At 31.1% G+C, this 115,343-nt stretch carries 103 protein-coding genes, 8 tRNA genes, 1 other RNA gene, 1 pseudogene and 1 riboswitch (2 of these 114 cut by a window edge); of the genes and pseudogenes, 60 read left to right on the top strand and 53 right to left on the bottom strand.

Features of this window, described 5'->3' with window-relative positions:
* From BM072_RS02390 to putP, 4 genes are all read right to left on the bottom strand, one after another.
* Positions 1-163: the 5' end (the start) of a rhomboid family intramembrane serine protease gene (locus tag BM072_RS02390; protein WP_092906194.1), read on the bottom strand. 722 nt of this gene lie to the left of the window's left edge; the window shows 163 of its 885 coding nt (coding positions 1-163); the start codon lies at positions 161-163; its stop codon lies off the left edge, out of view.
* Between the two features lie 4 nt (positions 164-167).
* On the bottom strand, positions 168-926 hold the full coding sequence (locus tag BM072_RS02385; RefSeq protein WP_092906192.1) for a rhomboid family intramembrane serine protease: 759 nt from the start codon (positions 924-926) through the stop codon (positions 168-170).
* Between the two features lie 10 nt (positions 927-936).
* Positions 937-2,724 (bottom strand): DNA mismatch repair endonuclease MutL, encoded by a 1,788-nt coding sequence (mutL, locus tag BM072_RS02380; RefSeq protein WP_092906190.1) that lies wholly within the window; start codon positions 2,722-2,724, stop codon positions 937-939.
* 196 nt (positions 2,725-2,920) lie between these two features.
* Positions 2,921-4,420 (bottom strand): sodium/proline symporter PutP, encoded by a 1,500-nt coding sequence (putP, locus tag BM072_RS02375; protein ID WP_092906188.1) that lies wholly within the window; start codon positions 4,418-4,420, stop codon positions 2,921-2,923.
* 75 nt (positions 4,421-4,495) lie between these two features.
* On the opposite strand from putP, the gene BM072_RS02370 reads away from it, so the two are divergent.
* From BM072_RS02370 to BM072_RS02360, 3 genes are read left to right on the top strand one after another with little or no spacing between them, the layout of a single operon-like run.
* Complete coding sequence (locus tag BM072_RS02370; protein ID WP_092906186.1) at positions 4,496-6,499, top strand: thioredoxin domain-containing protein; 2,004 nt, start codon at positions 4,496-4,498, stop codon at positions 6,497-6,499.
* Between the two features lie 3 nt (positions 6,500-6,502).
* The gene (locus BM072_RS02365) at positions 6,503-7,057 is read left to right on the top strand and encodes a DNA-3-methyladenine glycosylase I (RefSeq protein WP_092906184.1); all 555 of its coding nucleotides are present in this window, start codon (positions 6,503-6,505) and stop codon (positions 7,055-7,057) included.
* Between the two features lie 56 nt (positions 7,058-7,113).
* Entirely contained in the window at positions 7,114-8,001 is an 888-nt protein-coding gene (locus BM072_RS02360) for a DMT family transporter (RefSeq protein WP_092906182.1), read from the top strand.
* A 54-nt stretch (positions 8,002-8,055) separates the two neighbouring features.
* Here the strand turns inward: BM072_RS02360 and BM072_RS02355 are convergent, their stop codons facing one another.
* The 3 genes from BM072_RS02355 to BM072_RS02345 are packed head-to-tail and all read right to left on the bottom strand — an operon-like array spanning position 8,056 to position 10,248.
* Positions 8,056-8,994, bottom strand: a complete 939-nt coding sequence (locus BM072_RS02355; protein ID WP_092906180.1) for a hypothetical protein — start codon at positions 8,992-8,994, stop codon at positions 8,056-8,058.
* On the bottom strand, positions 8,994-9,446 hold the full coding sequence (locus tag BM072_RS02350; RefSeq protein WP_092906178.1) for a GNAT family N-acetyltransferase: 453 nt from the start codon (positions 9,444-9,446) through the stop codon (positions 8,994-8,996). Before BM072_RS02350 ends, BM072_RS02355 begins: the two co-directional genes overlap by 1 nt.
* 1 nt (position 9,447) lies before the next feature.
* Positions 9,448-10,248, bottom strand: a complete 801-nt coding sequence (locus BM072_RS02345) for an SDR family NAD(P)-dependent oxidoreductase (RefSeq protein WP_092906176.1) — start codon at positions 10,246-10,248, stop codon at positions 9,448-9,450.
* 122 nt (positions 10,249-10,370) lie between these two features.
* Here BM072_RS02345 and BM072_RS02340 point away from each other — a divergent pair, with 122 nt between their 5' ends.
* The 5 genes from BM072_RS02340 to BM072_RS02320 all read left to right on the top strand — a co-directional run bounded on the left by BM072_RS02340 (position 10,371) and on the right by BM072_RS02320 (position 11,812).
* Positions 10,371-11,264 carry a lysylphosphatidylglycerol synthase transmembrane domain-containing protein gene (locus tag BM072_RS02340; protein WP_177190243.1) on the top strand — a complete coding sequence of 298 codons (894 nt, stop codon included), beginning with the start codon at positions 10,371-10,373 and terminating at the stop codon, positions 11,262-11,264.
* Positions 11,265-11,389: 125 nt separating this feature from the next.
* A tRNA-Val gene (locus tag BM072_RS02335) sits at positions 11,390-11,464 on the top strand.
* A 41-nt stretch (positions 11,465-11,505) separates the two neighbouring features.
* A tRNA-Val gene (locus BM072_RS02330) sits at positions 11,506-11,580 on the top strand.
* A 41-nt stretch (positions 11,581-11,621) separates the two neighbouring features.
* Positions 11,622-11,696: transfer RNA gene (locus BM072_RS02325), tRNA-Val, on the top strand.
* 41 nt (positions 11,697-11,737) lie between these two features.
* Positions 11,738-11,812 (top strand) — tRNA-Val (locus BM072_RS02320).
* A 47-nt stretch (positions 11,813-11,859) separates the two neighbouring features.
* On the opposite strand, the gene BM072_RS02315 is transcribed toward BM072_RS02320, so the two are convergent.
* From BM072_RS02315 to ileS, 4 genes are all read right to left on the bottom strand, one after another.
* Positions 11,860-12,252: a hypothetical protein gene (locus BM072_RS02315; RefSeq protein ID WP_092906172.1), complete on the bottom strand. Its 393-nt coding sequence runs from the start codon at positions 12,250-12,252 to the stop codon at positions 11,860-11,862.
* A gap of 125 nt (positions 12,253-12,377) precedes the next feature.
* A complete protein-coding gene (locus tag BM072_RS02310) occupies positions 12,378-13,022 on the bottom strand; it encodes a lipoprotein signal peptidase (protein WP_092906170.1) in 645 nt (214 codons plus the stop codon).
* A 9-nt stretch (positions 13,023-13,031) separates the two neighbouring features.
* Positions 13,032-13,418 (bottom strand): TraR/DksA family transcriptional regulator, encoded by a 387-nt coding sequence (locus BM072_RS02305; RefSeq protein ID WP_092906168.1) that lies wholly within the window; start codon positions 13,416-13,418, stop codon positions 13,032-13,034.
* Between the two features lie 4 nt (positions 13,419-13,422).
* Positions 13,423-16,830 carry an isoleucine--tRNA ligase gene (gene ileS / locus BM072_RS02300; protein WP_092906166.1) on the bottom strand — a complete coding sequence of 1,136 codons (3,408 nt, stop codon included), beginning with the start codon at positions 16,828-16,830 and terminating at the stop codon, positions 13,423-13,425.
* Positions 16,831-17,055: 225 nt separating this feature from the next.
* Between ileS and BM072_RS02295 the strand changes: the two genes are divergently transcribed.
* Genes BM072_RS02295 through BM072_RS02285 form a run of 3 tightly spaced genes read left to right on the top strand, consistent with a single transcriptional unit; the run spans position 17,056 to position 20,501 of the window.
* Complete coding sequence (locus tag BM072_RS02295; protein WP_092906164.1) at positions 17,056-18,675, top strand: DUF4836 family protein; 1,620 nt, start codon at positions 17,056-17,058, stop codon at positions 18,673-18,675.
* Complete coding sequence (locus tag BM072_RS02290; protein ID WP_092906162.1) at positions 18,665-19,306, top strand: ATP-binding cassette domain-containing protein; 642 nt, start codon at positions 18,665-18,667, stop codon at positions 19,304-19,306. Before BM072_RS02295 ends, BM072_RS02290 begins: the two co-directional genes overlap by 11 nt.
* Positions 19,290-20,501, top strand: a complete 1,212-nt coding sequence (locus BM072_RS02285) for a hypothetical protein (protein ID WP_092906160.1) — start codon at positions 19,290-19,292, stop codon at positions 20,499-20,501. Before BM072_RS02290 ends, BM072_RS02285 begins: the two co-directional genes overlap by 17 nt.
* Before the next feature lie 74 nt (positions 20,502-20,575).
* Here the strand turns inward: BM072_RS02285 and BM072_RS02280 are convergent, their stop codons facing one another.
* The 3 genes from BM072_RS02280 to BM072_RS02270 form a co-directional block, all read right to left on the bottom strand.
* Positions 20,576-21,238, bottom strand: coding sequence for a porin family protein (locus tag BM072_RS02280; RefSeq protein ID WP_092906158.1), 663 nt, complete (start codon positions 21,236-21,238; stop codon positions 20,576-20,578).
* Positions 21,239-21,456: 218 nt separating this feature from the next.
* Positions 21,457-21,960, bottom strand: coding sequence for a hypothetical protein (locus BM072_RS02275; RefSeq protein ID WP_092906156.1), 504 nt, complete (start codon positions 21,958-21,960; stop codon positions 21,457-21,459).
* A gap of 188 nt (positions 21,961-22,148) precedes the next feature.
* Positions 22,149-25,733, bottom strand: a complete 3,585-nt coding sequence (locus BM072_RS02270) for a DUF2723 domain-containing protein (RefSeq protein ID WP_092906154.1) — start codon at positions 25,731-25,733, stop codon at positions 22,149-22,151.
* 249 nt (positions 25,734-25,982) lie between these two features.
* On the opposite strand from BM072_RS02270, the gene guaB reads away from it, so the two are divergent.
* Positions 25,983-27,443: an IMP dehydrogenase gene (guaB, locus tag BM072_RS02265; protein ID WP_092906463.1), complete on the top strand. Its 1,461-nt coding sequence runs from the start codon at positions 25,983-25,985 to the stop codon at positions 27,441-27,443.
* Positions 27,444-27,578: 135 nt separating this feature from the next.
* Here the strand turns inward: guaB and BM072_RS02260 are convergent, their stop codons facing one another.
* Positions 27,579-29,021, bottom strand: a complete 1,443-nt coding sequence (locus tag BM072_RS02260) for a SusD/RagB family nutrient-binding outer membrane lipoprotein (protein ID WP_092906152.1) — start codon at positions 29,019-29,021, stop codon at positions 27,579-27,581.
* Between the two features lie 12 nt (positions 29,022-29,033).
* On the bottom strand, positions 29,034-32,288 hold the full coding sequence (locus BM072_RS02255; RefSeq protein WP_092906150.1) for a SusC/RagA family TonB-linked outer membrane protein: 3,255 nt from the start codon (positions 32,286-32,288) through the stop codon (positions 29,034-29,036).
* A gap of 103 nt (positions 32,289-32,391) precedes the next feature.
* Between BM072_RS02255 and BM072_RS02250 the strand changes: the two genes are divergently transcribed.
* A complete protein-coding gene (locus tag BM072_RS02250) occupies positions 32,392-32,988 on the top strand; it encodes a ribonuclease HII (RefSeq protein WP_092906148.1) in 597 nt (198 codons plus the stop codon).
* Between the two features lie 51 nt (positions 32,989-33,039).
* Here BM072_RS02250 and BM072_RS02245 read toward each other — a convergent pair whose 3' ends face one another.
* The 3 genes from BM072_RS02245 to BM072_RS02235 all read right to left on the bottom strand — a co-directional run bounded on the left by BM072_RS02245 (position 33,040) and on the right by BM072_RS02235 (position 36,787).
* Positions 33,040-35,235, bottom strand: a complete 2,196-nt coding sequence (locus tag BM072_RS02245) for a M12 family metallo-peptidase (protein ID WP_092906146.1) — start codon at positions 35,233-35,235, stop codon at positions 33,040-33,042.
* A 113-nt stretch (positions 35,236-35,348) separates the two neighbouring features.
* Positions 35,349-35,810 (bottom strand): pantetheine-phosphate adenylyltransferase, encoded by a 462-nt coding sequence (coaD, locus tag BM072_RS02240; protein WP_092906144.1) that lies wholly within the window; start codon positions 35,808-35,810, stop codon positions 35,349-35,351.
* Positions 35,798-36,787 carry a D-alanine--D-alanine ligase gene (locus BM072_RS02235; RefSeq protein ID WP_092906143.1) on the bottom strand — a complete coding sequence of 330 codons (990 nt, stop codon included), beginning with the start codon at positions 36,785-36,787 and terminating at the stop codon, positions 35,798-35,800. The genes coaD and BM072_RS02235 overlap by 13 nt, the downstream gene beginning before the upstream one ends.
* A 70-nt stretch (positions 36,788-36,857) precedes the next feature.
* Between BM072_RS02235 and BM072_RS02230 the strand changes: the two genes are divergently transcribed.
* Both BM072_RS02230 and BM072_RS02225 read left to right on the top strand, forming a co-directional pair.
* Positions 36,858-37,838 carry a PASTA domain-containing protein gene (locus BM072_RS02230; RefSeq protein ID WP_245752027.1) on the top strand — a complete coding sequence of 327 codons (981 nt, stop codon included), beginning with the start codon at positions 36,858-36,860 and terminating at the stop codon, positions 37,836-37,838.
* Between the two features lie 10 nt (positions 37,839-37,848).
* Positions 37,849-38,940 (top strand): RluA family pseudouridine synthase, encoded by a 1,092-nt coding sequence (locus tag BM072_RS02225; protein ID WP_092906139.1) that lies wholly within the window; start codon positions 37,849-37,851, stop codon positions 38,938-38,940.
* 78 nt (positions 38,941-39,018) lie between these two features.
* Here the strand turns inward: BM072_RS02225 and BM072_RS02220 are convergent, their stop codons facing one another.
* The 6 genes from BM072_RS02220 to BM072_RS02195 all read right to left on the bottom strand — a co-directional run bounded on the left by BM072_RS02220 (position 39,019) and on the right by BM072_RS02195 (position 44,929).
* The gene (locus BM072_RS02220) at positions 39,019-40,191 is read right to left on the bottom strand and encodes a dicarboxylate/amino acid:cation symporter (RefSeq protein ID WP_092906137.1); all 1,173 of its coding nucleotides are present in this window, start codon (positions 40,189-40,191) and stop codon (positions 39,019-39,021) included.
* A 318-nt stretch (positions 40,192-40,509) separates the two neighbouring features.
* Positions 40,510-41,769, bottom strand: a complete 1,260-nt coding sequence (locus BM072_RS02215) for a CinA family nicotinamide mononucleotide deamidase-related protein (RefSeq protein ID WP_092906135.1) — start codon at positions 41,767-41,769, stop codon at positions 40,510-40,512.
* A gap of 56 nt (positions 41,770-41,825) precedes the next feature.
* Positions 41,826-42,590, bottom strand: coding sequence for a GLPGLI family protein (locus tag BM072_RS02210; protein WP_092906133.1), 765 nt, complete (start codon positions 42,588-42,590; stop codon positions 41,826-41,828).
* A 2-nt stretch (positions 42,591-42,592) separates the two neighbouring features.
* Positions 42,593-43,372 carry a GLPGLI family protein gene (locus tag BM072_RS02205; protein ID WP_092906131.1) on the bottom strand — a complete coding sequence of 260 codons (780 nt, stop codon included), beginning with the start codon at positions 43,370-43,372 and terminating at the stop codon, positions 42,593-42,595.
* An 88-nt stretch (positions 43,373-43,460) separates the two neighbouring features.
* Positions 43,461-44,330, bottom strand: coding sequence for a lipoyl synthase (lipA, locus tag BM072_RS02200; RefSeq protein ID WP_092906129.1), 870 nt, complete (start codon positions 44,328-44,330; stop codon positions 43,461-43,463).
* An 89-nt stretch (positions 44,331-44,419) separates the two neighbouring features.
* Entirely contained in the window at positions 44,420-44,929 is a 510-nt protein-coding gene (locus BM072_RS02195) for a methylated-DNA--[protein]-cysteine S-methyltransferase (protein WP_092906127.1), read from the bottom strand.
* A gap of 85 nt (positions 44,930-45,014) precedes the next feature.
* On the opposite strand from BM072_RS02195, the gene BM072_RS02190 reads away from it, so the two are divergent.
* A complete protein-coding gene (locus BM072_RS02190; protein WP_092906125.1) occupies positions 45,015-45,464 on the top strand; it encodes a copper resistance protein NlpE in 450 nt (149 codons plus the stop codon).
* 56 nt (positions 45,465-45,520) lie between these two features.
* Here BM072_RS02190 and BM072_RS02185 read toward each other — a convergent pair whose 3' ends face one another.
* The 3 genes from BM072_RS02185 to BM072_RS02175 all read right to left on the bottom strand — a co-directional run bounded on the left by BM072_RS02185 (position 45,521) and on the right by BM072_RS02175 (position 48,157).
* Positions 45,521-45,925 carry an NUDIX hydrolase gene (locus tag BM072_RS02185; RefSeq protein ID WP_092906123.1) on the bottom strand — a complete coding sequence of 135 codons (405 nt, stop codon included), beginning with the start codon at positions 45,923-45,925 and terminating at the stop codon, positions 45,521-45,523.
* A gap of 3 nt (positions 45,926-45,928) precedes the next feature.
* On the bottom strand, positions 45,929-46,942 hold the full coding sequence (gene galE / locus BM072_RS02180) for a UDP-glucose 4-epimerase GalE (protein WP_092906121.1): 1,014 nt from the start codon (positions 46,940-46,942) through the stop codon (positions 45,929-45,931).
* Positions 46,943-47,041: 99 nt separating this feature from the next.
* On the bottom strand, positions 47,042-48,157 hold the full coding sequence (locus BM072_RS02175) for a DegT/DnrJ/EryC1/StrS family aminotransferase (RefSeq protein ID WP_092906119.1): 1,116 nt from the start codon (positions 48,155-48,157) through the stop codon (positions 47,042-47,044).
* A gap of 99 nt (positions 48,158-48,256) precedes the next feature.
* Between BM072_RS02175 and BM072_RS02170 the strand changes: the two genes are divergently transcribed.
* The 8 genes from BM072_RS02170 (at position 48,257) to BM072_RS02135 (ending at position 58,445) form a co-directional block, all read left to right on the top strand.
* A complete protein-coding gene (locus BM072_RS02170) occupies positions 48,257-49,507 on the top strand; it encodes a 3-deoxy-D-manno-octulosonic acid transferase (RefSeq protein WP_092906117.1) in 1,251 nt (416 codons plus the stop codon).
* 148 nt (positions 49,508-49,655) lie between these two features.
* Positions 49,656-50,240, top strand: coding sequence for a porin family protein (locus tag BM072_RS02165; RefSeq protein WP_092906115.1), 585 nt, complete (start codon positions 49,656-49,658; stop codon positions 50,238-50,240).
* Between the two features lie 140 nt (positions 50,241-50,380).
* Positions 50,381-50,758 (top strand): BlaI/MecI/CopY family transcriptional regulator, encoded by a 378-nt coding sequence (locus tag BM072_RS02160; RefSeq protein WP_092906113.1) that lies wholly within the window; start codon positions 50,381-50,383, stop codon positions 50,756-50,758.
* 3 nt (positions 50,759-50,761) lie between these two features.
* A complete protein-coding gene (locus tag BM072_RS02155; protein ID WP_092906111.1) occupies positions 50,762-52,324 on the top strand; it encodes a M56 family metallopeptidase in 1,563 nt (520 codons plus the stop codon).
* Between the two features lie 189 nt (positions 52,325-52,513).
* Complete coding sequence (locus tag BM072_RS02150) at positions 52,514-55,627, top strand: UvrD-helicase domain-containing protein (protein WP_092906109.1); 3,114 nt, start codon at positions 52,514-52,516, stop codon at positions 55,625-55,627.
* Entirely contained in the window at positions 55,624-57,429 is a 1,806-nt protein-coding gene (uvrC, locus tag BM072_RS02145) for an excinuclease ABC subunit UvrC (RefSeq protein ID WP_092906107.1), read from the top strand. The genes BM072_RS02150 and uvrC overlap by 4 nt, the downstream gene beginning before the upstream one ends.
* Entirely contained in the window at positions 57,410-57,850 is a 441-nt protein-coding gene (locus tag BM072_RS02140) for a hypothetical protein (RefSeq protein WP_092906105.1), read from the top strand. The genes uvrC and BM072_RS02140 overlap by 20 nt, the downstream gene beginning before the upstream one ends.
* A gap of 97 nt (positions 57,851-57,947) precedes the next feature.
* The gene (locus BM072_RS02135; protein WP_092906103.1) at positions 57,948-58,445 is read left to right on the top strand and encodes a DinB family protein; all 498 of its coding nucleotides are present in this window, start codon (positions 57,948-57,950) and stop codon (positions 58,443-58,445) included.
* A gap of 293 nt (positions 58,446-58,738) precedes the next feature.
* Here BM072_RS02135 and gcvT read toward each other — a convergent pair whose 3' ends face one another.
* Both gcvT and BM072_RS02125 read right to left on the bottom strand, forming a co-directional pair.
* Positions 58,739-59,815, bottom strand: a complete 1,077-nt coding sequence (gene gcvT / locus BM072_RS02130) for a glycine cleavage system aminomethyltransferase GcvT (protein ID WP_092906101.1) — start codon at positions 59,813-59,815, stop codon at positions 58,739-58,741.
* A 77-nt stretch (positions 59,816-59,892) separates the two neighbouring features.
* On the bottom strand, positions 59,893-60,255 hold the full coding sequence (locus tag BM072_RS02125; RefSeq protein ID WP_125112896.1) for a hypothetical protein: 363 nt from the start codon (positions 60,253-60,255) through the stop codon (positions 59,893-59,895).
* Between the two features lie 43 nt (positions 60,256-60,298).
* Between BM072_RS02125 and BM072_RS02120 the strand changes: the two genes are divergently transcribed.
* On the top strand, positions 60,299-60,973 hold the full coding sequence (locus BM072_RS02120) for a YiiX/YebB-like N1pC/P60 family cysteine hydrolase (protein WP_245752026.1): 675 nt from the start codon (positions 60,299-60,301) through the stop codon (positions 60,971-60,973).
* A gap of 335 nt (positions 60,974-61,308) precedes the next feature.
* On the opposite strand, the gene BM072_RS02110 is transcribed toward BM072_RS02120, so the two are convergent.
* The 4 genes from BM072_RS02110 to BM072_RS02095 are packed head-to-tail and all read right to left on the bottom strand — an operon-like array spanning position 61,309 to position 63,437.
* The gene (locus BM072_RS02110; RefSeq protein ID WP_092906095.1) at positions 61,309-61,761 is read right to left on the bottom strand and encodes a peroxiredoxin; all 453 of its coding nucleotides are present in this window, start codon (positions 61,759-61,761) and stop codon (positions 61,309-61,311) included.
* The gene (locus BM072_RS02105) at positions 61,758-62,168 is read right to left on the bottom strand and encodes a 6-pyruvoyl trahydropterin synthase family protein (protein ID WP_092906093.1); all 411 of its coding nucleotides are present in this window, start codon (positions 62,166-62,168) and stop codon (positions 61,758-61,760) included. The genes BM072_RS02110 and BM072_RS02105 overlap by 4 nt, the downstream gene beginning before the upstream one ends.
* Before the next feature lie 12 nt (positions 62,169-62,180).
* Positions 62,181-62,696: an isopentenyl-diphosphate Delta-isomerase gene (gene idi / locus BM072_RS02100; protein WP_092906091.1), complete on the bottom strand. Its 516-nt coding sequence runs from the start codon at positions 62,694-62,696 to the stop codon at positions 62,181-62,183.
* 27 nt (positions 62,697-62,723) lie between these two features.
* On the bottom strand, positions 62,724-63,437 hold the full coding sequence (locus BM072_RS02095; RefSeq protein WP_092906089.1) for a biotin--[acetyl-CoA-carboxylase] ligase: 714 nt from the start codon (positions 63,435-63,437) through the stop codon (positions 62,724-62,726).
* Positions 63,438-63,530: 93 nt separating this feature from the next.
* Here BM072_RS02095 and rsfS point away from each other — a divergent pair, with 93 nt between their 5' ends.
* The 6 genes from rsfS (at position 63,531) to BM072_RS02065 (ending at position 68,518) form a co-directional block, all read left to right on the top strand.
* The gene (gene rsfS / locus BM072_RS02090; protein WP_092906087.1) at positions 63,531-63,899 is read left to right on the top strand and encodes a ribosome silencing factor; all 369 of its coding nucleotides are present in this window, start codon (positions 63,531-63,533) and stop codon (positions 63,897-63,899) included.
* A 24-nt stretch (positions 63,900-63,923) separates the two neighbouring features.
* A complete protein-coding gene (gene ftsH / locus BM072_RS02085; RefSeq protein WP_092906085.1) occupies positions 63,924-65,936 on the top strand; it encodes an ATP-dependent zinc metalloprotease FtsH in 2,013 nt (670 codons plus the stop codon).
* 128 nt (positions 65,937-66,064) lie between these two features.
* On the top strand, positions 66,065-66,670 hold the full coding sequence (locus BM072_RS02080; RefSeq protein ID WP_092906082.1) for a hypothetical protein: 606 nt from the start codon (positions 66,065-66,067) through the stop codon (positions 66,668-66,670).
* Positions 66,671-66,672: 2 nt separating this feature from the next.
* The gene (locus BM072_RS02075) at positions 66,673-67,521 is read left to right on the top strand and encodes a phosphatidate cytidylyltransferase (protein WP_092906080.1); all 849 of its coding nucleotides are present in this window, start codon (positions 66,673-66,675) and stop codon (positions 67,519-67,521) included.
* Complete coding sequence (locus BM072_RS02070) at positions 67,518-68,168, top strand: phosphatidylserine decarboxylase family protein (protein ID WP_092906078.1); 651 nt, start codon at positions 67,518-67,520, stop codon at positions 68,166-68,168. The genes BM072_RS02075 and BM072_RS02070 overlap by 4 nt, the downstream gene beginning before the upstream one ends.
* A gap of 86 nt (positions 68,169-68,254) precedes the next feature.
* Positions 68,255-68,518, top strand: a complete 264-nt coding sequence (locus tag BM072_RS02065; protein ID WP_092906076.1) for a hypothetical protein — start codon at positions 68,255-68,257, stop codon at positions 68,516-68,518.
* A gap of 2 nt (positions 68,519-68,520) precedes the next feature.
* On the opposite strand, the gene BM072_RS02060 is transcribed toward BM072_RS02065, so the two are convergent.
* Positions 68,521-69,591 (bottom strand): glycosyltransferase family 2 protein, encoded by a 1,071-nt coding sequence (locus BM072_RS02060; protein WP_092906074.1) that lies wholly within the window; start codon positions 69,589-69,591, stop codon positions 68,521-68,523.
* Positions 69,591-70,205, bottom strand: coding sequence for a recombination mediator RecR (gene recR, locus BM072_RS02055; protein ID WP_092906072.1), 615 nt, complete (start codon positions 70,203-70,205; stop codon positions 69,591-69,593). Before recR ends, BM072_RS02060 begins: the two co-directional genes overlap by 1 nt.
* A 107-nt stretch (positions 70,206-70,312) precedes the next feature.
* On the opposite strand from recR, the gene BM072_RS02050 reads away from it, so the two are divergent.
* The 8 genes and pseudogenes from BM072_RS02050 to BM072_RS15625 form a co-directional block, all read left to right on the top strand.
* Positions 70,313-71,845: a sodium:solute symporter gene (locus BM072_RS02050; protein ID WP_092906070.1), complete on the top strand. Its 1,533-nt coding sequence runs from the start codon at positions 70,313-70,315 to the stop codon at positions 71,843-71,845.
* Between the two features lie 19 nt (positions 71,846-71,864).
* Positions 71,865-72,647 carry a pyrroline-5-carboxylate reductase gene (gene proC, locus BM072_RS02045; RefSeq protein ID WP_092906069.1) on the top strand — a complete coding sequence of 261 codons (783 nt, stop codon included), beginning with the start codon at positions 71,865-71,867 and terminating at the stop codon, positions 72,645-72,647.
* Position 72,648: 1 nt separating this feature from the next.
* Positions 72,649-72,891, top strand: a complete 243-nt coding sequence (locus BM072_RS02040; RefSeq protein WP_092906460.1) for a hypothetical protein — start codon at positions 72,649-72,651, stop codon at positions 72,889-72,891.
* Between the two features lie 203 nt (positions 72,892-73,094).
* Entirely contained in the window at positions 73,095-73,940 is an 846-nt protein-coding gene (locus tag BM072_RS02035) for a transketolase (protein ID WP_092906067.1), read from the top strand.
* 22 nt (positions 73,941-73,962) lie between these two features.
* The gene (locus tag BM072_RS02030; protein WP_125112898.1) at positions 73,963-75,429 is read left to right on the top strand and encodes a hypothetical protein; all 1,467 of its coding nucleotides are present in this window, start codon (positions 73,963-73,965) and stop codon (positions 75,427-75,429) included.
* Positions 75,430-75,448: 19 nt separating this feature from the next.
* Complete coding sequence (locus BM072_RS02025; protein WP_125112899.1) at positions 75,449-76,177, top strand: hypothetical protein; 729 nt, start codon at positions 75,449-75,451, stop codon at positions 76,175-76,177.
* A complete protein-coding gene (locus BM072_RS02020) occupies positions 76,177-77,118 on the top strand; it encodes a transketolase family protein (protein WP_092906458.1) in 942 nt (313 codons plus the stop codon). Before BM072_RS02025 ends, BM072_RS02020 begins: the two co-directional genes overlap by 1 nt.
* 218 nt (positions 77,119-77,336) lie before the next feature.
* Positions 77,337-78,068 (top strand): annotated as a pseudogene (locus BM072_RS15625) (LuxR C-terminal-related transcriptional regulator); the annotation flags it as partial.
* Positions 78,069-78,097: 29 nt separating this feature from the next.
* Here the strand turns inward: BM072_RS15625 and rnpB are convergent.
* From rnpB to BM072_RS02000, 3 genes are all read right to left on the bottom strand, one after another.
* Positions 78,098-78,407, bottom strand: an RNA gene (rnpB, locus tag BM072_RS02010) — RNase P RNA component class A.
* Positions 78,408-78,494: 87 nt separating this feature from the next.
* The gene (locus tag BM072_RS02005) at positions 78,495-81,020 is read right to left on the bottom strand and encodes an ATP-dependent Clp protease ATP-binding subunit (RefSeq protein ID WP_092906061.1); all 2,526 of its coding nucleotides are present in this window, start codon (positions 81,018-81,020) and stop codon (positions 78,495-78,497) included.
* Between the two features lie 115 nt (positions 81,021-81,135).
* Positions 81,136-81,786: an NRDE family protein gene (locus BM072_RS02000; protein WP_092906059.1), complete on the bottom strand. Its 651-nt coding sequence runs from the start codon at positions 81,784-81,786 to the stop codon at positions 81,136-81,138.
* 50 nt (positions 81,787-81,836) lie between these two features.
* On the opposite strand from BM072_RS02000, the gene BM072_RS01995 reads away from it, so the two are divergent.
* The 3 genes from BM072_RS01995 to BM072_RS01985 all read left to right on the top strand — a co-directional run bounded on the left by BM072_RS01995 (position 81,837) and on the right by BM072_RS01985 (position 84,161).
* Positions 81,837-82,334, top strand: a complete 498-nt coding sequence (locus BM072_RS01995) for a hypothetical protein (protein WP_092906057.1) — start codon at positions 81,837-81,839, stop codon at positions 82,332-82,334.
* On the top strand, positions 82,331-83,317 hold the full coding sequence (locus BM072_RS01990) for an ATP-grasp domain-containing protein (RefSeq protein ID WP_092906055.1): 987 nt from the start codon (positions 82,331-82,333) through the stop codon (positions 83,315-83,317). The genes BM072_RS01995 and BM072_RS01990 overlap by 4 nt, the downstream gene beginning before the upstream one ends.
* A 67-nt stretch (positions 83,318-83,384) precedes the next feature.
* Positions 83,385-84,161: a rhomboid family intramembrane serine protease gene (locus tag BM072_RS01985; RefSeq protein WP_245752025.1), complete on the top strand. Its 777-nt coding sequence runs from the start codon at positions 83,385-83,387 to the stop codon at positions 84,159-84,161.
* Here the strand turns inward: BM072_RS01985 and BM072_RS01980 are convergent.
* Positions 84,122-84,553 (bottom strand): hypothetical protein, encoded by a 432-nt coding sequence (locus BM072_RS01980; RefSeq protein WP_092906051.1) that lies wholly within the window; start codon positions 84,551-84,553, stop codon positions 84,122-84,124. The genes BM072_RS01985 and BM072_RS01980 overlap by 40 nt on opposite strands.
* 49 nt (positions 84,554-84,602) lie before the next feature.
* Here BM072_RS01980 and BM072_RS01975 point away from each other — a divergent pair, with 49 nt between their 5' ends.
* Positions 84,603-86,801 (top strand): zinc-dependent metalloprotease, encoded by a 2,199-nt coding sequence (locus BM072_RS01975; protein ID WP_092906049.1) that lies wholly within the window; start codon positions 84,603-84,605, stop codon positions 86,799-86,801.
* A 77-nt stretch (positions 86,802-86,878) separates the two neighbouring features.
* Here BM072_RS01975 and BM072_RS01970 read toward each other — a convergent pair whose 3' ends face one another.
* Positions 86,879-87,199, bottom strand: a complete 321-nt coding sequence (locus BM072_RS01970; protein WP_092906046.1) for a YbaB/EbfC family nucleoid-associated protein — start codon at positions 87,197-87,199, stop codon at positions 86,879-86,881.
* Between the two features lie 22 nt (positions 87,200-87,221).
* On the bottom strand, positions 87,222-88,208 hold the full coding sequence (gene obgE / locus BM072_RS01965; RefSeq protein WP_092906044.1) for a GTPase ObgE: 987 nt from the start codon (positions 88,206-88,208) through the stop codon (positions 87,222-87,224).
* 152 nt (positions 88,209-88,360) lie between these two features.
* Between obgE and BM072_RS01960 the strand changes: the two genes are divergently transcribed.
* Both BM072_RS01960 and BM072_RS01955 read left to right on the top strand, forming a co-directional pair.
* Positions 88,361-89,398 carry a quinone-dependent dihydroorotate dehydrogenase gene (locus tag BM072_RS01960; RefSeq protein WP_092906042.1) on the top strand — a complete coding sequence of 346 codons (1,038 nt, stop codon included), beginning with the start codon at positions 88,361-88,363 and terminating at the stop codon, positions 89,396-89,398.
* Positions 89,399-89,515: 117 nt separating this feature from the next.
* Positions 89,516-90,397 (top strand): alpha/beta hydrolase, encoded by an 882-nt coding sequence (locus BM072_RS01955; protein ID WP_245752023.1) that lies wholly within the window; start codon positions 89,516-89,518, stop codon positions 90,395-90,397.
* Positions 90,398-90,484: 87 nt separating this feature from the next.
* Here the strand turns inward: BM072_RS01955 and BM072_RS01950 are convergent, their stop codons facing one another.
* The 4 genes from BM072_RS01950 to kdsA all read right to left on the bottom strand — a co-directional run bounded on the left by BM072_RS01950 (position 90,485) and on the right by kdsA (position 93,908).
* Positions 90,485-91,063, bottom strand: coding sequence for an adenylate kinase (locus BM072_RS01950; protein ID WP_092906040.1), 579 nt, complete (start codon positions 91,061-91,063; stop codon positions 90,485-90,487).
* Positions 91,064-91,070: 7 nt separating this feature from the next.
* Positions 91,071-91,607, bottom strand: a complete 537-nt coding sequence (hpt, locus tag BM072_RS01945; RefSeq protein WP_092906039.1) for a hypoxanthine phosphoribosyltransferase — start codon at positions 91,605-91,607, stop codon at positions 91,071-91,073.
* Between the two features lie 61 nt (positions 91,608-91,668).
* The gene (gene hemN / locus BM072_RS01940) at positions 91,669-93,030 is read right to left on the bottom strand and encodes an oxygen-independent coproporphyrinogen III oxidase (protein WP_092906037.1); all 1,362 of its coding nucleotides are present in this window, start codon (positions 93,028-93,030) and stop codon (positions 91,669-91,671) included.
* Between the two features lie 68 nt (positions 93,031-93,098).
* Positions 93,099-93,908 (bottom strand): 3-deoxy-8-phosphooctulonate synthase, encoded by an 810-nt coding sequence (kdsA, locus tag BM072_RS01935; RefSeq protein ID WP_092906035.1) that lies wholly within the window; start codon positions 93,906-93,908, stop codon positions 93,099-93,101.
* Positions 93,909-93,984: 76 nt separating this feature from the next.
* On the opposite strand from kdsA, the gene BM072_RS01930 reads away from it, so the two are divergent.
* Together BM072_RS01930 and BM072_RS01925 are read left to right on the top strand one after the other, a co-directional pair.
* A complete protein-coding gene (locus tag BM072_RS01930; protein WP_092906033.1) occupies positions 93,985-94,218 on the top strand; it encodes a uroporphyrinogen decarboxylase in 234 nt (77 codons plus the stop codon).
* A gap of 17 nt (positions 94,219-94,235) precedes the next feature.
* Positions 94,236-95,360, top strand: coding sequence for a glycosyltransferase (locus BM072_RS01925; protein ID WP_092906031.1), 1,125 nt, complete (start codon positions 94,236-94,238; stop codon positions 95,358-95,360).
* A gap of 11 nt (positions 95,361-95,371) precedes the next feature.
* Here the strand turns inward: BM072_RS01925 and BM072_RS01920 are convergent, their stop codons facing one another.
* The 4 genes from BM072_RS01920 to rpmH form a co-directional block, all read right to left on the bottom strand.
* On the bottom strand, positions 95,372-96,193 hold the full coding sequence (locus BM072_RS01920; RefSeq protein ID WP_092906029.1) for a 2OG-Fe(II) oxygenase: 822 nt from the start codon (positions 96,191-96,193) through the stop codon (positions 95,372-95,374).
* A gap of 24 nt (positions 96,194-96,217) precedes the next feature.
* Entirely contained in the window at positions 96,218-97,333 is a 1,116-nt protein-coding gene (locus tag BM072_RS01915; protein ID WP_125112900.1) for a glycosyltransferase, read from the bottom strand.
* A 78-nt stretch (positions 97,334-97,411) separates the two neighbouring features.
* On the bottom strand, positions 97,412-98,104 hold the full coding sequence (locus BM072_RS01910; RefSeq protein ID WP_092906025.1) for a cell division ATP-binding protein FtsE: 693 nt from the start codon (positions 98,102-98,104) through the stop codon (positions 97,412-97,414).
* Positions 98,105-98,186: 82 nt separating this feature from the next.
* Positions 98,187-98,345: a 50S ribosomal protein L34 gene (gene rpmH, locus BM072_RS01905; RefSeq protein WP_092906023.1), complete on the bottom strand. Its 159-nt coding sequence runs from the start codon at positions 98,343-98,345 to the stop codon at positions 98,187-98,189.
* Between the two features lie 365 nt (positions 98,346-98,710).
* On the opposite strand from rpmH, the gene gyrA reads away from it, so the two are divergent.
* Positions 98,711-101,284: a DNA gyrase subunit A gene (gene gyrA, locus BM072_RS01900; protein ID WP_092906021.1), complete on the top strand. Its 2,574-nt coding sequence runs from the start codon at positions 98,711-98,713 to the stop codon at positions 101,282-101,284.
* A 3-nt stretch (positions 101,285-101,287) separates the two neighbouring features.
* Positions 101,288-102,484 (top strand): tetratricopeptide repeat protein, encoded by a 1,197-nt coding sequence (locus tag BM072_RS01895; RefSeq protein WP_092906019.1) that lies wholly within the window; start codon positions 101,288-101,290, stop codon positions 102,482-102,484.
* A gap of 60 nt (positions 102,485-102,544) precedes the next feature.
* On the opposite strand, the gene surE is transcribed toward BM072_RS01895, so the two are convergent.
* Entirely contained in the window at positions 102,545-103,309 is a 765-nt protein-coding gene (surE, locus tag BM072_RS01890) for a 5'/3'-nucleotidase SurE (RefSeq protein ID WP_092906017.1), read from the bottom strand.
* Positions 103,310-103,501: 192 nt separating this feature from the next.
* Between surE and BM072_RS01885 the strand changes: the two genes are divergently transcribed.
* Entirely contained in the window at positions 103,502-105,574 is a 2,073-nt protein-coding gene (locus BM072_RS01885; RefSeq protein WP_092906015.1) for a carboxy terminal-processing peptidase, read from the top strand.
* Complete coding sequence (locus BM072_RS01880) at positions 105,574-106,686, top strand: ABC transporter permease (protein ID WP_092906013.1); 1,113 nt, start codon at positions 105,574-105,576, stop codon at positions 106,684-106,686. The genes BM072_RS01885 and BM072_RS01880 overlap by 1 nt, the downstream gene beginning before the upstream one ends.
* A gap of 30 nt (positions 106,687-106,716) precedes the next feature.
* Here BM072_RS01880 and BM072_RS01875 read toward each other — a convergent pair whose 3' ends face one another.
* Positions 106,717-108,000 (bottom strand): serine hydrolase domain-containing protein, encoded by a 1,284-nt coding sequence (locus tag BM072_RS01875; protein ID WP_092906011.1) that lies wholly within the window; start codon positions 107,998-108,000, stop codon positions 106,717-106,719.
* A gap of 87 nt (positions 108,001-108,087) precedes the next feature.
* Entirely contained in the window at positions 108,088-108,831 is a 744-nt protein-coding gene (locus tag BM072_RS01870) for a TrmH family RNA methyltransferase (protein ID WP_092906009.1), read from the bottom strand.
* 4 nt (positions 108,832-108,835) lie between these two features.
* On the opposite strand from BM072_RS01870, the gene tamL reads away from it, so the two are divergent.
* The 9 genes from tamL to cobT form a co-directional block, all read left to right on the top strand.
* Complete coding sequence (gene tamL / locus BM072_RS01865) at positions 108,836-111,442, top strand: translocation and assembly module lipoprotein TamL (protein ID WP_092906007.1); 2,607 nt, start codon at positions 108,836-108,838, stop codon at positions 111,440-111,442.
* A 37-nt stretch (positions 111,443-111,479) separates the two neighbouring features.
* Entirely contained in the window at positions 111,480-112,547 is a 1,068-nt protein-coding gene (gene fbaA / locus BM072_RS01860; RefSeq protein ID WP_092906005.1) for a class II fructose-bisphosphate aldolase, read from the top strand.
* 48 nt (positions 112,548-112,595) lie between these two features.
* A complete protein-coding gene (gene accD, locus BM072_RS01855; protein ID WP_092906003.1) occupies positions 112,596-113,444 on the top strand; it encodes an acetyl-CoA carboxylase, carboxyltransferase subunit beta in 849 nt (282 codons plus the stop codon).
* 87 nt (positions 113,445-113,531) lie between these two features.
* Positions 113,532-113,604 (top strand) — tRNA-Gly (locus BM072_RS01850).
* A 32-nt stretch (positions 113,605-113,636) separates the two neighbouring features.
* Positions 113,637-113,720 (top strand) — tRNA-Leu (locus BM072_RS01845).
* A 27-nt stretch (positions 113,721-113,747) separates the two neighbouring features.
* A tRNA-Gly gene (locus BM072_RS01840) sits at positions 113,748-113,820 on the top strand.
* Between the two features lie 20 nt (positions 113,821-113,840).
* A tRNA-Leu gene (locus tag BM072_RS01835) sits at positions 113,841-113,924 on the top strand.
* Positions 113,925-114,022: 98 nt separating this feature from the next.
* On the top strand, positions 114,023-114,637 hold the full coding sequence (locus tag BM072_RS01830; protein ID WP_092906001.1) for a hypothetical protein: 615 nt from the start codon (positions 114,023-114,025) through the stop codon (positions 114,635-114,637).
* A riboswitch (cobalamin riboswitch) is annotated at positions 114,627-114,762 on the top strand. Its footprint overlaps the gene before it by 11 nt.
* A 99-nt stretch (positions 114,763-114,861) precedes the next feature.
* On the top strand, positions 114,862-115,343 hold the beginning of the coding sequence (gene cobT, locus BM072_RS01825) for a nicotinate-nucleotide--dimethylbenzimidazole phosphoribosyltransferase (RefSeq protein ID WP_092905999.1). The gene runs 535 nt beyond the window's last position; 482 of the gene's 1,017 nt are visible here — the first part of the coding sequence; its start codon is at positions 114,862-114,864; its stop codon lies off the right edge, out of view.

Below are 115,343 nucleotides of genomic sequence, written 5' to 3'. Positions count from 1 at the left end.
CAAATAAATCTGCCGTTGTAATGGGAGATTTAAGTAAATTTCTTAAAACAAAATCTATAATTAATAAAGTAAAAAACACAACAACATTGATATAAATCAATTTTGTTGCGCTATTTCCTTTTGTATATTTTAATTTTAATTCATCTAAAACATTGTTCACCATAGGGCTAATTTCTTCTATATAAATTTTTCTTCCAACTTTTGGCTAATAAAAACCCGATTAATCCTCCACCTAAATGTGCAAAATGTGCAACGTTATTCCACGAATAATTTTGAACGCCCATAAACAACTCAACACCAATCATAATTGGAATAAAATATTTTGCTTTGATTGGAACTGGAAAAAATATCAACGCCAATTTTGCATCAGGAAATAAAACAGCAAATGCAACCAGCAAACCATAAATGGCTCCAGAAGCACCAACCATTGGTGTTCTATAAAAATTAATTAAATCAATAACTTCTTGCGTCGATCTAAAATTTTCGGGCAAATTATACAATGCTCCGTGTACATTTAATTTCGAATAAGTGTATATTTCATCTAACGAAAATCCTTGCGCTACAATTGCTTCTTTTAATGGTTGAATCTGAAAATAATTCGCCAAATTAAACAATATAAAACCTCCAAAACCAGCTAAGAAATACATAATAAGAAATTTCTTCGGTCCAAAAGTTTGTTCTACAGCAGAACCAAACATCCACAAAGCAAACATATTAAACAAAATATGCGAAATATTTGGATAGCTTGCATGCATAAACATGTGCGTCAAGATTTCCCAAATTTTAAAGTTTGGAGATTCTGGATAATATGCACCTAAAAAAACACTTAAATCAATATCTTCTATTTGAAACACAATTGTTGCAAAATAAAAAAGCACATTTATAATGATTAAATTCTTTGTAATTGGCGGTAATGATGGTCCCATAGGTTACGTATTATTGTAATATTTTTTTAATTTCCGATGTATTCATTTGTACAAAAATTGATCGCCCATACGGCGTATAATTTGGATTTGGTAGCTTTAGCAATTCTTCTACCAAAGTTTGCATTTGCTCTGTTTTTAATCCAACACCTTTTTTTACAGCCGCATTTTTTGCTAAAATCTTCGCAAATGTTTTGTCTAATTCTACCGAATCTTGGTAATCCAATTCTTCAATAAAATCCATAAAAACAGCCACTACATCCTCTTGTTGTACTTCTACTGGAATCGCGTTTATCTGAATAACTTCCTCATCTAACGAAATATCAAAACCAAAACTTAACAATTGATGTTCTACATTTACTAACTTTTGACGATCATTTGGAGACAATTCTAACTCAATCGGAAAAAGCATTTGTTGTACCAATGCACTTCCGTTATTAGAACGAATAAATTTCTCAAACAATATTTTTTGATGCGCTCTGTGTTGATCTATAATTAACAATTCTCCACGAAATTCTACAATCAAAAATTGATTCATCCATTGAATAACATCAAAATTTTCTGGCTGAATTTCTTCAGATTCAAACAACTGATGCGCATGATTATTTTCTATTTCTAACTCAACTGCATCATTATAAAAATCAAAATTTGCTTTTATATCAGATGGTTTTGGTGAGCGAGATTGATGATGTTCAAACGGATTAAAACTAGAATCTACCGTAATTTCTGGCATTTTAATTTCCGTTTCATTAGTTGCAGACGGTATAAATGCCCAGTTTGGATCTTGTTCAAAATCTAACGAAGGAATCACATTAAATTGTCCCAAAGCATGTTTTACAGCTGCACGTAAAATTGTAAAAATTAACGCTTCGTCCTCAAACTTAATCTCAGTTTTAGTTGGATGAATGTTAATATCTATTTTGGACGGATCTATTTCTAAATATAAAAAATAAGACGGACTATAACCCGCAGGCAATAAACTGTCAAACGCATCGGCAATTGCATTGTGCAAATAACCACTTCTAATAAAACGATTATTAACAAAGAAAAACTGTTCGCCGCGCGATTTTTTGGCTGCTTCTGGTTTTCCAACAAATCCATTTACTTTTACAATTTCGGTATCCTCGTCCACAGAAATAATTTGAGAACTTAGTTTTTTACCAAAAATTTGTGCAATACGTTGTTTAAGATTTCCTGCTTTTAAATGATAAATCTCGGCATCATTATGGTGCAAATAAAAACTAATGTTTTCGTGCGCCATTGCTACACGTTGAAATTCATCTTGAATATGACGAAATTCGACTTGATTTGATTTTAAGAAATTTCGGCGGGCAGGAACATTATAAAAAAGATTTTTAACAGAAATAGATGTTCCGACAGCTGTTACAACAGGATCTTGATTGCGAACTTCTCCACCTTCTATCACCAATTGCGAACCAACCTCATCGGTCTCTTTTCTCGTTTTCGTTTCCACTTGCGCAACTGCGGCAATAGAAGCCAAAGCCTCTCCACGAAAACCTTTTGTATGTATATTGTAAATATCTTCTGTTGTTCTAATTTTAGAAGTTGCATGACGCTCAAATGCCATTCGGGCATCTGTCACACTCATTCCAGAACCATTATCAATCACCTGAATTAAACTTCTTCCGGCATCTTTTACAATGATTTGAATAGAAGTTGCACCAGAATCTACCGCATTTTCAATCAACTCTTTTATAACAGAAGCTGGTCGCTGAACCACTTCTCCTGCTGCAATTTGATTGGCTACGTGATCTGGCAGTAACTGGATAATATCACTCATTTTTTTGTCTAAATTGGATTTAATTTTGGTTGATTTTAAAAATCAAACTTTACAAATATACAAAGAAATCTCCCTTTTTACCCTAACTTGAATAAGTGAAACTTATCAACATTTTCAGGTTTTTGATTGATAAATTATACGTTCAATATTACGTCTAATTACACGTAATATTGAACTGTATATTTATTATTAAAGATTAATAGTTTTTTACAATTTCTTTTACTTCGTCAAACTCTTTATCAATTTCTTTATTTGGTTTTTGAGTTAAAAGTGATACAACATAAATCACGATAACTGAAGACACAAAACCAGGAATCATTTCGTACCAATCTTTGTAAGAATGGTTGATGTAAACCCAAGCCAAAACAACTCCACCACCAACTAACATCCCTGCTAAAGCACCTTGCCAAGTTGTTTTTTTCCAGAATAAAGAGAAAACTACCAATGGTCCGAAAGCCGCACCAAATCCTGCCCAAGCATTACCAACCAAATTCAAAATACTATCTTTTGGTGTTAATGATAATAAAACAGCAATAATTGCAACAATTAAAACCGATAAACGGCTAGCTGTTAACAATTGTTTTGGTGTTGCATCTTTGTTTAAATATGCTTTATAAATATCTTCTGTTAATGAACTTGATGTTACCAAAAGTTGTGAGGAAATAGTACTCATTACAGCTGCTAAAATTGCAGATAATAAGAAACCTCCAATTAATGGATGAAATAATATTCTAGAAAAGTAAATAAAAATTGTTTCAGATTCTGTTTTAGAACCATCAAAAATTGCCATTGTTGTGTGATCAAATTTCATCATGTAAGCAATTCCAACTAAACCAACAAGCAAAGCTCCTCCTACAGTAAAAATCATCCATGTAATTCCGATATTTCTTGCTTTTTTTAAATCAGATGCTTTTCCAATCGCCATAAAACGAACCAAAATATGCGGTTGTCCACAATATCCTAATCCCCAAGCCATCAACGATAAAATACTAATTGCCGTTGTTCCTTTAAATAAATCTAAATAATTATCTCCTTTTTGATTAATCAACGAAACGGTTTCGCTTACACTTCCAATTTCAGAAATTGCAACAATTGGTACAATAACCAATGCCAAAACCATAATTGTACCTTGTACAAAATCAGTTAAACTAACTGCTAAAAATCCACCTAAAAAAGTATATAAAACAACTACAAAACTTGTCATCCAAAGTCCTGTCATATAATCTAATCCAAAAGCAGATTCAAATAATTTTCCTCCAGAAACCATTCCAGCAGAAGTATACAATGTAAAGAATACTAAAATAAAGATGGATGAAACGATTCGTAATAAACGAGTTTTGTCTTTGTAACGATTCTCAAAAAACACAGGTAATGTAATCGAGTTATTTGCAACTTCTGTGTACACACGCAATCGCGGTGCAACAAAAATATAGTTTAAGAAACAACCTGTTGTTAAACCTATCGCAATCCAAATACTAGAAAGTCCAGTAAAATACATTGCACCAGGAACGCCCATCAACAGCCAACCACTCATATCAGCAGCTCCCGCAGAAAGCGCCGTTACAGCAGCTCCCATTTTACGGCCACCAATTAAGAAATCTTCTGAATTGTTTGTCGATTTTCTATAAGAATAAATTCCAATTCCTATCATCAACGCCATATAAGTTCCAATTGAAATTAATTCGTAAAAATTCATGTTTTAATTTTTTTTCGAAGATAAACTTTTTCAACAACTGAATTTGTACGAACTTTATTTTTTTAAATTGAACACATGAATTTTCAACAAAATAATCTAAAATTAGCAACAAGCCCTTACCTAAAACAACACGAAAACAATCCTGTTTGGTGGCAAAGTTGGAGTGATGATGTACTAGAATATGCACAAGAAACAAACAAACCACTTTTAATTTCTATTGGATATTCGGCTTGCCATTGGTGTCATGTGATGGAACATCAATCTTTCGAGAATGAAGAAGTTGCAAAAGTGATGAATGAATATTTTGTTTGCATAAAAATTGACCGCGAAGAACGCCCAGATTTAGACGCTTTGTATATGAATGTTGTTCAATTAATTCATCAATCAGGTGGTTGGCCGCTTAATGTTTTTGCTTTGCCTGACGGTCGTCCTTTTTATGGCGGAACATATTTTCCGAAAGAACAATGGATAGAATTATTGCAAAATATCAATCAAATGTATCATCATCATTCTGATAAAACCTTAGAATATGTGAATTCTTTGGCCGAAGGTTTAACAAAAATGGAGACAATTGAATTGAAATCTGCACAAAATTTTTCTCAAGATAAAATCAATGAAACATTTGAATTTTGGCAACAACAATTTGATGATGAATGGGGTGGTTTTAATCGTGCTCCAAAATTTATGTTACCAAATGCGTGGCAAACTATTTTACGTTTTGGATTTGAAACGAAGAACGAAGAATGTTTAATTCAATCTAAAATCACGTTAGATAGAATGGCTTTTGGTGGAATTTACGACCAATTAAAAGGCGGATTTTCACGATATTCTGTCGATCCGTATTGGAAAGTTCCACACTTCGAGAAAATGCTGTACGACAATGGTCAATTGCTTTCACTTTATTCAAACGGATACAAAGTTTTTAAAGAAGACGAATATAAAACGGTTGTTGATGAAACAATAAATTGGTTGAAAGATGAAATGCTTTCGCCCGAAAATGTTTTTTATGCGGCAATTGATGCGGATTCTGAAAAAGAAGAAGGAAAATATTATGTTTGGAAATCAGCCGAATTAAAAGAAATTTTGAAAGATGATTTTACTTTATTTCAGAAATATTACCAAGTTGATGAATTTGGCGAATGGGAACACGGAAATAATATTTTGATGCGATTATCGGATGACGAAGATTTTGCGGAGAAAAATAATTTGTCGCTCGAAGAATTAAAATCTATTGTAATAAAATGGAAAAATACACTTAATCCGATTCGAGAAAAAAGAATAAAACCTCATCGTGATGAAAAAGTATTGACTTCGTGGAATGCTTTGGTAATTACTGGACTTTGTGATGCGCATCAAACTTTTAGTAATGATGAATATTTGCAATTAGCCGAAAATGCAATCAGTTTTATTTTAAAAAATCAATGGAACGGCGAAACATTGTTCCGAAATTACAAAGACAATCAAACTACAATTGCTGGTTTTTTAGATGATTATGCGTTGATTATTGAAGCTTTAATCAAACTTTTTGAAACAACTTCGACTTTAAACTACATCGAAACTGCTGATAAAATAACACAAGAAGTTTTTAATCAATTCTATAATCATAAAAACAAAATGTTTGCGTACAAATCGCATTACGACACACCTTTGGTTAATGAAACATTTGAGATTTATGATAATGTCATTTCATCTTCAAACTCAATAATGGCGAATAATTTATTTAAACTTGGTAAAATTTTAAATCGTCAAGATTATACGGAGCAAGCGCAACAAATGTTAGCAAATGTTGAAGATAAAATTTTTGATCATCCAACTGGATTCACCAATTGGATCAATTTATATTTGAATTTTAGTTATCCGTTCAAAGAAATTGTAATTGTAGGAAAAGAAGCTAAAAATTATTTAAAAGAAATGAATAATTATTATCTTCCAAATTCTGTACGAATTGCTTCGGAAAATGAAACTTTAGAAATCACAAAAAATCGTTTAGAAGAAAATAAAACGGCTGTACATATTTGCGAAAATTACACATGTCAAATTCCAACTTATTCGGTAATTGACGCTTTAAAAAAATTATAACTTATGGAAAATACACGTTGTGCTTGGGTAGGAAAAGACCAAATATACATTGATTATCACGATAACGAATGGGGAAAACCTGTATATGATGATAAAATTTTGTTTGAATTTTTAGTTTTAGAATCTTTTCAGGCAGGATTAAGTTGGATTACAATTCTCAAAAAGAGAGAAAATTTTAGAAAAGCTTTTGCAAATTTTGACGTAGAAAAAATTGCAAATTTTACTGAAGATGATGTAGAAAAACTTGTTCTGGACGAAGGAATTATTCGTCATAGAGGAAAAATAAATGCAGCGATTAATAACGCAAAACTGTTTATAGAACTTCAAAAAGAACATGAATCATTCTCTAATTTTATTTGGAAATATGTTAATCATCAACCAATTGTAAATAATTGGAATTCGATAAAAGAAGTTCCTGCAACTACAGAAATTTCTGATCAAATAGCAAAAGATTTAAAGAAAATTGGATTCAAATTCTTTGGTTCGACAACTATTTACGCTCATATGCAAGCAACTGGAATGGTAAATGATCATACAAAAGATTGTTTTTGTAAGTAAACATTTTTGTTTGTTTTTCGACTGAACTTTCTCATCTTTGCGCAAAATTATCGTACATGAAAATCGAATTAAAATATTGGATTATTCTTGGCATTTTAGCGTTGACATGGGGAAGCTCATTCATCCTAATCAAACAAGGATTAGTCTCTTACACGCCATACCAAGTCGGAGCATTACGTTTATCTATTGCAGGAGGAGTTTTAGCCATTTGGGGAATTCCGAGTTTATTTAAAATTCCACGTAAAAAATTACCTTATGTTGCATTAGCAGGATTTTGCGGGAATTTTATTCCGATGTTTTTGTTTCCGATGGCGCAAACACACGTTACTAGCTCTATGGCTGGAATTTTAGACTCATTGGTTCCATTATTTATTTTATTATTTGGCGCACTTTTGTTTAATATAAAAGGAACTAAAAATCAAATAATTGGTGCTATCATCGGCTTTTTCGGAGCAGTTTTATTGATTGGTGGCGATGGTTTTTCTGGCGAAAATAGCTTGATGCATTGTTTATTAATTGTTTTAGCAACTGCATTATATGGTTTAAATAGTTTGATTTTGACACGTTATTTAAACGATGTTCCATCATTTCAATTATCATCTGCTTTGTTTACAATATGGTTAGCCCCATCCTTAATTATACTTTATTTTTCGGGCTTTTTTGATGTATATCAAGGTACACCAGAACAAATAAAAAGTTTAGGTTTTGTAGCAATTCTTGGTTTAATGGGAACTGCTTTGGCCATGATTTTATTTTACAAATTAATACAAGCAACAGGTTCTATGTTTGCGTCTATGGTAACCTATTTGATGCCTATTATTTCTGTATTTTGGGGTTTTATGGTTGGAGAAAAAATTACATGGATGCACCTTGTTGGTTTCGCAATGATATTATCTGGCGTTTATTTGACGCAGAAAAAAGATAAAAATATTGAAGTTGTGTAATTAATTTCAGCTTTAAATGAAATAAAAAAATCCACTCAATTGAGTGGATTTTTTTTATTCTATATACTTCTTCAAATCCTGCGAAAGTTGTTTTGTAAAAGCATCCGCACCTTTAAAATTCATGTGAGTTGTATTGTAAAAATATTTTTGCTGACAACTAATAGAATCATGTGAATAATCTAATAAAGGTAAATTATTTTTATCTAAAGTCTGCTGATAGCGGCTAATCACTTCTTTTCTATTCAACATATAATCTTGTCCTTTTATATATTCTGGCGCAATTGTAAACACCAATTTTATATTTTCTTTTTCGCAACGCTTTATCAATTCTTCTAATAATGGATAAACATTGAAATCAAAATTAGATTTTTTCTTTTCTAATTTCGACCAATTTACATTCCATTTTCTATCATACGATTTAAAACCTTCATCGCGAAATAATCCATCTTTGTGTACTTCTTCTTTTTTTGCTCGCGCAATTTGATCTTGCCAATAATCTTGATAGCGATAACGATACAACGGCAAAATAAAATCCCAACTATTGGTATCTTTATATTCTTTTAGCGAAGTATACAAATCACGATTCCACAACATAAATGGCACATATTGATTGGGCTGAAAAACTTCGTCGATATGTGAAAAAGAAAAAGTATCTAAATTCCAAACCACCATTTTTGGTTTTGGATTATGCTTTAAATATAAATTGAAGCGATAAAATTGCATTTTAAATTTACTACCATTCAACCCAAAATTATACGAATTCACGTTTAATTCTTTCTCTAAAATTTCAGGATTGATTTGTATAAATGCTCTCGAAGAACCAAAAATAGCTAAATCAGTTTTTGTTTTTCCTTCTTTTATTTGATTCCATTCCTGAACTTCACCGCTAAATAAAGCTATTTTTTTTAGTTGATTCGAATAATAAATATCCAACAAAACAGCAACTATAAAAACTGTAAAAAGGAAAATTAAAAACCATTTTAGTTGTTTCATTATTTTCTCAACATTTCGATATGTGGAATATCATCTTCTAAATATTCATCCGAAACTTGTTCAAATCCAAAAGACGAATAAAATTCTTTGAGATAAGCTTGTGCAGAAATTCGGATAGCTGATGTTTTAAATTGATTTTCGATAACTTGAATCGAATTTTTCATCAACTGTTTTCCAAATCCAAATCGTCTAAATTTTTGATTCGAAATTACACGACCTATTGAAGGTTCATTTTCATAAGAAAAACCTTTTGGTACAATTCTAGAATATGCTGCAACTTCGCCATCAACAGTTGCCCAAAGATGCCCACAAACCAAATCTTTACCATCGCAATCTTGATAAATGCAATCTTGTTCTATCACAAAAACTTCATTACGAAGCTGAATAATTTTATACAATTCTTTTGCAGTTAAATCATCAAATGCCTTATAATGCCAAACAATTTCTTCCATTTTAATCTAATTTAGAGTATTTAGCAATAATGTTTTCGAACATTTTCTGAGGTAAAATATTTTTTAATGTAACCGAAAATTTTTGCATCGATTTTCCAATATAATAATGTGGTTTCAATCCTTTTTGATTCATAATTCCCTCAATTATCGGAATTAAATCTTCTGGTGGTGTTCCATCTTCTACCTCGTGGTCAATATCCGCAACCATTGCATCATATTTGGCTTGGTAAAATTTAGAAACAAATGTTTTTACACGACCTTCCGCAATATTGGTTTTTATATCTCCAAAATTAAGCGTTGTAATCTCAATTCCCGTATTTCTGTTTTCTAAACGTGTAGATTCTATCAAACGATCAATCATCGCTTTAGACGCCGAATAATAACCTCTAAACGGCAAACCATTGTTGCTTGCAATAGATGAAACATTCAAAATATACCCAAAACCTTGTTTACGCATCACTGGCAAAACCTCTTGCATAGTATAAATTGTCCCGTAAACATTTACGTCCAACAATTTCTCAATATCGGCTTTTGTTGCATCTTCTACAGCGCCTAACATTCCAATTCCTGCATTATTAATTAATACATCAATTTGATTATTTGTTTCGTTTAATATTTGTTGAAAAGTACGCTGTACATTTTCTTTATCCGAAACATCTGTTGGTATATGTTTAAACTTTTCTTGACCTTTAGCCGTTCTTGATAATCCAAAAACTTGATGACCTTTTTCGTGAAAATAATTTGCCAACGTTAAGCCAACTCCCGAAGAAGAGCCTGTAATTACAATAACTTTTGATTGCATTATGCATATAAATTAGACGACAAAATTAAGGAATATCAACCAAATTTCTGAACATTAATATTTTTTTGAAAGCATAATAGAAGTTTATATAAATTTGTAGCTGATTTTTTAAGAAAATTAATTTGAATCCAAAAACTAAAAAATACATCATAACGGGAATAAAACTGACGATAAGTTTAGTTTTAATCTATTATATATTTTTCGTTAAGCTACATATTTTTGATATTTTCAGTCATTATAAAAATGCCAATTGGTTTTATATTTTTATAGCTGTTGTGTTGTATGTTGCTTCGCAAGCATTGTCTATTTTTAGGTTAGATTATTATTTTAGAGATATAAATCTTGATCTTTCGTACAAATCAAATGCACGATTATATTTTCTCGGCATGTTTTACAACACCTTTGTTCCTGGCGGAATTGGTGGCGATGCCTATAAAGTTTATGTACTAAATAAAAACTATAAAATCAGTTTAAAAGAAATTTCGCAAGCTGTATTTTTAGACAAAATTATTGGATTATTTTCGATGATATTAATAATTGTCTTTTTAATTTTTCTATCTAATCTAACCGATTATCCAATTGTACAATATGGTTCGTTGGCGGTTTCTTTAATCGGTTTTGTAGCTGTTCCGTTAATTTTAGGTCGATTTTTTCCTATTCATAAAAAAACATTTTATAACTCGATGATTTATTCAATCGTCTTGCAATTAATACAAGTTGGCATGTTGTATTTTGTTTTAGAAGGATTAAATATTCATCCAGATAATTTCAGTATTTATTTATTAATCTTTTTAGTATCAGGAATTTTATCAATTATATCTTTTAGTGGATTCGGAATTAGAGAAGCTGTTTTTATGTATGCGGCACATCGTTTCAATTTTGATGAAACTTTAGCAACAAGTGCTGCATTTATTTTCTCTATTATTACGATTTCTATCTCTTTTATCGGAATTATTTATTTGTTTAAAGGTGTAAAAATTGAAGAGAAGAAGAAAAAGACCAATATTTCTTTTTAAATTATCAAAATTATTTATTTGAATAGAAAACAGTTAAGTCTTAACATTAAATTTTATTTAATTTTTTTCGTTTCAACTGTTTGGATTTTTCAAAAACAACCCTATATTTGCAATCCAATTACGAAGGTCTCTTAGCTCAGTTGGTTCAGAGCACCTGCCTTACAAGCAGGGGGTCACTGGTTCGAATCCAGTAGGGACCACATAAAGACAATAGAAAGTCTTTCAAATAAAATTCTAAAAAGGTCTCTTAGCTCAGTTGGTTCAGAGCACCTGCCTTACAAGCAGGGGGTCACTGGTTCGAATCCAGTAGGGACCACATAAAGACAATAGAAAGTCTTTCAAATAAAATTCTAAAAAGGTCTCTTAGCTCAGTTGGTTCAGAGCACCTGCCTTACAAGCAGGGGGTCACTGGTTCGAATCCAGTAGGGACCACATAAAGACAATAGAAAGTCTTTCAAATAAAATTCTAAAAAGGTCTCTTAGCTCAGTTGGTTCAGAGCACCTGCCTTACAAGCAGGGGGTCACTGGTTCGAATCCAGTAGGGACCACAATAAAAAACTCCTTTCAATTATTTGAAAGGAGTTTTTTGTTTATGTTATTTTTTAATGAATATATATTTATAAGGCATCAATGATAAGATAAAAATAATCACAGAAAATATAATCCCTTTTTTACTATGTTTGAAGGAATGATAATCTACAAATTCATCATTTTTTTTAAAATAAAATAATTCATACTTATCTCCAATCTTCAAATCTAAACATTGATCACCTAAAATTTTACTATTATATCTTTTATCATTATATAAAAATGAGATAGAATACGCTCCGTTATGAATACCGCAGTTCTTTTCTGATATTACAATTTCTTTCTTATTGTTATGATTTAAATTTTCTGAATTATCAATATAATTTTTAATTAAATAAGCCGATAAAGCGGCAAAAAACAAAGTAATTATTAATTGATTTTTAATAAAGTATTTATTCATTTAGATAATATATTATTACAAACTCTCTTTTTATTAGCTTTAGATCATCTTTATAAATCAATTCATCTTTATAAATACGATTTAAAAAAACCGACAACTAATAAGTTATCGGTTTCTATATTTTATTAAAATCTTAATCTTACGCCGTCTTCGCTTGTAAAGGCTTTTCTGCGGAAAATAAATAAACTTAATCCTCCTACAAATATTGCTGAATCTGCGACATTAAATACCGGCTGAAAAAACTTATAATGCTGCCCTCCTACTATTGGTAACCAAGTAGGCCAATCAAACTCGACAATTGGAAAGTAAAGCATATCTACCACACAACCTGTAAACCAGCCTGAATAACCTGTAAAATCTGCTTTAGCAACTCCTTGATAACCTACCCAATCCTGAAACATTGGACTAAAAGTGGTTCCTTTATCGAAGATTACACCATAAAAAATTCCATCAATTACATTACCAATTGCACCTGCTAATACAAGCGCAATTGGAATAATGAAATAATTATTTTTTAATTTTTTTGACCATGTATTAATGTAGTAAATAATCGCTCCAATCAATACAATACGCAGAAGGGATAAAATTATTTTACCTGTTTCTCCTCCAAAATGCATCCCGTAGGCCATTCCTGGATTTTCTACAAAGGCTATTTTAAACCATCCTAAAACGTCTACATCTTCGCCCAAAAAAAAGTGGGTTTTGACATAAAATTTTGAAATTTGATCGATAATTAATACCAAAAAGGTAATGAGTACTACTTTCTTCAAAATATGTTTTTAACGTTGCATGTTTTTAGCTTCGATACTTAATGTAGCATGCGGAACTAATTTTAAACGGTCTTTATTTATCAATTTTCCTGTAACACGGCAAATTCCGTATGTTTTATTTTCGATACGAATTAATGCATTTTTAAGGTCACGAATAAATTTATCTTGACGCGCTGCTAATTGTGCATTTTGCTCTTTAGACATTGTTTCAGAACCTTCTTCAAACGCTTTAAATGTTGGCGATGTATCATCAGTTCCATTATTACTATCGTTTGTATAAGCTTCTTTTAAAAGATCATAATCTTTAATTGCTTGGTCTAATTTATTTTGAATTAATATCTTAAACTCCTCTAACTCTTTATCAGAGTATCTTATTTTTTCTTCTGTAGTTGCCATACGCTTACAATTTTATTATCGCAATTTGCGTCATCAATCCATTAATATCAACCTCTGCTCCATTCTCAACTTCTGCTTGTAAAACAAGTTCATCTGTTAATGTTTCAGAACAAATATATTCTTTGTTTTGATTGACCGCTTTTACGATTGATTCATCATTTTTTAATATAAGTTTAATCTTGTCAGTTACTTCTAATCCAGTTTCTTTTCTCAGATTTTGAATTCTATTTACTAATTCTCGTGCAACACCTTCATTTATTAACTCCTCAGTTAATTGTAAATCAAGCGCTACCGTTAAGATAGAATTAGATGCAACAGTCCAGCCTGGAATGTCTTTTGTAGCGATTTCAAAATCTTCTAAATCTAAAGTTAATGTTTTGTTGTCAATTTCCAAATCAATTTTACTTGATTGCTCTAATTTAACAATTTCTTCATTCGTCAACAAAGCTGTAGCAGCCGAAATAGCCTTCATTTCTTTTCCGTATTTTGGACCTAATGTCTTGAAATTAGGCTTGATACTTTTGATTAAAAGACTTGATGCTTCTTCGTTTGTTAATAATTGAATTTCTTTTACGTTAACCTCTTGTTTTAATAATTCAGAAACTGCTTCTAAATTATTTTTCATTGCATCATTCAACACCGGTATCATTACTTTTTGTAATGGTTGACGAACTTTATTATCACTTAATTTACGTAGTGACAAAATCATACTTGTTGCCGTTTGCGCCAAATGTGTTTGCTCTTGTAAAGATTCATTAATCAAAGATTCATCAACTTTAGGAAAATCTGCTAAATGCACAGATTCTGCTGCATTTTTACCTGTAGCTGCGTTTAAATCTTTGTATAAACGATCCATAAAAAATGGTGCAATTGGCGAAGCTAAAATTGCAACTGTTTCTAAAACGGTGTACAATGTTTGGTAAGCGCCAATTTTATCTTTTGAATAATCTCCTTTCCAGAAACGTCTTCTTGATAAACGTATGTGCCAGTTTGATAAATTATCAATTACAAATTCTTGTATTGCACGTGCTGCTTTTGTTGGTTCATAATCCAATAAAAATGCATCAACTTTATTTGTTAATGTATTTAATTCAGAAATAATCCATTGATCTAATTCAGCTCTTTCGTTTACTGGAATTTCTTCTTCAGCAAATGTAAATCCGTCTACATTGGCATATAAAGAGAAAAATGAATAGGTATTGTATAATGTTCCGAAGAATTTACGACGAACTTCGTCTACTCCCGAAATATCAAATTTTAAGTTTTCCCATGGTTGCGCATTCGCTATCATGTACCAACGCGTAGCATCAGGACCATAAGTTGCCAATGTCTCGAAAGGATCAACTGCATTACCCAAACGTTTCGACATTTTTTGCCCGTTTTTATCTAACACTAAACCGTTAGACATTACGTTTTTATACGCTTTAGAGTCAAAAACTAACGTTCCGATTGCGTGTAAAGTATAAAACCAACCACGTGTTTGATCGACACCTTCTGCAATAAAATCAGCAGGATACATTTTCCCACTATCGATTAATTCTTTATTCTCGAACGGATAATGTACTTGTGCATAAGGCATTGCTCCAGAATCAAACCAAACATCAATCAAATCAGATTCGCGTTTCATTGGTTTTCCAGATGCAGAAACTAATGTAATTTCATCGACAACATTTTTGTGTAAATCAATTAAATCATAGTTTTCTTCTGTCATATTTCCTACTTGAAAATCTTTGAAAGGATTTACCGCCTGAACACCAGCTGCAACAGATTTCTCTATTTCTGCAACTAATTCTTCTACAGAACCGATGATAATTTCTTCGTCACCTTCTTCTGTGCGCCAAATTGGTAAAGGAATTCCCCAATAACGAGAACGAGATAAATTCCAATCATTTGCGTTTTCTAACCAATTTCCGAAACGACCTTCACCTGTAGCTTTCGGTTTCCAGTTAATTTCTTTGTTCAATTCAACCATACGGTCTTTTACGTCCGTCACTTTGATAAACCAAGAATCTAATGGATAATATAAAATTGGTTTGTCAGTTCGCCAACAATGTGGATAACTGTGTTTGTATTTTTCTACTTTGAAGGCTTGATTACGCTCTTTTAATAAAATTGCGATTTCTACATCTACAGATTTCTCTGGAGCTGTACCGTCATCATAATATTCATTCTTTACATATTTACCTCCGAATCCTTCAGGAATTGAAGCTACAAAACGACCTTGTAAATCCACTAATGGAACTGCATTTCCGTTTGCATCTAAAACTAACATTGGTGGAACACCTGCATCTTTTGCAACTTTTGCATCATCTGCTCCAAAAGTTGGTGCTGTGTGTACGATACCTGTACCATCTTCTGTTGTTACGAAATCACCAGGAATTACTTGAAATGCATTTTCAGCATCTTCAAATGGTAAAGCCCAAGGCAATAATTGCTCGTAACGAGTTCCTACTAAATCTGCACCTTTGTATTCTGCTAAAATACGGTATGGTATTGTTTTGTTTCCTGCTGCAAAAACTTTGAAATCTTCTTCTGTTTCTGCTAAGAAATATGGTTTTGTAAATTGTTTTGCAACCAATGGTTTTCCTAAAACAACTTTAATCGGCTCGAAAGTATATTGATTAAATGTTTCTACAACAACATAATCAATTTTAGAACCTACTGTTAATGCAGTATTAGACGGTAAAGTCCAAGGTGTAGTTGTCCAAGCTAAGAAATATACATCTCCATCAAAATCTTTAAATAAATCCGAAGAATCTTTCTTTACTTTAAACTGCGCAACAATTGTTGTGTCCGTTACATCTTGGTATGTTCCTGGTTGATTTAATTCGTGAGAAGATAAACCTGTACCAGCTTTTGGCGAATATGGCTGAATTGTGTAGCCTTTGTACAACAAATTCTTATCATAAATTTGTTTTAACAACCACCAAACAGACTCCATATATTTTGGTTTGTATGTGATATATGGATCGTTCATATCAACCCAATATCCCATTTTTTCTGTCAAGTCATTCCACAAATCAGTGTAACGCATTACCGTACGTTTACACGCTTCGTTATATTCTTCTACCGAAATTTTAGTTCCGATATCTTCTTTTGTAATTCCTAATTCTTTTTCAGTACCCAATTCTACTGGTAAACCGTGCGTATCCCAACCCGCTTTACGAAAAACTTGTTTTCCTTTTAAGGTTTGAAAACGACAAAAAATATCTTTGATAGAACGCGCTAATACGTGGTGAATTCCAGGCTTTCCGTTTGCAGAAGGTGGTCCTTCATAAAAAACATAGGTATCATTTCCTTCGCGAGATGTAATACTTTTCTCGAAAACTTCATTTTCTTTCCAATCTTCTAGCGTTTCTTTTGCAACTTGTACCAAGTCCAAATGCTTATATTCTTTAAACTTATTTGCCATCGTATTCTTCTTTATTTCTTCTAAATCAAGGAGTGCGAATATAAGAATTTTTTATATAAAATTATAGCTATATCAACTAAAATCATATTAAGAATGCTTAAATTTATCGCAATTATTGAGCAAAAATAAGTCAATTTATTTTTATAGTTTAAAGTGTTTTATTTTAGCAGAATCAATACCTATTTTTAAGGCTTTTTAATAAATTCGTATTCCAATATTTTTTCGATGAAGAAACTCTTTAAATATTATTCAATTTTAATCATCATTTTACTCATTTCAAGTTGTAATAAAAATGATGATTATACAATTTTGATTCCAACCGATGCAGATTTTGTGGCCTTAATTAATCCAAAATCAATTGCAGAAAAAGGTAATTTCAACAAATTAGAACAATATAAAATTTATCAATTAGCAGAAAATGAAATCAAAAATCAAGATCCTATTTTAGATGAATTACTAAAAAACATCAAAGACAATCCGACTTCAGCTGGCGTTGATATTATCAGTCCAATTTATATTTTTGGACAAAAACTTAACGAAAAAAACATGGTTGCGACAATTGCAAACATGCGCGATAAAGATCAATTTGAAAAACATTTAACCACTATTTACAAATCAATTTATAAAAAAGATATTTCGTTTGAAAAAGTAGATGGGTTTACAACAATTTCGGGTTTCAATAAACCATTTATGGCTTGGAATAAATCTCAATTTATAGTTATTGCTTCGGAATTTGGCGTAAACGAAAAATCAATAAAAGATTATTTCACCAAAATTATCAACGACAAACATTCGCTTGCAAAAGAGAACAATAGTTTTGCAGATTTTGTGAAAAATTCGCAAGACATCAATGTTTGGTATACCGGAAATTTCTTGAAAAACTTTTCTAAAAAAGAAGAAAATGCAGGTAAAAACTTAGATTTTACAAAAAGTTCGTGGGTTAATTTGATTTCATTTACTTCGGATGGAATTAATTTTACTCAAAAATTTCATCCAGATGCAATTACAAAAGTAGAATTGCAAAAGCGTCCGATGTGGAAATCTAAAATTAATACAGATTTTTTTAAATATTTTCCTGCCCAAAGTTATTTGAATGTTGGTTTAGGAATTTATCCGACAAATACGCGTTATATTTTTGAAAATCAAAATTTTTTAACTGATTTTCTCAATCAATATGAAATCGATTTAAGCAAATTAGAAGATAGTTTTGAAGGTGATGCGCTTCTTAGTGTTTATGATTTTGAGGTTGGAAAAGCATTTAATGCAACTGATTTTTTCGGCAAAAAAGATAACTTCATCAAACAAGTTGTTTATCCACAATTTGTAATGGCTGGAAAAATGAAAAATGATTTATTTTTTAATGAATTTGTAAAAACGCACAAAGAAAAAATCAAGTTTCAAGGGAATTATTTTATGTTACCAATCAGCACAAATATGACGATTTATATGACGTATAAAAATAATTTGATGTACATCACAAACAATCAAGTTATGATGAGTCGTTTTTTGAATAATGATGTTAGTCAAACCAATTTTGTAACGTCAGAATATGCAACAAACTCTAGAAATGCGATGTTTGGCTATGTTAATTTAAATTTTGACCAATATCCAGAGCAAGTACAACAATATATTTACCAACAAATTCCGTTTGGAAATACAAAAGAAATGCAAACGATTTTATCTAATTTTGATTACATCGATTATCGCGTTTCGGATGAATACACAAAAACAGGAAAAATACACATGAAAAATAAAGACAAAAATAGTCTTGAAATTATTTTACTTCTTTTAGATCAAGCTTATTCACTATTTTTCTCGCAAACACAACAACAAAATGGAAATTAAAATAAGTCAACTCATTCCACATCCATTAAAAGAATTTGGGTTTGAAAAATCTGAAATTTGGAAAAACGATTACACATTTACAAGTGGAAATATTTATCAAGTTGTGGCACATTCTGGTGTAGGAAAATCAACTTTGATTAATATTTTATACGGCGATAGAAAAGATTATGATGGTGAAGTTTTGTTTGATGGACAAAATATAAAAAATTATAATTTGAATGATTGGACTACAATCCGACGTCAAAAAATAGCCTACGTTTTTCAAGGTTTGCATTTATTTGAAGAATTAACTTTGATGGAAAATATTCAATTAAAAAACGTTTTGACGCAACATCAATCTGAAAATAAAATTATTGAATGGATTGAGAAAGTTGGTTTAAAAAGTCATCTTCAACAAAAAGCGGTTCATCTTTCTTATGGGCAACGCCAGCGAATTGCAATTATTCGTGCGCTTTGTCAACCGTTTGATTTTTTACTTTTAGACGAACCTTTTAGTCATTTAGACGACAATAATCAAACGCTTTTGTTAGATTTAATAACTACCGAAGCGAAGAAAAATAATGCTGGAATTTTATTTACCAGTTTACACGAAATTCACGATAAACGATTAGAAAATGTCATTCAACTCTAACACATTAATCGAAAAATTAGTGCGAAAAAATTTAAGTTTTTTACGCATTACAACCTTTTGTTTTTTCTCTATCATTGGTTTTTTTATTTTGCTATTAGCTGCGACAATTTATTTGGATTATGCAAAGAATTTTGGAGAAGATAGTTCTATTTGGAAATCAAATTACATTGTTTTAAACAAAAAAGTCTCTTCTTTACAAACTTTAACTGGCGAAAAACCGACTTTTAATCAAGACGAAATAGATGACTTAAAAACACAAAAATTTGTGCAAAAAGTTGGCGTTTTCAAAAGCAGTCAATTTCCTGTAAAATTACAAGTCGGCGGAATTGCAGGAATCAGAGGTTTTTCGACTGATTTATTTTTTGAATCTGTTCCTGAAGATTTTATTGAAGTAAAAGAATCGGATTGGAAATGGCAAGAAGGACAAAATTTTATTCCGATTATTATTCCGAAAAGTTATTTGAATTTGTACAATTTTGGTTTTGCAACAAGTCAAGGTTTACCACAAGTTTCGGAAGGATTGTTTACAAAAATTCCGTTTCAATTGATTTTAGGAAAAGGCGAAAATCAAAACATTTATCAAGCTCGAATTGTTGATTTTACAACAAAAATTAATACAATTTTAGTTCCAGAAAATTTCTTACAATGGGCAAACGAAAAATATGCGCATCAATCTAATACAGAACCTTCACGTATAATTGTTGAAACAAAATCGCAAGGCGATGAAAATTCGGCTTCGTATTTTGAAAGTCATAATTTTGATATTAATAAAGACGAATTAAAAAATGGAGAATTAACCTATTATCTAAAACTAGCTTTTACATTGGTTTTATTTATTGGTTTAATCATTGTTTTTGCTGCAATTTGGTTGATGATTATTAACTTTCAATTGATGATTGAAAAGAATAAACACAAAACAAAAGATTTGTTTTTGATTGGATATAATATTAATCAACTTGCTAAACCGTATCTAAAATTCTCGATCATTTTTATGTTGATAAGTTATCTTATCTCGATTCCGATGGTTTATTTTATTTTGAATATGATTAATGCAAAAGTTGGCAAATTTATGTCGACAGAGCAATCTCATATTTGGGAAGTAATTGGTTTTGGATTAATTGTCGTGATTGTATTATTTATCATCAATAAAATAATCTTAACACAATCTATCAAAAAAATTGCATTAAAATCTTAATTCATAAAAAAAATACATAAAAAAAAGCTTGAAGAAATCTTCAAGCTTTTTTTTATGTATTTAAATTTCTTTGTTTAGAAAGAATATCCAACTCCTAAAGAGAATGAATGGTTTTTAACATCATTGGCTATTGTTGTGCCATTGTCTGTGTTTTCTCCAATTTTTGTTAAGCCCATGTAATATCTTGCGCCAACATTAATATTGTCTGTAACATTGTATCCTAATCCGAAGTTTACACCGAAATCAAAGTTTTTTATATCATCTTTAATATCCGTTTTTTCTGAAACTGTATTTACCGTTCCGTTTGCATAAACACTTGTTTCTTGCTTGTTACTTGCATACATATTAAATCCGAATTGTGGACCAGCCTCGATATTGAAACGAGATGCCGCAGGATAATATTTGAACATTACTGGAACTTGAATATAATCTAATGTTGTTTTATTCTTGTTTTTAATGGTTGTATTTCCTACTTCGGTTACATCATCTTTAAACTTACCTCCGATTCTCGTAAAGTTAACCTCTGGTTGTACGGAAAACTGATCTGTAAGAGGAAAATGTCCGTAAACACCAGCGCTAAATCCAACTTTGTAATCGTTGTCTTTTACATCAGCTCCATTAAATGAAGACATGTTTACAGTTGATTTAACACCAAACTGAGAGGATGTTGTTTTTTCTTGTGCACTTAAACTAACAACGCCTAGCATTGCAGCAGCAATAAAAAATATTTTTTTCATCTTGTAATAATTTTAATTTTCTAATTATGATGTATGCATAATTTCAAGTTACATGCCAAATGATGTTAAAGAAAATCAATAAAACTCCAATTAACTTATTATCAATTAGATAATTTTAAAACTTTAACACTTAAAAAGAACGAACTATATAAAATAAAAAAAGCCACATCTTGCGATGTGGCTTTTAATTAACACTAATTATTTTTTAATTCTTATGATTAGAATTTATACGCAAATCCTAAAGAAACTGCATCTGCATTAAAGTTAGAATATTGATTATTATCTACAGAAATACCTTTGTATCCTGCATAAACATCAAAACTTGCTCCTGAATAACCAATTTTTGGTTGCCAAAATAATCCTCCATCTAAATTATCTTTAGTAGAAAAAGCATAACCTAAATCAGCACCAATAAATAAGTTGTTACTAAATTCATATTTAGCAGTAGCTGCTAATGGAATAAATCCAAAATCTTCTCCACCTAAATCTTTAAATTTACTATCTGCAATAAAATGATCATAACCAACTTTACCTCCTAATTTGAAATTAGTTGTAATAGGGTGTAAATAAGCTAAATCAACACCAACGTTAAATGAAGAATAATCTGCAGCATCTCCAACTGGAATACCTACGTGAACTGTACCTTCAACTCCTGATGTTTGAGCCGAAACTCCTACTAAACCTGCTACTGCGAAAGCAGCTGTTAATAATACTTTTTTCATTTTATGTTATTTTAATTTATTTGTCAAAATTGTTAAACTTATTTGTACAATTCCAATTTACGTGCCAAACTTAATTTCGTATTTCAGATAAACTTAAAATTTATAACAACAAATTAATAGTCAAAAACTTAACCAAAACAAAAAAAGCTCCAACTAATTGGAGCTTTTTAATTTATTTGAACAAAAAACTATTGTCCGACCATTTTGTATAAAAGGTCTTGTTGTTTTTTTGCATAATTTGTATCAATTTCTGCTGCGACACCAATCATTTCATCTAAATAATTAAATTGAGTCATGATTTTAGCTTGATCAGTTTCATCAACTTTTCCGTCAGCAACAACTTCATTGTATAGTTTTTCAAACTTCTTCAACATTGGATTATATCCAGTTTCGAATAATTTAATTGCTTTGTCTTTATCTCCACGTTCGCCTAATGCAGACGCTTCGTTGTATAAAGCCATCATCAAATCGTTTTTAGCACTTGCATAATCAGAACCGATTGAATAACGTTTTGCCGCTGGTAAAGACTCGTAAAAAGCAATTTTTTGATTGGCTTGCTTTCTTACGTGTGCAAACAATTCTTCGCCTTTTTTATCTTCGCCTGCTTTTACGTATAATCCCGCAATTCTACTTACACCGTAACCAATATCATATTGCGATAATGCCGGAATTTCCTTCATTACTTTATCTAATACCTGAATTGCTTCTTTTTTGCGACCAGCAGCTAATAAATCGTCCGCTAATCTAACAGCTGTATTTCGGTAAGATGATGTGTAATTACGTTCTGTTAAACTAAATGATGCATCAGGATTATTGTAACCCGACCATTTGTAAGAATTGAATGTTCTTAACAACATATCATTGTCAGAAGCTCCAATAATACCGCCTTTACCAAATTGTGTAAAAATCGGAACTAATTTATAACTTAAACCTGCATTCAATAAATAATCATTCATAAAGAATGTATTTTCTGGATCAGAAACACCTCCTCCACTGAAATAAATTGGACGATCCCAATTATAATTCGCCATCATTGAAAGCATCATCAAATTATTTTTGAATAAGCTAGACGATTTGATATTGATTGTTAAATTATCAATCATTTTATCAGCATCTTTCGGGTTTACAATTCCGTATTTTATTGCATTTGCTTTATTAACAGGAACGGTAATTTTAGAGACCGGTAAATAATTTGCTTGTCCAATTGGATATCCAAAATAATCTGCTAAAGCTTGTTTTTCCTCTAATTTATTATTCAAAAGAAAATCCATCGCTTCCTTAGCCGTCATACTATCTTTTGTCAAGTATTTTTCTAAAGGTTTAATCTTTTTATAAACCGTCATTACTTGCTCTGGATCAATTTCTGGATCAACAAAATATTGTCCAACTTGATCTGTTGGTAAATTGCTTAATGTTTCTAAAGTTTGATTAGAACCTGGTTTGATAAAACCATTTAATTCATCAAAAATATTTTTGATAGAACCTCCAACCACAAAAATCTGATCGTTTGTACCCGTTTGGTAATCTTTCGGTTTTAGATTTGTTGGTATTGGAGCTGCATTGTACGTTTTTCTTAATAATTGCTCTAAATTCCACGGTGAAGCCGCTAAAGTTAGATTCGCAATTTTAACATCATCACGGAAATTTTCTGTTTCCTGTAATCCCCATAACGGATAAGTATCATTGTCACCATACACAAAAATTATGGCGTTTTTATCCAATGGATACAAATAATTATATGCCAAAGAATATGCTACAGAACGCTCAGAACGATCGTGATCATTCCAGTTTTGAGCTCCCATCAAGATAGGAATTCCGGCTAAAACGATTGTTGTTCCTAATGCTAATGATGGGCTTAATTCTTTTTTCTGAATTCTCTGAATCAATAAATAAATTCCTTGTACACCCAAACCAATCCAAATAGAAAATGCATAAAAAGAACTTACTAATGCATAATCTCGTTCGCGAGGTTCAAAAGGTTTTACAGATGTGTAGAAAATAATACCAACACTTGTTAATACAAATAGTGATAATAATGACCACCAGTTGACAAAATTTCTATTTAATTGTGTAAAGAAACCGATTAATCCTAAAATTAATGGCAACATATAATACACATTTGTTCCGTCATTTTTGTATTCGTCAGCTAATTTAGATTGATCTCCTAAACGTGCATTGTCTATAAATGGAATTCCAGATAACCAGTTTCCTTTTGTTATTTCGAAATTACCTTCTAAATCGTTTTGGCGACCAGAAAAATTCCACATAAAATAACGAACAAACATATAGTTGATTTGATAATCAAAGAAATAGTTTAATTGCTCGCCAAATGTTGGTGGTTCAATTTCTAAAATTTGATTATATTTTTTAAGATCCGCAACTCTTAATTCGCGATTTGATCTTTTCTGAACCAAGTCTGCATACATTTTTTGAGCTTGTTCATCACCAGCGTATTTCGAATTAAGCGAAAATTTAGGAAAACCATAAACTGCCGCATAATTTTCCATCACACCTGGATCTGGACTAAACATTTTCGGGAAGAATTTTACGTATTTATCTTCATATTTATAGTCTAAACGATCCGAAACTTTTAAGTATTTTCCTGTGCGTTGATCTTTAATATATTCAGAACTACGAACGCTACTTTCTGGCGCTCCGTTAGCATCACGTTTTAAACCATCATTTGCTATATGAGCCGTATAAACTGGTCCGTACATTACTGGCCAAGTCCCATATTGCTCACGATTAAAATAATCTAAAACACCTAAAGCTGTGTCAGGATCATTTAAATTCATGTGTGGATTTGCGTTTGCACGAATCGGAATTACTAACCAACAAGAGAAACCAATCAACATAAAAATAACACACCACGAAATTGTATTTAACAAAGCCGAACCGTATTTCTGCGTTAATTTAACAGCTAAATAAAATATAACTGCTAAAATAATTGTTGCGATAATTGTTCCTGAATTAAAAGGCATTCCAAGATTATTAACCACGTAAATCTCTGTTTTACCAAAGAATGTCATGACTAATGGAAAAATTATTTTAAATACAAAAACTAAAATTACTAATGTGATGACATTAGCAAGTATAAAACTTTTGATTGTAAACTTGTATTTACGTGCGTAATAAACAAAACACACCGCAGGAATAGACAACATTGCCATTAAGTGAACACCAATAGAAAGTCCGATTACCAGTGAGATAATTACCAACCATTTGTTTCCACGTGGCGTATCTGCAACTTGATCCCATTTTGTAACCAACCAAAATAATAAGGCTGTAAAAAATGATGCCATTGCATAAACTTCTCCTTCTACTGCCGAAAACCAAAATGTGTCGCTAAACATAAATGCTGCTGCTCCAACTAATCCACTTCCTAAAGCGATTATTTTTTGAGAAGCATCCATTTCTATTAAATCTACATTTGTAGGATCTTGTGTATTTGCAAACATTTTTCGAACAAAATATGTAATTGTCCAAAACAACAACATAATTGTCCCTGCGCTACACAAAGCAGATGTACTGTTAATTAAAATTGCATATTTGCTTCCGTCACCAAAAGCTAAACCAGACCAAACTGCTCCAATGATTTGAAACAATGCGGCACCGGGCGCATGCGTAATTCCTAATTTTGCTGATGATACAATATATTCACCACAATCCCATAAACTTAGGTAGCGTTCCATGCTCGACAAATACAATACTGTCGCTATCAAGAACATAACTACACCTAAGATGTTATTCCATTTTTTGAAATTTATATTCATCTTGTTCAATAAACTATCTTGCGAAAATAAGATAAATATTTGATATAGCTGAAGATTGAAAACATTAAATTATGATTAGATTTTTCAATAACAACAATGATATAAGGATTAATTTAAAGATTATTTTACCACTTCTAATCATTTAATTATCATATTAACAAAACATCAAATCAATCAAATATCAGTTAGATTTCTTTAAATAATTTTGATACTAAGGTTTTTTCATCTAAATTTGCAATGCAAAAAGCAATGCCTTTAACAGACAAAATTCTACAAACAGGTTTCACTTTTGACGATGTTCTATTAGTGCCAGCCTACTCAGAGATATTACCGAACCAAGTATCTCTAAAAACAAGATTCACAGATAATATCATGCTTAATATTCCGATTGTTTCTGCTGCGATGGATACTGTATCCGAAGCCAGATTAGCAATTGCATTAGCACGCGAAGGTGGATTATCTTTTATCCACAAAAACATGTCAATCGAAGAACAAGCGAATGAAATTGATATGGTTAAGCGTTCTGAAAACGGAATGATTTCTGATCCAATTACTTTAACACGTAAACACACTTTGCAAGATGCTGTAAACCTTATGGAGAAATATAAAATCTCTGGTTTACCTGTAATTGAAGAAGATCGTACTTTAGTTGGAATTATTACAAATCGTGATATTCGTTACCAAGAAAATTTTGATCAATTGGTAGAAGATGTAATGACAAAAGAAAACATCATTACTTCGGATATTGATACTGATCTTAAAAAAGCAAAAGATATCCTTTCTCGTCACCGAATTGAAAAATTACCTATTGTTGACGAAAACAATAAATTAATCGGATTAATTACCATTAAAGACATTGATAACTTAACAGAATTTCCTAATGCGTGTAAAGACAGTAAAGGTCGTTTACGTGTTGGTGCTGGTGTTGGTGTTGGTGCAGATACGTTAGACCGTGTACAAGCTTTGGTAAACAAAGGTGTTGACATTGTTGCATTAGATTCTGCTCACGGACATTCTGCAGGTGTTATTAGTAAAGTTGCTGAAGTAAGAAATGCTTTTCCACTTTTAGATATTGTTGGAGGAAACATTGTTACTGCTTCTGCTGCAAAAGCCTTAATTGATGCTGGCGCAAATGCTTTAAAAGTTGGTGTTGGACCAGGATCTATCTGTACAACTCGTGTTGTAGCAGGTGTTGGTGTACCTCAACTTTCTGCAATTTACGATGTATACGAATATGCAAAAACACGAAATGTTTCGGTTATTGGTGATGGTGGAATAAAATTATCAGGAGATATTGTAAAAGCTGTTGCAGCTGGTGCAAACTTGGTAATGTTAGGAAGTTTATTTGCTGGGACAGATGAAGCGCCAGGTGAAGAAATTATTTTCCAAGGTCGTAAATTTAAAGCGTACCAAGGAATGGGTTCTTTAGCTGCAATGAGACGTGGTTCTAAAGATCGTTACTTTCAATCAGATGCTAATAAATTAGTTCCAGAAGGTATCGAAGGTCGTGTTCCTCACAAAGGTTCTATTGCGGATGTTATTTACCAATTATGTGGTGGATTAAGAGCTGGAATGGGATATTGTGGTACTGCTACAATTAATGATTTAATCGAAAACGGAAAATTAGTTCGTATTACTGGTGCAGGTTTACAAGAATCTCATCCACATGATGTTGTAATTACGAAAGAAGCTCCTAATTATTCAAATTAAGAATCAAATCTAATTCAGATAAAACAAAAAAGCAAGCTAATAATTAGCTTGCTTTTTTTGTTGTTCAATTTTATTGGAAACAAAAAACCACCTCTTGCGAGGTGGTTTTAAAAATGTTATATAAGAATAATACTCTTAGAATTTATCCCAGAAAAGTTTCAATGTAAGTTCATCTTTTCCACCCATATCATTTACTGCTTGAGTGTTATTAACTTTATTCAAATTTCTTTCACTTGTAGGATATGTAAATCTTGATGGAAATGGCAAGCCTAATTCAGCTGCAATATTCATCTTTGGAGCATCTAATCTTCTAATTACTGTCCAAGCATCAAAACCTTTGTTATACATAGCTAGGTAATATTGCATACCTATTTTTTCTTTCCAAGTACCTGGTGCTGTTGCATATGCAACATTAGATTGAGCTAAATATGCATCAGCTTGAGCTGTAGTAAGCCCCCAAAAGTCAAATGAAGCTTTAATACCTTCATTGTAAAAATCTGCTGCTGATCCTCCTACAGAAAATCCTCTTTCTGCAGCTTCTGCTAATAAAAATTTAACTTCTGTAATATCTAACAAATTACCTGGATAATCTTTTTTATGTAGTAAATCTCCTACTTGTGAATATTGATCATAAGGAGTTGCTATACCATAAGTTCCTCCTTTAAATTCATCTGCACCTAGATTTTCTCTAAAATAGATTTTTCTTCTAGGATCAGTTAAAGTATTCATTTTATCAACGATAGTATTTGCTGCTACAAAATCCTTACGTCCTCCTTGAACTAAATCAATCCATAATGGATTAACATAAGGCTCAGATCCTGGATATACTAATGTGAAATTATCAGCTTTTGAAGTCATTACACCACTAGATAATGCTGCCTGAATAGTTTTTTGAGCTAATGCATTGTCAGCATCAGCTACTTGTACACCCATTTTTAATAATAATGAAGCTGCTAATTTTTTCCACTTAGACATGTCTCCTTTATAAACAATGTCATTAGTACTTCCAAAACCAGCTGCTGCTACATTTATATTAGCAACATCTTCTTGTAATCTTTTAATTAAATCTTCGTAAATAGATTTTGCATCATCATATTTAGGAGTAATATTACCTCCTCCTTTTAATGCTTCTGTATATGGAACGTTCCCAAATGTATCGACCATTACTAACCATGCTTGGACTTGTATAATATCCGCAATAGCAGTTTGGTTTTTCTTTACATCTGCTGTAAGTAATCCATCTTTTGCAATCAACTCTTTTGCTGATTGTAAATCAAAAATCACATTTGTATTTAAAGAAGTCCATAGCCTTCCATTAATGTTACGTGTTTCTAAATTATAGTTTGTTTCGTCAGTATACTGTGTTTCATTCCATTGCTGAGACCATAAACGAAAAACATTGGTATTTACATTGGTATTCAACATTTGAGTATAATATGTTGTAATAGCATTTGTAAAAAAATAATTCGCTGGAACTTCGCTTGGATTAATAGGATCTATACTTAAACTATCATAGTATTCATCACTACATGATTGAATTACTAAGATAGAAGCTAATGTTAATATGATTTTTTTCATCTTAATTAAGTTTTAAAATTGTACTTTCAAATTCAATCCAATTTCTCTATACGTTGGATGAGCACCCGATTGGTATCCTTGTACATTACCTGCACTTAAACCTGCTTCTGGATCAGAATATGGTACATTTTTATGAATTATCCATAAATTTCTACCAACAGCAGATAAAGTAAATTTATTTATGAATGTGTTTTTAAGGAATTTTTGAGGTAAATCATATGAAAAAGTTACATTTCTTAATTTAACAAAAGATGCATCATAAATATACTCTTCATTATTATTTGATTTATAACCCCAAGGGTTATTATTACCTGTACTTGCCTCTACACGAACATCATTAGGAGTACCATCAGCTTTAACACCTGGTAAAATTACTCCTCCTCCATTTGCAATAGTATTACGAATTGGATTTCCTAGATCATTTAAACCACTTGTATAGTTATCATACAATCCTGTAGCATATCCATAATATGTATCAAGTGAGAATACATCTCCTCCTTTTTGAAAATCAATTAAAAAACTTAAACTCGTATTTTTATACGTAAATGTATTTTTAACTCCTCCAGTAAAATCTGGATTCATATTTCCAAGTATAGTAGTTGAAGAAGATAACTGATAACGACCATTTGCATTAACTACTCTATCCCCATTCTCATTATAAACATATCCTCTACCTCTGATGATTCCTACTGCCTCTCCAACTTGAGCACCAATTGTGATTCCTCCTTGTACAGCTGCTAGTTGATAGTACTCAATCTCACCGTTAAATCTTAACATTTTGTTAACATTTTTAGCAAAATTTGTTGTTACTTTCCATGTGAAGTTATCATTTTTAATTGGCTCAAAACTAATTCTAGCCTCAACACCTTCATTTCTAACATCTCCCATGTTAGTCCATTGTCTTGAAGCACCAGTAGAAGTTGATACATCAACATCTGTAATCAAATCATATGTAGTTCTATTATAGTAAGAAACATCAAAATTAACTCTGTTTTTCCAAAGTCCCATCTCTAAACCTACTTCATACTCCTCCATCTTTTCAGGTTTTAGATTGCTATAAGTATTTGCTGCTGGATTTGAAGCAGACCCTACACCACTAAAACTTGCATTGATATCATATGTATTCCATAAACGGTATGGTGCAGTATCATTACCCACCTGAGCATAGTTTAAACGTAATTTACCAAAATTAACGATACTAGATTTCATTAATTCTGAGAAAACAAAACTAAATGATCCTGAAGGATAATAATATCTATTTCCTTTATCAGATTTAGACCACAATGATGAAGATCTATCTGTTCTAAAAGATCCTTCTAAAAACAACATATTCTTATATCCAATACTTGCACGTACGTACTCTCCATCAACCATTTTTCTAAATCTAGATTGACCTATATCCGATGAAGTTAATGAATTTACAGAATTTAACAGTGAATATAATTTTGGTATTTTTAATCCTCCGTTAGTTTGAGCTACGAATGAATCATAATCTTGAACTCTTAAATTCCATCCAACATTCGCGTCTAATGTAAAATCTTCTGAAAGATTTTTAGTAACATTGAAAATTACATCATAATTATTTTCAGATACGTCATAGTTTCTCAAACGATAAAATCCAGGAGAACCTGCAGAACCTATTGCTAAACGCTCTTCTCTTTTTTCTGTGTAATTATCAAATCCATAACGTGCTAAAACACTTAACCAACTTGTTAATTTATAATCTAAAGAAACACCTCCATTATATCTTTTACGACTATCATTCTGATAATTTTCATATCTTGTAAAATAGAAGTTGTCTGAATATAAAGGAACTAAATATCCTTTTTTATTAGGATCAATTTCTCCAATATTCCAAGAAGCATTTTTTCCTTGAGTAACTCTGTAAGCTTGCTCTAATTCATTTAAATCAACATTTGTTTGCCACCATTGTCTAAACTGTTGCATAGGATTCCACCCATCATAACCAGTACCAACACGACCTTTTGCAGAATTATCTACATAATTCATTTTAGCAGAAATTGTTAATTTATCTGAAATCTTATAAGATCCATTAAAATCAATAGAGTTTCTTAATTGTTTACTATTAACTAAACCAAATTCATCTTGAAAATTTGTGAATCCTAATCTAAAATTTCCATCATCATTAGATCCAAAGAATGAGGCTGAGTTTTGAAAAGTTGTAATTGATTTCCAAACTGAATTAGGATCATTTTTAGCTGCTACCCAAGGAGTTTTTTGTCCATAAGTTGGCATCCCTTCAAAAAATGAACCCCATTGGTATACCATTAAATTTGGGTCAAAAGCTGCTCCATAAGAAGCATCATCGCTAAACATAACGTATAAATCATTAGGATTAGATCCAACTGGTCCTTCATTAAAATAAGGATTTACAGTACTACTTCCATTATTTTCGTAACCTGCTCCATATTTTTTCTGATATTTTGGTAATGTAGTTTTATCAACAGTCCCTACAGTAATAGATGAATTGATTTCTGTTCCAATTCCTCTTTTCTTAGTTCCCTTTTTCGTTGTAATCATTACAACCCCATTCATACCTCTAGAACCATATAAAGCTGCTGCTGCTGCTCCTTTTAATACGTTTATAGTCTCAATATCATTAGGATTAATATCGGCAGCTGCATTTGCATAATCAAAACCTCCACCACCATTTTGTTGTGTAGTACCATTATATGTAGAGTTATTGATTGGAATACCATCAACTACAATTAATGCATTGTTATCTCCAACTAAAGAGCTAGTTCCACGAATCACCATATTAGTAGACCCTCCTCTAGAACCAGAACCTTTAATATCTAAACCTGCAATCTCCCCAGACATTGCATCTGCAAAATTAGAAACTGGTGTTTGATTTACTACATCTCCACTAATTTCTTGTGTAGCATAACCTAAAGATCTTTTATCTCTTGTTATACCTAATGCAGTTACTACGGCACCTTCTAATTCAACAACTTCAGATTGCTTCAATGAAACATTATATGAACTTGAAGCTCCTACAGTAAAAGTTTGCGTAGGTAAACCAATAAATTCTACTGTAATTTTATCTCCAGAATTAGCTTCTATACTGAATACTCCTTTATCATCAGTATAAACTTCTTTTCCTGAAGAACTTTTTACAACAGCATCTGCTACTGGAAAACCATCTGGATCAGTTACAGTACCTGTAACTGTCTTTTCTTGTGCGTATAAAGATGCTCCTAAAAGAAGCCCTCCTAATACAAACAAGTTTTTTAAATTTCTCCTCATCTGTTAAAACATTTTTTAAAACTTCTATAAACTTAAGATTTCTATAACATTTACAAAACTTTTTTTCAATAAATTCTGTTAAATTTGTTAAAAAATCAGAAAATTGTATAAAACTTTATCAAATAAGGAACAAGAAGTAGGTTGTGACGAAGCTGGAAGAGGATGTTTAAGTGGTCCTGTAATTGCAGCTGCAGTCATTTTAGGAAGTGATTTCGAGAATGATATCATCAATGATTCGAAACAATTGTCTGAGAAAAAAAGAAATTCATTAAGAACCTTTATTGAGGATAATGCAAAATTTTGGGCTGTTGGAGTTGTTTCTCCAGAAGAAATTGATGAAATAAATATTTTGAATGCTAGTTTTTTAGCAATGCATCGAGCCATTGATCAATTAAATTGTCAAAAAGAATTAATTATTGTGGATGGAAATCGTTTTAATGCCTACCAAGATATTCCACACGAATGTATTGTAAAAGGTGATTCTAAGTATATGAATATTGCGGCGGCTTCTATTTTAGCAAAAACCTATCGTGATGAGTATATGGAAAAAATACATCAAGAATTTCCGATGTATAATTGGAAAAAGAATAAAGGTTATCCTACTAAAGAGCATCGCGCAGCCATAAAAGAGTTTGGTGCAACACCGTATCATCGCATGACGTTTAAATTATTACCAGATCAACTAAGTTTAGATTTATAAAAAAAGGGATACAAAATGTATCCCTTTTTTATTTAAAAATTATCTCTGTAATTACTTTTTAGTAACTTTTTGAGTATATGTTCTTTTATCTGTTTTGATATTTAAAAGATAAATTCCTTTAGGATATGATTCTAAATTAATTTTAACTTCTTTTTTATCTACTTTAGATTTTTCTGTTAATAATTTACCCGCAAAATCGTACAATTGGTAACTAACGATGTTTTCTTTTGTTGTTACATTTACTAAATCTGCTGTTGGATTTGGATAAATATTAAATTCTAAATTATTAATATCATTTAATCCTAAACTTGCACAGTTAATTTTTGCAACCCAACCTTTCAATTCTAAACCTCCATCTGATACAAATCGTAAAGTAATTGCGCCAGTTTCGTCTGTAGAAACAAATGGTCCTGGAATTGTGTTTCCATTTAATTCTTTTCCATTTGCAAATAATTTACTTGCATTTGTACCTGTACCATTATAAATATTCATATAATCATACAAATTAGTATCTCTTGGCTCTAAATCAAATTCTAAGAAAGTTAATGATACTTTTTCTCCTGCAACTGCTGGTTTAAAGATTTTAATAACATTTTCGTTTGGAGAATAGTTTCCATTTGCTCCACCCGAATCATAATATAAATCGCCATTACAATAATCTCCTGGAATTTCTACAATTCTAGTCACAGAGCTAGAACTTGATGTTTCAGAACATTTATTTACAACTTCTATTTTATAATAAGAGTTTTTCTCAAGGTTTGCAAAAACTAATGTTTTATTCGTTGTTTCTTTCCATACACCTGCTTCTCCTCCAACTTTCTCAAATTTATATTTCCAAACTGTTCCAGTATCGTCATTCAATTTAAATGTAATTGTTTGACCATCTAATGTACCCTCAACACTTTTTATTGTTTGTTGACAAGTCATGCTACAATCTGTACTTAAACACATTTTACCATCTACAGTTGCTCTAATTAAATTACCTGGTTGTTCTCCGAATCCATTAGAAAAGTTGATTCCTACTCCGCCTACTAAGTGACAATAACTCATAATTGTTCCTTTATCAGCGTATGGAATTGGTCCTGTCGGACATGTACCTTCTGCTAATTTAGGATCGTATGTAGGTGCACAACCATCAATAGCTGTACCATCTCCATTCCAAGCACATGCATGTGTATGTGGCGAACCTAATGCGTGACCCATTTCGTGCGTCATTGCCATAATCGTCCAAGAATACACTGGTACATTACCGTATGTCATATTAATCCCTGAATATGCGTAATGATAATCATTATTACACATAGAATTTAAATACGCTACAGATGTTGTTGATGGGTAATTAATTAAATGTGCAAAATCACCATCAAAATTTAGTCTTGTTGTTCTAAATTTATTTAATTGCGCGCTGTAATCTCCAGTATATGGATCTGTTTCTTTCCAAATCATCACTGTTGCTAATGATGTTCTTATATAATCATTACTATATAATGTTGCAATATTATTGTGAATTGCTGTTAACCAATCTAAGGTTTTCTTTTCGTCAGCGCCATTTTGTAAATATGGTCTATTTGCAACTTCATAATAAACACGAACACATTTTTCTGTCATCTCATTCTTGTTAGAATTTAATGTTTTTGCATCAAAATTTGGTTTGTAGTTTTTATTTTCTTCTAATTGATCTACCGCACATGTAATATTGTTTTTAGCTTCAATATTATAAGATGAATACGATACATATTCTTCCGAATCTTTCAATTTTCCGATGACAACATCTCCTAAAGCTTTAGAAGAAGCCACACCAATTACTTGATCTTTAAAAATAGAAATTGCAACTACCGAAGTATTATCACCTCCAATAATTCCTTGGTAATACAAACCTGGCTCATAATTAATCAATTTATTATCTTGATCAATTGCTTTAAAATTATCAGTAAATAAAGCGTCATTTTGTACCAATTCTAAATCAAGTGTTCTTCCGTCGAAAGGAATTTGTAGAGTAAGTGATGTTGGTTTTGATTGATAAAGTTTGTTAAGTTCTGTTTTTTCTAGTCTAAACAACGAAACGCCTTTTGCAAATTCTGCGAATTGATCTCCTTTTTGTTGAATCGTGTTACTAAAAACTTTGTACGATTTAAAACTGCGACTTGTTAATTTAGCTTCTTCTACCTTTTTTGGAATTGGTTTTAATTGTCCAAATGATAGTGTACTAAATACAAACGCAATTAATAGTAAAATTAATTTCTTCATATTCTTCTTTTGTGTTAATTATTGTAAATATATCTATTTTCATTTTTTTAAACACAAAAAAAGAGCAGATAAATTACCTACTCTTACAATATTTTTAAAACGTATACACTATATTATATTCTTACAGCATCAGGAACCAAAATGGTATAGTTACCACCATTTCGCATTACATCTCGTACTATACTTGAGCTGATATAAGCTTTTCCAGATGATGTTAACAAGAAAATTGTTTCGATATCTTTTTTTGTAATTGCACGATTGGTATGTGCAATTGCTTTTTCAAATTCAAAATCAGCAGGATTACGCAAACCTCTTAAAATAAACTGCGCATTTTTTTCGATACAATAATCTACTGTTAAACCTTCGTAAACATCTACTTCTACATTAGAAAATTTTGCGACAGATTGTTCAATAAACTTTTTACGTTGCTCTTCAGAAAACATATATTTTTTAGAAGAATTTGTACCAATTGCCACAATTATTTTGTCGAACAAAGGAACTGCTCTTTCTATAATATCCAAATGTCCTATCGTTATAGGATCAAAAGAACCAGGGAAAACCGCTATTCTGTCCATGCTGAAGGTCTATTTAATGCAAATTCTATCTCACTGTCCATTAAATCTTCCAAAGCGATTCCTGCAATTGCAGCTTGCTGTGGAAAAATACTTGCTGGTGAAAAACCTGGCAATGTATTCATTTCTATAAAATAAGGTTCGCCATCCACAATAATATATTCTGAACGAGAAAAACCTGACATATTAATACATTTATAGGCTTTTTCTGCAATATCGCGCACACGTTGTTCCACTTCTGGTGTTAAACGCGCTGGCGTAATTTCGTCGGATAAACCATTGTATTTTGCATCATAATCAAAAAATTCTGTGTGCGATACAATTTCTGTAATTCCAAGTACGGTTGTTTCGCCTTTGTAATTTAAAACACCAACAGAAACTTCAGTTCCATCTAAAAAAGATTCAATCAAAACTTCTTTGTCTTCGTGAAAAGCTTTTGTCATTGCTGCCTCAAACTCTTCTTTCTTGAAAACTTTAGAAATTCCTAAACTAGATCCTGATCGATTTGGTTTTACAAAACAAGGTAAACCAACTTCATCTATAATATAATCAACAGAATACTGATCTCCTTTGTTGATATAAATAGATTTGGCGTGCGGAATACCGTATTTGCTCAAAACAGCAATACAATCTTTCTTATTAAACGTTAGGGCAGATTGATAAAATGGACATCCATTATATGGTAAACCAATCATTTCGAAATAGGCCTGCAAATAACCATCCTCTCCTGGCGTACCATGAATGGTGTTAAAAACAACATCAAAATTTATTTTTTCTCCATTTTTCTCAAAAGAAAAATCACCTTTACTAATTGGATATTTTTCACCATCAATTTCGGCAAACCATCCTTCTTTCAAGATTCGAACCCTTGTTCTGTCGTACTTTTCTGGATTTAAACTTGCAAAAATCAATTCACAACTTTTTAACGAAACTACACTTTCGTCTGAGTATCCACCTGCTACAACTGCTACTCTTAACATGCTTAATTTTAAATTTATTCAAATATAGAACTTTGACATCAATCATAAATATTATTTTTAAACTATATTTGTGCGACAATTAATCATTTCAATGAAAGGAGTAAAATCAATCATACAAGTTTTGCTTAACGTTGCTATCGTTATCGCTTTATCTTACGGGCTTTACCATTTTATTTTTAACGTTTGGTTAGATTCTTATACCAATCACAACGAATTTGTGGAAGTTCCGGATTTATCAAAAATGAAAATTAATGATGCAACAGCTAAGTTAGAAGAACTTGGTTTGACATACGAAGTAGACAGTTCTCGTTTTGATCCTAATATGAAACCTTTTTCTATTATGGATTTTTACCCAACTGCGCAATCTCGTGTAAAAGAAGGTCGACGTATTTTTATCAAATCAAATCCAAGAACTTATCGTCCTGTGGATTTACCAGATTTAATTGGTAAATCAAAGCGTTTGGCTTTAACACAATTAGAGATTTCTGGGCTTAAAATTGGTAAAATTTTATACGAGCCAGATTTAGCAAAAGACGCTGTTCTTAAAATTTTATATAACGGTAAAATTGTAAAAGCGGGCGAACAATTGCCTCGTTTTGCAACTGTGGATCTAGTTTTAGGTCGCGGAATGTTATCTGGCGTAAGAATGCCGAATTTGCTTAATTTTACGTTAACAGAAGCAAAAAAATCAATCAAAGATAATTTCTTTGAGATTGGTCAAATTAAATTTATTGGCGGTTCTAATGATACAATTAATGCACGCGTTGTGTATCAATTTCCTTTTAGCTCGGATACTTATGACCAAGGTCAACCAATTGATATTTGGTTATCTACAGAGCCTAGAGATAAAATTAGAGCGCAATTAAAAGAATTAGATGTACAATACAAAAACTTTGGCGAAGACACAATTAGTGGTTCGCAATACAGAGATATTGTAACGCAAAAAGCGGAAGAGCAAATAAAAGATTTGCAACAACAAACGGCTCCTACAACAGAGCAAAAACCGACGACTGAAGCACCAAAAACTGCTGAAGAAGTTATTATTGAATAGAAAGAGATAAATGACAGAAGATTTAGAAGATTTCTTGCAAGAGGAAGACGACAATAAATTATACGAGCACTTTTCGATAACGGTTGACAAAGGTCAATCGTTATTGCGTATAGATAAGTTTTTGATGGTTAGAATTGAAAACGCGACGAGAAACAAAATTCAGCAAGCTGCTGAAAACGGAAATATTTTAGTAAATAATGAGCCAATAAAATCTAATTATAAGGTTAAACCTGGCGATCTTATACAAGTTATGTTATCTACTCCGCCAAGAGAAAATGACGTAATTGCAGAAAATATTCCGTTAAATATTGTTTACGAAGATGATCAAATTGCTGTAGTTGATAAAGCGCCAGGAATGGTTGTTCATCCAGGACACGGAAATTATACAGGAACATTGGTAAATGCCTTAAAATATCATTTTGATAATTTACCATCAATGTCTGCCGAATTAGAAAGACCTGGTTTAGTACACCGAATTGACAAAGATACAAGTGGTTTATTGGTTATTGCAAAAACCGAACAAGCGATGAATCATTTAGCTTTACAATTTGCTGCACATACTACAGATCGTTTGTACAACGCTGTTGTTTGGGGATCTGTAGAGCAAGAAGAAGGTACAATTACAGGACATATTGGTCGTCATGTAAAAGACCGTATGCAAATGGCTGTTTTTGAAGACGGAAGCGAAGGTAAACACGCGGTTACGCATTACCGTATTTTAGAGCGTTTTTCATATGTTACTTTAGTAGAATGTAAGTTAGAAACTGGTAGAACACACCAAATTCGTGCACATTTTAAACATATTGGTCATCCATTATTTAATGATGAACGATATGGTGGTGAGCGTATTTTGAAAGGAACAACTTTTACTAAATACAAACAATTTATAGAAAACTGTTTCAAGACTTGTTCACGTCAGGCTTTACATGCACGTACACTTGGATTTATACATCCAACAACGGGCGAAAAAATGTCTTTCGAATCTCCACTTCCAGCAGATATGGTTGATTTATTGGACAGATGGCGCAATTATACTCAAAACTCTATTCATGCAACAGAGCCAGAGAAAAAAATTGATCGTCACGCAAAAGAAATGGAATAAAAAAATATTCGCATATAATTATAAAAAAGCACTTCAAATGAAGTGCTTTTTTATTTTTTTTATATTTTGAATGATAAATTATTCTACAACTTTTATTTTATCTGCATATTTATCTACAATCATACTCAATGCACCATCAGCAGTAATGTTACACGCAGTTCCAAAACTATCTTGCAAGGCAAAAATAGTTAAGATCAAAGCAATTCCTGCTTCATCAAAACCAAGTACATTTGTAATCAATCCTAATGATGCTACAACTGTACCTCCTGGAACACCTGGCGCACCAACTGCAAAAATACCTAATAAACCTACAAATATTAGCATCGAATTAAGATCTGGTACATGACCATACAATACTTGCGAAACCGTCATCACAAAGAAAACTTCGGTTAAAACAGAACCACACAAATGCGTATTAGAGAAAAACGGAATCGTGAAATTCGTAATACTTTGTTTCATCACTTTACTATCATTCACCGCTTTTACAGCAACGCCCAAAGTAGCCGCAGAAGACATTGTACCAACAGCCGTTAAATAAACGGGCGGATAAAATTTAAGCAATTTAAATGGATTTGTTTTGTGATAAAATGCAGCAATCGAATACAATAAAGTTAACCAAATAATATGTCCTACAATAGCGATTAAAATCACTTTTAAGAATACTGGTAATTGTTTTTCTATTGAACCTTCATAACTTAAAATTGCAAAATTAGTGGCAATAAAAAATGGTAAAATCGGAATCAACACTTTATTGACCATCAAAATAACGATGTCTTTAAATTGATCAAAAATCTTTTCTAATTCTTTTGCTTTTGTAAGTAGAATTCCCATTCCTAACATTAACGAAAGTATCAAAGCTGTCATCACCGAAAAAATGGGTGGAATATCTAATTGAAATAAAATTTCTGGTACTTCTTTTAATTTATCTACACTTGTCGGAATTGATAAATTTGGAATAATATTGTATCCCATTATCATCGAAAAAATTCCTGCACCAACTGATGATAAATAAGCGATTAATAACGAAAATGATACAATTTTTATTGATCCTTGACTTAGTTTTGTAATCGAAGAAACGATGAATCCAATAACGATTAAAGGAACTAAAAAGAATATTAATTGACCCGTAAAATATTTGATGGATAAAACAACTTGTATCGTTTTTGGTGTTAGATAATTTCCTAAAACCAATCCTAAAATAACTCCAATTAGTAACCTGAATAATGTATTATTCACTACTTTTTTTAACATTTATTTCTATTTTGGAAGCAAATATAACTCTATTAATATTATAGATTAAATGTATTTTAAAAAATATTTAGTTATATATCATAAGATTCTGAAACAAGTTCAGAATGATATAGATTATTTATAAAAACTAGATTTATTTATTTTGTCAAGCTGAATTTATTTCAGCTTCACATAACTCAACAATAAAACTAAACTTTAAAACTCACTCAGAATGACATGGGTTATTTAAAAAAAATATTTACTTATCAAACTAAAATCAATCGTCAAGCTGAATTTTTTCAGCTACGCACTACATAATAACACTAATTTATTCAGAAATTAATAATTTTCTTTTACAAACTGAACAACCAAATTCAATGCATTATTAGAAATTATTTTTATAAAATCTTCACGATCCAAATACGGATAAAAAAACTTCTTCGTTAATGTCGTATTTCCGTTTGTAACAGCAATCCAGCATGTTCCAATTTCTTGACTATCTTCGCCTCTAGTTGGCCCAGCAACTCCCGTTGTAGAAACGGCTAAAGAAGAATTCAAGACTTTTAAAACTCCTTTTGACATTTGCATTGCAACTTCTTCTGAAACGACTGAAAATTGATTTATAATAGATGGATTTACGCCTAAAACAGTTGTTTTTACATGTGTTGCATACGAAACTACACTTCCTACAAAATAAGTAGAACTTCCACTAATTGATGTTAATAAACTTGCGACAGAACCGCCTGTACAACTTTCTGCTGTAGAAATTGTTAGCTTTTTTTGAAGTAAAATATCTTTCAAAACCTCAACAATATTTCCTGAATTTTCGGCGACAATATATTCACCAGCAATTAATTTTAAGCTATCAATTTCTTGCTGAATTATATTTTCTAAGTCATTTCTATTTTCGCCCGAAGCAGTAAAACGCAAATCAATTGACGTGCGATTTGGTAAATAAGCCAAATGAATAAATTCGGGTAATTGATTTTCCCAATCTTCTATCAAAATTGCCAAATCACTCTCGGGAATGCCGCTAATCAAAATATCGCGATGAACAATTTCATCTGATTTGAATTGATTTTTTAATCGTGGAATAATTTCATCACGCATCAAACCTTTCATTTCAAAAGGAACGCCAGGTAAATTAATGATAATTTTATCATCAATCTTCGTCCAAAGGCAAGGCGCAGTCCCAAATTTATTTTGAATAAAAGTAGATTTTTCTGGAATTAATGCTTGATCTTGATTCAGATTATTTAATTCGCGTTTATAACCACGTTCTTCAAATAATCGCATGATATTTTGAATTACTTTTTCTTCTCGAACCAAATCACAACCCAAAAATTTGCAAAGTGCAGCTTTTGTTTTATCATCTTTCGTTGGTCCCAAACCTCCTGTTACAATCACCAAATCAGCTTTAGAAATACCTCTTCCAAAGCCTTCCATAATTGTTTGAAATTCATCTTTTACAGATAAAATCTCTTCCACTTCAATTCCAATTGTATTGAGTTGTTTGGCAATAAATGCTGAATTTGTATCAACAATTTGTCCGATTAAAATTTCGTCGCCAATAGTTAAAATAGTTGCATTAATTTTCATAAAAATAAAAAACTTGCTTAAAGTTAAGCAAGTTCTATTTATGATTTTAAGTTTCTTTATTTTTTATCTACACCATTCGTTTGTTCGTACAATTCGTCTCGTTTTTTGTTAACCTCTTTCATAATAACGTTAAATTCTTGATCCGTAACTTTTTCTCCTTTGGTAGGTTTTAAGATTTTTGTTTTCTTAATTTCTTTTATTTTTATGGCTTCAATTTTAGTAATTCTATCTCCTTTATCATAAGTTTCGAGAATTGTTTCTTCTAAAATTAATCCATTTACTCCTGTATAAATATCCACATTATAATTCTTTTTGAAATCTGGCGCATACCAAACCGCAATTTTGAAATTATCTTTAGAATAAGTCGCCTCTTTAGTTAAATAGCCCAATATAGTCTTTGTTTTTCCGGTATCAATAAACTCTAATTGTTTAAAATTATTCTCAATTAAAAACTTTTTTCCATATAAATCTCGTTCTTCTAAATACGTATTTTTTTCAAAATCAAAATAACTATAATTCATGTTAAAATTTGTTGGAACCATAATAAAACGGGCAATTTCTCCTTGTCCATTAGTTACTTTTTTAATGTAAGATACATTAGCTTCTTTCTCGTTAAAAATGAAACGAAAATATTCTTTTGACGGATTAGTATTTGCTTCTATAGTTTTACTACGCTCGATAACATTTGGTTCAGATTGTTTTAATTCTTCTATCCCTTTTTCGTTATAGATATAACTTACATGAGTTTCATATTCTACTTCATAAATCTGTGCTTTTGCAAAAGTTGAGATGAAGAGTAATAGTGCTATTAATTTTTTCATACTTATTTTTTATCTACGCCATTATCTTGGTTATACATTTCGTTTCGTTTTTTGTTGGCTTCTTCGTAAATTTTATCTAATTCATCAGAAGATACAATATTATTTTTCTTTCCTAATTCCGCTATAGGAGATTTAAACGTATATTTTTTTATTTCTTTTAATGAAGTTACGTAAATTGTATTCAACATTTTTCCACTCTCATTTTCTATTACATATTGCATTTCCAAAACAAATCCATCAATTGGTTTTATATTATATGCAGGCATAAAATTCAGCTTTATATCTTTCGTAAACCAAATAATTACATCAAAATTTTGATATTTTGAAGTTGCTTTTTGAACTTTATAGCCTAAAATTTCTTTAAATTCATTCTCGATTTTCCAATCTAATTCTTTTAATTCTGCTTTTTCTATATATTTTTTGCCATAAACATCAACAGGTCTTAGTGCAAATGCATCTTTATAATTAACCGCACTAAAACCAAAAGGCAAATTAGGAACAGACTTTTTTATTGAACCTGTATTTTCTTGTGAATTATTGATTTTATCTAATTCTGAAATGTTCAAATTGTTTTTATCTGCTATAATTTTAAAATTAAGAACTGGTGGATTCGAATTTTGTTCGATATTCCATTTTCTTGCATCTACTTCTTTTATTTCATTAAAAAATTCTAATCCTTTTTCTGAATATATAGTTTGATGTTTTGTATCAACCAATACTTCATAAATCTGTGCTTTTGCAGAAATGGAGAACAATAATATCAAATACAATAAATTTTTCATAGTAGTTTAATTTAGAATTAAATATAAAAAAAAGAGACACAAAAACTGCATCTCTTTTTTTATTATTGTTTAATTTTTTTTTTTCTCTTTAGTGAATATGTTTTTCTGCATGATAAGAAGAACGAACCAATGGTCCTGATTCTACATGACGGAAACCTAAACCTTTTGCAAAATCTTCGTATTTCTTAAATTGCTCTGGCGTAATAAATTCTTTTAATGGTAAATGTTTTTTTGTTGGTTGTAAATATTGACCAATTGTAATAACATCTACATTTGCGTTTGCTACTTCTTGAATTGTTTCGAAAACCTCATCTTCAAACTCTCCAAGTCCTAACATAATTCCTGTTTTTGTACGAGGTTGTCCTGCTTCTTTTGCATAACGTAAAACCTCTAAACTACGATCATATTTGGCTTGTATACGAACTTCGCGCGTTAAACGACGAACCGTTTCCATATTATGAGAAAGTACTTCTGGACCAGCTGCGATAATACGATCAATATGTTTTTCCATTCCTTGAAAATCCGGAATCAATGTTTCCATTGTTGTACCTGGACTAATTCTGCGCACTGCATGAATTGTTTCTGCCCAAATAATAGAACCCATATCTTTTAAATCATCACGGTCAACCGAAGTTAAAACAGCATGTTTTATTTGCATTAATTTGATAGAACGCGCCACTTTTTCTGGCTCAGCCCAATCCACTTGTTCTGGACGACCTGTTTTTACACCACAAAAACCACACGAACGTGTACACACATTTCCCAAAATCATAAATGTTGCAGTTCCTTCGCCCCAACATTCGCCCATATTAGGACAACTTCCACTTTGGCAAATGGTATTCAATTTATATTTATCAACTAAGCCTCTTAGTTCTCTATGTTTTTTCCCAGTTGGTAATTTTACGCGTAACCATTCTGGTTTTTTAACTCTTCCGTCCGGTCTTAACTCAACACTCATACGTTACTTTTCTGATTGGCTAATTTACAATTATTTTTTTGAAGTTTTTATACGATACAATGATAGAAAATATTGTATTGATTATACTTTTAAAAAAGCTGAATTTGATTAGATTCTAACTCTAACAAAAACTGTTTTCTATGTTTTCCACCCGCAAAACCAGTTAACGAACCGTCCGAGCCAATAACACGATGACATGGGACCAAAATAGAAATTTTGTTTTTACCATTTGCATTTGCAACAGCTCTTATCGCTAAAATATCGCCAACTGCAATTGACTGTGCTTTGTATGATCGTGTTTCACCGAAAGGAATTTTAACCAATTCTTCCCAAACTTTTTTCTGAAAATCAGTTCCGATAAAATCAATTGGTGTTTTAAATTCTTTTAAATTTCCTTCAAAATATAATTTCAATTCTTGTTCTAAATTATTTAATAAAATATCATTCTCTGCTTCTATTATTTCATCTATATCACCTAATTCTTTCAATTGTTTTTCGGTTGTTTTACCATCCAAAAACTCCAGCAAACAAAGTCCTTTTTCTGTTCGTATTGCAAGCATTTCTCCTATTGGAGTTGTAATATTTTTTGAGCTGAACATTTTATTAAATTTTAATTGAAAGTTAGAAAAATATATCCGTTATTTGGCATCAATATTGTTGTTAAAAATATCATAAATTCTACTGATGAAAAGATCTATTTTTGCGAGTATTTTCGCATCTATTTTATTATTTTCTTGCCAATCAAAAGGTGTGCAAAACGAAGAAAATAAAACTGAAACCAAAGCAGAAGTTGCTGCAGAAGCTAAAGAACATAATGCGATGAACTCTTTGGATTGGGCAGGAAATTACGTTGGTACGTTGCCTTGTGCAGATTGCGAAGGAATAAAATATAGTGTTGAATTGAAAAAAGATGGAAACTTTTTTATTGAGCAAGAATATTTAGGAAAAGAAACGGTTTACCAGGACGAAGGTTTTTACAAATGGGATGCTTCTGGTAGTATTTTATATTTAAATTCTAACATTAGTCCATTGGTCTTAAAAGTTGAAGAAAATCGCTTGAAAGTTTTAGATCAAGAAGCAAAAGAAATTACAGGAAATTTGAAAGATAAATACATCTTGAAAAAAGTAAAATAATAAAAACAAAAAAGCAATCTTCTTAATTGAGATTGCTTTTTATTTTTGAAATTATTTTAATGCAGTAAATTGTCTTTTTTTAAGTTTTCAAAAACTTTGATTACGCCAATTACTTGTATTTCTTCTTTTAAATAGTCATCAAAACTAAAATAGTTTACCGCTTCTATTTCGTTGGTTGGTTTTATTTCTTCGTTAAGTTGGTACAAATAACAATCTTGTTCCATCAACAAATTATTTTCGCCAAACGCTTCGGCAGTAATGTGACAATAATAGTTTAAATTTTCTTCGATTAAATCTAAACTCAATTCTTCTTTAATCTCTCGAACAAGCGCCGATAGTGAAGTTTCGCTATCATCTATTTTTCCACCTGGCAAATACCACGCTTTTTTGTTTCGACTATATGTTAACAAAAGTTTATTCTCTTTAATCACCAATAAACCTACTGTTGGTAGTTGAATCATTTTCTATTTTTCTAATCCTTTTTGCCATTCCCAAGCTGTTCGCATACTTTCGGCAAGCGTAGTTTTTGGTTGCCAACCAAGTTCGTTTTCTGCAAAAGAATTATCCGCATACGCTTCAATAATATCACCTGCGCGACGCTCTTTTATTTGATAATTTAGTTTTAAATAATTTGCATTCTCAAACGCATTTACAACTTCTAAAACCGTAGAACCCGTTCCTGTACCAAGATTAAAAAACTCTAACTTTGATTTATTTTTCTTCTCAACCAAACGATTAATTGCTTTTACGTGTGCATCAGCCAAATCATTTACATCAATATAATCACGAATTGCAGTTCCATCTCTTGTCGGATAATCATCTCCCCAAACAGACAAAGTCTCGCGAATACCAGCCGCAGTTTGCGTTACGTACGGAATTAAATTATTAGGAACACCTTTTGGTAATTCTCCAATTTTTGCAGTTTGATGTGCTCCTACTGGATTAAAATAGCGTAAACAAATTACATTTTTATCAAATGCTGAAGAAAAATCTTCTAGAATTTCTTCGCCCATTTGTTTCGTTTTTCCGTATGGTGATTCAGGTTTCTTTAATGGTGTTTTTTCGTCAATTGGCATCTTATCTGCCTGTCCATACACTGTACAAGATGAACTGAAAATGATATTATCCGTATCAAAATCTTTCATCGCATCCAAAACATTTAATAAACCAACCAAATTATTACGATAATACATCAATGGTTTTTCTACCGATTCGCCAACAGCTTTATATGCTGCGAAATGAATAATACCATCAACTTTATTTTGTTGAAAAAACTCGTTTACCTTTTCTTGATTCTTTAAATCAATTTCAAAATAAGTTGGTTTGATATTCGTGATAGATGTTATTCTATCCAAAAAATCTATATCTGTGTTTGATAAATCATCAATAATTACAACTTCGTAACCTGCATTTTGCAATGCTACAACTGTATGCGAACCAATATATCCTAAACCTCCTGTTACTAATATTTTACTCATTATCTATTTTTAAAGCCTTTTGATTGTACTTCAAATTTAGGAAAATAAAAAAGCTTCTGAAACATTCAGAAGCTTTTTATATCTATTTATTGAATAATATTATTTACCAAAAAATTCTCTTACAGCAGATGTAATATAAGTTAATTGCTCATCATCTAATTCTGTATGCATTGGTAAAGACATTACTTCTTCTACCAATTTGTTTGTATTCGGGAAATCTGCATCATTATAATGTCCGTTATCATACGCTTTTTGTTTGCGCAATGGCACTGGATAATAAATCATTGCAGGAATATCTTTTCCAGTTAAAAATGCTTGTAATTCATTACGTTTTCCGTTTGTAACACGCAATGTATATTGATGAAATACATGTGTTGTATCATCACCTTTTACAGGTGTTAATAACTCATCAATATCTTCAAAAGCTTCTGTATAAGCTGCAGCCGCTGCATTACGCGCTGCATTATAATCGTTTAATAAAGGTAATTTACGACGTAAAACTGCTGCTTGAACAGAATCTAAACGAGAGTTAACTCCTACTTCATCATGATAATAACGTTTGTACATACCATGGTTTACAATTCCGCGTAAACGATGTGCAATATCATCATCATTTGTAAAAATTGCTCCTCCGTCACCATAACAACCTAAGTTTTTAGATGGAAAGAAAGATGTACAACCAATATCTCCTATTGTACCAGCTTTTTTACCTTTGTAATCTGCTCCAATAGCTTGCGCTGTATCTTCTATAACATATAAATTATGTTCTTTTGCAATTGCCATAATCTCGTCCATATTTGAACATTGTCCAAATAAATGAACTGGAATAATTGCTTTTGTTTTTGGTGTAATAGCAGCTTTTAATTTATCCGTATCTACTGTAAATGTATCATAATCTACATCAACCAAAATAGAACTTAACTTTAATAAATCAATTACCTCTACAGTTGCCGCAAATGTAAAATCTGCAGTAATTACCTCATCACCTGGCTCTAAACCTAAAGCCATCAATGCAATTTGTAACGCATCTGTACCGTTTCCACAAGGAATAACGTGTTTTACATTTAAGTATTCTTGCAATTCAGTTTCAAATTGTTTTACTTCCGGACCATTTACAAATGCTGCCGAATCTAAAACATTTAAGATTGCCGCGTCTACATCATCTTTTATTTTTTGGTATTGACTTTGTAAGTCAACCATTTGTATTTTTTTCATGTCTTAATGAATCTATAAATCAACAAACTAAAAAAAGTCGTTATTATTACCACAAATGTACAAAAAAAGCTAAATCTAAATTTTTAACTTTGCAAGATTGTGCAAGGATTTTACAACACTTCAATTAAGGCGTACGGAATGGCGCTAAAATTGGCCTCAAATTTTAATGAAAAAGCAAAACTTTGGGTTGATGGAAGAAAAAACTGGGAAGAAAAAATAGCTTCTAAATTATCTAAAACTGATAAAGTTTTATGGGTACATTGTTCTTCATTAGGCGAGTTTGAGCAAGGTCGTCCTGTGATTGAAGCTTTACGCGAAAACTATCCAGAACATAAAATTGCCGTTTCATTTTTTTCGCCATCAGGTTACGAAATTCGTAAAAATTATCAAGGTGCAGATCTTATTTTTTATTTGCCTTTGGACACAAAATCTAATGCAAAAAAGTTGATTAAAATTCTACATCCCGAGATTTTAATTTTAGTCAAATACGAATATTGGTTTAATTTGATTAGCGAATTACATCAACAAAATATTCCGACAATTGTTGTTTCTGCAATTTTTAGAGAAAAACAAAATTTCTTTAAAAACAACGGAAATAATTGGTTTGCGAAGAAATTAAATTTGATTAATCATTTCTTTATTCAGAATAAAAAGTCAAAAATGTTATTAGATTCTATTCATATTTCGCAAAGTACAATTGCTGGCGACACGCGTTTTGATCGTGTAAAACAGATTATTCATCAAAATAATCAATTGGATTTCATGGATCATTTTAAAGCAAATTCTAAATTAATTGTAGTTGGAAGTTCTTGGCCAAAAGATGAAGAATTATTTATTGAATTGATTAATCAAAAACTAAACAATGATTGGAAAATTCTTTTTGCGCCTCACAATCTTAATGAAGCAGAAATCAACCATTTTATTGCGAAAATAAATCAAAAAACTATCAAATTTTCGGATTTAGAAAAAACATCGACACAAGATTTAAATGATGCGAAAGTTTTTATTTTAAATACAATTGGCGTTTTATCTAAAGTATATTCGTACGCAGACATAACGTATATTGGTGGCGGATTTGGTGCTGGAATTCACAATACATTAGAAGCTGTTACATTTGGTAATCCGGTTGTTTTTGGTCCAAAATATAAGAAATTTCAAGAAGCCGTAGATTTAATTGAAGTTGGTGGTGGTTTTACGATTGCTAATCAACACGAGTTTAATGAAATTATGAATCAATTAATGAATGACGAAAACTTCAGAAATGATGCTGGAAAAAAAGCGGGAGATTTTGTTCAAAATTCTCCAAATGCCACAAAAATGATTATGAATTATTTAAAAGAAATTTTATAAATCTTAATTTTTACAGAATTTTAACAAAAAAGGCATAAAAATTGTTACAATTAACAGATTATTGATTTATTATTAATCGTTTACTATGAACAAAATTTTACTTTTGCAATATAAATAACAATCGCTAAAGTAATAAACAAAATAAAACATGAAAAAACTAATCTTAGGAATAGCACTTTTTGGAGGAATAAGTGCAGCAAACGCACAAATTGATTTAGGTGTAAAAGGAGGACTTAACTTCCCAACATTATCGGGTACTGAAAGTGCTAAATTTAGAACAGATTTTTATGTAGGTGGTTTTGCAAACTACAAAATTACAGATCAAATTAGTTTTCAACCAGAATTATTATATTCTAAACAAGGTACTGGAATAAAAAGACATGATGGTGGTGATAAAAAAATTGTTACACATAATATCAATATTCCATTAATGGGACGTTATGAAATTATGGAAGGATTAAATCTTGAATTTGGTCCACAATTAGGATTTTTAGTTTCTGCTAAAGAAAAAAAAGAATTCAATAATATAAAATCTAAAGAACCAATTACAGATAACTATAAAACATTTGATTTTGGTTTAAACTTTGGTGCAGGTTATAAAGTAACTGATGAGTTAGAAATAAATGCGCGCTTTACAAAAGGATTAACTGATATTAATCACGATCCAGCTTCTAAAAGTACAACAAATACATATTTTAGTATTGGTGTAGCGTATAAATTAATGGAAATGTAATTTCTTAAATTATAACATATTTATTAAAAGGAACTTAATTAAGTTCCTTTTTTTATGTCTAATTGTTAAATATTTACAAAATAATTTGGATAATTTATTTTTTAATCTACATTTGTAGAACAAGAAACACAATTGTAGATATGAAAATAAAACTATCTAAAAAAGAAGAAAAAGTAATGGAAGTTATTTGGAGCGGAAAACATGTTTTTGCAAAAGATATTATTGATTCTTATGATGATCCAAAACCTGCAAATACCACCATTTCTACCCTACTAAAAAGAATGTATGACAAAGGTTATATTGATTACGAGCAAATGGGAAACTCGAGAAGATATTTTGCTTTGGTTAAAAAAGACGATTACTTTACAAAAGAAGTAAAAGGAATGATTAGTAATTTTTTTAATAATTCAACTTCACAATTTGCTTCGTTTTTTGCAAAGTCAAACAATATGTCGGTAGAAGAATTAGAAAAATTACGTGCGATAATTGACAATGAAATAGACCGTAAAAAGAAATAGCGTATGATTGCGTATTTAATCAAATTTATACTTTGTTCTGGTTTTTTATATTCGTATTATAAATTATTCTTAGAACGCGAGAGCATGTATAAAATCAACCGATTTTATTTACTATTTGCTCTAATTTTTGCTCTAATAGCACCATTTTATAAAATACATGTGCCAATTACAGCAGAACAAACCAATATTTCGCCTGAGCTTTTGAGTTGGTTGATGCAAAATCCTGAATTATTAGAACAAGAAAATAGTTGGAATTTTGGTGATATTTTAAACATTATTTATTTAATAATCGGAATAATTTTACTCGGAAGATTCTTATATAATTTATACGAATTAATGTTTAAAATAAAAACGGAAGAAAAACTCGAAGATTATAAAATCACTTATATTTTAGATCTTGAAGCAGAACAACCTTACAGTTTTTGGAAATATATTTTTATTCCAAAAAAGCAAATAAATGATTTACATCAAAATTTAATAGATCACGAAAAAGCGCATTGTATTCAAAAACATAGTTTTGATATTTTGTTAATCGAGATTTTTCAAATTATTTTTTGGTTTAATCCTTTTGTGTATTTCTATAAAAAATCAATCAAGTTAAATCACGAATTTCTTGCAGATGAATATGTTTTAATGCAAAATAATGATGTAAAAACATATCAACATCAAATTTTGGATTGCATTGCTGCTCAAAATCCATCAATTATGGCAAGTCATTTCAATTTTATATTAACCAAAAAACGTTTACTTATGATGACAAAAAATACATCTAAACAAAAAGTCAAAATGTTATCTTTTGCTACTTTTCCATTCATTTTATCTGCATTTGTTTTATTTAGTCAAAAAACATTTGCGCAAAAAGTTGAACAAAATGCACAAAAAGTTGAACAAGCTTTAGAAAAACCTGTTGAACCACAAGCTAAATTAATATTCCAAATCAAACCAGATAAAAATAAAGATACAATTACACAAATTGGTACTTTTAGTATTAATCCTAAAGATTCTCTTAAAAAAATTAATCCTACTGATATTAAATCAATTGACGTTAATAAAAAAGAAAATTTAGTAGTTATTACAAAGAAAAATAATGACACAACAAAGTATTATGTAAATTCTAACTTTACACCTAGCGACACAAAAGTAATTCAAATAAAAAATTTAAAAACAAACGAATTATTAACAGAAGATTTAAAAAAGAAGCTAAGTGATTTACATCCTAAAGACATTAAAACAATTAATGTTAGAAGATTAAACGGCAAAAAAATTGTGATTATAAATGATTCTATCGAATATAATTTTGATGATAAAAATTTGGATATACTTACAAAAAATAATAATCAAGATTTAAAACCGATTTCTATTACAATGTATACCAAAAATGGTGTAGTACATAATATAATTAATTCTGATATTGATCCAATTTATTTCTCAAAAAACAATAAAAATTCTACAACAGATTTACAAAACCAAATAAAACAGTTAAAACTGACTGAAGAAATTACCAAAAATCAAATTAAAGAACTAGAAAAAAGTGTGAAAAAACAGAAAAAAAATCTGAAAAAATAATTTCTCAAACGATACACAATAATATTTACAATATAGTGTTCTATATTAATAAATCGTAATTAGTTATTTTTTTATAACATTTAGAAAAAAGGAAGTTTTTCTCAGACTTCCTTTTTTTGTGCGTCATTGTTTGGCTTTGCAACTTTTTATTCTTGTTGTAAATTATTAACTTTCTAAAAAATTTGGATAGTGTTACAAGCAGGCGATTTCAAGATTTACAATGCATCCGCTGGTGCAGGTAAAACATACACTTTAGTAAAAGAATTTATTTCGTTATTATTAGCAAACGAAAGCGATTATCATTTCGAACATATATTAGCCATCACTTTTACAAATAAAGCGGCAAACGAAATGAAAGAGCGTATCATAGAAACACTCGAAGAAATTGCAAGAAATCCAAAACCTGCAGAAGATTTTTATATTACAGAATTAGCCAAAGAGTTAAATCTGAAACCAGAAATCATCAAAACAAAATCGTACAATATCTTAATTGCGATTCTTCATAATTATTCAAAATTTTCTATTTCTACAATTGATAAATTTAATTTGCGCTTAATGAAATCTTTTGCGCAAGATTTAGGTCTTTCGATGAATTTTGATGTAGAAATGAATACCTCAGAAATCATTAACGAATCGGTAGATTTATTGTATTCTAAAATTGGAGAAGACGAAAAACTAACGCAAACCATGATAAAAATTGCGTTGGACAATATGGATGACAACAAATCTTGGGACATCCGAAAATCACTTTCTTCTGATACCAATGAAATTTCGAATGACCGACATTTACAAGATTTAGAAAAGCTGAAAAATATTTCGTTAGACGAATTTATCAACTACCGAAAAGTAATTTATACTGACATAAAAGCTTTAAAAGATGGATTAATTGTTGTCGGAAATGAGTTTTTTGAATTACTTTCTAACAACGGAATTTCGACAAACGAATTACCAGGAAAAAGTAGAGGAATTGCTGCTTTCTTTCAGAAATTAAAGAATTTTGATGGTTTCGGAATGATACTTCCAACCGATGCAAATAATAAAGATATTAATGATGACGGATATTTATCAAAAGTAAAAGATACAATTGCAGAAAGTATTTTTCCTCAAATCAAAACGTTATTTGAGAAAGCTGCAAGCATCAACGATCACCTGATTTTATTAACATCTATTCAAAAAAACATTTCGTCAATTTCTTTGATTAACGAAGTTGAAAAATCGTTGGATACCATCAAAAAAGATTCAAATGTTTTATTAATTAATGAGTTCAATACCATTATTAGTAAAAATTTGCAAGAGCAACCCGCAAATTTTATTTACGAAAGAATTGGTTCACGCTACAATCATTATTTTATTGATGAATTTCAGGATACATCTACGTTGCAATGGAATAATCTAAATCCGTTAGTCGAAAATGCGCGCGCTCAATCCGATACAATTATGTTGGTTGGCGATGCAAAACAATCTATTTATCGTTGGCGCGGAGGAAATCCTGCACAAATGATTGATTTGATTGATCGAAAAGAAGAAGAAAAAATTAAGGTCGAAGAATTAGAAAAAAACTGGCGAAGCCATAAAAATATTATTGAATTTAATAACGAATTATACTCGTTTATTGCGCCTCAACTTAATTTACCAAGTTTTCAACATTTATACGAAATCGGAAATAAACAGCATGTAAACGACAAAAATAACGGTTTTGTAAAAATAAATTTCATAGAGCAAGAAGGTCGATCTAAAGATTTATTTAAAGAAAAAAATTTAGAATTAGTTTTAAATTACATCAAAGAATGTCAAGCAAATAGTTTTTCGTTAAGCGATATTGCAATTTTAGTTCGTAGCAATGCGCAAGGAATTATGTTGGCTAAATTTTTAACCGAAAATGAATTGGTTGTAATTTCTAATGAAGCTTTATTGCTTAAAAACTCGTTCGAAATTCAATTGATAGAATATTTGTTCAAAATCACATCAAATCCAATGGACGAACAATCTAAAATTAGATTTTTGATGGTTGCTTACGAGCTTGAATTATTTGTGACAGATGATTTAACAATTACGGTAGAAAAAGCTTTAAAAGATGGATTAAAAGCATTTTTAAAATTAACAAAATCTATCGGGATTGATTTAGATTTTATTAAAGACCAAAATTTATCGTTGTATGATTTTACCGAAAAAACAATCCGAACTCTAAAATTAGAAAATCGTTCGCCAGCTTATATTTTAAGTTTTTTAGATGTTATTTTAGAATATTCATCCAAAAATGAATCCGATTTAAATTCGTTTTTAGAATTTTGGTCAACTGCAAAAGATAAATCAAGTATCAAAACGCCAAAAGGTGTGGATGCCATTCAAATTATGACGATTCATAAATCTAAAGGTTTAGAATTTCCGGTTGTTATTTTACCGTTTTTAGATTGGCAAAGTAAAAGTTCTAAAATCTGGATTCCGTTGCAAAAAAGTGATGAAAACCCTTTCGAAACTTTTTATGTGAACATAAATAATGATTTAAAAACAATTCAGAATACTGAAATTAAATCTAAAATTGACGAAGAAGAAAATTTGGTTCAATTAGACGAAATTAATACACTTTATGTTGCTACAACGCGCGCAAAAGAGCAGTTGTATATGATTGCGTTAAAACCAAAAGAAAATTCGGCTTCTAAAAATATTGCAAATTATTTACACGAATTTGTTGATTACAAAGGTTTTCATGAAGATGAAATTATTTTGAAAGGTTCGCCAGAACGAGTTTCTATTCCAAAAGAAAAAGAGCAATCTTCTAGTGAATTAACCATATATTCTTCGGATTGGAATACGCGTTTGGTGATTAATACAAATTCGGAAAAGGCACAACAAAAATTAGCGTTTACAGAATTTGGAAATACGGTGCATACAATTCTTTCACAAATTATTACGGCAAAAGATTTGCCTAAAATTATTGAGCAAGAAAAACAACGCGGAACTATTTCTGCGGAGAATGTTGCGCATCTGCAAAATGTCTTGGAAAATATGTTACAAGATGCTAAATTAGTTCCATATTTTGCAGACGATTTAACGGTGTTGAATGAGCGAGATTTTATTGACGAAAATGGACAAATTTTCAGAGCCGATCGTGTGGTGATTGATCAAGAAAATAAATGTACAATTATCGATTATAAAACTGGTCAACCCGATTTAGATCATCATTTTCAAGTTAATCGATATGCCGATTTTTTCAAATCATTAGGTTATACAATTCAATCTAAAATATTAATTTACATTGATGATGAACAGCAAAAAATTAATGTTGTAGAGGTAAATGAATGAATGAAAATATCAAATTAAAATTAGCAAGTTTACCAGATTCGCCTGGTGTTTATCAATATTATAATAAAAAAGGTGATTTACTTTATATAGGTAAGGCAAAAAACCTGAAACGTCGTGTAAGTTCATATTTCAATAAACAACACGATTCTAAACGTTTGCGCGTTTTAGTTAGTAATATTGAAACGATAGAAACCATCAATGTTAATTCTGAATATGATGCGTTGCTTTTAGAAAATAATTTGATAAAAGAACACAAACCACGTTACAATATTCTTTTAAAAGATGACAAAACCTATCCGTGGATTTGCATTAAAAATGAACGTTTTCCTCGTATATTTTCTACACGAAATGTGATAAAAGATGGTTCAGAATATTTTGGTCCATATTCTAGTGTAAAAACAATGAAAGTTTTGTTGGGATTAATCAAAGAATTGTACCAAATAAGAACTTGTAGCTACGATTTAAGCGAAAAAAATATCGAAAACGATAAATATAAAGTTTGCTTAGAATATCATATCGGGAATTGTTTGGGACCTTGCGAAGGTTATCAAACCGAAGAAGAATATAACGAACAAATTACTGCAATTCGTAATATTATCAAAGGAGAATTTAACGAAGCAAAACAATATTTGATCGATCAAATGATAAAATATGCTTCGGAATTAAAGTTTGAAAAAGCCCAAATCATAAAAGAAAAAATAGAATCGTTGCAAAATTACCAAGCACGTTCTACCATTGTTTCGCCTACAATTACTAATGTAGATGTTTTTTCGATTTCGTCGGACGAAGAATATGCGTATGTCAATTTCATGAAAATTTATCATGGCGCAATTATTCAATCGTATACAGAAGAATGGAAAAAGAAATTGGACGAAACGGACGAAGATTTATTGGAACGAGCAATTATTGATTTTTCGGAGCGATTTAATCTTAATTCAAAAGAAATATATGTGCCGTTTGAATTGAATTTAGAAATTCCGAACAGAAAAATTACGGTTCCAAAAATTGGCGATAAAAAACATATCATTGATTTGTCGTTAAAAAATACGCGAATTTATCGTTTAGAACAACTTAAACAAACCAAAATTGTAGATCCAGATCGACATACAAATCGAATTATGAATCAAATGAAAATTGATTTACGATTACCTGCCGAACCGCGACATATCGAAGGTTTTGATAACTCAAACATACAAGGTACAAATCCTGTTTCGGCTTGTGTGGTTTTCAAAAATGGAAAACCAAGCAAAAAAGATTACCGTATTTTTAATGTTAAAACCGTTGAAGGTCCAAATGATTTTGCAACGATGGAAGAAGTCATAGAACGTCGTTATACGCGTGTTATAGCCGAAGGCGAACCTTTACCTCAACTTATTTTGATAGATGGTGGAAAAGGACAATTAAGTTCTGCACTAAAATCTCTTGATCGTTTAGGCTTGCGTGGAAAAGTATCTGTTATTGGAATTGCAAAGCGTTTAGAGGAAATTTATTATCCCGACGATCCTTATCCGTTGTATTTAGATAAAAACTCGGAAACGTTGAAAGTTTTGCAACATGTGCGCGATGAATCGCACCGTTACGGAATCACAAACCACAGAAATAGACGAAGTAAAAATGCGTTTAATTCGGTTTTAGAAGAAATTGATGGCATAGGACCGCAAACAATTAAAGAATTATTAACAAATTTTAAATCGGTAGAACGAATAAAAAATGCATCTTTGTTAGAATTAACAGATGTTATAGGAAAATCGAAAGCTAAAAAAGTAAAAGATTATTTTTCTAATGAAAAACCTACTAATTGATAGAGATTTAACTTCTCTACTGAACAATCCAAAACTACAAGCCATTTTGGCCATTGTTCCAGTCACTTTATTTATACTTGGCTTGTTAAGTTATTTTGGAATTTTCTTTTCCATGTTTAGCACTATTGATGCGCAATTGGGACACATGGGAAATTCTAAATCACTATTAAGTGCATTACTAGGAAACCTTATTATTTTTATCTTTTTGGTATTAATGAGTTTTTTTACGGGTGTCATTTCATTCGTTTATTTTGTTGTGCACGCCGTTAAAAATCCTAATTTAATAAAAAGTGATGATCGATTATTTTGGATTATCGCAATTATTTTTGGTAATGGATTAGGGATTTTTGTGTATTGGTTTTCTCAAATCAAACGAAAAGATCCACGACCTATTATCGATTTATACACCGACGAAATCTAATAAAATTATACATATAAACTGCTTTACAATTTAGTAAAGCAGTTTTTTTATTCTGTGTTCTCATTTTTTGTACCTTAATTCTATAAATCAAAATCATATGAAAACAGTAGAAATCTTACAAAACGAATTGCAACATGAATATCAAATTACGAAAGAATTCATAGCTAAATTTCCGAATGATAAAACCGACTATAAACCGCACGAAAAAAGTATGGACATCAAAACATTAAGCAATCATATTGTGGAAGTTTTTGCGTGGCCAGAATTAGTTTTAAAAACAGATAAATTAGATTTTGAAGCAGGAGATTATAAACCTTCTCATTATGAAACAGCGACTGATTTATTAAAAGAATTAGACAAAGATTATGCTATAGGGAAATCGGCTTTAGAAAATGCTTCGGAAGATGATTTATCAAAACGTTGGAAAATGTGTGCTGGAGAAACAACTCTTTTCGATTTTTCTAAATACGAAGCTATTCGACATGCCTTAAATCAAATTACACATCATCGTGCGCAATTAGGTGTTTATTATCGTTTAAATGATATTGAGTTACCATCTAGCTACGGACCAAGCGCAGATTCTCAAACTTTTTAACAACAAAAAAGGCTTCTTGTGCAGAAGCCTTAAAATCATAATTAGTGTTAATTAATATCACTGATCAGTAATATTGATACTCAAAAATATCAATAATAAAATAACATGACAAATATTATTAAGATTATTTTAATAATATTTAACATTTTTATAGGATTCATAGAATTATCAAGATAATTTTATTTATTCTTAAATAATAAATGCTCAAATTATTTATATACTAATCGCACAAATTGATTCTATAAAAAAAGCCATTACAATTGTAATGGCTTTCTATTTATTTATCGTTTTATTTATACAAAAGGAGTTTTTACTACTTCTGCTAAAATATTTTTATCACGAATCTGAATTCTAATTTTTGTTCCAACTTTAGCAAAATCAATATTTACATAAGCTAAACCAACACCTTGTTTCAAAATTGGCGATTGTGTTCCCGAAGTTACAATACCAATTGTATTTTCGTAATCGTCTACCACTTTATAATCATGACGAGGAATTCCTCTTTCAATCATTTTGAAACCTACTAATTTCTTTTCTACTCCAGCCTCTTTTTGAGCCTTTAAAATATCCGAAGAAATAAATCCTGTATCCAATTTAGTTACCCAACCTAAGCCAGCTTCTAATGGAGTTGTTTCATCATTAATATCATTACCATATAAACAGTAACCTTTTTCTAAACGTAAAGTATCGCGAGATGCTAAACCACAAGGCTCAATTTCAAAAGCTTTACCAGCTTCCATCACTTTATCCCAAATTTCGTTTGCTTGCTCGTTTGCAAAATAAATTTCGAAACCACCAGAACCTGTATAGCCTGTTGCCGAAATAATAACATTATCTAAACCTGCAAATTTTCCTATTTCGAAATGATAAAAAGGAATTTCTGCTAAATTAATATCTGTTAAAGCTTGCATTGCTTCGATTGCTTTTGGTCCTTGAATAGCCAACAAAGACATTTCGTCTGACTTGTTTGTCATCTCAACACCAAAAGTATTGTGCTTCGTCATCCAATTCCAATCTTTTTCAATATTTGATGCATTTACAACTGCCATCCATTCGTTATCCGCAATTTTGTAAATAATTAAATCATCTACAATACCACCTTTTTCATTTGGCATTGCATTATATTGAGCTTGTCCTATTGCGACTTTAGTTACATCGTTTGTTAATAAATATTGCAATAAATCTGTTGCTTTTTCTCCTTTCAAGAAAAATTGTCCCATGTGAGACACATCAAAAACGCCAACTTTTTCGCGTACAGCAAAATGTTCTTGGTTAACACCTGCGTATTGTACTGGCATTTCATATCCAGCAAAAGGAACCATTTTTGCACCTAAATCTTTGTGCTTTTGGTTTAATGCAGTTACTTTCATTGTTTGTTTGCTTTGATAAGTTTATAATTCTCCCAAAAATAAGGAATTAATTCGTAGAAAAATTAGTCAATAAAATTTTATCTAATTTTATGTATAATTTTCAAATCGCCGTCTGTCGCTTTATACGGGTCAAAACGCATGATCGATTTACCTTTCTGAAATTTGATTTGAAATTTTTCATCAATTTTACCAACCAATTTCTTTGGCGCGCAATCTTCGCAAGGTTGTATAAGAATTGTATCGTTGGTTTTCCCTTTTACTTTTACAATTTGATACGAATAATCTTTGTCTAATTTCGATGGAATACTATTTTCTATCGGTTTGCTAAAATCATTAATAAAAAAAACGCGACGATCCTTGTTACTCCCAATAACAATAGATATACCGACAAAAATCAATAAAACTACAATTGCTATGGTTAATCCTTTTTTTATATCCATCTTTATGGTTAATTCGTAGTTTAAAAGTAACAATTCATTCCGAATGAAAAAAATATTCATTTTATTTCCTATCTTTTTAGTTCTATTTACATTGACAATGAATAGTTGTACGAAAACTAAATTGATTACTGAGAAAGAAAATAATCTTACTAAAAACATCAAAAATGGCGATTTAATATTTGTTGGTGCCCAAACCGAAGAACTATCGGGCGCTATAAATCGGGTTACAAAATTATCTGAAGAAACAAATTTTGATCATGTTGGATTGATTGAAAAAACCTCCGATTCTTTTTTTGTTTTACATGCGGCGCCAATGGGCGGTTCTCAGCGCGAAGAAATTCATCATTTTTATACTTCTCAAACCGAAAAAAACAATAAAATTGTCATTTATCGTTTAAAAGATGATTATCAGAAAACCATTCCAAATGCTATTTCTAAAGCAAAAACAATGTTAGGAAAACCGTACAATTGGTTATATATTTTGAATGATGACGAATTATATTGTTCGGATTTTGTAGAAAGAGCTTTTCGAAATGATAACGTTTTCGAACTAATTCCGATGAATTTTAAAAATCAAGAAACAGGAAAAATTGATGATTTTTGGGTTGATTTTTACAGTAAGAAAGGAAAAAAAGTTCCACAAGACGAACCTGGTACAAACCCAAATCAATTAGCAAGCTCGGAGAAATTGATTAAAATTGGTGAATTGAAAATGTAAAATATATGATGTGATTCTGAAACAAGTTTAGAATGACGTTCTGAATTTTGTCAAGCTGAATTTATTTCAGCTTCACATAAACATTTAAAAGATTCATTTTATTAAAACAAAATTTTTGATTGATGTACTTTTATCATAAATAATTACTTTTACCTCATGAAACAAAACATTATATATTCGGTTTTATTTTTTATCGTTTTATTTATTCTAAAATATTTTTTTGATAAAAGCGATACGCAATCTATGTTAATAAGTTCTGCAATCGGAACATTGATTTTCTTTATTTATAGAGTTCTTATCCGAAAATATTTATACAAACAAAAAGACCAAGAAAATTAATTTTCTTGGTCTTTTTTTATTGCTTCTATCGCTTTTTCTATATGTATGTTTGCTAAATTAGAAACTATATGTTCTATTAATATGCCTTGCTTGTTAAACACAAATGTTTCGCGCGGCGTTATCAATCCAAATTTCTTTTTGATTCCTAATCGCTTTGATAATTTTGCGCCTTTATCAGAAAGTAACGGAAAATTAAGTTGATGTTTCGTGTAAAATTTTTCGTGAGATGATGTAGATTGTCCATTAATCCCAACAATTATGGTATCTAAAGCCTTAAAATCTGCATTCAAATCTCTAAATTCGCACACTTCTTTGGTACAAGTTGGTGTAAAATCCATCGGGTAAAAAAATAGTACAAAGTATTTTTTGTACAAATATTCGTCCGAGTTAAACCAATTTCCTTTATTATCTTCCAACGAAAAAGTTGGTAAATGTTCTCCTATTTTCATTCGCCGTCGTATTCTACAAAATTACGTGGTGTTTCGTATAATGTTACTTTAAGTTCTAAATCAGCATTTAATTTTGCTCTAATTTTATTCCAAATTAAAATCACAATATTTTCTGCTGTTGGATTTGTATTTTTAAATTCTTCGATGTCTATATTTAGATTTTTATGATCCAAATAATCCTCCACTTCTACTTCAATTATCTGACGTAATTCGTCCAAATTCATCACAAAACCAGTTTCGGGATCAACTTCTCCTTTTACACTTACAATAATTTCGTAATTATGGCCATGAAAATGTGGATAAGAACATTTTCCGAAAACTTCGAAATTCTTTTCATCGCTCCAATTTTGGTTAAATAAGCGATGCGCAGCATTAAAATGAGCTTTTCTGTTTACAGTTACTTTCATCTGTATTATTTTTTAGGCTTCGATATAAGATACGTAATGTTCAAAAATAATTTTGAACCAAGCCGTATAATTTTGAGGATTTTTTTCGATATCTTTTTTCAAATCCATCAAATCAACCCAACGATATGCCATTACTTCTTCTGGATTTAGTTTTGGTTCGTCATTATACGTTCCGATAAAAACATGATCCAATTCGTGTTCGGTTAAATTATTGTCTAAATGCGCTTTGTAAATAAAACTAAATTTAAACTCTAAATCGCAATCAAATCCCATTTCTTCTTTCAAACGTCGGTGCGCAGCTTGATCATACGTTTCGTTATCGCGCGGATGGCTACAACACGTATTCGTCCATAAAGTTGGTGAATGATATTTGCTTGCAGCACGTTGCTGAATCATCAATTCGCCATTAGAATTGAATACAAAAACCGAAAATGCACGATGTAACAAACCTGCAACATGCGCCTGTTGTTTTTCCATCAATCCTAATTTTTGATCATCTTGATCAACTAAAACCACGAATTCTTTCATCTAACAAAAATAGTTTATTCTATAGGATTAAAAAAGAAGTTCAATTTCTTTATGTTTAAATTCTCTTGCTTGATGATCTATTTCGATAACCAAATTTCCAGCCTCGTTTACATCTCTAATTATTCCGGCAACTTCTACGCCATCTAATTTAAATTGTGAAATTTTATCTTTCCTAAAAAGGTTATTTAAATACGTTTCATGAATCAAATCAAATTTCTTTTGCTCTAAAATATGATATTCTTTCTGAAACAACTCAACCAAATCTGTCAAAATTGCTTCGATGTCATATTGTGTGTCAGTAATATTTTTTAATGAAGAAGCTTTGGGCAAATGATTAAAATCAGTTTGATTAACGTTAATTCCAATCCCGATTATTGAATGCATAATTTGATTAGAACGATGATTTTCGATTAAAATACCGCAAACCTTTTTATCGTTCAAAATAATATCATTTGGCCATTTTACGTTATTTTTTGGGTGAAATTGTTTTAAAAATAGGCAAATTGTGTTCGAAATCCATTCGTTAAAATAAATTAATTGTTGAAAAGTGTAATCTGTTTTCAACAAAAAACTAAAGGTTAAATTTTCTCCATCTACAACTTTCCACTCGTTTCCTGCATAACCTTTTCCTTTTGTTTGGTTTTTCGCATGTATGACAGTCCAACTATTGGCATCTTTTTTGGACAATTCCATTAGAAATTCGTTGGTACTAGGCAAAGAGTCAAAACTTATCAGGTTCATTTTTATAATTAATTTTATCTAGTGGTTAAAGTTATTTTAAAAAGTTCATAGTTTGGTAAGGATTCACTAAATTTGCCAATTACAAAATAAAAGATGGTAGATACACAATATACAAAAGACTTGCTAGATAGCATTGTTGATGGAATAACAAACGTTAAAGGAGAAGAGATTACAATTTTAGATTTAAGAGAAATTGAAAATGCTTTTTGTGAATACTTTGTTGTTTGTACAGGAAACTCGAACACACAAGTAAGCTCTTTATCTGGTTCTATAGAAAGAACTGTGAAAACAGAAATGGGCGAAAGACCTTTTCATATAGAAGGCTCACAAAATAATCAATGGATTTTAATGGACTACTCAAATGTAATTGTTCATATCTTCCAAAAAGAATCCAGAGAATATTACGATATCGAAAGCTTATGGGGAGATGCCATTGAAACTCGTATCGAAATGGAATATTAATCGTAAAACTGAAACCAAAATAAATTGAAAAAAAATAATTTTAAACCATCGGGGTTTAATCCTACGTGGATTTATGCCATTATTGGGTTATTGCTGATTGCCTTTTTATTATTTTCTGATAATATTGGCGGAATGGGTGGTCCAACCAAAAATATAGACCGTACTACTCTACTTTCTTATGTTGAAAAAGGCTACGTAAAAGAAGCTGATTTAGAAAAAGAAACGGGTAGAGTAAATGTTTTTTTGACAGACGCAGCTTTAAATACAGAAGAGTTTAAAAAATTTAAAAAATCAGATAACGGCTTATCGGCCTTTAGTGGTCCGTCAGCAAATTTTACATTTAATGTAGCTGATGCCGGAAATTTTGAAAAAGATTTTTATGCTAACGTAGAAAAAAGTCCAAATAAAACAGCAAAACTAAATACGGTTGTTTCAAGCGGATTTAGTAGCTTATTTATGAACCTTTTTATCACTTTAATTTTCTTTGGTTTAATCTATTTCTTTTTATTTAGAAGAATGGGTTCTGGAGGAGCAACAGGTGGAAGCGGCGGAATTTTCTCAGTAGGAAAATCTAAAGCGAAATTATTTGAAGGAGACGATCACATCAAAACAACATTCAAAGATGTTGCAGGTTTAGAAGGAGCAAAAGAAGAAATCGAAGAAATTGTCGAATTCTTAAAAAACCCTGATAAATTCACAAAATTGGGTGGTAAAATTCCGAAAGGAGCATTATTAGTAGGACCTCCGGGTACTGGTAAAACTTTATTAGCAAAAGCAGTTGCTGGTGAAGCTAAAGTTCCGTTTTTCTCTTTATCAGGTTCAGATTTCGTCGAAATGTTTGTAGGTGTTGGTGCATCTCGTGTTCGTGATTTATTCAAAAATGCAAAAGAAAAATCACCATCAATTATTTTTATTGATGAGATTGATGCAATTGGTAGAGCACGTGGAAAATCTAACTTTACAGGTTCTAACGACGAGCGCGAAAATACATTAAACCAATTATTAACAGAAATGGATGGTTTCGGAACGGAATCTAACGTTATCGTAATTGGAGCAACAAACCGTTCAGACGTTTTAGACAAAGCATTATTGCGTCCAGGTCGTTTTGATCGTATCATTCAAGTTGATTTACCTGAATTAAACGAACGTAAAGAAATTTTTCAAGTTCATTTACGTCCATTAAAATTAGGTGAAGATGTTGAAGTAGAATTTTTAGCAAAACAAACACCAGGTTTTTCTGGTGCAGATATTTCTAATGTTTGTAACGAAGCAGCTTTAGTCGCAGCACGTAAAAACAAAGAAGTTGTAGAAAAACAAGATTTCTTAGACGCTGTCGACCGTATTATTGGTGGATTAGAAAAGAAAAGTAAAGTTATCAAACCTTCAGAAAAAAGACGTATTGCTTATCACGAAGCTGGTCATGCAACTATTGGTTGGTTAACAGAGCACGCAGCACCATTAATTAAAGTAACTATAGTTCCACGTGGACGTTCTTTAGGTGCGGCTTGGTATTTACCAGAAGAAAGACAAATTACAACGACAGAACAATTGTTAGACGAAATGTGTATGACAATGGGTGGTCGTGCTGCAGAGCAAGTTGTATTGGGTAATATCTCTACTGGTGCGTTAAGCGACTTAGAAAAGGTTACAAAACAAGCTTCTGCCATGGTTAGTATCTATGGTTTAAACAAAGAAGTTGGTAATGTTTCTTATTACGATTCATCTGGGCAAAATGAATACGGTTTTAGTAAACCATATTCAGAAAAAACAGCTCAAATAATTGATGAAGAAGTTAAGGCAATGATTGAAGCACAATACGAAAGAGCAAAAGAAATTTTACTTGCAAATCGTGATAAACTTGACATCTTAGCTGAAAAATTAATTGAAAAAGAAGTTATTTTTAGAGAAGACTTAGAAGAAATTTTCGGAAAAAGAGAATTTATAAATGAGTTAGATAAAATTGAACAACAAGAGGAAGACGCTATTGCAGCAGGACCAGAACAAGTTATTCAACCAGAATCTGGAAATAACATTTAAAAAATAATCAAAAATGTTAAAAAAAATCGTCTTAATTGGACGATTTTTTTTTTGCTTCATATTATATTGACAAAAATTATTACCTTTAGAGTGAAATTAAATAATTTCGCATTAATTCATGATAATTCATGTGGAAAGCAATTAAAAACCTACTAAAAAAAGCGAATCAAGTTTCTGATAATAAAGACGAAGAAAATCACGTTGATTTATTTCATCCAAATTATACAGAGAACAATGCTTCTATGGACGAAATTTTTGCTACTAATTTTAATGCTGGTGGAGGACATTTTTTATTTTGTGATAATAATGATGAAGCTTTCCAAAACCTAAAAGAAATTGTAAAATACGAAAACGTAACCGAATTAATTTGTTTGGACAAACAATTGCAGCAAATCTTAACTTCTATAGATGTGCCTTTTGTCGAAAAACCAAGCGATTCTCGTTACACATTAAGTTTTCTTAATTGCGAATTCTTAATTGCTTTTGATGGTAGTATCATGCTTTCTGCGCATCAAACTTGTGGAAGAAATATAGACGATTTTCCGACAAATTTTATTATCTATGCACGCCCATCTCAACTTGTTGAAAATGTTGGCGCGGCTTTACAAAAATTACGAACACTAAAAAAAGACAATCTTCCATCTAAAATTACTTCGATTCGAGGAAAAAACATGCACAAATTTCCTAACGTACAGAATGCGAAGAATATTTATTTGTTATTGGTTGAAGAATAGCCATGAAAAATTTAGCAGTTAGAGCTTTCTCGGGACTTATCTACGCGATTATTATATTTTTAGGAACAACAATCCATCCAAAAGGATTAATCAGTTTAATGATTGTTTTTGGACTTTTTTGTTTGTACGAATTTTTTAAAATCACAAAACTTACTTCTAAAATCTATCAATTAGGCGCTTTATTAGCAGCTTTGATAGTGTATGGATATTACGGAAAAGAATTTTTAGAAGCTTTTGAAACTTCTAATCATTATTATTTTTACTTAAAAAGTCTTTATTTCATCATACCCGTTTTATTTGTTTTTAGCATTTACATTATTTTTAAATCGACAAACGAATTATTAAACGATTTTGGAAAAGCAACATTAGGTTTAACCTACATTATTGCGCCATTCGCCTTAGCATTAACCTTACCAAGTTTTGATTATAACCTTGGCGAAAAAGTAATGCATTACGAAGTTTTCTTTATTTTTGTATTATTATGGACAAGCGATTCTTTTGCCTATATAACAGGTAATTTGATTGGTAAACATAAATTAGCACCTAAAATTTCGGGTGCAAAAACATGGGAAGGATTTTTTGGTGGAATTGTTTTTACAATTTTAACAGGATTTTTGATTCAGAAATATTTTGGAGAAAACTTACATGGTAATTGGATGATAATTGGGCTAATTGTTGCAGCCTTAGGACCAATTGGTGATTTAACAGAATCTAAATTAAAACGTTTTTTTAATGTAAAAGACAGTAGTAATTTAATTCCTGGTCACGGAGGTTTTTTAGATCGACTAGATAGTTTTATATTTGTCGTTCCATTTGTCTATTTATATTATTTATTAGTATATACTTTATGAAGCTTCACAGAGAAGGAACAGCTATTTTAATTGGTTGCTTAATTTTATTTGCAATCTTAACGGGAGTATTAAATTACTTTTTCCCAGTTTATGGATTTTACTTTGCATTACCATTATGGATCTTATACGGATTTGTTGTTTGGTTTTTTCGTAATCCAATTCGCGAATCAGATTCGTCAGAAAATTGCGTTATTGCACCAGTTGACGGAAAAGTAGTGGTATTAGAAGAAGTTTTTGAAACAGAATTTTTGAATCAAAAATGTATTCAACTTTCTATTTTCATGACTCCACTTAATGTACATGTAACGCGTTATCCAGTTAACGGAAAAGTTATTTATTCTAAATATCATCCAGGTAAATTTTTGGTAGCATTTCATCCAAAATCATCAGAATTGAATGAAAGAACAACTGTGGTTGTAGAAAATGCAGATCATACAAAAATATTATTTAGACAAATTGCTGGCGCTGTTGCACGTAGAATTGTTTGTTATAGCAAAGACAATGACACTGCTGTTGCTGGAAAAGAATACGGTTTTATCAAATTTGGTTCTCGTGTAGATATCTTTTTACCACTGGGAACTGAGATTAATGTAAAAGTTGGTGATAAAACAAAAGGTGGAATTCAGAAAATTGCACAATTGAAATAAATCAGTTAATTAAATCAATGTTTTTAACTAATTTTGTCAAAACAATTATCAAACATAATATATCCTTACAATAAATTTTGTACGACATGAAAAAATTAACTCTTATAGTAGCTTTGGCTGCATTTGCAACTTCTTGTAATTCTAAACCAGGTGTTAATCACGGTGTGGTTAAATTAGAGCATGAAACTGCTACTGCAGAAGAAATGCACCATAAAAGTCATGCTGCCGAAGAAGCACATGAAGGACATGCTGAAGAAGCTAAACACGAAGAAAAAGCTGAAGCTAAAGATTCTACAAAAACTGTAGAAATGCATGTTACAGAGAAAAAAGATAGCGTAGCTAAAAAATAATTTTAAATACTAATAACTTTTTTATCGTCGCCAATTACATAATTTTTGTTTTTGGAATGAATATAAAAAGACGTATTTGATGAGTTGTATTGCGATATAATCGACAATATTTCTTGATAAGAAAATCGTTCGGCATCTAAAACAATGTTTTGATTCTGCTGATTTTTAAGTTCAGAAAGTTGATTAATCCAATTCAACTCATTTTTATTTACCTCAACTTTTTGCTGATTTGACTGATTTGATAAATTAAATTTTATCATCTCTACACAATACTTTACAGCAATTCCTGCTCTTAAAACTTGATAATTTAACCAATTATCTTTGTAGTATTTCGCCAGAAAAATCATCATTGCTTCAAAAAATATTTTAAAATATTTTTTATCTCGTTTTGTACTTTCGCCTTTATAATGTAAAACCGTTATATCGCCTTTATAATAGTTTGTATATCCTGCTAATTCTGCACTATACGAAATATCAATATCTTCGCCATACATAAAATAACGTGCATCAAATCCACCAATTTCTTGATAAATTTGTTTCGTTGTAAACATAAAAGCACCAACTAAAATTTCGCAAGGCGCTGTTTCAAATTCATCAACTTCTAACTTATAATAATTATTTGATGTCGATTTATTAAGTCTTTTAAAAAGCTTTGAAAACGAGTTTTTGGCTGTCGGAATATTACGTTTAGATTCGGGATGAAAGTTTCCGTTTGTATCAATTAATCGAACACCAACCAATCCTATTTTATCTTTGGATTGATGAAAATCTATTAATTTTAGAAAAATATCTTCAGGAATAATTGTATCAGGATTAAGAATTAAAATATAATCGCCCAACGCATTTTCTACTCCAATATTATTGGCTTTTGCAAAACCCAAATTTTCTGTTTGCAGTAAATATTTAATCGTTGGATAGATTTTTTTTAAGGATTCAAAATCAATTTCCGACGAATTGTTATCGACCACTATAATCTCACCTTCACAATTTTTAAGTGCTTCTTGACACGAATCAAGACAAATTTCTAAATGTTTTGGTGCGTTATAACTTACAATAACAATGGATAATTTCATTAAAATTTATTTTCAGTGTACGGTATTCGATGCTGAATAGAGCGAACCAAAGTTGCCTCATCTGCATACTCTAACTCATCACCTACTCCTAGACCTCTTGCTATTGTAGAAAAAATAATTTGTGTATTTTTTAATTGTCGATACAAATAGAAAACCGTTGTGTCACCTTCCATTGTCGAGCTTAAAGCAAAAATTATTTCCTTCACATTTTCATGCTGAACGCGATCAATTAATGTTTGAATATTTAATTGTCCAGGTCCAATTCCTTCCATAGGTGAGATCTTCCCTCCTAAAACGTGATATTTACCTTTAAATTGTCCTGTATTTTCTATTGCCATTACATCGCGCACGTCTTCTACAACACAAATCACAGATTCGTCGCGCAATTGATTACTACAAATTTCACAAATATCTTGATCCGAAATTGTATGACATTGTTGGCAATATTTTATATCAACCATCAAATGCGAAAGTGCTTCGGATAAGGCAACCGTCTGCGATTTTGGACGATTTAACATATGCAAAACAAGTCGTAAAGCCGTACGTTTTCCTATTCCTGGTAAATTCGACATTTCTTCTACAGCTTTCTCTAAAACCTTGCTTGGGTAATTCATTTATTCAAAAAATTATAGACGACAAATTTACAATTTTATCTGTTTGAAATTTATATGTCCTTATATCCTCAAAAATATTAAATTTGGAATTATTTACTAAATAAATTATGAACTCAACAATTTTACTACTTTGTGTTATCGTATACTTTGTAGGTCTTTTAGTTATCTCTTATTTCACGAGTAGAAATTCGGACAATCAATCTTTTTTTAACGGAAATAAAAAAAGTAAATGGTGGTTAGTTGCTTTCGGAATGATTGGAACAAGTTTAAGTGGCGTTACCTTTATTTCTGTTCCAGGAACGGTTGGTAAATTAACGGGGACCGAATATATCTACGGTGGTTTTGAATATTATATGATGGTAATCGGGTTTTTTCTTGGTTATTTTATCGTTGCTGGCGTATTATTACCGCTTTACTACAAAATGAATTTGACATCGATATACACCTATTTAGGAAGACGTTTTAATGTTGAAGCGCACAAAATAGGCTCGGTGTTTTTTATCATTTCAAGAGGAATTGGTGCAACAGCGCGCTTATATTTAGTAGTAAACGTATTGCAAATCTTTTTATTAGACAATCTTGGCGTACCATTTTGGGTCACAACTTTTGTATTATTATTAATGATTTTACTCTACACGTTTGAAGGTGGCGTAAAAACAATTGTAGTAACCGACACCTTGCAAACTTCATTTATGATTATAAGTTTAATTGCTTGTATTTGGTTTATTTTATCGCATCTTAATCTTTCTGTTGGTCAAGCCTATGATATTATGCAAGCTAAAAATTACACACATTTTATTAATTTGGATCCAAATTCGAAGACATTTTTCTTGAAAACAATTTTAGGTGGAATGTTTATTACAATTGCAATGACTGGATTGGATCAAGAAATGATGCAAAAAAATATTTCTGTTGATAATTTACACAACGCAAAGAAAAACATGTTGACATTTGCTGGAACATTATTAATCGTAAATCTTGCCTTTCTTTTCTTAGGTGGATTATTGTATTTGTATGCCATGCAAGAAGGTGGATTTTACACTACCGATGGTTTCTTTATGACACAATTTGGACAAGATATTATGGGCGACGATATGTTTCCTGCACTTTCGCTTTCAGGACATCATATCCCGATGATTATTTCTATAGTTTTTATTATTGGATTAATCTCTGCTTTATTTCCTTCTGCCGATGGTGCATTAACAGCCGTTACAAGTTCATATTGTGTTGATTTATTAAATATAAATGAAGACAATACAAAAACAGAAAAAGAAAAAAAGAAAATTAGAATTCGAGTTCATTTAATTTTCACAATCGTATTCTTCGCTTTGATTATGATGTTTAAAGTTATTAACAATAAATCTATTGTTTACTTGGTAATGGAAATTGCAGGTTATACATACGGTCCATTATTAGGTTTATTTGCTTTCGGAATTTTAACAAAACGTAACATTAATAAAAAATACTCAATCATAACTGTTGCTATTTTAGCACCAATTTGTACTTATTTAATAAATCAATTAGTTGTTAATTTTACCGATTATAGAATTGGTGTTGAATTAATCATTTTAAATGGTTTATTAACATTTATCGGTTTATGGTTGGTGAGTACAAAACAGACGACACAAATCACATCATAAAAAACATAATCTACTACCTATGAAAAAAATAGCTATTATCGGAGCTGGTAATTTAGGAATTGCAATTGCCGAAGGTTTAATAAAAAATAAAGCATTTTTACCTGAACAAATTATTGCAACGCGTAATAATTTAATTCAAATAGAACATCTAAAAAAAGATGGTGTAATTATTACAAATGACAATCATTTTGCAATAAAAGAAGCCGATTATATTTTGCTTTGCGTAAAACCTTATAAAGTTGTTGAAGTTTTAGAACAATTAAAAAATGATTTTACGCCCAATAAAATTTTAATTTCTGTTGCGACTGGAGTTTCTTTAAAAACCTACGAAGATATTTTACCTAACGGAATGACTATTTTTAGAGGAATGCCAAATACTGCTGCCGCTGTAGAAGAATCTATCACTTGTATTTGTGGTAATAATAAAGATGTAAATATTGTTGAAGAAATTAAAACAATTTTTAATCCGATAGGAGAAACAGTTATCATTAACGAAGAATTAATGAATGCTGCAACTGTAATTGGTGCTTGTGGAATTGCGTATGTTTTACGATTTATACGCGCAATGATACAAGGCGGAATAGAAATTGGTTTTGATGCACAAACAGCTACAAAAATTGTAACACAAACTGTAAAAGGTGCTGCCGAATTATTAATTGAAAATGGTTTGCATCCCGAACAAGAAATTGACAAAGTAACAACACCAAAAGGTTGTACAATTGCAGGTCTTAATGAAATGGAACACCAAGGATTTAGTTCTGCATTAATCAAAGGAATTAAAACATCATTTGAAAAAATTTAAAATGGAAAAGAAATTAAAATTAATTTGGGATTTTTATGGTCCTGATGCGCTACCAACTGCAAAACATCATGCAATACATTTAAAACAATTTGCAGAAAAAGAAAACTTACAAAGTACTTTTTCTGAATTTGTAGAAGTTGAGCCAGAATATGCAGTAGCTTATTTAATTGTAGTAGAATCAGAAATGTTAAAAGTTCGTGACGCATTAATTCCTCATCGTGGCGAATGGCATGTAGAAGATTAATCACATTTCTAGCATATTAACATTACGCTTAACAAGATAAATAGAGACCAAAAAAGACGAACAATTGTTCGTCTTTTTTGGTTAAAATATACCTCAATTAGAAAACCTAAAAATTCTTATCCCCAATTGTAGTGATTTGCGTTTTATCATTTTTTTGCCGTTCAAAAAAAGATTATTTTTGTGTAAATTTTTATAAACAAACAATGACACTTCAAGAACTTCAAACACAAGTACAACAAACAAGGAGAGATATTTTGAGAATGGTACATGCCGTAAACAGTGGTCACCCAGGTGGATCATTAGGTTGCGCAGAATTCTTAGCCGCTTTATACGGTAAAGTAATGAGCTATTCTTCTGATTTCTCTATGGACGGAAAAGGAGAAGATTTATTCTTTTTATCAAACGGACACATATCGCCAGTTTTTTATAGCACTTTAGCAAGATCAGGATTTTTCCCAGTAAGCGAATTAGCTACATTCAGAAAATTAGATTCTCGTTTACAAGGTCACCCAACAACACACGAAGGTTTACCAGGAATCAGAATTGCATCTGGATCTTTAGGACAAGGTTTATCTGTTGCAATTGGTGCGGCACAAGCAAAAAAATTAAACAACGACGATAAATTGGTTTACACATTACACGGTGATGGTGAATTACAAGAAGGTCAAGTTTGGGAAGCTTTGATGTATGCTGCAGGTAAAAATGTAGATAACATTATTGCAACTGTAGATTACAATGGTCGTCAAATTGATGGTGATACGGACCAAGTTTTACCATTAGGAGATTTGAAAGCTAAATTTGAAGCTTTTGGATGGATCGTTTTACAAGAAGAAAACGGAAATGATTTAGAAAAAGTTATTGCTGTTTTAGAAAAAGCAAAATCGTTAACAGGACAAGGAAAACCAGTTTCAATCTTATTACACACAGAAATGGGTAATGGTGTTGATTATATGATGGGAAGCCACTCTTGGCACGGAAAAGCACCTAATGACGAACAATTAGAAAATGCTTTAACTCAGAATCCAGAAACTGAATTAACAGATTACTAAACACTAACAAAAACCACTTACTATGAAAAACTTATTTTATTCAATTATTACACTTTGTTCTTTGACTGCCTTTGGGCAAGAAAAAAACTATTCGTTTGACAAGAAAGTTAGCTACAAAATTAGTTTACCAGAGGAATATAGTACATATTTTGAAGGACAAAAGGATTTGCTGTTTGTTACATATCTTTCGAAAGACGCTATTTTAGGAACATCAGAAGGTGGTCCATATGTTAACGGAAGTTTTAATAAAGATGCTTTCTTTATTAACAACAGCAAGTTTTTCGAAGTTTATGCCAATTCTTTAGAGAATCAATTATCAATTAAAGCGCCTTATTATTACGAAGGAGTTTCTGACGAAAATTTAAAACCCTATTCAGATAATTTATTTGAGAAATTTTTATCAATAAAAAATTTAAATTCATCTACAACAATCAATGGATATAAATGTAATGAATACGAATTAACATCAACAATAGAAGGAGAAAACGCATCAACACTATGTATTGACGAAAAAAATGCCATAAACAATGTTGGTATTATATTTCCTCAAACAAAATTAAAAGGACTTTTAGTACGATATGATGCAGGAGATTTTAATGGATTAACAATTCAAAGTATTGCAAATTCTAATGTAAAAGTTAGCTTCGATGAGAAAAAAGAAATCGAAGATTTTACAAACGAAATTGCAAAAAAGAAACAAGAATATGATAATCTAATGTCGAATATAGATTCTACAACCTCAGCGGTTGAAGCTTATTCACCAGACAATCGATACGAAGACCCAATTATTAATTATTACACATATCAATCATCAGAAAGTAATAATGTCAATAATCTTTTTGCGACTATTGCTTCATTAAACTATAATTTGGTTTATACGGACAATGATTTTGATGGAAATCCTGACATCGAGCGATCAACGGCTCTTACAACGGCTCAAGGCTCTACAAATCAATTGATAAAACAATTCAAAAAGAATAAATTAGCAAACAAAAGTGAAGTAAAAGAATTAAATGAGCTTTTCAAAAAATATTATGATGACGCAAAGGCATTTAAATTAGTCGATGATCCTAATTACGATGCGACAGATGACGCTGCAGCTGCTGTAGATTCTGCTTATGCAGCGACAGAGGTATCTTTGGCTGATTATTACGATCCTTATGAGTCGACATACAAAACAGATGACATTAGTGTAATTGATTTAGCAATTAATAATCCTGATGTAAAAGAATATTTAAAAATCGCACCAAAACATTGTACTGATTTAAAAACGAAGATTCCAACATTTTCTGATAAAGATTTAGGAAATTTAGTTTACAATTACGCAGGTCAAGTTTGCGATTTATACATCTATAATAGTGGAAGTGTTGGTTTACCAGAAACTGTAAATGCGTTGCGCAAAAGTGTTTTAGAAATTAACAATAAAACAGATAAATTGACAAAAGAAGACAAAGAAAAGCTAACAACTTTCCTTAATTCTTTAGACTAATCGTTAAAAATCATTCCGTATGAAAAAGGCTTTTAGCATCATTTTATTATTCGTTTTTAGTTTATCCTTTGCACAAATGCAAACATATAAGTTTGAAAACATTATTCAATATCGTATAAAAAGTGATTTTTATTCTGATTTTTTGAATATTTATTCGACAAAAGACAATGCCGCTAATTTGTTGATAACGCAAACGCCAATGGGCAATTATGCGTCATTAAAAATTGGAGACAATGTATATTCTGTTTATTCGGAAGAAGAAAATAATCGCGTTTTTAAGATTGATTTTGAAGGAACAAAAGACATGCTAGGTTCAGCTTTTTTAAATACTGATAATCCTAGTCTTAATATTGTAAACACTTCAAATTCTTTTATCGTCAAAAAAACAGATAAAAAGGAAACCATTTTAGATAAAAAATGTGACGTTTACACGATCACTAAAAAAGACGATGAGCAAGATAAAGTAACCGAAATTTGCATTGATACAAATTCGTCAATCAATACAGTTCCGTTTATCAATCCTGAATTAAATTTGAAAGGTTTGATTTATCGTGTTGATCAAAATTTTATTTTAGAAAAATTTGGTTCTTTAGCTGATGTGATGAAAGAAGAATTGGATGAAGATGAGCAAAAACAAGCGCAAGAAGATGCTATTTTTAAATTTGATGAGAAAACAGAATTAGAAAATTACAAGAAACAATACAACGAAAACAAAACAAAGAGTAATACTCAAAAAAATAAAAAATGATAGACTTAACATACACAGAAAAAAAAGATACACGTAGTGGATTCGGAGACGGATTAACTGAATTAGGAAGAACAAATCCAAATGTGGTTGCCTTATGTGCTGACTTAATTGGATCATTAAAAATGGATCAATTTATCAAAGAAAATCCAGAACGTTTTTTCCAAATCGGAATTGCAGAAGCTAATATGATGTGTATTGCTGCTGGTTTAACAATTGGTGGTAAAATTCCTTTTACAGGAACTTTTGCAGAGTTTTCTACAGCACGTGTTTACGATCAAATTCGTCAATCAATCGCTTATTCTAACAAAAATGTAAAAATTGCAGCATCGCACGCAGGTTTAACATTAGGAGAAGATGGTGCAACACACCAAACTTTAGAAGATATTGGTTTGATGAAAATGTTACCTGGTATGGTTGTTATTAATCCTTGTGATTATAACCAAACAAAAGCGGCTACAATTGCTGTTGCCGAATACGAAGGTCCTGTTTATTTACGTTTTGGTCGTCCGGCTGTTCCAGTTTTTACACCAGCTGATCAAAAATTTGAGATTGGTAAAGGTATTTTAATGAACGAAGGTACAGATGTAACAATTGTTGCAACTGGACATTTGGTTTGGGAATCTTTGGTTGCAGCTGCAGAATTAGAGAAAGAAGGTATTTCTTGTGAAGTAATCAATATTCATACAATTAAGCCTTTAGACGAAGAAATTATCATCAATTCGGTTAAGAAAACGGGTAAAATTGTTACAGCAGAAGAACATAATATCTTAGGAGGTTTAGGAGAATCTGTTGCACGTGTTTTAGCACAAAAATGTCCTACAAAACAAGCTTTTGTTGCAGTTAACGATACATTCGGAGAATCTGGAACACCAGCAGAATTAATGAAAAAATACAAAATCGATTCTAACGCAGTTATCGAAAAAGTAAAATCATTATTATAAGACAATAAATAATATAGAAATAAAAAAGGAGCTTATATAAGCTCCTTTTTTGTTAATAAGTCAATAACAACTTACATATGGTTTACGTTAGTAGGTTAATTGTTAAACATCTTTAATCGATATCTTTACACAAATGTAATTTTAATATTTATGATAAAAAATACTCATTAATCAGTATAAAAAATTCAAAAACCTACTTACTCTTTATACCTAAAAAAATGGAAAACGAATCAAAACCTACAATTGATTATCTTTCGCTTATCAAAAAAATATGGAGTGAAAACTCTGAAAAACCACAAGATAATTATACGAATGATGATAAATATCTTCGACTAAAAGATATTATCGATATTATTTCTGTTGGTGATTATTTTATCTATATCGTGAATCCTTTTTTGGGAAAATTTGAATATGTTTCTGATCAAGTACAAAATGTTTTGGGTTATACGACGACCGAATTTGACCTCGATTTATTTATTAAAATTGCTCATCCAAAAGATCTTCCACATGTTTTCGAAATTCAGAAAAAGTTTACTGAATTTAATCGAAATAATATTCTATCCGAAAAATTACAATATAAATACTGTTACGATTTTCGTGCAAAACACAAAGATGGAAATTACCGTCAATTGTATGTTCAACACTTTTATTTAGAATTAAGTCAAAACCTTAATCCTTTAAGAACATTTTGCTTTTTGTCTGATATTACACACATCAAAAATGGTGGAATTCCGAAGTTAAATATTTTTAAATTAGGTGATCGCTTGGTTCGAATTCTGAATGAAAATCAAGAAAATAAAATAGTTTTAACCAATAAAGAAAGTGATATTTTTGAGTACCTCATCAAAGGTTTTACAAGTCAAGATATTGCCGAAGCGCTAGGAATTAGTAAACATACAGTGGATACGCATCGTCGCAATATTCTCAAAAAAAATAATTGCGGTAATACGTCTGAGTTACTTAGTCTTTATTTTGAAGATAAAAAAGCAAGCCGATAAGCCGGATTCTGTCATTACAAAAGTAATGCTTTGTCATTTATCTAGGACCTTAGTTACCCAAGGTCTCCATCTGCCTACCCCCCAGCAACGGACGAGTAGCCCTTAACTGCTGGTATACATGGCATTGCACCGCATAGAGTTTACCTGGTTTCACTACAGCCGAACTGTACATACTTTCTGTTGCACTTGTCCTCCTTCCGAAGAAGTGACGGGCATTACCCGCTATGCTTACTCTCTGGTGTCCGGACTTTCCTCTCCGAATAAATTCGCAGCGACAAAGTGGCTTGCTTGCACAAATGTACTGCAAAACTATTCGAAATAAAAAAAAGCCTCAAATAAAATATTTAAGGCTTTCTTAGCTAAAAACTTAGCAAGTTATTATTCTGATTTTTCTTCTTGTGTTTTCTCTTTTACAGAGATTTTAACACCATCTTTGGCTTCATTTAATTCTAATAATAAATGATCGCCTTCACTAATTTCTGCATTAATGATTTCTTCTGCCATCGGATCTTCGATATATTTTTGGATTGCACGTTTTAGTGGACGAGCACCATATTCTTTATCAAAACCTTTATCTGCAATAAAATCTTTTGCTTCTGTAGTTAATTCTAAATGGTAATTAAGCGCTGTTAATCGTTCAAATAAACTAGCTAATTCAATATCAATAATCGACATTATATTTTCTTTTGTTAATGAATTAAAGAAAACAATATCATCAATACGATTTAAAAATTCTGGCGCAAATGCACGTTTAAGAGCTGTTTCTATTGTAGATTTTGCACGTTCGTCAGCCGTATCTTTTTTAGCTGAAGTTCCAAAACCAACACCATCTCCAAATTCTTTTAATTGACGTGTACCAATGTTAGATGTTAAAATGATAATCGTATTACGGAAATCAACTTTACGTCCTAAACTATCTGTTACATGTCCATCATCTAAAATTTGCAATAAAATATTGAACACATCTGGATGCGCTTTTTCTATCTCATCAAGCAAAATAACCGCATATGGTTTACGACGTACAGCTTCTGTTAATTGCCCACCTTCTTCGTAACCAACGTAGCCCGGAGGTGCTCCAACCAAACGAGAAACCGCAAATTTCTCCATATACTCAGACATATCAATTCTGATTAATGCATCATTAGAATCAAAAATCTCTTTCGCTAATACTTTTGCCAATTGTGTTTTACCAACACCTGTTGTTCCTAAGAAAATGAATGAACCAATTGGTTTGTTTGGATCTTTTAATCCGGCACGATTTCGTTGAATAGCTTTTACAACTTTAGCAACAGCTTCGTCTTGACCAATTACTTTTCCTTTCATTAACTCATTCATTTGAGCTAATTTTTTCATTTCTTTTTCTGCAACACGATGCACAGGAACACCACTCATTAACGAAACAACTTCTGCAACATTTTCATCTGTAACCGTTTCACGATTTTCTTTAGATTCTTGCATCCATTGTGCTTGTGCACGTTTTAAATCGCTTTCGATTTGTTTTTCCGAATCGCGTAAACGAGCTGCTTCTTCGTATTTCTGAGATTTTACAACTTTCGTTTTTTCTTCGCGAACTTCTTCTAGTTTTTCTTCAAGATCTAAAATTTCTTGTGGAACTTTTATATTCTTAATGTGTACACGAGAACCTGCTTCATCCAAAGCATCAATTGCTTTATCTGGTAAAAAACGATCTGTAATATAACGTGTTGTTAAACTAACACAAGCTTGTAACGCCTCGTCTGTATAATTTACATTGTGATGCGCTTCGTACTTATCTTTTATATTGTGTAAAATTTGTAATGTTTCTTCTGGTGTTGTAGGCTCTACCATCACATTTTGAAAACGACGTACCAAAGCACCATCTTTCTCGATGTATTGACGATATTCATCTAATGTTGTTGCACCAATACATTGTAATTCGCCACGAGCTAATGCTGGTTTGAACATGTTTGAAGCATCTAAAGAGCCTGTAGCTCCTCCTGCTCCAACAATTGTATGTAACTCATCAATAAAAAGAATAATGTCGTCATTCTTCTCTAATTCATTCATGATGGCTTTCATACGCTCTTCAAATTGTCCACGGTATTTAGTTCCTGCAACCAAAGATGCTAAATCTAATGTTACAACACGTTTATTAAACAAAACGCGCGAAACTTTACGTTGTACAATTCGCAATGCTAAACCTTCTGCAATTGCAGATTTACCAACTCCTGGTTCTCCAATTAACAATGGATTATTCTTTTTACGACGCGATAAAATTTGAGAAACACGTTCTATTTCTTTTTCGCGTCCAACCACTGGATCTAATTTTCCTTCTTGTGCAACTGCTGTTAAATCTCGTCCAAAATTATCTAAAACGGGTGTTTTACTTTTTGAAGTTGTTTTACTTGTTGATGCACGTTCAAAATCATTATCAGAATCTCCTCCATCAAAAGAAGGATTCTCTGCACGCGGCGATTGAATTTCTTCGTCTTGGAATTGAAATTTAAATTCCTCTTTTACTGTATTATAATCAATATCAAGTTTATTCATCAATTTTGTAATCGGATCGTTTTCATTACGAAGAATACACAATAAAAGATGAATTGTATTTACAGTTGGACTTTTAAACAATTTTGCTTCTAGAAACGTTGTTTTTAACGCTCTTTCTGCTTGTTTTGTCAAACTCAAATTCTTTATATTATTACCATCTGTTTCTTTTGGAGGATTTAGGTTTTCAATTTTTTGACGCATTTCGTCTAAATCTACATTTAATGCCTCTAAGACTGAAATTGCTTTCCCTTCACCGTCGCGAATAATTCCCAACAGAAGGTGTTCCGTTCCAATCTGGTCATGGCCTAATCTCAACGCTTCTTCCTTACTATAAGAAATAACGTCCTTTACTTGTTGTGAGAAATTATCGTTCATTTATTTAAGCTGTCTTTAACAAATATAATTATTCTGGTTTATACTAGCATAAATTATGCCTTTGTCCGAATTGATTTAATGAATCCTAAAAATATACAATTATTGTCTACTAAATCTAAAATAACTGACAATATTTCATATCAATTTCTGAATGATTCGCAATAATTTGTGAAATTGATGTTGTTGCTAAAAAATCGTGTATATCACCTTTATTCATCTTTAATTGATTGTGTAACTCAAAAATTTGAGTCGTTTCTAAATCATTATTTAATTTAAAAATTGCATCAATTTCCGCTCTACGCAAAGGCGAATACAATGTCGACGAACACCACGTTACAACTTCTTTATTTGAGACATCATCTACCTTCAATTCGTTTTCGTTCCAATACAAAAGGTACGCATTTTTATTTTTTCTTTCAAACACAAAAATGGTAAAAGGTGCAATGTCTGTCAAATTTTCAGTCTCAATATATTCTTTTACAGAATCATACTTCAATAAATCTAATAAAATAATTCCTCTACTTTCTCTGTAAGATGCTTTAAAATGTGTTGGTTTTTCTTCTCCACCATTCAAAATACACGCAATAAAATCTTCCGAATAAAAAATCCAAGTTCCTTTTGCGCGCTCATCAACAGGCGAAAAATAGGTTTTATCAAATCGTTTTTGTTCGATAATTTCTTTCGAAGAATCACGATTTATTTCCTCATCTCTGTTGTGCGTTAAAACAAATTCATCATTCTTTCTATAAAAACTGACTATACACATCTCATTTTTCAATTTACTTCAAATGTAAAAATTTATCTTTGCATAGATTTATGAGTATTCAAAAAACCATAGCACATTCTTTTAACGAAATAAAATCAATTCTTTTACAATTTGATGACGACATGTATCAAAAGGAATTGAAAATTATTTCGAACGGAACAATTGGTCAACATTTTCGACATATTATTGAGTTTTATTTTTGCTTTATAGAAGCGCAACAAAATGGTTGTGTTTGTTATGATGAGCGCAAGCGTAACTATTTATGGGAAACTTCTGTGATTGAAAGTTTGAATATTATTAATCAATTAAATGATAATTTTTTGCAATTAGATTTGACGAAAAAAATCAAGCTAAAACAAAATTATTACAACGATTCTTTTTTGATAGAATCTACAAATCAACGCGAATTAATGTATTGTTTTGATCATAGTATTCATCATTTTGCAATTCTTAAAATTGCTTTAACTACAACTTTTCCTACCGTAAAAATTCCTACAAATTTTGGTATAGCTTCGTCTACGCTTCATTTTCAAAAGCAAGAAAAATGAATCCGAAACTAACTAAATGGACGCGATATGAATTTTGGTCGTTTTGGTTATTTTATGGACCATTAACGCCTTGGTACATTTACAAAATTTTAAAAGCTGGAGCGCCAGCTTATTTTTGCGCCGCAAATCCTGGCATTAAATGGGGCGGTTTTATGAACTATCCAAAGATTAATCTGCTTAATCAAATTGAGGAAAAGTATAAACCAAAAACTGTTTTTTTTGAAGAATTTACAACGCAAAAAATACCGTTTGAATTCCCATTTATTGCAAAACCAAATATTGGCGAACGTGGAATTGGTGTTGAATTAATCAGAAATGAAACCGATTGGGAAACGTATATTAAACAAAATAACCGCGATTTAATTTTACAAGAATACTTTGATTCTAAATTTGAATTTGGTGTTTTTTATGTGAGATTACCAAATGAAGAAAATGGAAAAATAATCTCGATTACAACAAAAGAATTTTTAGCGTTTGTTGGCGATGGAAAATCTACTTTTAAAGAATTAATCAATCAAAATTTACGTGCATTTTACCGAAAAGATTATTTGTTTGAGCGTTATAAAGACGAACTTTCTACAGTTTTAGCAAATGGCGAACAAAAATTAGTCGAACCAATTGGAAATCATAGTCGTGGAACAATTTTTTTGGATGGAAGTCATTTAAAAACGATTCAACTCGAAAAAACAATCGACGAAATTGCTAAAAAAATTGATGGTTTTTTTTACGGAAGAATCGATTTGAAAGCAAAAAATTTGGAATATTTTCAGAACGGAAATTTTGTCATACTCGAAATCAACGGTGCAAATTCTGAAGCTACACATATTTACGACCCAAGTTATAATTTGTTAAAAGCCTACAAAGAAGTGCTTAAGCATTTAGATTATCAACATAAAATTGCCGTTCAGAACAACAAAATTGGTATAAAATGGACCGATTGGAAGCTACTTGCTAAAGAAATTATGGCGCGCTACACAACTTAATTTAACCACATTTGTCATATTTTTTGAAAGGGAATAAAGATTGAAAAGGATTTTACAAATCAATTTTATGAATTATCCATTTCCTAAAAAAACCATTATAATTCCAATATTACTCTTAATTCCGATGTGGATTATTTTTCTATTTCAGATAAATGGATACGAAACAGAAGGTTGTTATGGTGTTATTCCGAGAACGTTTGTTGGATTGAAAGGAATACTTTTTTCACCACTTTTTCATTCGGGTTGGAAACATATTTTGAGCAACACTTTTCCTTTGGCTTTTCTTAGCTTTTTAGCTTTATTGTTATATGATAGATTAGCGTATTATGTTATTTTCTTTGGATGGATAATTTCTGGAATTTTACTTTGGATTATCGGAAATCCTCCTTTTTTAGATGATCACGTAAGTTGCCATATCGGTGCAAGTACAATTGTTTATTTATTGGCTTCTTTTATATTTTTTAGTGGTGTTATTCGAAAAGAACGTGGTTTAATGGCGGTTTCTTTAATTATAATTGTTTTATATGGCGGAATGATTTGGGGTATGGTTCCACAAGAAATTTTACCACAATTAAAATCCGAAGTTGGAAATAATTCAATTTCGTGGGAAGGACATTTAAGTGGATTTATAACGGGTGCTTTTTTCGCTTATTTATTCAGAAAAATTGGTCCACAAAAAGATACTCCAAAATGGGATCAAGAAAATTATTATGATCCACGCGAAGAGCAATTATGGAATACTTATTTAGAACAAGAGCGTCAAAAGTCTGAATATTTAGATTCTTTGACTGATGAAGAACTAAATTATTTGGATAATGAACTTAAAAATTCGTCTAAATCATGAATTTCTTTTGGTGCTTTACCGGTATCATAACTTGGTGAATAATAATTTTTCGTACCATCTTTTACCGTGATAGTAGTTATTGGTGCTCCATCATATTGGTGTGCTTTTGCAGACTCGTCAACAACAATCATTTCTAAATTAGACAACTCTATTTTATGAAGCATTGTTTCTATTTTTTGCCAATCTTCTTTTTTAGTTTTCTTCATTATTGTATCATTATTGACAACAATTAATGTTTCATTACTATTTACAATTTGGCTTTGAGAATTACCTCTTGTAATTTGATTTCTAATTATTTCTAATCGATTATTGTCGTTTAATTTATTGTTACTGTTTACAGAACAACTAACAACAAAAAAAGACAAAATCACTGTTTTTAAACTTTTATTCATGGTGTATTCAATTTATTTTAACTAATTTAGTTTCAAATTAACACTTAACATGAATAAAATTACAATTTCCCTAGCTATTATACTAGCTGGGACTTATACTTTCGGGCAGAATTGGAAGTCCGTTAGTGAAGCTGAAGCTTATCCATCGGCTAAAAGAGAGTATCAGGATAAGAGAAATCAAAAAATCTTTACATTAGATCGTAAAACTTTAGATCAAAAATTAACAAACGTAGCGCAACGTCACTCAGACCAAGTAGGGATTGTAATTACAATGCCTAACATTAATGGTAATCTTGAACGTTTTGAAATTTGGGAAGCATCTAATTTCTCAGAAAAACTTCAAACTAAATTCTCTAACATTCGTTCTTATGTAGGAAAAAGTTTAGAAGATCCTTCTGCTTATCTACGTTTTAGTACTGGACCTTCTGGTATTAGTTCTACTATTTTTAGAGCAAATGAAAAATCAGAATATTTAGAAACTTACTCTACTGATGGTAAATATTTTGAAGTTCATAACGAAAAATCTGCAAAAGATGATTTTGCTTGTTTAACAGAAAACGAACATGCTGCAGCACAAAGTGGTGAAAACATTGATGCAAAACACAGTGATCAAAAATTCAGAACATATCGTTTAGCTTTATCTGTAACAGGAGAATATACACAATATTTTGGTGGAACAGTAGAAAAAGCACTTGAAGCGATGAACAATACAATGACACGTGTAAACGGAGTTTTTGAAAAAGACATGGCTTTAAATTTTGTTTTAGCTGATAATGTAGAAAGCTTAATTTTCTTAGATCCTACAACAGATCCATACTCAAATTCATCAAGTATGAATAGTTGGAATAGTGAATTACAAAAACACCTAACAACTACATTTGGTAGCGAAAATTATGACATTGGCCACTTATTTGGAGACGCTGGTGGTGGTGGAAACGCTGGTTGTATTGGTTGTATTTGTAATGATGCAAACAAAGGAAGTGGTTTTACTTCGCCAGCTGATAGAAAACCTTTTGGTGATAAATTTGACATTGATTATGTTGCGCATGAAATTGGACATCAAATAGGTGCAAATCACACATTTTCTAACAATATCGAAGGTACTGGTGTTAATGTAGAACCAGGTGGTGGATCTACAATTATGGGTTATGCAGGAATTACATCATACAATGTTCAAGCAAATTCTGATGATTATTTTACGTATAGAAGTATTTTACAAGTTCAAAATAATCTAAAAAATAAAACTTGTGGTATCGAAAAACCTATTTTAAATACACCTCCAAAAATTGAATTAGAAAAATCATTGTACAGAATTCCTGTTGGAACAGCTTTTAAATTAGATGCTAAAATAACTGATGCAGAAAATGATGTTCTTATGAATACTTGGGAACAAAACAATTCAGGAACTAGCGCTACAACAGCTGCAAATAGTAGAGTAAAAGAAACTAAAACTGCTGGACCAAACTTTAGATCATTCAGTCCTGTAGAGGAAACATATCGATATTTTCCTAAATTAAGTTTTATATTATCAAATAGATTATTACATGCAGGTACTGGTAATGTAGTGTGGGAATCGTTAACATCTGTTGCAAGAAATTACGATTTTACAATAACATCTAGAGATAGTAATACAGAAGGACCACAAACACAATCTGCAACTGTAAAAGTAATGGCTGTAGATGGTGTAGGACCATTTGTTGTAAATACTCCTAATAATACAGAAAACCAATTGTTACTTAACGTTTCTAATTTTGATGTAACTTGGGATGTAGCAAACACAAACATTGCTCCTATTAATACTGAAAAAGTAAAAATATCAATCTCTTGGGATGGTGGAGAAACTTTTGAAGAATTAGGAACCGTAGACAATACAGGAACTGCAAATTTCCCGTTACCTACAAATGCTAAAGATGTAACAAATGGTTATATTATGATAGAAGCTGTAGATAATATTTATTTAGCGGTTAAAAAATTCTCGACAGGAATGTTAGCTACAAAAGAATTAGATGCTAAAAAATCATTAATTTATCCTAATCCATCAAATGGAAATTTTACAATAGAGCAAAAAGTTTCTGGTAAAGTTAATATCGAAATTATCGATTTAAACGGAAGAACTGTTTACACGTCTTCAGAAAATGCTTCTGGTAATTTCAAAAAACAAATCGAAACTAAATTACCTGCTGGTGTTTATGTTGTAAAAGTATCTTCTAACGAAGGACAATCAACTTCTAAATTAATCATCAAGTAAGTATAATTTTAGATACAATAAAAAATCCCTGAAAGTTAACTTTCAGGGATTTTTATTATTTTCTATTTTCTGAATGATTAGAAAGGCATTCCAGGAATTTGAGGTAAATTTTCTTGTGCCGTTTTCTTAGCACGATCAATAGCTTCAGTTTTTACTTGCTCCAAAGCTTTGTTCAATGTCATTACTAACATGTCTTCAATTTGCTCTTTATCCATTCCTTCAGCCAATTCAATATCTTTAACTGTTGCTAATTTAGACATTGTAATTTTCACGCTTCCATCATTAGAAGTTGTTGTAAAAATTTCGCTTTCTAAATCATTTTTTAAATCAGAAAATTTATCTTTAATTGAACCAATTTTCCCCATCATTCCCATGATGTCTCCAAAATTTCCAAACATTTATTTTATTTTTAATAGTTAATTAATCGTGTAACTTATCCCACAAAATATCTTTTAACTCCATAATTCCTTCACCTGTAATAGACGAAATAAAAGTTGTAATAATATCTGTTGGTAATTGTTTTAGAATTTCTGCTTTTAATTCATCATCTAACATATCCGATTTAGAAATAGCTAAAACACGCTCTTTATCCAATAATTCTGGATTAAATTTTGTCAACTCATTCAACAAAATATTGTACTCTTTTCCATAATCTGCAGCATCCGCAGGAATCAAGAATAATAACGTAGAATTACGCTCAATATGACGTAAAAAACGATGTCCAAGACCTTTACCTTCGGCAGCACCTTCGATAATTCCAGGAATATCCGCCATTACAAATGACTTATGGTTACGGTATTCTACAATTCCTAAATTGGGTGTAAGCGTTGTAAACGCATAATCCGCAATTTTTGGTTTGGCAGCAGAAACAGCAGACAATAAAGTTGATTTACCCGCATTTGGAAAACCTACTAAACCTACATCGGCTAATATTTTTAACTCTAAAGTTACTTGTAATTCATCACCATCTAAACCAGGTTGTGCATAACGAGGAGTTTGACGAGTAGCAGAACGAAAATTCCAGTTTCCTAAACCTCCTTTTCCTCCTTTTGCAATAATCAATTGTTGACCATCATCCGTAATTTCTCCAATAATGTTTCCTTCTTCATCTCTGGCTATCACACCAATAGGAACATCTAAAATAATATCCTCTCCGTCTGCACCTGTAGAACGCGATTTACCACCACGACCACCGTTTGATCCACGGAAATGTCTTTTAAAACGAAATTCTAATAAAGTCCAAAAGTTAGAATTACCAACAATCGTAATGTTACCACCACGACCACCATCTCCACCATCGGGACCTCCTTTATCGATATATTTTTCGCGATGCAAACTTGCTGAACCCGCACCACCGTGTCCGGCTCTACAATTGATTTTTACGTAGTCAACAAAATTTGATTGCATAATTTTTTCTTTTTTATATAAATAGTCTGCAAAAGTACGATTTCTAATTTTGATATTAAAATCTAATCGCTAATAATCAAAATCTTTCAAAATAATTTAAAACAGTTTACATGTTAATTTAAATATTAGTTGGATATTCTTAATTTTGCAGCATGTACAAACACATCAAACAAATTTTATTTCAACTTCAACCCGAAGAAGCGCACCATTTTGTGACAAGGAATCTCAAAAATTATGCTGCTTTTCCTGGTGTTGGAAAATTATTGAATAAATTTTATCAATTTAATCATCCAGATTTAGAGCGAGAAGTTTTCGGAATTAAGTTTAAAAATCCGATTGGTTTAGCTGCAGGTTTCGATAAAAATGCCGAATATATTGAAGAATTGAACCACTTTGGTTTTGGTTTTATCGAGATTGGAACAGTTACACCAAAACCTCAACCCGGAAATGATGCGCCTCGTATGTTTCGTTTATTAGAAGATGAAGCAATTATTAATCGAATGGGATTTAATAATAAAGGTGTTGATTTTGCAATAGAGCAAATAAAAAAATTACCGCATCGCGAAAATTACATTATTGGTGGAAATATTGGTAAAAATAAATTAACGCCAAATGAAGATGCAGTTGATGATTATGTAAAATGTTTTAATGCTTTGTTTGATTATGTTGACTATTTTGTAGTAAATGTAAGTTCGCCAAATACGCCTGGATTAAGGGATTTACAAGAAAAAGAGCCATTATTGTATATTCTAAAATACTTGCAACAATATAATAATCAGAATGAAATTCCGAAACCAATTTTACTTAAAATTGCGCCAGATTTAACCGATTCTCAATTAGATGATATTATAGATATTGTTTCCGAATCTAAAATTGCAGGTGTTATTGCAACAAATACAACAATTTCTCGCGAAGGTTTAAAATCTGATCCAGAAATTGTAAAAGAAGCTGGTGGAGTTTCGGGAAAACCACTTAAAGAACGTTCTACTGAAGTGATTCATTATCTTTCAGAAAAATCGAACAAAGCTTTTCCGATAATTGGTGTTGGTGGAATTTATACGGCAGAAGATGCAATTGAAAAACTGGAAGCGGGTGCTAGTTTATTACAAGTTTATTCAGGATTTATATACGAAGGTCCAACTATTGTAAGTAACATTTGCAAAGGTTTGGTAAACAAAGGTATTAAGTGAAATATTTAAAATTATTTTTCGTTTAAAATTGTATAAATGAATCTAATGAAAAAAATTTCGTTAATAAAAAAAATATCCAAATTCTTAATTTATAGCTTAATAATTTGTTTCATTTTTATGAATATAATTTCAATATTTCATTCATATAAATTTACGCATTTTTCGAAAAAAGAGAATTCTAACAAAACTCAATCACCAAGTAAGTTAAATACATTAGAAAAAATTTCTACCTTAATTTTTGGTGTTAATAATCCAAAACCTAAATATATTGGAGAGTTACCAATCAATACAGTTACAAAACAATTACAAAGTAATGTAGAGATCGAAATATGGGAAAATATTGTTCCAAATTCTAAAGGAATTGTTTTGCTTTTTCATGGTTATTCATCAGAGAAATCATCACTTATTAAAAATGCTGAATATTTTAATAAAATAGGATATTCAACAATTTTGACCGATTTTATGGGTTGCGGAAATTCAGAAGGATATCAAACTACAATTGGTTATTTAGAAGCAAATAATGTGCAAACGGTTTATAATTATGCCTCAAAAAATAACAGTAATATCGTACTTTATGGTAATTCTATGGGAGCTGTTTCAATAATGAAAGCTATTTCTGATTTTAAACTAAATCCTCAAAAAGTAATTATTGAATGTCCATTTGCAACAATGCAACAAACTGTAGAAAATAGATTTGAGAATATGAATCTTCCAACTTTTCCTCTTTCCTATTTATTAATTTTTTGGGGTGGTACAATAAATGGTTTTTGGGCTTTTGACCATAATCCTGATGAATATTCGAAAAACATTACACAACCTGTTCTTTTAATGTATGGAGCAAAAGATAAGAATGTAAAAAGAATTGAGATTGATGCTATTTATAAAAACATTAATTCAAAAAATAAAAAATTAAAGATATTTCAATCTGCAGGACATGAAAATTATTTAAATCATTTTTCTAGTGAATGGGAAAAATCAGTTTCAAATTTTATAAAATAATCATGATTCTAAATCATAAATATTCAAAATAAAAAAAAGGATTCTCGTTTTTGAGAATCCTTTTTTTTATATCATGTAAAGTTGTTCTTATAAAACCTCTTTAATTGCTGCGTTTAATTTTTCAGTAATATCTTCTATAGTACCTACTCCATCTATTTCTACCCATTTACCTTGTGCTTTGTAATGCTCGGCTACAATTGCAGTTTTTGCATAATACTCGGTAATACGATCGCGGATAATAGTTTCGTCAACATCATCTGCACGACCAGAAGTTTTACCACGCTCTAACAAACGTTGTACTAAAATTTCATCATCAACTACTAATGCTAATGTAACACTTACTTCGCTTTGGTATTTTTCTGTTAAAATTTTATCTAAAGCTTCTGCCTGAGCTGTAGTTCTTGGGTATCCATCAAAGATAAAACCTTGCGGATTTGGATTATTATCTAAATGATCAACAAGCATATTTGTTGTAACCTCATCTGGCACTAATTGACCTTTATCCATATAAGATTTAGCCAACGCTCCTAATTCAGTTTCATTTTTTAAATTGTAACGAAATAAATCTCCTGTTGAAATTTGCGGAGTTTGGTATTTTTCTTCTAAGAATTTAGCTTGCGTTCCTTTACCACTACCAGGAGGGCCGAACAATACAATGTTTAGCATTTTATTTTTAATGTTTTATTTGATAAATATCTGGTAAATTTCTTCCAAGACCGTCGTAATCTAAACCGTAACCTACTACAAATTTATCTGGAATAGAAATTCCAACTAAATCTACTTTTAAGTCTTTTTTGTAAGCATCTGGTTTAAATAACAATGTTGCTACTTTTAAAGATTTCACCTTTTTCTCTTTTAAGATACGGTGTAACTCAATCAAAGTATTTCCTGTATCTACAATATCTTCTAAAATAATTACGTGGCGACCTTCAACACTCATTGGGATATCCATCTCAATTTCAACTTTTCCTGTTGATTCTGTACCTTCGTAAGATTTTAATTTTAAGAATGATATTTCACATTCACCTTGGTATTGTTTTAAGAAATCGCTGAAAAACATTACAACTCCGTTTAATACGCCAACAAAAATTGGTCTTTCGTCTTTGTATTCTTCGTAAACTTCGTTTGCCATATTTTTGATGGCATGTTCTATTTCTTCAAAAGCGATGTACGGTATAAATTTTTTACCGTGGATTTCTATTTCTTTCATTGTTGAGATATTCAAATATATACTTTTTTAAATAAAGATTCGCATATTTATCTAAAATTAATTAGATAGTCATCGAGAAAATACGCGTTTCTGGTTCATTATCTATCATTCTCTTATCGAATGGCATACAAACGTTTCTTACAAATGGTCGACCTTCTTCTTTTACAATTATACCGCTGTCTGTAAACGCAATCAAATCATCTTCAACCATGCCTTGTAACATCGTTTTTATACGATCTACATCGTTTATTTTTGCATTTTCGTCTGCCCAAGAAGTTTGTAAATTACACATTAAATTTAAAATATGACGACGCATAATTAAATCTTCTTCTGATAAAATATGACCTTTAAAAACTGATAATTCTCCGTTATTGATTGATTTTTCATATTCTTCTACCGTTTTCTCATTCTGAGCAAAACTGTACCAAGAATCACTGATAGACGAAACGCCTAAACCAATCATTAATTGTGTTTTAGATGAAGAATAGCCCATAAAATTACGGTGTAACGAATTGTTTTTCATTGATTGATACATCGAATCTTGCTCTAAAGCAAAATGATCCATCCCAACTTCAAAATAATTCAATTCTTCAAACATTCTTTTTCCTTCCTCGTACAATGCACGTTTTAACTCTGGCGAAGGTAAATCTTCGTCCTGAAAACCACGTTGTCCAACTCCTTTTATCCAAGGCACATGCGCATAGCTGTAAAACGAAATACGATCTGGGTTTAATTCTCTTGTTAAATTAATCGTTTCCACCATTCCTTCTAAAGTTTGATGAGGCAAACCAAAAATCAAATCGTGAGAAACTGATGTAAATCCAATTTCGCGCGCATCTTCTGTTGCTTGCTTCACATTTTCGAAAGGTTGAACGCGATTAATCGCTTTCTGCACTTTAAGATCATAATCTTGTACACCGTAAGAAATTCGTCTAAATCCTAAATCAAATAAAACTTGTAGATGCTCTTTTGTTGTATTATTTGGATGACCTTCTAAACTAAATTCGTGTCCTTCGGCGATATCCGAATACTCAAAAATTCCATCTATTAATTTCTTCAGATTTTCTGGCGAAAAAAATGTTGGTGTTCCTCCTCCTAAATGTATTTCTTTAATTTTTGGACGAGCTGATAATAAATCTACATACAATTTCCATTCTTTTAATACCGTTTCTATATACGGAACTTCTACAGTATGTTGTTTTGTAATACGTTTGTTACACGCACAAAATGTACATAATGCTTCGCAAAATGGTAAATGAATGTAAAGAGATATTCCTTCTGCTTCATTACTTTCATCGAATGATCGTTGAAAAGTTTCTATCCAACCTTGTTTTGTAAAGCTATCGTTGTCCCAAAATGGTACAGTTGGATAACTTGTATAACGAGGTCCTGGAATATTGTATTTTTGAATTAAATTATTCATATCTAAAAAATTAAAAATACTTAATCACAAAGACTAAGTATTATTTAATAAATTATTTTAATATATTGTTATAGAATTGCTTGACGAACTCTAACTAATTTTGTTAATAAACCTTCTAACAAGTCTAATTGTAACATATTTGCTCCGTCACTTTTTGCATTTTTAGGATCTGGATGAGTTTCTATAAATAAACCATCTGCACCTACTGCAATACCTGCTTTCGCAATTGTTTCTATTAATTCTGGTTTACCACCAGTTACACCTGAAGCCTGATTTGGCTGTTGAAGTGAGTGTGTAATATCTAAAATAACGGGTGCATAGTTTTGCATTACCGGAATTCCACGATAATCTACCACTAAATCTCCGTAACCTAACATTGTACCACGTTCTATAATTGCAACATTACTGTTACCAGAATCTGTTACTTTTTCTACCGGAAATTTCATTGCTTCTGGCGAAAGAAATTGTCCTTTTTTTAATGTCACATGTTTACCTGTTTGCGCCGCAGCAACAACCAAGTCTGTTTGACGAACTAAAAATGCAGGAATTTGTAAAACATCAACATAAGCCGCTGCCATTTCTGCATGAAAAGGCTCGTGAATATCTGTTGTTGTTGGCACATCAAAAGTTTCTCCAATTTTCTGAATAATTTTTAATGCTTTTTCGTCTCCAATTCCAGTAAAACTATCAATACGAGAACGATTTGCTTTTTTGAATGATCCTTTAAAAATATAAGGAATCTCCAATTTATCTGTAATAGTAATTACGCGTTCCGCAATTCTCAAAGCCATATCTTCGCTTTCGATTGCACATGGACCAGCAATTAAAAAGAAGTTTGGCGAATCTTTGTGTTTTATGTTTGATAAAGTTTCTATCATCTTGCAAATTTAAGCAAAGTTATCGACTTATTTTTCATAATTTTGCCTATACTTTATCATTCTTATTTATCGTTTTATGGATTTTTTATCTAACATCAATGTAGCCGATATTTTCGGTTACTTAGCATCAGTATTTATCGTTTTAGCATTCTTTTTTTCAAAGATTACAACCATCAGAATTATCAATGCAATTGGTTGTGTATGTTTTGTAATTTATGCTTGGATGTACGATGCTTGGCCAGTTCTTATACCAAATGCCATTTTATTTTTAGTGCAAGCTTATTATATTGCTTTTAAACCAGGAAAATAATAAAAAAACACTGAAAATTGAAAATTCTATCTGCTGTAACAAATAACATTGAAACGGATCAACGACTTGATAAAGTTTGTCATTCTTTACTAAAATTTGGATATGATGTCGAATTAATTGGAACAACTTTACGTGGAAAACCAAATTTAAACAAGCCTTACAAAACGCATTTTATTGACATGAAAAATCAATCTTCTGCAAAAATGTATGCTGAATTTAACTTTAAATTATTTTTTACATTATTGAAAAAATCAGACAAAAAAACCATTTTATTAGCCAATGATTTAGACAGTTTATTACCTTTTTATCTGGTAAGTAAGCTATATCGTTTGCCTTTGGTTTTTGACAGTCACGAGATTTTTTCTGAGTTACCTTCTTTAACAGATCGTCCAAAAACAAAAAAAGTTTGGAAAACCTTAGAACGTTTTTTAATTCCGAAAATCAAGTACTTTTATACAGTTAGTGACGGATATGCAAATTGGTTTAAAAAAGAATATGGCGCTAATCCGGCTGTGATTAGAAATGTTCCCAACCGAACAAAATTAAACGATAAACAAGATTTTATTTTCTTTCGTCTACCTCCAAATCCAAACAACGAAAAAATTGTGATGTATCAAGGCGCAATCAACATGAGCCGAGGAATCGATAAAATGATTGAAGCTTTTCAATACATCGATAATTGTCAATTTTGGATTGCTGGCGACGGGCCTAAAAAAACCGAATACGAACAAATGGTTAAAGATTTAAATTTGACTAATCGCATTCATTTTTTAGGAAATATTCCCCCAAAAACTTTAAAAACTATTACACCTTTAGCCGAAATAGGAATGAGTATGGAAGAAGATTTAGGTTTAAGCTATCGCTATGCTCTACCGAATAAATTATTTGACTTTATGCAAGCTGGCATTCCAATTTTAGGAACAAATCTTCCTGAAATTAAAAAAACGATAGAAGAATATAAAGTAGGAAAAGTGATTGATAACCACAATCCAAAAAACATTGCAAATAAATTACAAGAAATCTTAAACGAAGGAAAAAAGACTTACAAAATTAACTTGCAAGAAGCTGCAAAAGAGCTTTGTTGGGAAAATGAAGAAAATAAATTAAAATTGATTTTTGAACAGATAAAAAAAATAGATTAGTTGTAACTAATCTATTTTTCTTCTTTCTTATATACGTGTGGATTTTCTACAATTCCTTTCTTAAAAAACTTACGAACGCCCATTCGTAACGCATTATCAACTTGCAAAACTTGGTCTAAAACTTTCTGTTCGGGACGACCTCTAAACGAAGTCACATGAAAAGAATCTGTTTCTCTTAAAGGCTCTTTCGAAAAATAATAATTCGAAACACATTTTCTAAAACCATCAAATTTTACGGGCGAAACCGAATGCAACGAATCGTTATGCGTTGCCATAACCGCTAATCTATTAAATTTACTAAAGATAGTTATTTGATCATTTTTCAAGCCATTTGGCCAAACTTCTAAATTACCTCCATATTCTTCTTTCCAATCTGGAGTAACGTAATACAATAAATTTAAAACGCGCCACAATTCTCGTTTTGCATCGTGTGAATTATCCAAATGTGGTTGCAGAAATTGATTATTTCCCATCATAGACAATCCGCCTGCATACAAAGATGTATCAGGAATTGGTTGTTTTATTTCGCAAATATCAGCAACTAAATGTACAATTCGTTCGTCTTGAAAAGCATAAATAATTTCTTCTAAAATAGGATCATATTGATTCATTTGAACAGCGATATATTTATCTTCTTTCAAACTTTTTTTTAAAACCATCTTTTCTTTTTCAGGAAAAATATTGCTTATTTCTAAAGCTAAATCTTCTGGCAATAAATCATCAATCCAAAAATATCCTATGTTATTTTTACTATTATTATATTGTTGTTTTATTTCTTCTTTTCGATCAGAAATCTGTTGTAAAATTATATCTGCATATTCAGTTCGGTTCATATTTTTGTGTTAATTCTTATAAATTTAAGGAAATATTTCTTTTAAAATTTTCTGAGCATTTAATTTATCATTTAAATAATTTTCAAGAATAAATTTATAATTGACCGAAGGCTGAAAAGGCGTTTGAATTAATTTATTTATTTGTGAAATTAATTCGGCTTTATCACAAGCTTCCACACACAATTGACGTATATTTTTATCGTCAACTACTTTATCATTTATTACCGAAAAACGACTATTAAATAATGCATTTACAACTTTTAATTTTGTTCCTGATTGTTGAAATGACCAACTTACGTTGATATGCGCTCCAGAAAATAATTCAAGCAAATGATTAAAATTTTCTAAATAAACAAATTTCATGTTTTTATGATTTGCTATTTTACTTTTTACCCACTTTTCTTGATTACTTGACGCTATTAAAAAAGGATAATCTATTTCTTTGAAAGTATCAATCAAAAATTCAAGAGATTTCTTATTATCTGACGCTCTTAAATCGCCATGATATAAAATATAATCACCAAAACCATCCAAATTTCTAAAGAATTCGTTACCATGAAAAACCGGAACAAATGTTCCTTTTTTGTACTTATTAAAGACATAAGACTGCTCATAATTTGACAATGTAAAAACTTGATCAAATTGGGTAATTATTTTCTCGTAATCAATATATTTTTTAGCTTCTAATTCAAAAAGTTTTTTCTTAACAGGATTCCATTCACTTTTAGACAAACCTTCAAAATAATTTTGTTCTATATTATGCAAACGCAAAAATTTAGAGAAATTTGGTAAAGAAAATTGATTAAGTATTTTTGTAGTTTTTAAGCTTTCAAAAAAAATAGGCGCTTTATTTTTTATTAAATTACTATATAATTTTTCACCATTTCTAGAACTTACAGAAATTGGATATTTATTAAAAACTAAGAATGGATTTTGTTTTATTGGATAAAAATAAACTTCCTCGGCATATTTTTCTAATTCTAAATTTCTTTCATTTTTAAAACCAAACAGATGTAAATAAATCTTAACTCCTGATTGATTAAAAGCTTTTAGTTTAAAAAAAACATCTATTATCCCTCCATAATTCGGAGGAAAAGGAACGTCCATACTGACAAAATGCAACTGTTTTTCTGAATTCATTTAGCTCATATTATAAATAAAAAAAGAGTCTACATAAATGTAAACTCTTTCTTTTAAAATATATTGTTTTAGATAATTTTATTCTGTAATTGCTTCTACAACTTCAAACAATTTTCCTTCCTCGCAACGCACTTTACGTGCAGGATATCGACGAATTATTTCATAATCATGCGTTGCCATTACAACTGCACAATTATTTTCTTTAGAAACCGACAACAACAAATCCATAATATCATTAGACGTTTCTGGATCTAAGTTTCCTGTTGGCTCATCTGCCAAAATAAGTTCAGGATGATTTAGAAGCGCACGAGCAATAGAAACACGCTGCTGCTCTCCACCAGAAAGACGGAAAGGCATCATTTTCTTTTTAGATAACATACCAACTGAATCTAAAACTTCATTAATTCTATTTTCAATTGTTGCTTTATCTTTCCAGCCTGTTGCTTTTAAAACAAATGTCAAATTTTGCTCGACAGTACGGTCTGTTAATAATTGAAAATCTTGAAAAACAATTCCTAAATGTCTTCTCAAATCAGGAATTTTACTTGTTTTCAGTGTTTTTAAATCTACACCTACAACTTTACCTTGACCTGTTTGCAAAGGCAAATCACCGTAAAGTACTTTTAATAAACTACTTTTTCCACTTCCTGTTTTTCCAATTAGGTAAACAAATTCGCCTTCGTTAAGTGTAAAATTAACGTCAGATAACACCAAGTGATTACGTTGATATATTGAGGATTGACTAAGTTCAATTACATTATTAGGTTCCATACTTTCTAAAGTCTTTAAGACAAATGTAAAAAAAAAGCTTGAAAGAAGTACTCTCAAGCTTATTTTTTATGATTTGTAACGATTATCTTTTAGCTCTTACGTCGCTAATAGATACTGCTGCTCTTCCTTTTTTTCTACGAGCCGCTAAAATTTTGCGCCCGTTTTTAGAAGCCATACGCTCACGGAATCCGTGTTTGTTTCTTTTTTTTCTGTTACTTGGTTGAAATGTTCTCTTACTCATCTTTACTAAGTTTCTAATCCATTACTCGAATGGGTTGCAAATATACAGTTATAATTATTAATTCAAAAATCAAATAGATAGAAAATTACAAAAAACTATGAATTAATAGTAAACCGTGTTCCGTTCTACAATTTGTAATTTTCGAAGTGCAAATATAAAAACATTTTTCTGTTTAACAAACGAAATTTAAAACAATAACATATAAAACTTATTAACAACAAAATCTAATACGAAATCTAAAAACCACTTACTTGACTGAAATAATGGTTTACTTAAAACTTTCTTAAAACATCAAATAACTTGTTTTTATCACATTCTTTTATGGTTAATTTTTGTATCTTAGCCACCTTATATAACAAAACAATATGACTGAAGGAGAAAGACTAATCCCAATTAACATTGAGGATGAAATGAAATCCGCATATATCGATTATTCGATGTCGGTAATCGTATCTCGTGCGCTTCCGGATGTGCGCGATGGTTTAAAACCTGTACACCGTAGAGTATTATTCGGGATGTATGAATTAGGTGTTTTTTCTAACCGTTCTTATAAAAAATCTGCTCGTATCGTTGGAGAAGTTTTAGGTAAATTTCACCCACACGGAGATAGTTCGGTATATGACGCAATGGTGCGTATGGCGCAACCATGGTCTTTACGTTATATGCTTGTAGACGGTCAAGGTAACTACGGTTCTGTAGATGGTGATCCACCTGCTGCAATGCGTTATACCGAAGCAAAACTTCAAAAAATTTCAGACGAAATATTAGCTGATTTAGATAAAGAAACTGTTGATTATCAATTAAACTTTGATGATACAATTCAAGAGCCAACAGTTATGCCAACAAAAATTCCGACACTTTTAATAAATGGTGCATCGGGTATTGCAGTTGGTATGGCAACTAATATGGCTCCTCATAATTTAACAGAAGTAATTGATGGTACAATTGCTTATGTTGAAAATCGTGATATTACGATTGACGAACTTATGCAACACATCAAAGCCCCAGATTTCCCAACAGGTGGAACAATCTATGGTTACGAAGGTGTAAAACAAGCTTTTGAAACTGGACGTGGACGTATTGTATTACGTGCAAAAACAAATTTTGAAGAAGTGCATGGTCGTGATTGTATTATTGCAACAGAAATTCCTTACCAAGTTAACAAAGCAGACATGATTGCAAAAACTGCTGACTTAGTTAAAGATGGTAAATTAGATGGTATTGCTGAGATTCGTGACGAATCTGACCGTAAAGGAATGCGTATTGTTTATGTACTTAAAATGGACGCTGTTCCTAATGTAGTACTAAACAAGTTATATAAATTTACTCAATTACAATCTTCTTTTAGTGTAAATAACATTGCATTAGTAAAAGGAAGACCAGAACAATTAAATTTAAAAGATTTAATTCATTATTTCATAGAGCACAGACACGAAGTTGTTATTCGTCGTGCTGAATATGAATTAAGAAAAGCACAAGAAAGAGCACATATCTTAGAAGGTTACATGAAAGTAATCGGAACTCAAGATGATTTAGATCGTGCAATTCGTATTATTCGTGGCGCTTCAACACCAGAAGAGGCTCGTAACGAATTAATGGCTGCTTTTGATTTATCAGAAATACAAGCACGTGCAATTCTTGACTTACGTTTACGTACATTAACAGGACTTGAGATTGATAAAATCCGTGCTGAGTATGATGAAATAATGGCTACAATTAATCGCTTAAAAGATATTTTAGCAAACGAAGATTTACGTATGCAAATTATCAAAGATGAATTAATTGAAATTCGTACAAAATATGGTGATGATCGTCGTACAGATATCAATTATGCTGGAGGAGATCTTAATATGGAAGATTTAATTCCTGATGAAAAAGTTGTTTTAACAATTTCTCACATGGGTTACATCAAACGTACGCCACTATCAGAATACCGTAAACAATCTCGTGGAGGTGTTGGTAACAGAGGTGCTACAACACGAGACGAAGATTTCTTAGAATACATGGTTGCGGCAACAAACCACCAATACATGTTATTCTTTACCGAAAAAGGAAAATGTTTCTGGATGCGTGTATACGAAATCCCCGAAGGTTCTAAAACATCTAAAGGTCGTGCTATCCAAAACTTAATCAATATTGATGCAGACGATAAAGTAAAAGCTTACATCCGCACACACGATTTAATGGACGAAGAATACGTAAATAATAATTACGTGATCATGGTAACTAAAAATGGTATCATCAAGAAAACAGCTTTAGAAGCTTATTCTCGCCCACGTGCAAACGGAATTAACGCAATTACAGTTCGCGAAGGTGATGTTTTATTAGAAGCTTTATTAACAGACGGTAAATCTCAAATTATGATTGCTTCTCGTTATGGTAAAGCCATTCGTTTCGAAGATGAAAAAGTTCGCCCAATGGGTCGTACTGCTTCTGGTGTTCGTGGTATCAACTTAGGAGATCAACCAGACAACGAAGTTATCGGAATGATTGTTGTTTCGGATATGGAGAAAGAAACAGTTTTAGTTGTTTCTGAACAAGGATACGGAAAACGTTCATCAATCGAAGATTATCGTGAAACAAATCGTGGTGGAAAAGGTGTAACAACTTTAAACATTACAGATAAAACAGGAAAATTAATTGCAATAGAAGCTGTAACAGACGAAGATGATTTAATGATTATTAATAAATCTGGAGTTGCAATTAGAACTGGTTTAGACGAAATTCGTGTAATGGGACGTGCAACACAAGGTGTGCGATTAATCAACTTGAAAAAGAATGATGAAATTGCTGCCATTGCAAAAGTTGAAGTTGCAGAAGAATTAGAGGATGAAGTTGAATTAGATGAAGACGGAAATCCAATAATTGTAGAAAATTCAAACGACAATAACGAAACTCAAGCAGAGGAAAATACTGCTGAGACTCCAAATAATGAATAGTCAATGAAAAAGTTATTATTTAGCTTAGGTTTAGTTTTAGCAATGTCAACATCATTTGCTCAAACAAATACAGAAGAATTAACAACAGATCCTACAGTTTTAGCTGAGAAATACAATAAATCAGCAAAAGAAAACTTAACAAAAGGTGATGTTACAAAAGCAAGCCAAGATTTAGCAAAATTATCGAAATATGAAAGCGGTAAAGTTTGGCAAGTAAAAAACAAAGACACTAAAAAAGACGAATTTTATTATTCGCAAGCAGATTTAGACAAAGCAACAGCTGGTGGGAATTATGCTAAACCAAAAGAAGTTGTTTTACAACAGAAATATGGTTTCTTATTGCAATCAGAAGTTTCTAATCTTGCAAATAAAGAATTAGAAGCAGCTAACAAAGCAATGGACGCAAAGCAATTTGCAGAAGCAGCAACAAAATTCTTAAACGTTTATAATTTAGTTGAAGCTTTAGGTACAAAAGAAGAAATTTATAAATACCAAGCTGCAATTTGTTATTACAATGCAAATGATTATGATAAATCTTTAGCTATTATTAAAGAATTAGCTGCAAAAGGATTTACAGGTATATCTGCAAATCAAACAAAAGACTACAACCGTGATATGTATGTTTTAGCTTTGAATGGTTTGTATAATGCTAAAAAATATGATCCAATTATAGAAGAAGCTACTACTAAATATCCAAAAGATGCAGATATCAACAATATCGCAACAGGTATTTATCAAGTTTCTGGTAATGCAGACAAAATGCGTCAACGTATTGAAGAAAGCATTAAAATTGATCCAAATAATGCACAAAATTATTATAATTTAGGTGTTTTATACTTGGATGATGAAGCTAAAACCGAAGAAGCAAAAGCCTTATTCAAAAAAGCAATTGAATTAAATCCAAAACATTCTGAATCTTACAACAATTTAGTTTTAGCTATCTTGAAAAAAGACAAAGAATATGTTGAGGAAATGAACAACAATTTAGGAACTTCTAAAAAAGAAAAAGAAGCGTATGCAGCAAACGAAACAAAGCGTAAAGCTTTATTTACAGAAGCTGTTCCTTATTTAGAAAAAATGTACGAATTAGACCCTACAAACCGTGTGGTTGTTCGTAATTTAATTCAAGCATACAAAGCGTTAGGAAATGATCAAAAAGAAACTTTCTACCGTAATGCAGAAAAAAATTCAGTAAAATAATCTCAACGATTATAACAATAAAAAAAGGTCTTCATATGAAGACCTTTTTTTATATAGAATTTAAAAATTCCAATTTCTTAAATCTGGTAAAAAATGATGCGCCGTCAAATCATAACGAACCGGCACTACAGAAACATAGCCATCAGCCAAAGCACGTTCGTCCGTATCTTCGCCTTTGTCTAAATTCTTAAACTCACCACTCATCCAATAATACGTTCTACCACGAGGATCTTCGCGTTTATCAAATTTTTCTTCCCACTTAGCATCAGCTTGTCTACAAACTTTTATTCCTTTAATTTCAAATTCTTTCAATTTCGGAATATTCACATTCAACACAACACCTTTTGGTAAACTATGCTCTAAAACTTCTGCAATAATTTTCTTGATAAATTTTTCTCCCGCTTTAAAATCTGCATTAAAAGCAAAATCGCAAAGCGAAAAACCAATTGCTGGTATTCCTTCAATTCCTGCTTCTACAGCCGCAGACATCGTACCCGAATAAATTACATTAACCGATGAATTTGAACCATGATTAATTCCCGAAATACACAAATCTGGTTTTCTTGGTAAAATCTGCGAAACTGCAAGTTTTACACAATCTACAGGCGTTCCCGAGCAAGCGTACTCAATTACTTCTTCATCCAACTCAATTTTATCACAAAACAAAGTAGAATTTAACGTCACGGCGTGCCCCATACCACTTTGTGGACTGTCTGGCGCTACAACATAAACATCTCCAAATTCTTTCGCCATTTCGACCAAAGCTCTGATTCCTGGCGCCGTAACGCCATCATCATTTGTCACTAATATTAGCGGTCTTTCCATATTTTATTGTTACTTTTATTATTCTTTTTTACAAATGTAAAAAACTTCCAACTAATTTCTTTTTTATTTATATTTGGAGGACTCGTAAATTATTAATTTATATAAGAACCACGCTATATGTTAATTAAAAAAACATATGTTTTACTCTCATTTTTATCAATGAGTTTATTGGCATTCTGCTTTTGCAAACCAATGTTAGATTCTAATGATGACAAAGAAAAGTTAATCGTAAAAAACACACGAAATACTTTAACCTATCTTCATTATAAACCAGCAACAATTGATGATAAGTTTTCAGAAAATGTATTCAATAAATACATCGAATACATTGATCCAGGAAAAAGATTTTTATTACAATCTGATTATGATTTATTCAAAAAAGATTATCACAATTTAGATGATTTTTATAAAAATGAAGATTTAAAATTCTACAATTCTACAGCTGACACAATTTATAAACGAATTGGTGAAGCCGAAAAATACTCGATGGAAGCTTTGTCAAAACCATTTGATTATAACCAAAAAGAAAATTATAATGTAGATTATAAAACTTCTAAATACGCAAAAGATAAAGCTGGCGCGAAAGAATTATGGCGAAAATACATCAAATACAATGTTTTATTAGAAATTGTATCGATGCAAGATGAGCTAAAAGGAGAAAAGAAAGATTCTATTGATGAAAATTCTTTAAAAGCCGAAGTAGATCCTTTAGCAGATAAAGACAAAAAGAAAATAACGAAAGACACACCTTTCGCCGAAGTAGAAAAAATGGCGCGCGAAGAAGTAAAAGAGTTAATTTCTGATTATTTCAGAAGAATTAAACAAACAAAACGCGAAAATTATTTTGCGATTTACATGAACTCTATTTCTGAGCAATATGATCCGCACACATCTTATTTTTCTCCAACTGGAAAAGAAGATTTCGATTTTGAAATGTCTGGACAAATGGAAGGAATTGGAGCAAAATTACAAGACAAAAAAGGGTTTGCTACAATTGCTGAATTAGTAATTGGTGGACCAGCTTGGAAAAACGGAAAGTTAGAAGTTGGTGACCAAATTATCAAAGTTGCACAAGGTAAAAAAGAAGAACCTAAAAATATTGTTGGTATGTTATTAAACGATGCAATTCGTTTAATTCGAGGTAAAAAAGGAACTGAAGTTATCTTAACTGTAAAGAAAAAAGATGGTTCGCAACAACAAATTTCTTTGATTCGTGATGTAATTGAATATGACGAAGTTTTTGCACGTTCGTCTGTTATTACGGATGAAAAAGGTGATAAATACGGAATTATTTATTTACCAGAATTCTATACGCCAATGGGTAAAGAAGGTGGTCGTTATCCTACAGATGATATCAAAAAAGAAATTGAAGTACTGAAAAAAGAAAACATCAAAGGTTTAATTTTTGACGTTCGTAACAATGGTGGTGGATCTTTAGAAGAAGTTGTAAAAATTAGTGGTTTATTCATCAATCAAGGTCCTATTGTACAAGTTAGACGTAGTGACGGAATGTTAAAAATACACGAAGACAAAGATAATTCTATTTCTTATGACGGACCATTAGTGGTTATGGTAAACGAATTATCGGCATCGGCATCAGAAATTTTTGCAGCAGCAATGCAAGATTATGGTCGTGCAGTAATTGTTGGTTCTCCACAAACATTTGGAAAAGGAACTGTACAAACTATTTTACCATTAGACCGTAACACAGGAAGTGATGAATTAGGAGCAATTAAGTTAACAATTCAGAAATTTTACCGTGTAAACGGAGGTTCTACACAATTAAAAGGTGTACAATCTGATATTGCGATGAACGATCAATATACGTTAGAAGATATTAACGAAGGTTCTCGTCCAGAAGCATTAAATTGGGATCAAATTAAACCATTGGTTATTGCAAAATGGCCAACTGCAATTAATTTAGAGCAAATAAAAGCAAACAGTAAAACACGTTTAGCAAATAATCAACATTTGAACTTAATGAACGAAAGTTTCAAATTTGTAAAATCAATGGAAGATGTAAAAGAAATTCCATTAAACTTGGTTGATTACAGAGCTTACAGAAAAACACGTGAAGATAAAATCAAAAAGTTTGAAGTTTTGGATAAATACAAAAACACATTCAAATTCTCGATGAATCAAAATGATCAAGCTGCAATTAAAAACGATACTGTTTTAAAAGCAAAACGTCAAAATTGGTTCAAAGGTTTACAACGTGATTTTTACTTAAACGAAGCGGTTAACGTTTTAAGAGACATAAAATAATGAAGCAAGAAAACGGTTCATTTTCTCAAATAGTATTTAAAAAATTAAGAAAGAACACCCTTGGTGTTCTTTCTTTTAGTGTAATCGTATTAGCTGGGCTAATTTCTATCTTTTCTTATCTTTTTGCAGCCGATAAAACCGAGAATGCAAACCGACAAGATCTGTCTATAGCCTACGCGCCTATTGGTTATCAACAAAAAACAATCGAAATTCCGTTGCCAAATTATGAAGGTAAAATGCATTTTGCAGATTATTTTTTTGGAAAGAAAATCGATTCAGAACAAATTAGTATTACAAGTTATAAAATCAATAAAAACGAGGTAGAATATGTACCTTATTTAGGTAATGGATTAAGTGGCGAACCTATAAAAGTTGACATTTCTGCTTGGACAAAATACGACATCAAACCACAAGATATAGCATCTAAATTTATCTATACCAAAACCTATCTTTTAGGAACAGATAGTTATGGTCGCGATTTTTATTCAAGATTAATTATCGGAACAAGAATTTCTTTCTTAATTGGTTTTATTGCCGTTTTCATCTCCTTAGTAGTTGGTGTAACTTTAGGTGCAATTGCGGGTTATTACAAAGGAAAAGTAGACGATGTTATTATGTGGTTAATAAACGTTGTGTGGTCTATTCCTACACTACTTTTGGTTATCGCAATTACGTTAGCTATTGGAAAAGGATTTTGGCAAATTTTTATAGCCGTTGGTCTAACTATGTGGGTAGAAGTGGCGCGTGTAGTGCGCGGACAGTTTTTATCGTACCGCGAAAAAGAATTTGTAGAAGCTGCAAAAGCTTTAGGTTTTTCGGATATGAGAATTATTTTCAATCAAATATTACCTAACGTTGTGGCGCCAGTTATTGTAATATCGGCGGCTAATTTTGCTTCGGCAATTTTGGTAGAAAGTGGTTTAAGTTTCTTGGGAATTGGAGCGCAACCTCCTACTCCGTCTTGGGGAAATATTATCAAAGAACATTACAGCCATATTATTTTAGGCAAACAACATTTGGCTATTTTACCAGGTTTAGCAATTATGTTATTGGTACTTGGATTTAATATTTTTGGGAATGTTTTACGAGATATTATGGATATTAAAAATTAACAAATATTACCTTATAAAAAAAGCCTCTATTTAGATAACAGAGGCTTTTATTTTTACTTTCGCGACTACATTCGTCGGATTCTTTTGTTTTATTTGTTGTTGATGCAACCTCAACGAATCTTTTGACGGTACTTTTAACGGATAAGCTCCCGTAAGTCCAGCCAATCTAAAAGCACTGTATATATTTTTATTTTGTTTATTACCTAATGCAATTACCGTAAATTGATTTTTAACATCGTGTACAAAAACTGTATTATTACCATGCCACCAACCGTTGTGATACAATAATTTATTTCCATTATCATATTCTAACAAACGCATTCCAAGCCCGTAATTTTTAAATCCTTTTTGCTCGTAACTATAACCTTGAAAAGCTTCTTTCTTCAGTTTTTTTGGTAAAAAATCGTCCGAATACATTGCAACATCTAACTTGAATAAATCTCGTGGCGTAGAATAAATATTTTTATCACCATAAGTTCTATCAAAATCATCCCAAGCCCATTCGTATCCATTGTATTTATACGAGCGCGCAACAGAATCTTTATCGCGATCATACTCAAAAACAAAGGTATTTTTCATTTCTAATGGATCAAAAACCATGTATTTCATCGCTTTTGGATAATCCATTTTCATTATTTTTTCGATAACCAATGCAAGAAATGCAAAATTGGTGTTCGAATAATAAAATCCTTTGTCTGCTGGACGAATTTGTTTTACATCAAATTCTCTAAAAATATCTAAAACATCTTGGTTAGAAATAGGTTTTTCGCGTTCCATCATCACTTTTTTATTGTTCCACAAAACGTTTGCATAATTTGGCAAACCGCTTCGGTGACTCAATAAATGTCTAACTGTGACATCTTCGTAAGGAAAACCTTCTAAAATTGTATTTACTTTTTGATCTAATTTTATTTTATGCTTCTCTACCAATTTTAAAATGGCCATAGAAGTAAAAACTTTTGAAATTGAGGCAATATGAATCGGTGTTTCCGCTGTAATAGAACGTTTGTTACGTTCATCTGCCATTCCTTGATAACCTTCGAAAATTATTTCTCCATTTTTAGCAACCAAAAATCCACCACTCACTTTTCCATCAACCCAAAAATCTTTGTAAAAAGCAGCTAATCTAGTTTTGTAACCATTTATTTCTTCCGGAGAAGATTTCATGGGTTTAAAATCTGCTTTCCAATCCAACGAATCATATTTCAAGGCGTTTGGATCCTTTTTTCTTTCTTCCTCTTTGTTGACATCCTTCTTGCTACAACTTCCTAAAAAAAGTATGGCAGAAGCAGCAACAATCGCTATATACTTCATCTAATTTTTATGGTCTTTCTGTTTGTTTGCACTAAATTAAAGATTTATTTAAAAATTGGTTAAAAGAATCTAAATATTATGCTTTTTTTATGATTTATGCGCCAATTGAGATTTAAATTCGCCCAAAATAACGCTTGTTGCAACTGCAACATTTAGACTTTCGGTAGAACCATTGGTTCCAAAAAAAGGAATACTCAATTTATTAGTCGTTAAATCTTCAATCGGTTTCGAAATTCCGTTTGCTTCATTTCCCATCACCAAAATACCTTCTTGTGGTAAAATTTGCTCATAAATTGATTCACCTTCCATAAAAGTTCCGAAAATATTACCTTGATAATCTTTCAAGTATTTTTCTAAATCAATATAATGCACTTTTACACGGGTAAAAGATCCCATTGTCGACATAATTACTTTTGGATTATACATATCTACCGACTCTTTTGTACACAATACATGCGCCACGCCAAACCAATCGGCTAAACGAATAATTGTACCTAAATTTCCGGGATCACGAATATCATCCAAAGCTATTGTCAAACCACTCAAATCAATATTTTCATCATAATTTGGTAATTCACAAAGTGCTAAACCTACATTTGGTGTAGTTAAAAAACTTATTTTTTTAAGGTCTTTTTCTTCTATAAACGTTTTTTTAATATGCGTTGCTTCGGGCCAAAAATCTTCGGTTATAAATAATTCTTTAATCTTTATCGAACTTTTTATAACTTCACCAATATTTTTAACACCCTCTACGACAAACATATTATATTTTTGTCTATATTTTTTAGAACCTAAAGAAGTTATTATCTTAATAACGTTATTTGATAACATATTTATGCAAAAAAAAATTACAACAAATATAGCACTTATCTCTTGCTTAGGATTACTTTTTTATAGCTGTAGTACAACTAAAAAAGTTCCTGAGGGAGAATATTTGTTTGTAAAAAACAAATTTGAGTTTGATAAAGAAGACACTAGCATCAAAAAAAAGACTTCTGTTATCAATAAAGACCTTACAAATTATGTAAAACAAAAACCTGCGGCAAAGTTTTTAGGCTTTTTTCCGGTTTGGCAATGGGTTTACAATTGGTCACCTGCAAAGTTTGATGAAACCTTTCAAGAATATTATCGTGTTGAAGCTTCGCAACGTAATCAGAAATTATTGGATAGTTTATTGACTAAAAATAATTTGACTGAATATGTTGGAAATAATCTTTGGTTAGATCGTACTTTTTATAATCAAGGTGAAGCGCCAGTTTTATTGGATGAAAAGCAATCAGAATTTTCTGCAAAAAACTTAAATCGATTGTTTCATGACAAAGGTTATTTTGATTCGAAAGTAAAAGTTTCGTACAAAAAAGATTCTCTTGCGAAGAAAGCCGAAACTATTTATGATATAAAATTAGGCGATCCATCGTACATCGAAACGTTTACTCAAAAAATTTCTGATGCTAAAATCGAAGAATATTTAAACTCGCCAATTGGTAAACAAACTGTTTTACATGAAGCCGATCAATACGATTTTGATAAATTTGAGGAAGAACGTGATCGTGTGGTTGATTTATTAAAAAATCGCGGTTATTACGATTTTAATGATACAGGCGAAGATTTATATTTTGAAGCGGATACCACAAAAAGTGATAAACGCTTGGACATTTCGATGTATATTGATAAATACATACAAGATTCTCTAAAAACGGATAGTATTACACCTTTTACGCAATATCGTTTCGGAAAAATTAATATTTATGCAGATGCGCGTTCATCAGACGAAGTAAAAGACGAAAATTTATTAATCAAAAAAGAATATAAAGATTATACTGTTTTCTATAAAAATGACCCGCAATATCGCCCAAGATATTACACAGATGCCTTTGTTATAAGACCAGAACAGTTGTATAGACGTCGCCAAGAAATACAAACCAAACGTAATATTTACAAAAAAGATAATGTAAATGTGCACCGATTTGATGTTTCTAAAAGAGATTCTATTTTAGATGTAAATGTTTTTTTTACACCTAAAAAGAAGTATGATTTAAGTCTTTTTGTCGAAAGTTATGCTTCGCGTTATATGAATTTTGCGATATCGCCTGGTTTAAGTTTAACTTCTCGAAATTTATTTGGAGGTGGAGAAAATTTAGAAACAACGCTAAAAGGAACTTTAGGTTCTGTTGATAAAGATTTTTCTCAGAACAAAAATTTCTTGAATGCCTATGAAATTGCAATCGAAACAAAACTTAAATTTCCGTATTTATTAACACCTATTAATTTAGATAACATTTTACCAAAACGTTTTGTTGCAGAGTCGGCAATTAGAACAAATGCAAGTACACAAAAAAATGTAGGTTTAGACAAAACAACCTATGGTTTTGGTTTTGACATGGATATTTCTAGTTCAGAATTTCAACATAAAGTATCTATTTTTAATACAGAATTTGTAAATAATCGTAAACAAGATCGTTATTACGAAGTTTTTACAAAAGATAATGACACGAAAGATTTAATTAAAGATCTTTATTATAACTACAATCCAAATGCGCCTGTTTATGTAACAGATGATGAATTAACAAGTGCAATAGAAGCTGACAAAGGCTTTCAAGGTTCGTTAACTGGAGATGATGCAAGGTTATATGTAGAATTTGAAAACATGCTTTATCGTAAAGCAAATATTTCGCAAAACGTGGTTATTAACTCGTTTATTTATCAATTTACATTTAACGAAGAAAATTCTTTTCGTCCTAAAAATAATCCGTGGTTTATACAAGCGCGAATAGAATTAGCCGGAAATTTATTGAGAACATTAGATAAAGCTTTTGGTTTTAATCATGCAGAAGATGCAAATAATCAAGAAACAGGTTTAATATTTGGAATACCATATTCTCAATTTGTTAAATTTGATTTAGACGTTCGTCGAAAATGGAAATTAAATTCAAACTCGAGTGTTGCTGGACGATTTTTATTCGGAATTGTGCAACCTTATGGTAATTCTACCGCTGCACCATTTGTCCGCAGTTATTCGGCTGGTGGAGCAAACGACGTACGTGGTTGGGCACCGTTAACATTAGGACCTGGAAGCAAACCGCGTATCAATTCTAAAAATCAAAGTTTAGAATTTGAAAGTTTAAAATTATTATTCAATACCGAATTTCGTTTCAACTTATTCGGTAGTTTAGAAGGTGCATATTTTATTGATGCAGGTAATATTTGGGGTGTAAACAAAGATCGTCCCGAGACTTTATTTAAATTTAAAGATTTTTATAAAGAATTCGGAATTGGATCTGGTCTGGGTTTCCGTTATCATATTGGGACATTCGCAATTGTAAGATTTGATTTAGGTTACAAAATTTATGATCCTTCTTACGAATTAGGAGATCGTTGGCAATTTGATAATTTTAATCTCCTAAAACCAAGAATACACTTCGGAATTAATTATCCTTTCTAAAAAAACATCTATATTTGTTTCACAAAAAACTAACATAATGAGCAGAAAATTTCCTGCCGGTGTTGCAACCGGTTCATTAGTTCAAGACATTATAAACGATGCAAAAGCAAATCAATATGCTTTACCTGCATGTAATGTTACAGGTTCGGACACGATCAATGCAGCAATGGAAGCTGCTGTAGAAGTAAATTCGCCTATTATCATACAATTTTCTAACGGAGGTGCTATTTTTAATGCAGGAAAAGGATTAAAAGCAGAAGGTCAAATTTCTGCAATCAAAGGTGCTATTGCTGGTGCAAAACATATTCATACTTTAGCCGAATCTTACGGTGCTACAGTTATTTTACATACAGACCATTGTGCAAAAAAATTATTACCTTGGATTGATGGAATAATGGATGCGAATGAAGAACACTATAACAAGTTTGGAAAAACTTTATTTAGTTCGCATATGTTAGATTTATCTGAAGAACCATTAGAAGAAAACGTAGAAACGTGTAAACGTTACTTAGAAAGAATGTCTAAAGTTGGAATGACTTTGGAGATGGAGTTAGGTATTACAGGTGGTGAAGAAGATGGTGTAGACAACTCTAACGTAGACAATTCTTTATTATACACACAACCAGAAGAAGTAGCTTACGTTTACGAAAACTTAAAATCTGTTTCTGATAATTTTTGGATTGCTGCTGCATTTGGTAATGTACACGGTGTTTACAAACCAGGAAATGTAGTTTTGACGCCTAAAATTTTAGATAATTCTCAAAAATACATCAACGAAAAATATGGTGTTAATAATGCAGTAGACTTTGTATTTCACGGAGGATCTGGATCAACATTAGAAGAAATTCGCGAAGCAATTAGCTATGGTGTAATCAAAATGAATATTGATACAGATTTACAATATGCATTTATGGAAGGTGTTCGTAAATATTTTGATGCAAATGCAGCTTATTTACAAGGACAAATTGGTAACCCAGAAGGTACTGAATCTCCAAACAAAAAATACTACGATCCACGTGTGTGGTTAAGAGCTGGTGAAGTTGCTTTCAAAGAAAGATTAATTCAAGCTTGTCAAGATTTAAATAATATTAATACTTTAGGATAATTCTTAAACCCGTTTTAAGACAATTCTATACATATAAAAACAGAATATATGCCTTGGTTTATTAGAAGCAAGAAAAATATCACAACGCCTACAGAATCTAAAAAAGATGTAAAAAAAGGATTGTGGTATAAAACTCCATCAGGAAAAATTATTGAAACTGAAGAACTAAAAGCAAATGCGTATGTAAGTCCAGAAGACGATCATCACGTACAAATTGGTTCTCAAGAATATTTTGAAATTTTATTTGACGAAGGAAAATTTACAGAATTAGACGCAAATGTAGAAAGTAAAGATCCATTAAATTGGACTGATACAAAACCATACAAAGACCGTCTAAAAGAAATTAAAAAGAAAACTGGATTAAACGATTCTATTCGTAATGCAGTTGGTAAAATGCATGGTCGCGATATTACAATTTCTTGTATGGATTTCAAATTTATTGGAGGTTCATTAGGATCAGTAATGGGAGAAAAAATTGCACGTGCAATAGATTATGCCATCAAAAATAAAACACCATACGTAATCATCACACAATCTGGTGGAGCACGTATGATGGAAGCTGCAATATCATTAATGCAATTAGCAAAAGTAGAAGCTAAATTAATACAATTAGCAGATCACCAAATACCATACATTACAATTCTTACAAATCCATCTTTTGGAGGAATTACAGCATCATTTGGATCAATTGGAGACGTTATTATGGCAGAGCCAGGCGCATTAATTGGTTTCGCTGGACCACGTGTTATCAAAGAAACTATTGGTAGAGATTTACCAGAAGGATTCCAAACTTCTGAGTTTTTACTAGAAAAAGGTTTTGTTGACATGATCGTTCACCGTAAAAAAATGAAAGATAAAATAAAAGAAGTAGCTGATATGTTAATGCCTATCAACTAATTATAAAAAGTGCAAATATATTTTTAAAATTTATCTGAATTTCATTTGGATTATTAGAGATTGATTTTATATATTTGCACTCCAATCGCGAGAATAGCTCAGCTGGTAGAGCGCAACCTTGCCAAGGTTGAGGTCGCGGGTTCGAGCCCCGTTTCCCGCTCTTTGAAATATTAGATTCAAAAATCAAATTTTGCCTTGGTGGTGGAATTGGTAGACACGCAGGACTTAAAATCCTGTGCCCATTAGGGCGTGCGGGTTCAAGTCCCGCCTGAGGTACTTTTTATTTGATTTTTGCAATTTTACGCGGGAATAGCTCAATTGGTAGAGCGTCAGCCTTCCAAGCTGAATGTTGCGAGTTCGAGTCTCGTTTCCCGCTCTATTACTAAGGTAATGGATGCCTTGGTGGTGGAATTGGTAGACACGCAGGACTTAAAATCCTGTGTCCATTAGGACGTGCGGGTTCAAGTCCCGCCTGAGGTACTAAAAGCTCAAGAATTTATTTTCTTGGGCTTTTTTTATTTTCCAACCAACCATTTCTTCTAAATTTACATCTACTCTATATACCAAAATTTAGAAAGATGAAAATTACCATACCTACTCCATGCTCAGAAAAATTGAACGATGTAAACTTCTGTTCAAAATGTCAACATCAAATCATAGATTTTTCTCAATTAGAAGATCAAACAGTTTCTAAAGAATTTGAAAAGAATAAAGTTTATTGTGGAATTTTCTCTCCAAATCAATTAGGAAGAAACATCGTTTCTAAAACTATTTCTAATATTGCCGTTTTTTCTGCAATTGGGTTAATTGGAACTACTGCAAATGCACAAGAAAAAATAACGTGCACAGAAACACCTCAACCAAAAAATGAAACTATCCAAAACGAAACCATAGAATTTAAAATCATCGTAAATAAAAGTGATGCGAAAGATTCGTATTCCTCAATTATTTCTTATCGATTACTCGTAAACAATGAAATTATTGAAGAAAATATTGAAGTTGGAAAAGAATATACAATCAAATTTGAGCATCCAAAAAATAGTCATTTAAATGTTAGATTGGCTTCTAATCAAAACCAATATCAATTAAGCAGAAATTATACGTCAAATAATTTACCGAAAGAAATAAAATTACAACTTTCAGATTTTAAATTAAAGCCAATAATTATGGGTAAAATAGCGGTCAAAAGATAATTTTTATAAATAACTTTCTTACATTAGTTGCTACAAAAGGGAATCGAGTGCAAATCTCGAGCTGTCGCGCAACTGTAAATAGTGAAAACTATAAGCCAGGCTACTTTTTTAGATGATGCTTTCGCGATTGAAGCTCGATCAAAACTACATTTATTTTTTATAGATGTTGAATTGATTGTACTTAATTTCGAAAGCATTTTTTATAACAACTATTTTATAGAAAAATGCAAAAACAAGAAATTCAGCAAATTATCGATCTTAAAACAAAACCACTTGGCGCTTTAGGTTTATTAGAAAAAATCGCTTTAAAAATTGGTTTAGTTCAACAACAACCTAAATTAGAATTAAAAAATCCACATCTTATTGTTTTTGCAAGCGATCACGGAATCTCTCAATCTGGTGTTAGCGCTTATCCTACTGAGGTTACACCACAAATGGTGCTTAATTTTTTAAACAATGGTGCAGCAATCAATGTTTTTTGCAATCAAAATAAAATTGAGCTTTCTATTATAGATTCGGGTGTTAATTATGATTTTGGTGATTATACAATCCTTAAAAATTGTAAAATAGCAAAGTCAACCAAAAACTTTTTATGTGAGTCTGCGATGACATCTACTCAATTAGACGAATGTTTCACTCACTCACAGAAGATAGTGGCTGAAATAGCTAAAAAAGGCACAAATATCATTGGTTTTGGAGAAATGGG

It is taken from the genome of Algoriella xinjiangensis (genome assembly GCF_900115015.1).
GTDB classification, from domain to species: Bacteria; Bacteroidota; Bacteroidia; order Flavobacteriales; family Weeksellaceae; genus Empedobacter; species Empedobacter xinjiangensis.
This window is presented reverse-complemented; position numbering and strand designations above follow the sequence as displayed.

Coding starts and splice junctions, on each gene's coding strand:
- BM072_RS01830 (WP_092906001.1), top strand. CDS start 114,023: ATGAAAATTACCATACCTACTCCATGCTCAGAAAAATTGAACGATGTA.
- uvrC (WP_092906107.1), top strand. CDS start 55,624: ATGAATGAAAATATCAAATTAAAATTAGCAAGTTTACCAGATTCGCCT.
- BM072_RS02275 (WP_092906156.1), bottom strand. CDS start 21,960: ATGAAAAAAGTATTATTAACAGCTGCTTTCGCAGTAGCAGGTTTAGTA.
- BM072_RS02355 (WP_092906180.1), bottom strand. CDS start 8,994: ATGAAACAACTAAAATGGTTTTTAATTTTCCTTTTTACAGTTTTTATA.
- surE (WP_092906017.1), bottom strand. CDS start 103,309: ATGGAAAGACCGCTAATATTAGTGACAAATGATGATGGCGTTACGGCG.
- BM072_RS01980 (WP_092906051.1), bottom strand. CDS start 84,553: ATGAATAAAAGTTTAAAAACAGTGATTTTGTCTTTTTTTGTTGTTAGT.
- BM072_RS02075 (WP_092906080.1), top strand. CDS start 66,673: ATGAAAAATTTAGCAGTTAGAGCTTTCTCGGGACTTATCTACGCGATT.
- BM072_RS02260 (WP_092906152.1), bottom strand. CDS start 29,021: ATGAAAAAAATCATATTAACATTAGCTTCTATCTTAGTAATTCAATCA.
- BM072_RS02370 (WP_092906186.1), top strand. CDS start 4,496: ATGAATTTTCAACAAAATAATCTAAAATTAGCAACAAGCCCTTACCTA.
- BM072_RS02065 (WP_092906076.1), top strand. CDS start 68,255: ATGAAAAAATTAACTCTTATAGTAGCTTTGGCTGCATTTGCAACTTCT.
- BM072_RS01895 (WP_092906019.1), top strand. CDS start 101,288: ATGAAAAAGTTATTATTTAGCTTAGGTTTAGTTTTAGCAATGTCAACA.
- BM072_RS02035 (WP_092906067.1), top strand. CDS start 73,095: ATGACACTTCAAGAACTTCAAACACAAGTACAACAAACAAGGAGAGAT.
- BM072_RS02070 (WP_092906078.1), top strand. CDS start 67,518: ATGAAGCTTCACAGAGAAGGAACAGCTATTTTAATTGGTTGCTTAATT.
- BM072_RS01995 (WP_092906057.1), top strand. CDS start 81,837: ATGAGTATTCAAAAAACCATAGCACATTCTTTTAACGAAATAAAATCA.
- BM072_RS02080 (WP_092906082.1), top strand. CDS start 66,065: ATGTGGAAAGCAATTAAAAACCTACTAAAAAAAGCGAATCAAGTTTCT.
- fbaA (WP_092906005.1), top strand. CDS start 111,480: ATGAGCAGAAAATTTCCTGCCGGTGTTGCAACCGGTTCATTAGTTCAA.
- BM072_RS02005 (WP_092906061.1), bottom strand. CDS start 81,020: ATGAACGATAATTTCTCACAACAAGTAAAGGACGTTATTTCTTATAGT.
- BM072_RS02030 (WP_125112898.1), top strand. CDS start 73,963: ATGAAAAACTTATTTTATTCAATTATTACACTTTGTTCTTTGACTGCC.
- BM072_RS02190 (WP_092906125.1), top strand. CDS start 45,015: ATGAAAAGATCTATTTTTGCGAGTATTTTCGCATCTATTTTATTATTT.
- BM072_RS01985 (WP_245752025.1), top strand. CDS start 83,385: ATGAATTATCCATTTCCTAAAAAAACCATTATAATTCCAATATTACTC.
- BM072_RS02365 (WP_092906184.1), top strand. CDS start 6,503: ATGGAAAATACACGTTGTGCTTGGGTAGGAAAAGACCAAATATACATT.
- BM072_RS01990 (WP_092906055.1), top strand. CDS start 82,331: ATGAATCCGAAACTAACTAAATGGACGCGATATGAATTTTGGTCGTTT.
- BM072_RS02185 (WP_092906123.1), bottom strand. CDS start 45,925: ATGATTCAACTACCAACAGTAGGTTTATTGGTGATTAAAGAGAATAAA.
- BM072_RS02125 (WP_125112896.1), bottom strand. CDS start 60,255: ATGGATATAAAAAAAGGATTAACCATAGCAATTGTAGTTTTATTGATT.
- BM072_RS01975 (WP_092906049.1), top strand. CDS start 84,603: ATGAATAAAATTACAATTTCCCTAGCTATTATACTAGCTGGGACTTAT.
- lipA (WP_092906129.1), bottom strand. CDS start 44,330: ATGAGTGTTGAGTTAAGACCGGACGGAAGAGTTAAAAAACCAGAATGG.
- BM072_RS02345 (WP_092906176.1), bottom strand. CDS start 10,248: ATGCAATCAAAAGTTATTGTAATTACAGGCTCTTCTTCGGGAGTTGGC.
- BM072_RS02210 (WP_092906133.1), bottom strand. CDS start 42,590: ATGAAAAAATTAATAGCACTATTACTCTTCATCTCAACTTTTGCAAAA.
- BM072_RS02215 (WP_092906135.1), bottom strand. CDS start 41,769: ATGAAAATTAATGCAACTATTTTAACTATTGGCGACGAAATTTTAATC.
- BM072_RS01955 (WP_245752023.1), top strand. CDS start 89,516: ATGAATATAATTTCAATATTTCATTCATATAAATTTACGCATTTTTCG.
- hemN (WP_092906037.1), bottom strand. CDS start 93,030: ATGAATAATTTAATTCAAAAATACAATATTCCAGGACCTCGTTATACA.
- BM072_RS01880 (WP_092906013.1), top strand. CDS start 105,574: ATGAAGCAAGAAAACGGTTCATTTTCTCAAATAGTATTTAAAAAATTA.
- idi (WP_092906091.1), bottom strand. CDS start 62,696: ATGAAAGAATTCGTGGTTTTAGTTGATCAAGATGATCAAAAATTAGGA.
- gyrA (WP_092906021.1), top strand. CDS start 98,711: ATGACTGAAGGAGAAAGACTAATCCCAATTAACATTGAGGATGAAATG.
- kdsA (WP_092906035.1), bottom strand. CDS start 93,908: ATGATAGAAACTTTATCAAACATAAAACACAAAGATTCGCCAAACTTC.
- accD (WP_092906003.1), top strand. CDS start 112,596: ATGCCTTGGTTTATTAGAAGCAAGAAAAATATCACAACGCCTACAGAA.
- obgE (WP_092906044.1), bottom strand. CDS start 88,208: ATGCAATCAAATTTTGTTGACTACGTAAAAATCAATTGTAGAGCCGGA.
- gcvT (WP_092906101.1), bottom strand. CDS start 59,815: ATGAAAGTAACTGCATTAAACCAAAAGCACAAAGATTTAGGTGCAAAA.
- BM072_RS01870 (WP_092906009.1), bottom strand. CDS start 108,831: ATGTTATCAAATAACGTTATTAAGATAATAACTTCTTTAGGTTCTAAA.
- BM072_RS01920 (WP_092906029.1), bottom strand. CDS start 96,193: ATGAACCGAACTGAATATGCAGATATAATTTTACAACAGATTTCTGAT.
- BM072_RS02000 (WP_092906059.1), bottom strand. CDS start 81,786: ATGTGTATAGTCAGTTTTTATAGAAAGAATGATGAATTTGTTTTAACG.
- BM072_RS02315 (WP_092906172.1), bottom strand. CDS start 12,252: ATGAATAAATACTTTATTAAAAATCAATTAATAATTACTTTGTTTTTT.
- BM072_RS02305 (WP_092906168.1), bottom strand. CDS start 13,418: ATGGCAACTACAGAAGAAAAAATAAGATACTCTGATAAAGAGTTAGAG.
- BM072_RS02160 (WP_092906113.1), top strand. CDS start 50,381: ATGAAAATAAAACTATCTAAAAAAGAAGAAAAAGTAATGGAAGTTATT.
- BM072_RS02140 (WP_092906105.1), top strand. CDS start 57,410: ATGAAAAACCTACTAATTGATAGAGATTTAACTTCTCTACTGAACAAT.
- BM072_RS02095 (WP_092906089.1), bottom strand. CDS start 63,437: ATGAACCTGATAAGTTTTGACTCTTTGCCTAGTACCAACGAATTTCTA.
- BM072_RS01930 (WP_092906033.1), top strand. CDS start 93,985: ATGGATTTTTTATCTAACATCAATGTAGCCGATATTTTCGGTTACTTA.
- recR (WP_092906072.1), bottom strand. CDS start 70,205: ATGAATTACCCAAGCAAGGTTTTAGAGAAAGCTGTAGAAGAAATGTCG.
- BM072_RS02220 (WP_092906137.1), bottom strand. CDS start 40,191: ATGTTAAAAAAAGTAGTGAATAATACATTATTCAGGTTACTAATTGGA.
- BM072_RS01875 (WP_092906011.1), bottom strand. CDS start 108,000: ATGAAGTATATAGCGATTGTTGCTGCTTCTGCCATACTTTTTTTAGGA.
- BM072_RS02225 (WP_092906139.1), top strand. CDS start 37,849: ATGACAGAAGATTTAGAAGATTTCTTGCAAGAGGAAGACGACAATAAA.
- mutL (WP_092906190.1), bottom strand. CDS start 2,724: ATGAGTGATATTATCCAGTTACTGCCAGATCACGTAGCCAATCAAATT.
- galE (WP_092906121.1), bottom strand. CDS start 46,942: ATGAGTAAAATATTAGTAACAGGAGGTTTAGGATATATTGGTTCGCAT.
- coaD (WP_092906144.1), bottom strand. CDS start 35,810: ATGGACAGAATAGCGGTTTTCCCTGGTTCTTTTGATCCTATAACGATA.
- BM072_RS02040 (WP_092906460.1), top strand. CDS start 72,649: ATGGAAAAGAAATTAAAATTAATTTGGGATTTTTATGGTCCTGATGCG.
- tamL (WP_092906007.1), top strand. CDS start 108,836: ATGCAAAAAAAAATTACAACAAATATAGCACTTATCTCTTGCTTAGGA.
- BM072_RS02135 (WP_092906103.1), top strand. CDS start 57,948: ATGAAAACAGTAGAAATCTTACAAAACGAATTGCAACATGAATATCAA.
- BM072_RS02270 (WP_092906154.1), bottom strand. CDS start 25,733: ATGAATATAAATTTCAAAAAATGGAATAACATCTTAGGTGTAGTTATG.
- BM072_RS02280 (WP_092906158.1), bottom strand. CDS start 21,238: ATGAAAAAAATATTTTTTATTGCTGCTGCAATGCTAGGCGTTGTTAGT.
- BM072_RS02285 (WP_092906160.1), top strand. CDS start 19,290: ATGTCATTCAACTCTAACACATTAATCGAAAAATTAGTGCGAAAAAAT.
- BM072_RS01910 (WP_092906025.1), bottom strand. CDS start 98,104: ATGGAACCTAATAATGTAATTGAACTTAGTCAATCCTCAATATATCAA.
- BM072_RS02295 (WP_092906164.1), top strand. CDS start 17,056: ATGAAGAAACTCTTTAAATATTATTCAATTTTAATCATCATTTTACTC.
- BM072_RS02050 (WP_092906070.1), top strand. CDS start 70,313: ATGAACTCAACAATTTTACTACTTTGTGTTATCGTATACTTTGTAGGT.
- BM072_RS02155 (WP_092906111.1), top strand. CDS start 50,762: ATGATTGCGTATTTAATCAAATTTATACTTTGTTCTGGTTTTTTATAT.
- BM072_RS01885 (WP_092906015.1), top strand. CDS start 103,502: ATGTTAGATTCTAATGATGACAAAGAAAAGTTAATCGTAAAAAACACA.
- rsfS (WP_092906087.1), top strand. CDS start 63,531: ATGGTAGATACACAATATACAAAAGACTTGCTAGATAGCATTGTTGAT.
- BM072_RS02175 (WP_092906119.1), bottom strand. CDS start 48,157: ATGAAAAAAATACAAATGGTTGACTTACAAAGTCAATACCAAAAAATA.
- hpt (WP_092906039.1), bottom strand. CDS start 91,607: ATGAAAGAAATAGAAATCCACGGTAAAAAATTTATACCGTACATCGCT.
- BM072_RS02205 (WP_092906131.1), bottom strand. CDS start 43,372: ATGAAAAATTTATTGTATTTGATATTATTGTTCTCCATTTCTGCAAAA.
- guaB (WP_092906463.1), top strand. CDS start 25,983: ATGCCTTTAACAGACAAAATTCTACAAACAGGTTTCACTTTTGACGAT.
- BM072_RS02025 (WP_125112899.1), top strand. CDS start 75,449: ATGAAAAAGGCTTTTAGCATCATTTTATTATTCGTTTTTAGTTTATCC.
- BM072_RS02195 (WP_092906127.1), bottom strand. CDS start 44,929: ATGTTCAGCTCAAAAAATATTACAACTCCAATAGGAGAAATGCTTGCA.
- putP (WP_092906188.1), bottom strand. CDS start 4,420: ATGAATTTTTACGAATTAATTTCAATTGGAACTTATATGGCGTTGATG.
- BM072_RS02255 (WP_092906150.1), bottom strand. CDS start 32,288: ATGAGGAGAAATTTAAAAAACTTGTTTGTATTAGGAGGGCTTCTTTTA.
- BM072_RS01950 (WP_092906040.1), bottom strand. CDS start 91,063: ATGCTAAACATTGTATTGTTCGGCCCTCCTGGTAGTGGTAAAGGAACG.
- ileS (WP_092906166.1), bottom strand. CDS start 16,830: ATGGCAAATAAGTTTAAAGAATATAAGCATTTGGACTTGGTACAAGTT.
- BM072_RS02350 (WP_092906178.1), bottom strand. CDS start 9,446: ATGGAAGAAATTGTTTGGCATTATAAGGCATTTGATGATTTAACTGCA.
- BM072_RS02120 (WP_245752026.1), top strand. CDS start 60,299: ATGAAAAAAATATTCATTTTATTTCCTATCTTTTTAGTTCTATTTACA.
- proC (WP_092906069.1), top strand. CDS start 71,865: ATGAAAAAAATAGCTATTATCGGAGCTGGTAATTTAGGAATTGCAATT.
- BM072_RS02105 (WP_092906093.1), bottom strand. CDS start 62,168: ATGAAAGTAACTGTAAACAGAAAAGCTCATTTTAATGCTGCGCATCGC.
- rpmH (WP_092906023.1), bottom strand. CDS start 98,345: ATGAGTAAGAGAACATTTCAACCAAGTAACAGAAAAAAAAGAAACAAA.
- BM072_RS02245 (WP_092906146.1), bottom strand. CDS start 35,235: ATGAAGAAATTAATTTTACTATTAATTGCGTTTGTATTTAGTACACTA.
- BM072_RS02060 (WP_092906074.1), bottom strand. CDS start 69,591: ATGAAATTATCCATTGTTATTGTAAGTTATAACGCACCAAAACATTTA.
- BM072_RS02360 (WP_092906182.1), top strand. CDS start 7,114: ATGAAAATCGAATTAAAATATTGGATTATTCTTGGCATTTTAGCGTTG.
- BM072_RS02110 (WP_092906095.1), bottom strand. CDS start 61,761: ATGAAAATAGGAGAACATTTACCAACTTTTTCGTTGGAAGATAATAAA.
- BM072_RS01960 (WP_092906042.1), top strand. CDS start 88,361: ATGTACAAACACATCAAACAAATTTTATTTCAACTTCAACCCGAAGAA.
- BM072_RS01915 (WP_125112900.1), bottom strand. CDS start 97,333: ATGAATTCAGAAAAACAGTTGCATTTTGTCAGTATGGACGTTCCTTTT.
- BM072_RS02385 (WP_092906192.1), bottom strand. CDS start 926: ATGGGACCATCATTACCGCCAATTACAAAGAATTTAATCATTATAAAT.
- BM072_RS02165 (WP_092906115.1), top strand. CDS start 49,656: ATGAAAAAACTAATCTTAGGAATAGCACTTTTTGGAGGAATAAGTGCA.
- BM072_RS02235 (WP_092906143.1), bottom strand. CDS start 36,787: ATGTTAAGAGTAGCAGTTGTAGCAGGTGGATACTCAGACGAAAGTGTA.
- BM072_RS01970 (WP_092906046.1), bottom strand. CDS start 87,199: ATGTTTGGAAATTTTGGAGACATCATGGGAATGATGGGGAAAATTGGT.
- BM072_RS02290 (WP_092906162.1), top strand. CDS start 18,665: ATGGAAATTAAAATAAGTCAACTCATTCCACATCCATTAAAAGAATTT.